This is a genomic window from Acidovorax sp. T1 (genome assembly GCF_002176815.1).
Classification (GTDB): domain Bacteria; phylum Pseudomonadota; class Gammaproteobacteria; order Burkholderiales; family Burkholderiaceae_C; genus Acidovorax.
In genome coordinates this window covers 2170962-2283593 of record NZ_CP021648.1, presented here as the reverse complement: position 1 = coordinate 2283593, position 112632 = coordinate 2170962, and the positions used below count along the sequence as shown (strand labels likewise).

Below are 112632 nucleotides of genomic sequence, written 5' to 3'. Positions count from 1 at the left end.
CATTCAGCGGCTTGGCCCATACATCGTGCATGCCGCTCGTTATGCCGTCACTGCCATGGCTCATGACCATGACCGGAACTTTGCCACTCACGTTTTTAGGCTTCAGCAGATTACCAGTGATGACCTGCTGTGGGCCAAGCTGTCCACGGATCAAGGCCCAGCGATGAGCCGGATTCGATGCCATGAATTCAATGACACCAGTTTGACCACCGCTGAGATCGTCGAGAGGGGTTGCGCCTGCCAAGGATGTAACCATTGATAGTGCGCAGCACGCCAAGGCAAGGCCCCCGCGAGCAGTATTCACATGTTTTGCGTTCATCTCTACCCTCTCTTTTGAAGTTTTGAGTCTCTCACAATGAAGAATTTACTCTGTCGTATTTAAATCTTCATTGAGGCATTTTTGCCTCAATGGAATCCAAGCCAACCACCGCCAAGAAGAAGGTCGCTGCCGACCGTCATCCTCTTGCCGTGGCGTTTGGTGAGTATCTAAAAACCATTCGCAAGGACAGTGACAAGTCCCAGTCCGAATTGGCTTTCGACGCGTCCATGGATCGCACCTACATCTCGCTGTTGGAGCGTGGGCTGTCTGCACCTTCGTTGCTGGTGCTGGACTCGCTGGCCAAGTCCCTTGGCATGACCATGACCGACTTGATGGCGGGCTTCGAGGCGCAACTGCCAAAGGACCTCCGCCGCACGTCTGTGAAGCGCCGAATCAACGAGGCATCGCTGGCAAAGACCGGGGACCGGCCGCAAGGAACTCGCCGGTCGCCGCTGCGCTAACCGTCCGGTGCACCAGCCAGCCAAGCGACGCTCATGGCGTCCACCAGTGTGGGGTCGATGACCACGCCGAACACAAAGCATGCCGATTCATCCATAGCGTGCTGCACCACCCTGAAGACCTCTGCGCAATGGCTCAGTTGAAAGCTCTTGCCGTTTCCGCTGCACACCACCACAGCAGCTCTTACTTTGTCGCGTGGCATCAATGCCAATGCGCTGCGGCATGCATCCAAAACCTTGTCAGCGTCATGATCCGTCACCGTAAAGCTCACGGGTGAGCGACCGCAGAGATTCAGCGCGTCGCGGAAATCTTCCAGGTCGATCTGCAATATGGAGCCTTCTTCCGTTGCCGCCAGCAGCGCTGTCACCGTCTGCTGAACCCTGTCGGCTTGGGTTGATTCCGCAGCCGGTGGCCACGGTGACAACACCATGCCACCGACGATCTTGAGGACCTGGCGCCGCATCAAAGTGCGCTTCACGCTGCCGCCTTCAATTGCAACCGTATGGCTGCCAGCAATCGAACTTCTTCGGCATTCCACTCCGCAGCCTCGTACAACCAATGCACCGGCTTGCGCTTGCCATCTTCCGAGGGCTTGGGCCAAGTCGGTGGGGCTCGCCGCCGTCGCCTTGCACGTGCCGCGAGATCAACGCGGCAGCGCTGAAGCCGGTTTCTTGAAGCAACTCCAAAGCTCCGGGCGTGGCCACGATCTGGCCCAGCGGGAACCGGGCGTTGTTGGAATAGATGATCGTTGGGGTGGTTGGTGCAGGAGCCGCTGCATTGGTTGTGGACGTGGGTGTTGTGGTCATGAAAATCTCCTTGGGTGGGGAACGAAACAAAACGGTGAAAACAAACGGGCGTGCGTAGACCTCCGCAAACAGGTACCGGATAGAAAACGCGGGTGAGAGAAATCAGTGCAGCCGCAGAAAAGCAGCCGCCGAGAGACGAAGCCTCAGCGAGAGGCTGGCAACGAAACTTGCGCCAGGCAGAGCGCTATCAACAGGTCAGTGTCCGAGTCATAGGGCTGCTCGATCCACTCTGCAAATTGGTCGGTAGCAGACAGCCAGCCGCTGAGCAGTGACGGCATCGCACCATCGCTATCGATGCCATCCAGAAAGCCCCAGCCTCGGTTTTGGCCGCTTCCAATTTGGCGTGCTCTTTTTTCTTAGCAGCGACGAGGGCAGGGCGCCCGCCGTCTTGCTTGTGCTCGTGATGCTCAATGGCCAGGGCCTCTGCTGCACGAACGGCTGCAGCGTATGAGTAGCCACGTTCTGTGGGCGTCATGCTCTTCGGCGCGGCGGCTGGATCGTAAACACCGATCTTCACCCGCTCGCTGGCTGAACCCATGCTGTAGCGCCAGTAGAAGACTGCTGCGCCAGCGGCTTGCTTGCGAGCTTGCAGAGCACCTGTCGGCTTGATTTTTGTCAGCGTCGTGAAGACGCTAACCGGCATTTCATTGATGATTTGACCGGGTGTTTTCGTTGCCAGATTCGTTGCCAATTTTGAGCCCGTCTAATTGCCTGTTGCCAGATTATTGCCAGAATTTTTTCTGATGACAATCATCGCCAACGGACTATTTTGGACTATATTCGTATAATAATCAACAACTTACGGATCATTGCCAGTTTTAAGAAATCCAGCAAAATCCACATTTTTCAGACTTTTAATCCGTTTGTCGTGGGTTCGACCCCCGCACGTCCCACCAGATAAGCCCCATGGGCATTGAAAAGCCTGCTACCTAATCAGTAGCAGGCTTTTTTTATGTCTGGGTTGGTGACAGTTTGATGACCACTGTGCTGCTGATGCGCCACGCCATCCTGCGCGTCTACGCCTGGAAGCCAATCAGCTGCCGCCCAAGCCTTGTGATGCTGAGTACGTCTGCCGCAGCCCTTGAAGTTGCTGCCACGGCGGAAATTTTTGCCTCTATGTAGCCACGGGACCATAGCCACTGAACCAGCGCGAGTTGGAAGGGATGGGTTACGCGCACGGCGTTTCTGCTGCGTTCCAGCGCAAGGGCGAGTTGTCTGAGATATGCGATGGGCATGGCCAATCCTTTGATTTCGCAGATTTCACAGTCGCTCCATTACACGCCGTTCCTGTCGGCACCGGGTTACCAGGTGTCGCAAGGTGTCAGCTTGTCAACCCGCCGTAACGGCGGACGACTGATCGGTCATGCCCTGGCAAGTTTTTTTACATTTTGGCAACGCCCTTTCGGTGGTCAGGCGGCAGTCCGACGGACTGGCATCGAAATTTGCGGAGGGGCGGCGTCGGCATTGCGGTCGCTTGTTCTGCGCGGACTGTCGACCCTGACGCGACACAACGGTGCCCGGGATGTGTCTGCGGCCGATGCGGGCCCGCCGCCGCAAGGTTTCTTAATAACCAGATGGTCTTATTACTTTATTTTTCGATATTTTGATTAGTTATGCTTTTTGATTACAGTTCGGGCCTCATTCAACTTCTTGCGCTGCGGCGGCCTTTGGGGCTTCGCGGCGCAATTTCATTTTCATGATCGACTTACGGGGCATCACCCAGATTTATCCGGGCCCACAAGGCCCGGTCGAGGCCCTGCGCGGCATCGACCTGCACATCACGCCGGGCGAAGTGTTTGGCATCATCGGGCGCAGCGGCGCGGGCAAGAGTTCGCTGGTGCGGGTGATCAACCTGCTCAACCGGCCCACCAAGGGCGAGGTGATCGTTGCGGGGCGCGATCTCACGCAGCTCAATGACGCGCAGCTGCGTGCCGCGCGCCGCGATATCGGCATGGTGTTTCAGCACTTCAACCTGCTGTCCTCGCGCACGGTGTTCGACAACGCCGCGCTGCCATTGGAGCTGGCCGGCATGGACAAGGCCGCCATTCGCGAGCGTGTGAACCCGCTGCTGGAGCTGGTGGGCCTGTTGGCGCTGGCCGACCGTTACCCGTCGCAGATTTCGGGCGGACAAAAGCAGCGTGTGGGCATTGCGCGCGCGCTGGCCAGCCGTCCCAAGGTGCTGCTGAGCGACGAGGCCACGTCGGCACTCGACCCTGAAACCACGCGATCCATCCTGGCACTGCTGCGCCAGGTGAACAAGGAACTGGGCCTGACGGTGGTGCTGATCACGCACCAGATGCAGGTCATCAAGCAGGTGGCCGACCGTGTGGCCGTGATCGACGCCGGCCGTATCGTCGAGCAGGGCCCGGTGATCGATGTGTTCACGCGCCCGCAACAGGCCATCACCAAGAGCCTGATCGATGAGATCGTGCCGCAGGAGCTGCCCGCCAGCGTGCTGGACCATGTGCGCCATCTGTCGCGCCAGTTGCAGGGTGGCGGCGTGGGCCAGCTGCTGCGCCTGTCGTACTCGGGCGAGCGGGCTTATCAGCCCATCTTGTCGCGCCTGATTCGCGAGCATGGGCTGGACCTGTCCATCCTGCACGGCCAGATCGACGAGATCCAGGACCAGACCTTTGGCTCGCTGGCCGTGTATGCCAGCGGCGAGGGCGCCCGGCTGCAAACCGCCATTGCGCAGTTGCGCGGTGAAGGCGTAGTGGTGGAAGAAGTGACAACGGAAGGCTGAGCGATGTTCGAGAATTTTTCAGAAATGATGCTGGAGCTGTTTGTCACCTCGCTGTGGGAAACCATCGTGATGGTGGGCATCTCGGGCGTGGTGGGCGGCCTGATCGGCATACCGCTGGGCGTTTTCCTGCGCCTGACCGACCAGGGCGGCGTGCTGGAAAACAGCGCGCTCAACAAGACCGTGGGCTGGATCGTGAACGCCGTGCGTTCCACGCCCTTCATCATCCTGCTGGTGGCCATCATCCCGTTCACACGGCTGATCACGGGCTCGTCCATCGGCACGGCCGCTGCCGTGGTGCCGCTCACGCTGGCCGCTGCGCCCTTCATTGCGCGGCTGGTGGAAACCGCGCTGCGCGAAGTGGACAACGGCCTGGTCGAGGCCGCCCAGTCGATGGGGGCCACCACCAGCCAGATCGTGTGGAAGGTGCTGCTGCCCGAAGCGCTGCCCGGCATCGTGGCGGGCCTGACCATCAGCTTCGTCAGCCTCACCGGCTACTCGGCCATGGCTGGCGCCATTGGCGGCGGCGGCCTGGGCGACCTGGGCATTCGCTATGGCTACCAGCGCTTTTTGCCCGACATCATGCTGGCCGTGGTGGTGGTGCTGATCTTCTTTGTGCAGGCCATCCAGAGCCTGGGCGACTGGGCCGTGCGGCGCTTGAGTCATCGCTGATTGCTATATAGTTAATAGCTGCTTGCGCTTACTGCATAAGCGCTAGAGGCTATTTTTGCTTGAAGCGGGCCTGTCGATTCGACCCGGCCTGTTTTCTGTCCAGATGGTCGGCCGCCTCGCCCGGTGTGGTGCTGGGGCGTGTGCTGTGGGTGCAGATGAAATCGGTCGCTTTGATGGAGTGACCCCGGCACGCCATCCCCTGTAGCCACGATACTGTGTGCTTCATCGATGTGCCTACCGACGGAGACAACACGCCATGACCCTGCCATTTCACACCCTGGACCAGCAACTGTTCACCCGCGCCCAGGCGCTGCTGGACGACGAGTGGATTGCCCACGACGCCGACCTGGCCCCCGTGCTGCCCACTGTGCTGGCGCGCAATGTGGGGCAGGATTGGCACAAGGCGGGCACCTTCCGCCACCACCTGGTGGGCGTGGCGCGCTCGCTCACGCTGTGGCAACAACCGCAGGATGTGCGGCTGCTGGGGCTGCTGCACAGTGTTTACGGCAACGCCTTTGTCGATCTGGTCAAGTTCGACCCGGCCAGCGAGCGAGCCCGCCTGCGCGACCTGGTGGGGGAGCCGGCCGAGCAACTGGTGTATCTGTTTTGCACCCAGTCGCGCACGCAGTTTGTGCAGCGCGTGCTGGGCGGCGGGTTAGAGGCCGACGGCAGCCTGGCGCTCGACAAGGACGGGCAGCGCCATGTGCTCTCGCCCTTTGAAGTGGCGGCCTTTGTCATTGTCAGCATGGCCGACACCATCGAGCAATGGTTCAGCTGGCAGGACGATATTTACTCGTGTTTTCCCAACGTGCACCACCGCCCGCAGGCCGTGCACTGGGCGGCATCGCTGTGGCCGGGGCCCATGCGGCCCACTGGGCGCATGCTGCACCAGATCGCGGGGCTGGGGCAGGCGCTGCAGCACCCGGGCCTGCAGGGGTTGCTGCCGGTGCCACCGGTGTTTGCCGATTGCACCAAACACTTGTCGGTGGCGGCCGAGGCAGCGGCCACGTCGCTGTATTGGTCGGTGATTCAGCAAGACCAGCCGCTGGTAGACCTGGACGTGGCCACCGCCGTGCTGGAGCAGGCCGTGCGCCACAACCCCTGGGTGGGCGAGCCACAGATGGTGCTGGCGCAGCTGTACCTGTCGGCGGGCCGCAGCGACGACGCCAAACAGGCCGCACAGAGTGCGCTGCAGTGCTTCAGCGCCTGGGGCAATGCGTGGGACAAGCGCGTGCAGTGGGACGCCTGGGTGGCCTGGACACGCATCCTGCTGCAGTCCGCCAGCGAGGGCGGCTGGCCCGAACGGCTGGACAAGCTCAACAACGTGGCGCTCAAGGCCTGAGGGTGGCCACTGCCTGTTTGCCTGCCTGCAGACCTTGACTTGAGCGCGGTTTTTTTTGCTTTATGGGGCTCAGGCGCTTTGTGGATAAGCGCCAGCAGCTATTGATGTAATAGCCTTTCCAAGGATTCGCGGCGCGTTTCAACAAGACGCCTTGGCCGGCAGGGACATGCCGGGCTTGTGCCTGCTTGTCCCGGCTTGATCCGCGCGGCAGGAGTGCCGAAGATGAAGCGGTGTTTAACACCGAAGACTGGGGGCTGTCGGTGAGCGCCGGACAGATCGGCAGCCTGGTGGTATTTGCATCCAACCCGTTTTTGGGGCAGTTGCTCGGGCAGCTGGACGAAGCCACCCACAAGCGGGTCTCGGCTAGCCACCCGGTGGACCTGACCAGCCTGCCACTGCATGAGCTGGCCCGGCGCCTGCACGCCGAGTTCGGGCTTTGATGCGGCAGCGGTGTCCGGCAGGAGCTTGCGCATGCGAGCCATGGTTCTGGAGCAACCCGGCCGGCCCCTGCGGCTGACCGAGTTGCCGCAGCCGGTGGCCCATGCGGGGCAGTTGCTGCTGGCGGTGGAGGCCTGCGGCGTGTGCCGCACCGATCTGCACTTGCTCGATGGCGAGTTGCCCGACCCGGTGCTGCCCGTGGCGCCGGGCCATGAAATCGTGGCCCGTGTCGCAGGCCTGGGGCCCGATGTGCACTCATTGGTTACCGCGCGCTGCGCCTGGCCGGCGATCCACGCCGGCTCGGCATCTACGGCTTTGGTGCGGCGGCACACCTCATCACCCAGCTGGCGCGCGCGCAGGGCCGCGAAGTCTTTGCCTTCACACGCCCCGGTGATGGCCCCAGCCAGGAATTTGCCCGCAGCCTGGGCGCGAACTGGGCGGCCGGAACCGACGAGGCCCCGCCGCAGCAGCTGGACGCGGCCCTGATTTTTGCGCCCGCAGGCCCGCTGGTGCCCATCGCCCTGCGGCACCTCGACAAAGGCGGCTGCGTGGTCTGCGCCGGCATCCACATGAGCGACATTCCCGGCTTTCCCTATGCCTGGCTGTGGGGCGAGCGCAGCATCCGCTCCGTGGCCAATCTGACGCGGGGCGACGGCCTTGCATTTTTTGAGGCCATTCGCCAGGCGCCGCTGCGCACCGAAGTCCAGGTGTTCGCGCTGGAGCAGGCGAACGACGCGCTGGAGCAGTTGCGCCAGGGTGCCCTGCAGGGGGCTGCGGTGCTGCGCATGGCTTGAGAGTTCGCTCTGCGCAAGTTCTCGCCCATGGCCGCGCCAGCAGCTTGCCCGCGCCTTCCTGGAGCAGCGCGCGCCGCTCGGTCAGCAACCGTGCTGGCCTGCGATGAACTGGCTGTTGATCGACAGGGGCTGCAGCCGGGCGGCTTTCAGGTGTTGCAAGAACTTGCTGCATGATTTGTTATTCAATTTGCAGCTAAGAAAATAAAGAAACAGTTGTTTGAATTTATAGGGCCAGCCCTAGGATATGGAACATCTCCATATGAAAGGTGTTTCCGTGAACAAGCGCTCTTTGCTGCAATCCGCCCTCGCTCTGGCCCTGGCCGCCGGCTTCACCACGGGCGCGCTGGCGCAGGACAAGCCGCTCAAGATCGGTGTGACGGCTGGCCCGCACGCCCAGATTTTCGAGCAGGTCAAGAAAGTGGCCGAGAAAGACGGCCTGAAGATCCAGGTGATTGAGTTCAGCGACTACGTGCAGCCCAATGCCGCGCTGGCCGCGGGCGACCTTGATGCCAATGCCTACCAGCACCAGCCTTACCTGGATGCCCAGGTGAAAGACCGGGGCTACAAGATCGTGTCGGTGGGCTACACCGTCAACTTCCCCATGGGTCTGTATTCCAAGAAGGTCAAGGGCCTGAACGAGCTCAAGGAAGGCGCGCGCTTTGGCCTGCCCAACGACCCCACCAACGGCGGCCGTGCGCTGCTGCTGCTGCAGGACAAGGGCCTGATCAAGCTCAAGGAGGGTGCCGGCCTCAAGGCCACGCCGCTCGATGTGGTGAGCAACCCCAAGAAGCTGAAGTTTGTTGAACTGGACGCCGCCCAGCTGCCGCGCTCGCTCGATGACCTGGACGCATCGGCCGTCAACACCAATTTCGCCATTTCTGCCGGCCTGAACCCCGTCAAGGACGCCATTGCCCTGGAAAGCGCCAAGAGCCCCTACGTCAACCTGATCGCCGTGCGCGAAGCCGACAAGAGCAAGCCCTGGGTGGCCAAGCTGCTCAAGGCCTACCAGTCGGAAGAAATCCGCAAGTTCATTGCAGTGGAGTTCAAGGGTTCGGTGCTGCCGGGCTTCTGATTTTTGCTACTTAAAAAATAGCTGCTGGCGCTTTACCCATAAGCGCCAGCAGCTTTTTTTATGCGGAACAAGGTTGGGCTGGCGGGCCTTGTCGATGTCGTGGTGGCGCGCTGGCCTTGGCGGCGTTACCATGGCCCGCCGGCGCTGTGCCGGTAGTTTTTTCTCCCCCAGGAGGTTTTCATGAGCCAGTACAACATTGCCGTCATCGTCGGCAGTCTTCGCAAGGATTCATTCAATCGCAAGCTGGCCACGGCGCTGGCCCGGCTGGCGCCGGCAGATTTCAGCTTCACGCAGCTGCGCCTGGATGACCTGCCGCTCTACAACCAGGACGACGATGGCCAGCAGGCGGCCTCGGTGCTGCGGCTCAAGGGGGAGATCAAGGCGGCGCAGGGTCTGCTGTTCGTCACGGCCGAATACAACCGCTCGATTCCGGGCGTGCTCAAGAACGCCATCGACCATGCCTCGCGCCCCTACGGCCAGAGCGCGTGGGCTGGCAAGCCCGCGGGCGTGATCGGGGCGTCGGTGGGGGCGGTCGGCACGGCCCTGGCGCAGCAGCACCTGCGCAATGTGCTGGCCTATCTGGATGTGCCCACGCTGGGCCAGCCCGAGGCCTTCATCCACGCCAAGGACGGCCTGTTTGATGCCGACGGCGGCATCGGCGCGGGCAGCCGCGAATTCCTGCAGGGCTGGGTGAACCAGTACGTGGCCTGGGTCAAGAAACACAACTGACCTATTCGCTATTGAGTTAATAGCTGCTGGCGCTTGTCAGTCGGGCGCTACAGCGGTATTCGGTTCAAAAAATCAAAAAACCCGGCGCAAGGCCGGGCTTCATGAATGGCAAGAAAGCGCTCGGGCGCCTGCGGCGCCCTGAGGCTTCATCACGCTGCCTGCGTTGCCTGGCCCTGGTTGGCGGCTGCCTGGCTGCGGATGGCCTGGGCGGCGCTCTCCAGTGCGGCGGCCTTGGCGGCGTCGCCCATGGCCACGCCTTCAGCGCGCACAAAGCGCACATCGGTCACGCCGAAGAAGCCCAGCACGACCTTCAGGTAGCTCTCCTGGTGTTCCATCGCCTGGCCGCCTTCGCTGGTCGAATACACGCCGCCACGGGTGGAGGCAATGATCACGGTCTTGCCCTTGGCCAGGCCTTCGGGGCCGTTGGCGGTGTACTGGAACGTGCGGCCGGGCTGGGCAATGCGGTCAATCCAGGCCTTGAGCTGCGTGGGAATGCTGAAGTTGTAGAGCGGTGCGCCGATCACCACCACGTCGGCCGCCAGGAACTGGCTGACCAGTTGCTCGGTCACGGCGTTTTCGCGCTTTTGCGCTTCGCTCAGGCCTTCGGTCTGGCCGGTGCGCAGGGCCATGGCGTCCATGGTGAAGTGGGCGGGGGCGCTGGCCACAAGGTCCAGATAGCTCACTTGCGTGCCGGGGTGGCTGGCCTGGTAGGCGGCCACGATCTGTGCGGTGAGCTGACGCGAAACGGAATTGGCACCGGTGATGGCGGAATCGATGTGAAGCAGTTGCATGAGGTTCTCCTTGTATGGGCGGTCACGGTGTGTGGCCATGAGGAGATTGTGCAACTGTTGCGCTGGATTGATAAGTTGGTGATTTTGCGATAGATTGTTCTATCCATAGAACAATGCGACGCCATGCAAGACCTGAACGACATGCTGTACTTTGCCGAGGTGGTGGAGCGCGGCGGCTTTGCGGCAGCGGGGCGCGCCCTGGGCATTCCCAAATCCCGCCTGTCACGGCGTGTTTCCGGGCTGGAGGCCCAGCTGGGCGTGCGTTTGCTGCAGCGCACCACGCGCAAGCTGTCGCTGACCGAAGTGGGCGATGCCTATCTGCGCCACTGCCAGGCCATGCGCGAATCGGCCCAGGCCGCCGCCGACACGGTGGCCCAGGTGCAGACCGAGCCGCGCGGCACCATCCGCGTGAGTTGCCCCGTCACCCTGGCCCAGACGGTGGTGGCCGAGCTGATGCCGCCCTTCCTGGCCAGCCACCCCCAGGTGCGCATCGAGATGCTGGTGAGCAACCGCGCGGTGAATTTGGTGGAGGAGGGCATCGACGTGGCGCTGCGTGTGCGCTCCACGCTGGAGGACAGCGGCAGCATGGTGGTCAAGCGCCTGGACCACACCACGCAGATCCTGGTGGCCAGCCCCGAGCTGCTGGCGCGCCAGGGCGCTCCCCGCACGCTGGAAGACCTGGCCCGCATGGACAGCATTGCCATGTCGGCGCCCGATGGGCGGTCTACCTGGAACCTCATCGGCCCCGGCGGTGCACACCAGACCGTGCAGCACCAGCCGCGCTATGTGGCCGACGATTTGCTCACACTCAAATATGCGGCGGTGGCCGGCACGGGGGTGTGCTGGATGCCCGACTACATGTGCCAGGACGAAATGCGCGAGGGCAAGCTGGTGCGCGTGCTGCCCGACTGGGCACCTGCGCCCGCCATCGTGCATGCGGTGTTTCCATCGCGCCGCGGGCTGTCGCCCGCCGTGCGGAGTTTTCTGGACTATCTGGGCGAAGCCATGCCCGGCCGCAGCAGCGTGACCGCGCGGCAGGCATTGCCGGGGCTGGACGGCGCGGATATCTGAATGCGGGCGGCGCTGGGTTGTTTTTTAGATGTTTTGGTGATTAAGTCACAACAATATATTCGTTTGGGTTTTAAGGCCTGGCTCGCAGAATGCCAACGCTGTGAGCACCACTTCCATCATCATCGTTCCGGGCTGGCGCGACTCTGGCCCCGGCCACTGGCAGAGCCTGTGGGCCGAGCGTTTGCCGCACGCCCGCCGCGTGGTGCAGGACGACTGGATCACGCCCACGCGGCTGGCCTGGGTCGGGCAGCTTGAAAAGACCGTGCTGGCCGCGCCGCACCCTGTGGTCATTGTGGCGCACAGCCTGGGCTGCATTGCCACCACCCACATGGGCCCGGAAGCCGCGGCCCGCGTGTGCGGCGCGCTGCTGGTGGCCCCGGCCGACCCCGAGCGCCGCGCCATCCTGAACGACTTTGCGCCCGTGCCCTGTGCCGCGCTGCCCTACCGCAGCATCGTGGTGGCCAGCAGCAACGACCCGTATTGCCCCATCCGCCTGGCGGGTGCCTACGCCCGGGCCTGGGGCAGCGAGTTTGTGCGCATGCAGAACGCCGGGCACATCAACATCGACTCAGGCCATGGCGAATGGCCGCTGGGCTGGGCGTTGCTGCAATCCCTGGACGGCGAGGCGGGTGCCCGTCTGGCGCAGCCCACACTTCGCCCGTACGCATCGCCTGCGGCTGCATGATTGCTCCTTTATACATAGCTTGAAGCGCTTTGTTCATAAGCGTTTGCGCCATTTTTTCCTTCATAATCTCTGGACACCCGAAGGGCGTGGAGGCCATCCGGCCCCGGTAGGGATGTCTCTATATTCCAAATGCCGATTAATTAACAAGAATATATTCTTTTGAGTTTTAAACGGCGCTCTGCACAATGTTGTCATTTCCCGCTTTTTAGGATGGCACCACCATGAACTCCCTGAAACTCAAGTCCCTTCTGGCCGCTGTTGCCCTGGTCGCCAGCGGCGCCTCCATGGCGCAACAGACCTTGCTGAACGTTTCGTACGACGTGGCCCGCGAGTTCTACAAGGACTACAACGCCGCCTTTGTTGCCCATTACAAGAAGACCACCGGCCAGGACGTGAAGATCGACCAGTCGCACGCCGGCTCCAGCGCCCAGGCGCGCGCCGTGAACGACGGCCTGGCCGCCGATGTGGTGACCATGAACACGACCACCGACGTGCAATTCCTGGCCGACAACGGTGTGGTCGCCAAGGACTGGGCAAAGAAGTTCCCGCACGACGCATCGCCCACCACCTCGACCATGCTGTTCCTGGTGCGCAATGGCAACCCCAAAAACATCAAGGACTGGGACGACCTCATCAAGCCCGGTGTGCAGGTGATCGTGGTCAACCCCAAGACCGGCGGCAACGGCCGTTATGCCTACCTGGCCGCCTGGGGCGCCGTGCGTGAAAAGGGCGGCACTGAAGCGCAGGCCGCCGAATTTGTCGGCAAGCTCTACAAGAATGTGCCCGTGCTTGCCAAGGGCGGACGTGACGCTACCGCTACCTTCCTGCAGCGCAACCAGGGCGATGTGCTGATCACCTTTGAATCCGAAGTGGTCTCCATCGACCGCGAGTTCGGCGCGGGCAAGGTTGATGCGATCTACCCCTCGGTGAGCGTGGTGGCCGAGAACCCCGTGGCCGTGGTCGAGCGCGTCGTGGCCAAGAAGGGAACGGCCCAGCTGGCCAAGGCCTACCTGGACTACCTGTATTCGGATGAAGCCCAGGAGATCGCCGCCAAGCACGCCATCCGCCCCCGCTCGGAGGCCGTGCTCAAGAAGTACGCCGCCACCTTCAAGCCGCTCAAGCAGTTCACCGTGGCCAAGTATTTCGGCTCGCTGACCGAAGCGCAGAAGGTGCACTTCAACGACGGCGGCCAGTTCGACAAACTCTACACGCCTGGCGCCAAGTAAGAGTGAACATCCCCCTGAGTCGCTGCGCGCCTTCCCCCTTCTCTCGAATTGCTGCGCAATTCGGGAAGGGAGACGCCGCCAGCGCGGCGGGGCGGCCCTTGCGCGGCGGCCCTCGCTTGGGGCGCGCCAGTTTTCATCGGCAGTGTGCAATAGACAAACCCCCTTATGAATGACAACGGAGGCACTCGCAAGCGTGCCAAACGCGTGCTGCCCGGCTTTGGCCTCACGCTGGGCTACACGCTCTTTTATCTGAGCATCATCGTGCTGATCCCGTTGTCGGCACTGATCTTTAAGACCTTCACCCTCACCTGGGACCAGTTCTGGGCGGCCGTCAGCGCGCCGCGCGTGATGGCCTCGTACCGGCTGACCTTTGGCGCCTCGTTTCTGGCGGCGCTGGTCAACCTGGTGTTTGGCCTGCTGATTGCCTGGGTGCTGGTGCGCTACAAGTTTCCGGGCAAGAAGCTGGTGGATGCGCTGGTGGACCTGCCATTTGCGCTGCCCACCGCCGTCGCGGGCATCTCGCTCACGGCGCTGCTGGCCGGCAACGGCTGGATCGGCAGCATTCTGGAGCCCCTGGGCATCCAGCTGGCGTTCAAGCCTGCGGGCATCGTGATTGCGCTGATCTTCATCGGCCTGCCGTTTGTGGTGCGCACCGTGCAACCGGTGCTGGAGGACGCTGAAAAAGAGCTGGAAGAAGCCGCCACCTGCCTGGGTGCCACGCGCTTTCAAACCTTCACCAAGGTCATCCTGCCCTCCATTACCCCGGCGTTGCTCACCGGCTTTGCCATGGCCTTTGCGCGGGCTGTGGGTGAATACGGCTCGGTGATCTTCATCGCGGGCAACATGCCCATGGTGTCTGAAATCACGCCCCTCATCATCATCGGCAAGCTGGAGCAGTACGACTATGCAGGCGCCACGGCTGTGGCGGTGGTGATGCTCGTGATCTCGTTCATCCTGCTGCTTGTCATCAACGCACTACAGGCATGGCAGCGACGCCACGCGGGGGCTTCGGCATGAGCGGCAACAACTCCCGAACCATTCGCCGTGCGCAAGCGGGCACCACCGAAGCGCCCTGGGTGCGCTACACGCTGATCGCCGTCGCCTTGGCCTTCATGCTGCTGTTCCTGGTGCTGCCGCTGGCCGCCGTGTTTGCCGAGGCGCTGCGCAAGGGCTTTGGCGCCTACCTCGAAGGTCTGCGCGAGCCCGATGCCTGGTCGGCCATCAAGCTCACGCTGATCACCGCTGTCATCGCTGTGCCGCTGAACCTGGTGTTCGGCGTGGCGGCCGCCTGGTGCATCGCCAAGTACGAGTTTCGGGGCAAGGCGTTTCTGACCACGCTGGTGGATCTGCCGTTCTCGGTGTCGCCCGTGGTGGCGGGCCTGGTCTATGTGCTGATGTTCGGCGCGCAGGGCTGGTTTGGCCCCTGGCTGCAGGCGCATGACATCAAGATCATCTTTGCCGTGCCGGGCATCGTGCTGGCCACCGTGTTCGTGACTTTTCCGTTCATTGCCCGCGAGCTGATCCCGCTGATGCAGGCGCAGGGCAACGACGAGGAGCAGGCCGCCATCGTGCTGGGTGCCAGCGGCTGGCAAACCTTCTGGTATGTGACCTTGCCCAACATCAAGTGGGGCCTGTTGTATGGCGTAATTTTGTGCAACGCGCGCGCCATGGGCGAGTTTGGCGCGGTGTCGGTGGTGTCGGGCCACATCCGGGGGCAGACCAACACCATTCCGCTGCACGTCGAAATTCTCTACAACGAATACCAGTCGGTGGCCGCGTTTGCTGCCGCATCGCTGCTGGCCTTGTTGGCCCTGGTCACGCTGGTCATCAAGACCATTGCCGAACACCGCAACGAGCAGGCCCTGAAAGCCGCCGCTGAATTGCCGCCAGAGCGGCCCGCGCCAGCTGCCGCAACCGCAGCGCGCTGAAGGAGAAGAACATGAGCATTGAAATCCGTAACGTCAGCAAGCAGTTTGGCGACTTCCAGGCGCTGCGCGATGTGAGCCTCGACATCGCATCGGGCGAACTCATCGCGCTGCTCGGCCCCTCGGGCTGCGGCAAGACCACGCTCTTGCGCATCATCGCCGGGCTGGAGACGGCCGATGTGGGCAGCATCCATTTCAGCGGCGAAGACACCACCGACGTGCATGTGCGCGAGCGCAACGTGGGCTTTGTGTTCCAGCACTACGCGCTGTTCCGCCACATGACGGTGTTTGAGAACGTGGCCTTCGGCCTGCGCGTGAAGCCGCGCGGCCAGCGCCCCAGCGAAGCCCAGATCAAGCAGAAGGTGACCGACCTGCTCAAGCTGGTGCAGCTCGATTGGCTGGCCGAGCGCTACCCCTCGCAGCTCTCGGGCGGCCAGCGCCAGCGCATCGCCCTGGCCCGCGCCCTGGCCGTGGAGCCCAAGGTGCTGCTGCTCGATGAGCCTTTTGGTGCGCTGGACGCCAAGGTGCGCAAAGAGTTGCGCCGCTGGCTGCGCCGCTTGCACGACGAGCTGCATGTGACCAGCATCTTCGTGACCCACGACCAGGAAGAAGCACTGGAGGTGGCCGACCGCGTGGTGGTCATCAACCAGGGCCGCATCGAGCAAAGCGGCTCGCCCCAGCAAGTGTGGGACAACCCGGCCAGCCCGTTTGTCTATGGTTTTCTGGGCGATGTGAACCTGTTCCACGGCCGCGCGCACGAAGGGCTGGTGCACCTCGAAGGCATCGAGCTCGATTCACCCGAGCACCAGCAGGCGCAAAACGCCAAGGCCTTTGCCTATGTGCGCCCGCACGATCTGGATGTGGAGCGCTATGCGCCCGGCGCTGGGCTCGACGCTGAAGGCCGCCCACGCGGCATCGTCGCGCAGCTGAGTCGCGCCATCGTGGTGGGCCCGATTGCGCGGCTGGAACTTATTCCATCCGACGACCACAAACCAGCGGACAATGCGTCCCCGGACCACTTGATCGAAGCGCAGATTCCGGCGCAGCAGTTCAAGGAGATGGGTTTCAAAGAGGGTGAAATGCTGGTGGTGACACCGCGCCGCGCCCGCGTTTTTCTGGATCACGCCGCCGGGATTTGATTCCCCCTGAGCCGCTGAGCGTCTTCCCCCTAAAGGGGGACGCACCCGGTGGTCTGGCGGAGCTAGATCCACGGGTGCACTGGCATCGGCCGGTGCCGGTTGCGTAGGCAGTGCCCTGCAATTGCTATTGGATGAGGGAATAAGAAATGAATTGGTTGACTGCGGCCCCGCGCCGCGTGCTGGCACTGATCAGCGTGGCCAGCGTGGCCATGCTGGCTTTTGGCATGTATTTGCAGCATGTGGTGGGCCTGGAGCCTTGCCCCATGTGCATCGTGCAGCGCTACGCTCTCATTGCTGTAGCACTCTTCGCAGGACTGGCAAGCGCTAGAGGCCAAAAAGGCTGGTGGATGACCTGGGGTGTGCTGGCCGTGGTCGCGGCCGGTTTTGGCGCCTTCGTGGCGGCCCGCCAGAGCTGGCTGCAGTGGTATCCGCCCGAAATCGCCACCTGCGGCCGCGATTTTTACGGAATGATCGAAAACTACCCCATCAGCCGTTCCATCCCCATGATCTTTCGCGGCTCGGGCGATTGCACGGCGATCGACTGGACCTTCCTGGGTGGCTCGATTGCCAACTGGTCGTTTGTTTGTTTTGTGGGGTTTGCGGTCGTGCTGTTGGTGCTGCTGGTGCGGGCTCTCAAGGGGGGCAGCCGCAAAGGCTCGGGGTATTCGATGGCCTGATGCCGTTGGCTCGTCACGGATCTTGCAAAAGGCGCTCTTCTGAGCGCCTTTTTTTTCGAGCTGGTTGTGATTTCTGGATGCTGCTGCAAGTGGGGGCGTGACCGCGATGCGGGTGACATGTTCAGCTGAACCGGGCTCAACGCAGACATTTGCAAAGAACCTAGTTTTTGTGGTCTTTCAGCACCCGGAGACCAAACCAGGCTACGCAAGCTCCGATGGTGGCCCAGATAAGGTGAACGAGGAGGTTTCCGCCCAACATGCCGAATGCCGTAATCAGAATTTTGTCAATTCCTATTTGCACAACCGAGTTGGTGGGCGGCGGCGCCGCTAATGTCACGGCCGTCCAAACGCTAAAAAGAAAAACACCGGCTCCAACGACGCAGAAGAACCAACCTACCATCTTGCTTTCACGCATTTCGCCTCTCCTGTTTTTTATACGACGGGCACCTTCTTGCCGATAAGGAACGCCCCGCCCTGACGTCGGCTGGTTCTGCATTAAAGCGACAGACCTCGGTCGTGGAGCGCAAGTTTTAGGCGTTGCCGCTTCGCGCCAAAGTCCCCTCAGCGTGCGGAAACATCACCCCTTCCGTGCCATCCACCCATGCCGACAGCTTGTGCATCACGCTCTCGAACAGCCGGCTCGCCTGCCACTGCGCCAGCCACGCACTCAGATGCGGCCAGGGCTGGGCAGCCCACCAAGTGGCGTCGATGCCAGCAAACTGACGCACAAAAGGGGCGATGGCCATGTCCGCGAGGGCAGCGTGACCGCCAAACAGAAAGAGGTGCGGGGTGAGTCGCGCCTCCAGCCCCTGCAGCCATTCCACGGCCTGCGTGCGGGCCAGGGCGGTGTCGGCATCGTGATAGCGGCTCGGGTATTTGTTGCGGTCCAGCGCGTGTTTGAAGGGGCCGTCGCATTCTTCAATCAACGCCAGCATGCCAGCCAATGCGCCGTGGCTCGGGGCGAGCCAGCGGTCGGGGTCTTGTCTTTCCAGCGCCCACAGCATGATGCTCAGGCTCTGCTCCAGCACCTGCCCATCCGGCAGCACCAGTACGGGCACCGTGCCTTTGGGTGATGCCAACAGCAGGCCCTGGGGCTTGCTGCGCAGCACCACCTCGCGCAACTCGCAGGCCTGGCCGCTGGCGGCTAGCGCCAGCCGCGCCCGCATCGCATAGGGGCAGCGGCGAAAGGAATAGAGAACGGGCAGGGCGGCGCTCATGTGGATTCGTCCTCGTTGCCACCCTTTTCGTCGCCAGCGATAGCCCGCGCCGGGTGGCCCGGTTGCCGCGCGCCGATGTGCTCTTCCCCGCGCTGGACGGCCAGTTGCATCTGCCGCTCGCGCTCGGCCAGCGCACGTTCCTGCTCGGGTGTGCGGGTGCCGTGGCAGTAGGGGCAGCTCACGCCGGGCACGTAGTGCGGCGACCGCAGCTCCGGCTCGCCCAGCGGCATGCGGCAGGAGCGGCACAGCTGGTGATGGCCGGGCGCGAGGCCGTGGCCCACGGACACGCGCTCGTCGAACACGAAGCAGTCGCCATGCCAGCGGCTGGCTTCTTCGGGCACGGTTTCCAGGTATTTGAGGATGCCGCCTTCGAGGTGGAAAACCTCCTCGAACCCCTGCGACTTGAGGAAGGCAGTGGACTTTTCACAGCGGATGCCCCCCGTGCAGAACATCGCCACGCGCGGCTTGCCATCCAGCATGCCACCGGGCTGAGCCTCGCGCGCCACCCAGGCCGGAAACTCGGCGAAGCGCTTCGTGTGCGGGTTGATGGCGCGCTCGAACGTGCCGATGCCCACCTCGTAGTCGTTGCGCGTATCCACCACCACCACGTCCGGGTCGTCGATGAGGGCGTTCCAGTCCTCGGGCTTTACATAGGTGCCCGCGTTGCGCGCGGGGTTCAGGCCGGGCACGCCCAGCGTCACGATCTCGCGCTTGAGCCGCACCCGCATGCGATAGAACGGCATGCGCTCGGTTGGTGCTTCCTTGTGCTGCAGGGCGGCAAAGCGGGCATCGCTGCGCAGCCAGCCCAGCACCGCGTGGACCGCGGCAGGTTCACCCGCGATGGTGCCGTTGATGCCTTCGGGCGCCAGCAGCAGCATGCCGCGCACGCCGTTTTCGTCGCACAGGGCCTGCAGCGGCGCGCGCAGCGTGGCGCAGTCGGGCAGGTCAACAAACTGGTACAGGGCAACAGTGAGAAAGCGGGCGGTGACTGAGGGCACGAAATGGGCGCTTTGGCAGTGAAAGAGGGCTGATGCGGATGTGCTGGCCTGTGTCTGCAGTCAGCGCGTTGGTACTCTCAAAGCTTCTTCACCAGCACCTGGCTGCGCCGGTCCCAGTTGTACTTGCGTTTGCGCGCATCGGGCAGCCAGTCGGGGTCCACCACCACGAAGCCGCGCTTGATGAACCAGTGCATGGTGCGCGTGGTCAGCACGAAAATGCTGTCCAGTCCCATGGCGCGGGCGCGTTGCTCGATGCGTTTGAGCAGTTTTTCGCCATCGCCCGTGCCCTGGCTTTGCGGCGACACCGTGACGGCGGCCATCTCGGCGGTGCGGGCCTCGGGGTAGGGGTAAAGGGCAGCGCAGCCAAAGATCACGCCGTCGTGCTCGATGACGGTGTAGCTTTCGATGTCGCGCTCGATCTCGGTGCGGTCGCGCTTGACCAGCGTGCCGTCTTTTTCGAACGGCTCGATCAGCTGCAGGATGCCGCCCACGTCGTCAATCGTGGCCTCGCGCAGCTCTTCGAGCTTTTCGTCGATCACCATGGTGCCGATGCCGTCGTGCACATACACCTCCAGCAGCAACGATCCGTCGAGTGCGAACGGAATGATGTGGCTGCGCTCCACGCCGGCCTTGCAGGCCTTTACGCAGTGTTGCAAATAAAAACCCGTGTCGGTGGGTTGCTGCGCGGTGGGTAGCTGGGCCAGCAGGGCCTGCGCGGCGGCCAGCGGCAGCTCGGTGTCGATGGGGTTGTCTTCGCTCTCGGGCTCGCCGGGCTGCATGCGGATGCCGCTCACCTCGGTCATGAAAATCAGCTTGTCGGCGCGCAGCTCAATCGCCACGCTGGTGGCCACTTCTTCCATGGCCAGGTTGAAGGCCTCGCCGGTGGGCGAGAAACCAAACGGCGACAGCAACACCAGCGCGCCCATGTCCAGCGTGCGCTGGATGCCCGCCACGTCCACCTTGCGCACCACGCCCGAATGCTGAAAGTCCACGCCGTCCACAATGCCCACGGGCCGCGCCGTTAAAAAGTTGCCCGAGATCACCCGCACCGTGGCGCCCGCCATGGGGGTGTTGGGCAGGCCCTGGCTGAACGCGGCCTCGATCTCGTAGCGCAGCTGGCCGGCGGCCTCCTGGGCGCAGTCGAGCGCCACCGAGTCGGTGATGCGGATGCCGTGCGAATATTTCTCGGCGTGGCCCTTGGCGGCCAGCTGCTCGTTCACCTGCGGGCGAAAGCCATGCACCAGCACGATGCGCACGCCCATGGCCTGGATCAGGGCCAGATCCTGCGCAATGCTGTGCAGCTTGCCGGCCGCGATGCCTTCGCCGGTCAGCCCGATCACAAAGGTCTGGTTGCGAAATTTGTGGATATAGGGCGCCACCGAGCGGAACCAGGGGACGAAGGTGAAGTTGAAAACGGCAGACATGTGCAGGCGGGGCGGTCGGGATGGGTGGAAAACAGCAAGGGCTGGGATAATTCGCGATTCTCTACGAAGTTTCTGCCTTGACCGCGTCCACCGCTTCCTCTCCCCTGCACATCGAGTTTCCGGAATCCCTGCCCGTCTCTGCCCGGCGCGACGAGATCATGGAGGCCATGCGCCAGCACCAGGTCATCATCGTGTGCGGCGAAACCGGCTCGGGCAAGACCACGCAGCTGCCCAAGATTGCGCTGGCGCTGGGCCGTGGCAAGTGCAATGCGCCGGCAGGGCAAAAGGGCCAGCTTATCGGCCACACCCAGCCGCGCCGCATTGCGGCCAGCAGCGTGGCCAAGCGCATTGCCGAAGAACTGAAAACCACACTGGGCGACGTGGTGGGCTTCAAGGTGCGGTTTCAGGACCGCATCTCGCGCGATGCTTCGGTCAAGCTCATGACCGACGGCATCTTGCTGGCCGAGACGCAGACCGACCCGCTGCTGCGCGCCTACGACACCATCATCATCGACGAGGCGCACGAGCGCAGCCTGAACATCGACTTTTTGCTGGGCTACATCCGCCAGATCCTGCCGCGCCGGCCTGACCTGAAGGTGGTCGTCACCTCGGCCACCATCGATGCCGACCGTTTCGCCAAACACTTTGAAAGTTCCAAGGGGCCGGCGCCCGTCATCATGGTGTCGGGTCGTACCTTCCCGGTGGAGCAGCGCTACCGTCCGTTTGAAGAAAGCCGCGACTACGGCCTGAACGAGGCCATTGCCGATGGCGTGGACGAACTCTGGCAGGGCAACGCGGCTGGGGATATCTTGGTGTTTCTGCCCGGCGAGCGCGAGATCCGCGAGGCCGCCGACCACCTGCGCAAGCACCTGTCGCACCAGCCCGTGATGCGCAATGCCGAGGTGCTGCCGCTGTTTGCGCGCCTGTCGCAGGCCGAGCAGGACCGGATTTTTGACGGCCACACGGGCCGGCGTATCGTGCTGGCTACCAACGTGGCCGAGACTTCGCTCACCGTTCCTGGTGTCAGATACGTCATTGACGCAGGCACAGCGCGCGTCAAGCGCTATAGTTTTAGAAGCAAAGTGGAGCAGCTGCTGGTCGAGCCCGTCAGCCAGGCGGCGGCCAACCAGCGCGCGGGCCGCTGCGGCCGGGTGGCCAACGGCATCTGCATCCGCCTGTACGACGAGGCGGACTTCAACAGCCGCCCGCGCTTTACCGACCCGGAAATCCTGCGCTCGTCCTTGGCCGGCGTCATCCTGCGCATGAAGTCGCTGCACCTGGGCGATGTGGTGCAGTTCCCGTTCATCGAGGCGCCCTCGGGTCGCGCGATTGCCGACGGCTACCAGTTGCTGGCCGAGCTGGGCGCGGTGGACGACGCCAACGAGCTGACCCCCATGGGCACGGAGCTGTCGCGCTTGCCGCTCGACCCCCGCGTGGGCCGCATGATCATCGAGGCGCGCGACCGCAAGGCGCTCGATGAAGTGCTGGTGATTGCCAGCGCATTGAGCGTGCAGGACGTGCGCGACCGCCCCATGGAGGCGCAGCAGCAGGCCGACCAGGCGCACGCCAAGTTCGACGACGACAAGAGCGAGTTCAGCGGGTATCTGAAGCTGTGGAAGTGGATCAACGAAGCCCGGGGCGGCGCGCCCAGCCTGCCATCGGCCCGCGCGCAAAAGGCCATGGCCGCCCACAAGGCGCCATCGCAGGCCTTTTTGCCCGTGGCCCAGCGCACGGTGGCTGCCGTGCAACCCGCGCCAGCGGCCGCCGCGCCCACGTCCATGCCCGCGCCCACCCACAAGCTCAGCAACCGGCAGTACGAGCAGTTGCTGCGGCAAAACTTCATCAGCATCCGCCGCCTGCGCGAGTGGCGCGACATCCACACCCAGTTGCTCACGGTGGTGACCGAGCACAAGTGGAACATCAACACCCAGCCCGCCAGCTACGAGCAGCTGCACCTGTCCATGCTGGCTGGCCTGCTGGGCAACGTGGGTTGCAAGAGTGACGAGGAAGACTGGTACCTGGGCGCGCGCGGCATCAAGTTCTACAAGCACCCCGGCGCGCACCTGAACAAGAAGCCCGGCCGGTGGATCATCGCGTCGGAACTGGTAGAGACCACGCGCCTGTTTGGCCGGGGCATCGCCGCCATCGAGCCGCAATGGCTGGAGCAGATGGGCGGGCATCTTTTAAAGAAGCAGCTGCTGGACCCGCATTGGGAGAAAAAATCTGCCGAGGTGGTGGCGCTGGAGCGTGCCACGCTCTACGGCATCGTGGTTTACAACAACCGCCGCGTGAACTTTGGCAAGGTAGACCCGCACGCCGCGCGCGAGGTCTTCATCCGCGAAGCGCTGGTGGGCGGCAACTGGGAGACCAAACTGCCGTTTCTGGCCGCCAACCAGAAGCTCATTGCCAAGGTCGAAGAGCTGGAACACAAGTCCCGCAGGCAAGACGTGCTGGTGGATGACGAGCTGATCTACGCCTTTTACGACCAGCAGTTGCCGCCCGAGGTGTGCAGCGGCCACAGCTTTGAGGCGTGGTACCGCGAAGAGAGCCGCAAGAACCCCGACCTGCTCCGGCTCACCCGCGAAGAGCTGATGCGCCACGAGGCTGCGGGCATCACCACCAACGCGTTTCCCAAAACCGTGCGCCTGGGTGGCGTGGACTGCGCCGCCAGCTACCTGCACGAACCCGGCGACGCGCGCGACGGCATCACCGTGACCATTCCGCTGTTCGTGCTCAACCAGGTGAGCGACGAGCGCTGCGAATGGCTGGTGCCCGGCATGCTCAAGGACAAGATCCAGGCGCTGCTCAAAAGCCTGCACCAGCGCCCGCGCAGCCGCTTTGTGCCGCTGCCCGAATCGGCCACACGGCTGGCTGCTCTGCTCGGCGCACCCGAGCGTTTTGGCACCGGCAGCCTGACCGATGTGCTGCTCAAGCAGGTGCGCGACGAAACTTCGCTGGACGTGAAGCGCGCGGACTTCAAGCTCGACATGCTCAGCCCGCATCTGTTCATGAACTTCCGCGTGGTGGACGAGCACGGCCGCCAACTGGGCCACGGCCGCAACCTGGGCGCGCTCAAGGCCGAGTGGGGTGCCAAGGCGCGTGGTGCGTTCCAGGCGCTGGCGGGGCTCAAGCTCGGCGGTGCGGCGGCAGAAGGTGGGAAATCCGGGTCCAATGTGCCTGCAGCGCTTGATGGTAATGCGCAAGCAGCTATCAAATCAGGACTTAAAGGTGGCGCTCAGCCTGCCCAGCCCGCCAAACCAGCCAGCACCACGCCATCGGCCCCCGCAGGCCAGCGCTACACCACCTGGACGTTTGGCGAGTTGCCCGAACTCATGGAAATCAGGAAGGCCGGCCAGACGCTGATCGGCTTCCCGGCGCTCATCGACGGGGGCGACGCCGTGACCATCGAGGTTTTCGACGAGCCCGAGGTGGCCGCCGCCAAGCACCGCGCGGGCCTGCGCCGATTGTTTGCGCTGCAGATCAAGGACGCGCTCAAGTACCTTGAAAAGAACATCCCCGATCTGCAAAAGATGGCCGTGGCCTTCATGCCCCTGGGGACGCAGGAGGAGCTGCGCACCCAGATCATCGACGTGGCACTCGACCGCGCCTTTTTGCTGGACCCATTGCCCACCGACGAATTCGCCTTCAAGCGCCGCGTGGAAGAGGGCCGGGGCCGCCTCACGCTGATCGCCAACGAGGTGGCCCGCCTGGCTGCCACCATCCTCACCGAATACGCGGCAGCCGCCCGCAAGATCAAAGACGCCAAGAACGCGCCCGATGCGACAGCGGACGCCCTGCAGCAGCTACAACGCCTGGTGCCCAAGAACTTCATCGCCGCAGCCCCCTGGGCGCAACTGGCCCACTACGCCCGCTACCTCAAAGCCATCACCCTGCGGCTGGACAAATACCGCGCCGACCCCGCCCGCGACGCCGCCAAGCTGGCCGAATTGCGCCCGCAAGAGCAGCGCTACTGGCGCCTGGTGGCCGAGCGCAAGGGCGCGGTGGACGCGCGCATGCAAGAGCTGCGCTGGCTACTGGAAGAACTGCGCGTGAGCTTCTTCGCGCAAGAGCTGCGCACGCCGCAGCCGGTGAGCGTGAAGCGGCTGGACAAGCTGTGGGCGCAGATTCAGAGCTGATGCTTGGGCTGGCTTAGCCCTTGCCGAAGTGCACCTTATGGGAAGCGGCCGGTGGGTCGGTCGGCCGTTTTCAGCCGCTTTCAGTCGTGTTTTGCTGCTTTGGGCCAGTTGGAATACGAAATGGACGAAGCAGCCAGTAGGCCCAGCCGGTGCTCGTTTTTGCGATACGCACTGCAGCCTGTTGACTGGCGTGAGCTGACAGGCAGCTGATTCAGAATGCGACTCAAGGACACAACGATCCAGTGCAGTGATTTCATGCGGCACGCCTTGGTTGAAAACGGTATATACAGTTTATGCCGCTAATGTGACCCTTTGTTTACCAAAAAACCCTTGTTCGTCACAAAAAGTGAACCTGCGCCAAGGCAGGCGCGGCGGTGTTGCTGGCTCGTTGGCTGTGTTGGTGGCATCGCTCGCTTTGCGCAAGACTTGCAGCGGTGCCCATTGGCGGGGGCGGTGAGAGCCGCGATGCAACGGTCACTTTGGTGACGCTCGCGCGGGCCATCCCCATTGCCCGACCAATGCATGGCCCCTAGGCTTGAGGTCAAAAGGAGATCTGCACATCCATGCGCCCCCACTACAAGTTCTGGCCCCGCCGGCTGCCCCATTCCATTACCTTGCCCGCCACCTCGTTGTGGGACAACCTGGCCATCAGCGCGCGCCGCTATCCCGACAAGGCGGCGCTGGTGTTCTTTGGCCGAGCGCTGAGCTACCGTGCGCTGGCCGATGGCGCCGAGCGCCTGGCCGCGCGGCTGGCGCAGCTGGGCGTGCAGCGCGGCAACCGCGTGGTGCTGTGCATGCAGAACTGCCCGCAGCTGGTGATGGCGCACTTTGCCATCCTGCGCGCGAATGCGGTGGTGGTGCCAGTCAACCCCATGAACCGGGCCGAAGAGCTCAAGCACTACATCACCGACCCCGACACCAAGGTCGCCATCACCACCGCCGACCTGGCCCCCGAGCTGGCTCAGGCCAGCAGCGCACTGCCGCCGGACGAGCGCCTGGCGCACCTGGTGGTGACGCAGTTCACCGATGCGTTCGATGCGGATGTCGCAGGCCCCGATGCACCGCCCGACGCCTGGCGCGAGTGGCTGTGCACCCGCCATGCCTTGCCTGCCCTTGAAGGTGGTCAGGCGCACGCCTGGGCCGATGCGCTGGCCTGCACCGCCGCGCCGCCCGCGCTGGCGGTGGGCCTTGGCGATCTGGCGCTGTTGCCCTACACCAGCGGCACCACCGGCCTGCCCAAGGGCTGTATGCACCTGCACCAAAGCATCATGCACAACGCGGTGGCCAGCACCTTGTGGGGCAACGGAACGGCCGACAACGTGACGCTGGCCGTGGTGCCCATGTTTCACATCACGGGCATGGTGAGCGTGATGCACGCATCCATCCACATGGGCGCCACGCTGCTGGTAATGCCCCGGTGGGACCGCGACCTGGCCGGGCGCCTGATTTCGCGCTGGCAGGTGACCAACTGGACCAACATCCCCACCATGGTCATCGACCTGCTGGCCAGTCCGAATTTCGCGCAGTACGACCTCTCCAGCCTGGTTTATATCGGCGGCGGCGGCGCGGCCATGCCGCAGGCGGTGGCGCAGCGCCTGCTGGACTGCTATGGCTTGCGCTATACCGAAGGGTATGGCCTGACCGAAACGGCGGCGCCGTCGCACACCAACCCGCCCGACAACCCCAAGCAGCAGTGCCTGGGCATTCCCTTCATGGGCACGGATGCCCGCGTGATCGACCCCGAAACCCTGCAGGAAATGCCCGTGGGCGAGCAGGGCGAGATCATCATCCACGGCCCCGAGGTGTTCGAGGGCTACTGGAAGCGGCCCGATGCCACGGCTGCGGCCTTCATCGAGTTCGAGGGCAAGCGCTTCTTCCGCTCGGGGGATCTGGGCCGCATGGATGAGGACGGCTACTTCTTTTTGACCGACCGGCTCAAGCGCATGATCAATGCCAGCGGCTTCAAGGTGTGGCCGGCCGAGGTGGAGGCTCTAATGTTCCGCCACCCCGCTGTTCAGGAGGCCTGCATCATCGCCGCCAAGGACAGCTACCGGGGCGAGACCGTGAAGGCCGTGGTGGTGCTGCGCCCCACGCACCAGGACACCACCGAGCAGCAGATCATCGACTGGTGCCGCGAGAACATGGCGGTGTACAAGGCGCCGCGCATGGTGCAGCTGGTGAACGCGTTACCCAAAAGCGGCAGTGGCAAGGTGATGTGGCGGCTGCTGCAGGAAAAAGAGGCGCCAGAAACAACTCGCTGAAGCAGCCGATCTCAAGGGCTGATCGTTGGTTTTCAGCCGGTGCAGCGTTCAACTGCACGCCGCCCTGGCTTGCACCTCAGTGCGCCGATGCCGCGTGCATCAGCTCGGCCAGATCGCGCTCGAGCAGTGCGGGGTCGCCCAGTTGCAGCTCGATCAGGCGGCGCAGGTGGGTCACGCTGTCCAGTTCAATGCCCCGGCACAGCAGCCCCGTGTGCAAGCCCTCCACATGGGCCACTTCGGTGGACATGGCAATGTGGTTGCCGGTTTCGGCGAGTGCCAGTGTCAGTTGGCACCGCATTCCGGTGCGAAGCTGTACGTGGGCGGGGACGGTAATGAGTGCGCCCTTGAGCGAAAGGTCCAGCACATGCACGCTGAACGTATCGGTGGCGGTTGCGAGCAGGGCCGGTGCATCAAAACTGACGCGGATGAAGTGGCGGCGTTCATAGGGCATCGCGGTCTCCTGGCCTGGCGGGGATGGCCCCATGCTACTGCAGCCCATGCCGCAAGCCCATCGTTGCAGGATGTGCAATCTGTTGAATGCTACCAAAAACATAGCTGTAGGCGCTTGTAGATAAAGCGCAGCAGCCATTTTTCATCAGTATCATTGCGTTGTTGTTCACCATTTGCTTACATCTTTTGCGCAGCATCTGACGATCAGCACCGCCGATCTTGTTACAACTGGGCTGTCTTTTAATCCACCAGGATCTACCATGAATCTCACTTTTCGTCACCTGATGTCCGGGGCTGCCACGGCGTTGCTGCTGGTTGCCGCTGCGGGCGCCCAGGCCCAAACCTATTTCAACTCCACCGTGGGCGGGCAGCTGGCGCCCGGCGTGTATGGGCGTATCGACATTGGCAATGCGCCGCCGCCCCTGATTTATGCCGAGCCCATGATCATCCAGCGGCCTGCCGTGATGGTGCCGCGCTCCCCGATTTACCTGTATGTGCCGCCGGGGCATGCCAAGAACTGGGGCAAGCACTGCGCCCGCTACAACGCCTGCGGACAGCCGGTGTACTTTGTGAAAGAGCCGGTTCGTGGCCAAAATTACGGTGGCCGTCCTGGCAACGACCGTAGGGATGACCGTCGCTGGGACGATGGTCATCGTGGCGCCGGCAAGCATGACCGGGGCGACCGCCACGACGGGCGGGGTGAAGGCCGTGGCAAGGGCCACGGGCAGCGCGACTGATCTGCCCGTCACCCGTGAGCGCCGGGGCCTGCGGGCCCGGCCTCGCCGCATCGGCGGTTAAGCTCTGAGGAATGGCTGAAGTCACTTTTTCTCCTCCTTTCACCCGTCCCGATGGGGTGGCCGAGCAGTTGCGCAACACCGGCTACGCCGTGCTGTCGCCGCCCGATGTGGCTGCGTGGTCTGGTTGCTCCTTGGCAGACCTGCAGGCGCTGGCCGCCGACTGGGCCGCGTTGCCCCCCGACGATTTCCTGAAAGACGGTGGCCGCTACCGCCGCCGTCGCCATGCCTGCTTTGAAGTGGTGCACGGTGACGTGGTGCAGGTGCCGCACCGGGCGCACTGGCAGCCGCTGGAATACAACGCGCTGCATGGCGGCATGGAGCGCTGGTTTGCTCCCATGGCGCCCGAAACGGTGGCGCAGCCCGTGTGGACGCAGCTGCTGGCGGCGCTGGCGGCCTTGTCCGACGCGGTGTTTGCCGGCCCCGATGCGCCCGTGCGCTGGTTTGTGGAGGCGCACCAGTTTCGCATCGACACCACCGATGGCATTGGCCGCCCCACGCCCGAGGGCGCGCACCGCGACGGTGTGGACCTGGTGGCGGTTTTTCTGGTGGCCCGCGACGGGGTGAAGGGCGGCGAAACGCGCGTGTTTGAAGCCACGGGCCCGGCGGGCCAGCGTTTTACCCTGAGCGCGCCCTGGTCGCTGATGCTGCTGGACGACGCTCGCATGATCCACGAGACCACGCCCATCCAGCCCGCGCTGCCAGGCGGTTACCGCGACACGCTGGTGGTGACCTGCCGACGCGGGAGCTTTCAGGGCGCGGATGTGGTGGCCCAGCCCCGAACGCAGGCCGCGTTGCCATAACGCCATGGCGCCACGACACCTTGATTTGATGCGAATCAAGACGCACAGTGTGGTGGGCCGCCACACTGGAGCCCTGTTTCCAGGCCATCGCCTGGCCCCATCAACTTGAGGAGAAGCACCATGTTCAAACACATTCTGGTTCCTGTGGACGGCTCCAACACTTCCATGCTCGCGGTGTCCAAGGCTGCGGCCCTGGCCAAGACCTTTGGCAGCGCCGTGACGGCGCTGTATGTGATCGATCCGTATCCCTTCACGGGCGTGGGGGCTGATTTCGCCTATGGCCAGGCGCAATACTTGAGCGCTGCCACGGCAGAGGCCAACAGCGCTCTCGATGCCACCAAGAAAGCCATGGCCGAGGCCGGCATCCAAGTCACTACGGTGGTGGGCGAAGGCCACGCGGTGCACGACGGTATCCTGCGCGCACAGCAAAGCACGGGCGCCGACCTCATCGTGATGGGCTCGCATGGCCGCCGGGGCCTGGAAAAACTGATGCTGGGCAGCGTCACCCAGCGGGTGCTGGGCGTGGTGCATATCCCGGTGCTGGTCGTAAGAGACTGAGCCTGCCAGGCCACCGGGTGCGTCCCCCTCGGGGGAGGGGGGCTACTCAATCTTTGCGCCTGAGGCTTCCACGATGCCCTTCCATTTGGTGTAGTCGGTCTTGAGCAGGGTGCCGAACTGCGCCGCCGACATGGCTTCGGGCTCGGCGCCCTGGGACTGGATGGCGGCTTTCATGTCGGCCATGGCCAGCAGCTTGTTGATTTCAGCGTTGAGGGTGCTGACCACGCTGGCGGGCGTGCCGGCGGGGGCGAAAACGCCATACCAGGTGCTCACGTCAAAGCCCTTGAACCCCGATTCGGCCACGGTGGGCACATCGGGCAGCGAGGAGCTGCGCTTGGCCGAGGTGACCGCCAGCGGGCGCAGCTTGCCCGATTTGATCTGGCCCATGGCCGAGGGCAGTGACGACACCAGCAGGTCCACATTGCCCGCCAGCGCGTCGATCAGCGCGGGGTTCGAGCCCTTGTAGGGAATGTGGCTCAGCTTGATGCCTGCGGCTTTTTCAAACAGGTCGCCCGCCAGGTGGATGGACGTGCCGTTGCCGGGCGAGCCATAGGTGATGGTGCCGGGCGCAGCCTTGGCAGCGGCCACCACATCGGCCAGGGTCTTGAACTTGCTGTTGGCGCTGGTGGCAATGATCACCGGCGTCCAGGCCACATGGGCCACGGCGGTCAGGTCCTTGGTGGGGTCCCAGGGCAGGTTCTTGTAGAGCCAGGGGCCGATCACCAGGTTGTCCTTCTGGCCCATCACGAGGTCGTAGCCCGTGGGCGCGGCCTTTACCGCCTCGCCGATGCCGATGGTGCCGCCGGCACCCGCCTTGTTGTCGGCCACCACGGTCCATTTGGTGCTTTCGGTGAGCTTGGTGGCCACCAGGCGCGAGAGGATGTCGGTGCCGCCACCGGGCGGGAAGGGCACGATCAGGCGGATGGGCTTGTTGGGGTAGGCGGCCGCCGGTGCGGGCGCCTGGGCATGGGCCGTGGTGGCTCCCAGGGCGAGGGCGAGGGCGGTGAAGGAAAGCAGCGTGCGAATCATCAAAAAAAGTCTCCGTCAGATAAAAGCAGCCGGGGCGGCCCTGGGCCGCCCGCGGTGGGCAAGGGTCAGATGCGCTCAAAAATGGCGGCAATACCCTGGCCGCCGCCAATGCACATGGTCACCAGTGCGTAGCGGCCCTGGATGCGCTGCAGCTCATGGATGGCCTTCACGGTGATGAGCGCCCCCGTGGCGCCAATCGGGTGGCCCAGCGAAATCCCCGAGCCGTTGGGGTTGACCTTGGCCGGGTCCAGCCCCAGGTCGCGCGTGACGGCGCAGGCCTGGGCGGCAAAGGCCTCGTTGGCCTCGATCACATCGAGGTCGTTCACCGTGAGGCCGGCTCTTTTGAGCGCCAGTTGCGTGGCGGGCACGGGGCCGATGCCCATGTATTTGGGGTCCACACCCGCGTGTGCATAGGCCACCAGGCGCGCCAGGGGCTTGGCGCCACGGGCCTTGGCGGCACCGGCTTCCATCAGCACCACGGCAGCGGCGGCGTCGTTGATGCCCGAGGCATTGCCGGCGGTGACGGTGCCGTTTTCCTTGAGGAACGCGGGGCGCAGCTTGGCCAGGTCTTCCATCGTGGCGCCGGGGCGGAAGTGCTCGTCGGTGGCGTACTGCACGTCGCCCTTGCGGCTCTTCAGGGTGACCGGCACGATCTGGTCCTTGAAGACACCGCTTTGCGTGGCGCGCTCGGCACGGTTGTGGCTTTCCACGGCCAGCTTGTCCTGGTCTTCGCGGGTGATGCCCCACTTGGCGGCGATGTTCTCGGCCGTTACGCCCATGTGGATGTTGTGGAAGGGATCGTGCAGTGCGCCAATCATCATGTCCACCATCTTGGTGTCGCCCATGCGGGCGCCCCAGCGCATGTTCAGGCTGGCAAACGGCACGCGGCTCATGTTTTCGGCGCCACCGCCAATGGCCACATCGGTGTCGCCCAGCAAGATGGACTGGCTGGCGTTCACGATGGCCTGCAGGCCCGAGCCACACAGGCGGTTGACGTTGAAGGCGGGCGTGCCTTCGCCGCACCCGCCGTTGATGGCGGCCACGCGCGACAGGTACATGTCCTTGGGCTCGGTGTTGACCACATGGCCGAACACCACATGGCCCACATCCTTGCCTTCCACGTTGGCACGGGCAAGGGATTCGCGCACCACGAGCGCGCCCAGTTCAGTGGGCGGCACATCTTTCAGGCTGCCACCAAAGGTGCCGATGGCGGTGCGCACTGCGCTGACGACGACGACTTCACGGGTCATGGGAATGTCCTTTCAGAGTGATTTCAGATCAAATGTGCCGCCAGTGCTTATGTATAAAGCGCCTGCAGCTATTAAAAACGAAGCGTGCCGACTCAGGCATCGCGCACGTCGGCCACCGGGTGGGTGCCGAAGTCTGCGCGCTCCAGCCAGGCCAGCACGCGGGTAGCGGCGTCGGCAGGCGATGTGAGCTGGCCACCCGTCTTGAGGTTGGCAAAATTGGGTGCATCCGGGAACGCGGCGGGGTCGGTGCCGCGCAGTTGCTGCTGCATGTCGGTGTCGATGACGCCCGGCGCCAGCGAGCACACCTTGGCGCCCTGGGGCTTGAGGGCTTCGTCCAGTGCCACGCAGCGCGTGAAATGGTCCATGCCCGCCTTGGCGGCGCAGTAGGCTGCTTGCGAGGCGATGGCACGGCGGCCCAGGCCCGATGAAATGTTGAGCACCTTGCGCGGCACGGCCCAGCCCTCGGTGGCGCCCAGGAAGGCGGCCGTGAGCAGCATGGGCGCCTCCAGCCCCACGCGCAGGGCGTTGGCAAGGTCGGCTGGGGCGCTGGCCGACAGCGGCGCGATGCGCGGGATGACACCGGCGTTGTTGATCAGCGTGGCGCTGGCAAAGGCAGCGGGGCCCTGGGCCGTGAGCCAGTCGCGCAGCGCGCGCGCGGCCTGCTCGCCTTGGGACAGGTCTTGCTCCCATTGCTCCAGCGTGGCACCGGCCTGGCTTGCCGCCTGGGCGAGCTCGGCATTGCGGTGGCGTGAGATGCAGACCAGTGTGTGGCCGGGGCGCAGCAACTGGTGCGCCATGGCCAGGCCCATGCCGCGCGATGCGCCGGTGAGGAGGGTGAGGTGGTTCAAAGGCATCCTGCCATGGTACTGCGGGAAGCCTACAGCCTGCTGTCGCCGGGCGGCTGGGGTTAGTGAAAAACCCGGTAACTATCAAAATAATAGCTGTTTGCGCAATGCAGGCAGGCGCTACAGGCCGATTTGGCTAAAACTCGGCGGCCCATTCCAGGGTGAGCAGCGCACCCGTCACCGGGTGCGTGAAAGCCAGGTGGCTGGCATGCAGCATCAGGCGCGGGGCCTGTGCCTGCGTGATGGCGTCGGCATAGAGCATGTCGCCCAATATGGCGTGGCCGATGGCCGCCAGGTGCACGCGCAGCTGGTGGGTGCGGCCTGTCACGGGCTCCAGCTCGATCCGCGTGGTTTGGGCGGCCGCGTCATGCGCGAGCGCGCGCCAGCGTGTCAGGCTGGGCTTGCCCAGGGTGTGGTCGATCACGCGCAGTGGGCGGCGTGCCCAGTCGGCTGCGATGGGCAGGTCGATGTCATGCCACGCGCTGTCGTCGCTGCCGAGTTGCCCCTGCACCACGGCCTGGTAGCGCTTGTGCACCTGGCGCTCGGCAAATGCGTGGCCCAGGCGCCGCTGTGCGTCCGGATGGCGGGCCATCAGCACCAGCCCCGATGTGGCCTGGTCGAGCCGGTGCACGACCAGCGCACCCGGCCAGCGCTGCTGGGCGCGGGCGCTCAGGCAATCCTGCTTGTCGGGGCCCCGGCCGGGCACGCACAGCAGCCCCGGCGGTTTGTGCAGCACGAGCAGGTCGGCATCGACATGGGCCGCCTGCACGCCGGTGTCCGCAACTTCAGGCGGGTTCATTGCCGCTCACGAGCCGCTGCACCGTGGCGCACAGTTCTTCCACGTCGTTGGGTTTGTGGATGAGGGCGCTGGCACCCTCGGCCATGGCGGCCTGCTCGATTTCTGTCGTGACGTAGCCGGACGCCAGTGCCACGGGCAGGTCGGGGCGGATGCGGCGGGCCTCGCGCACCAGGTCCACGCCGCAAAAGCCGGGCATGTTGTAGTCGGTCACCACCAGGTCATAGTGCAGCGGGTCGGCGCGCAGGGCGGCGGTGGCCTCGTGGGGGTCGGTGAACCCGCTGACCTGGTAGCCGCGGCGGCGCAGCAGGCGCTGCACCAGAAACACCAGTGCCTCGTCGTCATCCACATACATGACATGGTGGCTGCGTTGTGCGGCCGGGTGTGCGGCAGGCGGGGTTGTTGCATGTGCTGGGGGCGAGGGCGGGGCAGCGGCTGCATTTTCGTGGCCGATGGCTACCGGGAAATACAGCGTGAACCGGCTGCCATGGCCCGGTGCGCTGTGCACATCCACAGCGCCCTCGTGGGTGCGCATCACGCCATGCACCACCGCCAGGCCCAGACCCGTGCCTTGGCCCACGGGCTTGGTGGTGAAAAAGGGTTCAAAAATGCGTTCGAGCGTGGCGGCATCCATGCCCGGGCCGGTGTCGCGCACCGACAGCGCCACATAGTCCCTGGGCGCCAGGCCCAGGCGCTCGCACTGGCGCTGGTCGGGCCGCATCCGGGCGGCCTCGACATGGATGCTGCCGCGCTCGGTGCCCATGGCATGGATGGCGTTGGTGCACAGGTTCAGCAGGGCCTGCTCGACCTGGGTGGCATCGGCCAGCAGGGCCGGCAGGCCCGATGGCAGGTGCATGTGCAGATCAATGCCGGGCGGCAGGGTGACGCGCAGCAGTCGCTCGGTGTCGTGCACCACTTCGGCCAGGTTCACGGGGGTGCGCTGGGGCGGTTCGTTGCGGCTGAAGGTGAGGATCTGGCGCACCAGATCACGGGCGCGCCGCCCGGCTTTGTCGATCTCGTGCAGGCTCTCCAGCACGGGAGAGTCCGCTGGGCAGTCGGCCTTGGCCAGTTCGACGTTGCCCAGAATGGCGCCCAGGATGTTGTTGAAATCGTGGGCAATGCCGCCCGCCATGGTGCCCACCGCCTGCATTTTTTGCGATTCGCGCAGCTGCGCTTCGAGCTCGTTTCTGTGCGCCTCGGCCTTCTTGCGGCCGGTCAGGTCACGGGCGAAGACGGTGGTGGTCTCGCCCTCGGCATGGCGCTCGAATGACACGCTCACTTCCACCGCCAGCTCCTTGCCGCCGGCGGTGAGCGCCGTCATTTCGCCCAGCTGCGCCTGCGTGGCGAGCTGCGCGAACGCCAGCGCCTGCGCCGCGTCGGGCAAAAAGCGTTGCAGCGGGCTGCCCAGTGCGTCGCTGGCGCTGCACTGGAAAAGCGCGGCCGCCGTGGGGTTGAACACCGTGATGCGCTGGTGCTGGTCCACGCAGACGATGGCATCCAGCGCCGAATTGATGATGGCCTCCAGCCGCCTTTCGCTGGCGTGCAGTTGCTCGTTGCCCTGCTGCAGGGCCTGGCGCTCGGCCAGCAGCGGGCCCTGGTCGATCACGGCGCACAGAAACTGGAGCAGCGGCGCCGCGCCATCCTGCGCCATCTCGATGCAGGCGATGTGCAGGTCGCCGGTGATGCGGGCTGTGTCGCCGATCAGGAAGACCACTTCGGTCACTTCGCTGTGGCCCTGCGTGCGCGCCGCGCTGAAAGCATCGTGTACGCGCTGGCTGTCGCCCTCGCTCACAAAAGGCATCAGCGCCGTCAGCGGGCGGTCCTGCTCGGTGGGCTGAAAGGAGCGGTGCGCCATCGAGTTGGCCTGCTCCACCACGTCGTATTCGTCCACCACCATGAGGGCCAGCGGCACGCTGGCAAACAAGGCCTCGAAGCGCTCCGATGCACTTTCGGCCGCGGCCTGGCTGTATTGCAAAACCTTGTTCTGTGCTTCCAGCTCGGCCTGGTAGCTGCGCAGCTCGGAGATCAGCTCGGCGAGGGGCCCCTCGGGGCGCAGGGGCGAGCGGCGCTCGGGCTGGGGGGTAGGCGAGGAGGGCCCAGGCACTTCTTGCCCCGGGTCGCGGGACGCCTGGGCTTGGTGCAGAAAGGACAGGTCTGGAAGGCTCATGGGCGGCGGTCGGAGGGCGCCGGCAAGTGCCGCACCCCCTGCGCAGCAAGGCCGTTGCCTGAGCGCTGGAGTGTACGCCCGCGCAGGCCCGCCGCAACCCGCGCGTTGCCAATGCTCAGCGGCGCACCGAGACCAGCTCCACCTCGAAATTCAGCGTGGCGTTGGGCGGAATCACACCACCCGCGCCACGCTCGCCATAGGCAATGCCAGGTGGGCAGGTCAGCTTGGCCTTGCCGCCGGGCTTCATGCGCTGCACGCCCTCGGTCCAGCAGGGGATCACGCGGTTCAGCGGAAACTCGGTGGGCTCGCCGCGCTTGTAAGAGTTGTCGAACTCCTTGCCATCGAGCAAGGTGCCTTTGTAATGGACCTTGACGGTATCGGTGGCCTTGGGCGACTCGCCTGTGCCTTCCTTGATCGATTCAAACACAAGACCGCTGGCGGTGTTGACCGGCTTGGCTTGCGCCAGGGCGGCGGGGGCAATGATCAGCGAAGTGAGCAGGGCGAAAAGAACGCGCATGAAGAAAGCTCCAAAAAAACAAAGGCCGATGGTAGGGCCTTGGGGTGGGGTCAGGGATGCAAGCGATGCGGGTTGCAGCGCTGCCAGCCTACAGACGGTCCGCACGGTCTGCATCTTTCTTTGCCGAGGCGGCGAACCACACTGAAGGGAACCTCTAAAAACCCCATCCCCTCGACCGACACCGCCCCAGCCAACGCGACAATCACCCGATGAGCAAGCCCCAAGTCCGCAGCGCCATCAAGTTCGACCTCTTTGCCGACGCAGCGCGCAAGCACAAGATCGAAACGCTGGGCGATCCACTGCAGGTCATTGCCCGGCACATTGACTTTGCCCACCTGACGCAGGTCATCGATGAACTGCTGCCCAGGGGTGACGCGGCCAAGGGCGGGCGCCCGCCATACCCCACCGAGGTGATGGTGCGCATTCTGATCCTGAAGCATCTCTACAACCTCAGCGACGAGCAGATGGAGTAGCCGAGAACAACAGGGCCGAAGAAAATAGTGCTCACGATTAACGCAATGATGATAGAGCCAATGGTTTGCTCGGTACCCATGCACCCACAAACCGGCGCATAGAGTTGGCTTGCAAGGGAGCAGAAGACAGAGAGTGGATAGAAAACTCTAGGCAGACGAACCTGACGCAGCAAACAAACCAGCCACAAGCCTGCGAGTACGAAGAACGGCATGGCAGCGGTGATGAAAAAATCAAGCGGACTTTCGTTCCACCTTCCAACTACGATGTCGAACGCGCTCATGTGCTTGCGGCCTAACGAATAGATAAGCCGCCCGCCGAAGGCGGGTCGGCTTGAGCGCGATGTTAGGAACGGCTTTTGAAGATTGCTATTAATCCTATTATTATCGCAACGAATGGCCAAATAATTAGAGAAAAGATGAAGCCAATGAATCCCCCAAAGATAAGAAATTCAAAAATAAAATTTAGCCCACACCCATTGCAACCTGCGCCTTCATCGCAATGACAGCCTGGTATTGCAAGAGTGATTAGTCCGGAAATAAGGGAAGAAGCGAGGCACGTTAGGGTAATGGAAATCCATGCCTTCTTGAGCTTCTTGGCTAACCCCGCTTCCTCTCCTGACTCTGGGAATTGGTTAATTACTTTCATGACCTAACGTTTGAGCTAAGCGGCGGCCGTAAGGCCGTCCGGTTGGGCCGCTTGCGGACCAACAAACTTGAGCGATTTGTTAGGCACTATGACACCGCCGTCAGCGGTTATATGCCCAAAAAATTGGCCCGAGAAAGATTGCAATTTGCCCAACTAAAAACAGGGCTTTGTTTGTAACACTAGTCGCAGATCGCCGACCGCCAAGCCAGTAGTGGTTCAACACAAGAACTATCGGCATACCAAGGATAAGAACCCAACGCAGTTCAGCAAGGTATTCGTCACTGGACAACAAACGACCAACTGTTGCCTCCGCAAATACGCCGAGAAACAAACTTATGGCAATCAATACACACGTTACAAAAAGCGAATACTTTGGCATATCTAGTTGTGCCTAACGGCCAAGGTAAGCGGCTGGCTGAAAGCCAGTCCGCTTGAGCGCAGAGTTAGACCCGAAGGCCAAAAGGGGGCGCCCAGCCTTGAAGACGTGCGCGGCCCATGAAAAAGCGCTGGGCCACGGAAGCGGCGCAGCGCTGCAAGAATGATAGCTGGTGGCGCTTACTGCACAAGCGCTGGAGGCCAAAAAGGCTTGAAACTTGCGCAGTGCAGACAGGCGAAGCCCGGCGCAGCGCCAAAACCCCAAAGGAGAAACCTTTGAGATTGGCGAAGCGCTGGAATAAATGCTGGCCTGCATAAAGCGGAATATGAAGGGACTAACGGCCAAGGTAAGCGGCTGGCTGAAAGCCAGTCCGCTTGAGCGCAGAGTTAGACCCGAAGGCCAAAAGGGGGCGCCCAGCCTTGAAGACGTGCGCGGCCCATGAAAAAGCGCTGGGCCAAGGAAGCGACGCAGTGCTGCAAAAATAATAGCTGGTAGCGCTTGCTGCACAAGCGCTGGAGGCCAAAAAGACTTGAAACCTGCGCAGAGAATGCAGGCGAAGCCCGGCGCAGCGCCAAAACCCCAAAGGCGAAACCTCTGGTAAAGGCGAACCGTTGGAATAAATGCTGGCCTGCATAAAGCGGAATATGAAGGGACTAACGAAAGAAAGTAAGCCGCCCGCCGAAGGCGGGTCGGCTTGACTGCACAGTTAGACCCAGAAGCCAAAACGGGAAGCACCAACTTGACGACGGGCGCAAATCGCGAAAAAGCAGTGTGCCACGGAGGCGGCGCAATGCTGGCAAAAAAGCTGAAAACTGGCGCAGCACCAAAAGGCGCAGCCCGGCGAGAAACCCAAAACCCAACGAATAAACGCTTGAGAAAATAAATGCCGGTGAATTGACCATTGGCCTAAATAATGCAGGTTTTTCGCAGGCTAACGAACGAAAGTAAGCCGCCCGCCGAAGGCGGGTCGGCTTGACTGCCCGGTTAGCCACAGACTCCAAAACTGGAAGCCCAGCTTGACGACGCGCGCGAACCGTGAAAAAGCAGTGCGCCACCGAGGCGACGCACTGCTGGCAAAAAAAGCTGAAAACTGGCGCAGCGCCAAAAGGCGAAGCCCGGCGAGAAACCCCAAACCCAGCGGATAAACACTTGGGAAGATAAATGCCGGTGAATAAAGCATGGTGCAGATTATTTCGGGCAGGCTAACGGCCAAGGTAAGCGGCTGGCTGAAAGCCAGTCCGCTTGAGCGCAGAGTTAGACCCGAAGGCCAAAAGGGGGCGCCCAGCCTTGAAGACGTGCGCGGCCCATGAAAAAGCGCTGGGCCACGGACGCGGCGCAGCGCTGCAAGAATGATAGCTAGCAGCGCTTGCTACACAAGCGCCAGAGGCCCAAAAGGCCTGAAACCGACCAAGCGAACGCAGGCGAAGCCCGGCAAAGCGCCAAAAACCCAAAGGAGAAACCTTGGATAAAGGCGAAGCGCTGGAATGAATGTAGGCCTGCATAAAGAGGAATATGAGAGGACTAACGCCCAAGGTAAGCGGCGCCGGAAGGAGCGCAGCGAGTGGAGGGCACCAACAAAGCCCATGAAAATGGCGAAGCCATGGGCTTTGTTGGCGTCCGCTTGACCGTAATGTTAGGCATCTGGTGTTTGTTTTTAATGTTGCACTTCAAGCGTGAAACCGAGACAGGCAATTGAGTCGTTGATTTGCTCATGGCTTTAGGGGATCGTTCGCCGAAGCGGGACCATGGTGGACTCGGAGAAACCGTGCTTCGCATAAAAGCGCTGTGCTGATGTGTTCTCACGATCCGTGAGAAGTGTGATTCGTTTTACTCCACTCAAGCGCGCAAAGTCAATTGCGTAATTGAGGAGATGTGATCCGACGCCTGAGCCACGAGCGCCGGGTGATACCACCATGTCTTCGAGAAGTGCGACACGTTCACCAAGTGCCGTAGAAATGGTGAATAGCAAGTTGACCATTGCTAAAACGGTCCGGCCTTCCCGCGCAACCAAGATGGCGCCCAGATCCGGGTTGCCAATGATGGTTGATAAACCCTTGCATTGAGCTGCCGTGTCTGGCTTGAACTCAACCTCTTGAGTAAACAGTACATCCAGCAACTCGCTGAGCGCTGGGACATCTGATGCGGATGCACGTTCGAATATTGGCACGGTGCTTCTTCTTGTGGGCCTAACTAGAATTAGACGACAGCCATCGTAAGCAAGTTGGTCTGCCAAAACAAGATGTATCCATTGGTACATAGGGATAGTACCCAGGTGATGCCGTTTAGGCAAACCTAAAATTTTCCGGATGACATCGTCTTCCGATCGTGCTGCACCCACCGCGTCTGCCGGTCCGGGCGGCGCCCCAGCGCCCAAACTTTTGGATCGTTTGCGTGACCATCTGCGCACGCGCCATTACAGCATTCGCACCGAAACGGCTTATGTCGATTGGGCGCGGCGCTTTATTCTGTTTCACGGAAAGCGCCACCCGCAAGAGATGGGTGCGGCGGAGGTAGAAGCATTTTTGACACATTTGGCGGTGCAGCGCCAGGTGTCTGCATCGACCCAGAACCAGGCCAAGGCGGCGATTCTGTATTTGTACAAGCAGGTGCTGGGTGTGGATTTGCCCTGGCTGGAAGATGTGGTGCAGGCCAAAACGCCCAGACGCCTGCCGGTGGTGTTGACGGCCACCGAGGTGCGCACTTTGCTGTTACACATGCAGGGCATCACCGGGCTGATTGCGCAGTTGCTGTATGGCACGGGTATGCGCTTGCTGGAGGCGCTGCGCCTGCGCGTCAAGGATGTGGAGTTTGCCCGGCGCGAGATTGTGATTCGCGAAGGCAAAGGGAATAAAGACCGCATCACCGTGTTGCCCGAAAACCTGATCGGTCCTTTGCAGCAGCAATTGCAGAAGGCGCGGGCGTTGCACGAAAAGGACGTGGAGGCGGGTTTTGGCCGTGTGCATTTGCCGCATGCGCTGGCGGTGAAGTACGCCCATGCGGACCGCAGCTGGGCTTGGCAATGGGTCTTTCCGTCGCCGGTGCGCTCCGTTGATCCGCGCCCCGACGCAGTGACGGGCGCTTTGCTGGAGCGGCGCCACCATGTGTACCCCGAGTCGGTGCAGCGCGCAGTGCGCGAGGCGGCCCAGCTGGCGCAGATCGACAAGCCGGTGAGTCCGCATGTGCTGCGCCATTCATTCGCTACGCATTTGTTGCAAGCGGGCTACGACATTCGCACGGTGCAAGAGCTGCTGGGCCATGCCGATGTGAGCACCACCATGATTTACACCCATGTGCTCAACAAGGGTGGGCGCGGTGTGCTCAGCCCGCTCGATGCGCTGTAAAGCACAAAGGCCCGTCACCGGGCCTTTGTTTTCATGGGGCAGCGCCATCAAAGCGCTGCATCAGCGCTCGTTACGCCAGTTCGCTCACTGGCAAGCAGCTGCAGAACAGGTTGCGGTCGCCATAGACGTTGTCCACGCGGCCCACGGGCGACCAGTACTTGTTGCTGCGCAGGGCCGCCACCGGGTAGGCGGCTGCCTCGCGGGTGTAGGGGCGGGCCCATTCGCTGCCCAGCAGGCTCTCGGCCGTGTGCGGGGCGTTTTTCAGCGGGTTGTTGTCCTGCGGCCAGGCGCCGGATTCGATCTGGCGGATTTCTTCGCGGATGGCGATCATCGCGTCGATGAAGCGGTCGATCTCGAACAGCGTCTCGCTCTCGGTGGGCTCCACCATCAGCGTGTTGGGCACGGGGAAGCTCAGCGTGGGGGCGTGGAAGCCGTAGTCGATGAGGCGCTTGGCCACGTCTTCGGCCATCACGCCGCTGGTTTCCTTCAAGCCGCGCAGGTCCAGGATGCACTCGTGGGCCACGTGGCCCGGCTTGCCGTCTTTGCCTTCGCTGGCGTACAGCGTGGGGTAGTGGTCCTTGAGGCGCGCGCTGATGTAGTTGGCCGAGAGGATGGCGGTTTCGGTGGCCGCTTGCAGGCCCTCGGCACCCATCATGCGGCAATACATCCAGCTGATGGGCAGCACGGCGGCATTGCCCAGGGGGGCTGCCGACACGGCGCCCACGCCACCGGCCACGCCGGCCGTGGCATGGCCGGGCAGGTAGGGCACAAGGTCGGCCACCACGCACACGGGGCCCACGCCGGGGCCCCCGCCGCCGTGGGGAATGCAGAAGGTCTTGTGCAGGTTCAGGTGGCTCACGTCGCCGCCGAACTCGCCGGGCGCGGCCACGCCCACCAGGGCGTTCATGTTGGCGCCGTCCACATAAACGCGGCCGCCGTGCTGGTGCACCAGCGCGCACAGCTCTTTGACCTGGGTCTCGAACACGCCGTGCGTGCTGGGGTAGGTGATCATCACCGCGGCCAGGTTGGCGCTGTGTTGCTCGCACTTGGCCTGCAGGTCGGCCATGTCCACGTTGCCGTTGGCATCGCATTGGGTCACCACCACCTGCATGCCCGCCATCTGCGCGCTGGCAGGGTTGGTGCCGTGCGCGCTGCTGGGGATCAGGCAGATGTTGCGGTGGCCGTGGCCCTGGGCTTCGTGGTAGGCCTTGATGGCCAGCAGGCCCGCGTATTCGCCCTGGCTGCCGGCGTTGGGCTGCAGGCTGATGCCGGCATAGCCCGTGGCCTGGCACAGCCAGGCGCGCAGCTGCTCGTCGAGCAGGCGGTAGCCTTCGAGCTGGTCGGCGGGTGCGAAGGGGTGCACGTTGGCAAACTCGGGCCAGGTGATGGGGATCATCTCGCTCGTGGCGTTGAGCTTCATGGTGCAGCTGCCCAGCGGGATCATGCTGCGGTCCAGCGCCAGGTCCTTGTCGGACAGCTGGCGGATGTAGCGCAGCATGCCGGTTTCGCTGTGGTGGGTGTTGAACACCGGGTGCGTGAGGTAGGCGCTGGTGCGGCGCAGTTCGGCGGGGATCAGCGGCTCCACGCCCTTTTCAAAGGCGTCAAACGTGGGCAGCGGCTGGCCGTCCTGGGCGAAGATCTTCCACAGCAGCTCGATGTCGGCGCGCGTGGTGGTCTCGTCGAGCGAGATGCACAGCTGGTTTTCGAAGTAAATTCGCAGGTTGGCGCCCATGGATACTGCGCGGGCAGCTATCGCTTTGGTAGCGCCGTCGGTCTTCAGCGTCAGCGTGTCGAAGCAGGCCTGCGGGCGCACTGGCGCGCCGAGCTGCTCCAGCCCCTTGGCCAGGATGGCGGTGTAGCTGGCCACGCGCTGGGCAATGCGTTTCAAGCCCTGGGGGCCGTGGTACACGGCGTACATGCTGGCAATCACGGCCGGCAGCACCTGCGCGGTGCAGATGTTGGAGGTGGCTTTTTCGCGGCGGATGTGCTGCTCGCGCGTTTGCAGCGCCAGGCGGTAGGCGGGCTTGCCGTGCACGTCCACGCTCACGCCCACCAGGCGGCCGGGCAGGCTGCGCTTGAAGTCGTCGCGGCAGGCCATGTAGGCCGCGTGCGGGCCGCCCGCGCCCATGGGCATGCCCAGGCGCTGGGTGGTGCCCACCACAATATCGGCGCCCCATTCGCCGGGCGGGGTGATCAGCGTGAGGGCCAGCAGATCGGCCGCGGCGATAAATGCAGCGTGCTTGCCATGGACCTTTTCCACGTCGGCGCGCAGGTCGTCGATGCGGCCGCTGGTGGCGGGGTATTGGGCCAGCACGGCGAAATACTCGCCGTCCAGCGCGGCATCCCACTCAGCGGCGGAATTGGCCAGCACCACGTCGATGCCCAGCGGCTTGGCACGGGTCTGGATCACTTCGATGGTCTGCGGGTGCGCGTCACCGGCTACAACAAACACATTGCTTTTGCTCTTCACCGAGCGCTTGGCCAGCGTCATGGCCTCGGCCGCTGCGGTGGCTTCGTCCAGCATGGATGCATTGGCGATCGGCATGGCGGTGAGGTCGCACACCATGGTCTGGAAGTTGACCAGCGCCTCCATGCGGCCTTGCGAAATTTCGGCCTGGTAGGGCGTGTAGGCCGTGTACCAGGCGGGGTTTTCCAGGATGTTGCGCAGGATGACGCCGGGGATGTGCGTGCCGTAGTAGCCCTGGCCGATGAAGCTCTTGAGAACCTGGTTTTTCGATGCCATCGCCTTGAGTTCGGCCAGCGCCGCCGCTTCCGTAATCGGCAGGGGCAGGTCCATGGCGCTGCTTCGTGCAATGGATCGCGGCACGATGGAGTCGATAAGGGCGCGGCGCGAGGCCTCGCCGATCACCGACAGCATGTGCGCTTCGTCGGCCGCATCGATGCCGATGTGGCGGGGCAGGAACTCGGTGGCGTTTTCAAGCTCGCCGAGCGGCAGGGCGGTTGGCATCAACATAGTGCAGGTTCTCAAACGGGAGGGTAGGGCGCCATGCGGATTTGCATTCAGCCGGCTAACTAGGCGGGAAGCCGCAGACAGTGCTGTAGCACGGCAAGGCGACCAACGACGTTAGCGGGTTGAAGGCAAATTCGTCTCAGGCGTTCTTGGCGAAATCGGCGTAGGTGGCTTCGTCCAGCAGCGCATCGAGCTGGCTGGCGTCACTGAGCTTGACCTTGAAGAACCAGCCGGTGTTGAGCGGGTCGGAGTTGGCCAGCGAGGGGTCGGCGCGCAGGGCTTCGTTCACTTCGACCACTTCGCCGGAGACCGGCATGTACACGTCGGCGGCGGCCTTGACGGACTCGACCACACCGGCCACGTCGCCCTGGGCAAACGTGGTGCCCACGGCGGGCAGGTCCACAAACACCACGTCGCCCAGCGCGTCCTGGGCGTGCACGGTGATGCCGACCACGGCCGCATTGGCGTCGGCGGCGTTGATCCATTCGTGGTCTTTGGAAAATTTGATCGTCATGGAAAAGCTCCTGGAAAAAATGGAAGGAATCCGGAATGTAGCCGGGCCCAGCGGCGGCGGCGTGGAGTAATTAGCCGCGGTAGTAGCGGGTAGGCACAAAGGGCATGGTGCTCACTTCCATGGGCACGGCCTTGCCGCGCACGATGGCGTTGACGCGCGTGCCCAGGGCCGCATGGGCGGGCAGCACGTAGCCCATGGCCACGGGTTTGTCGATGGTGGGGCCCAGGAGGCCGCTGGTGACTTCGCCGATCTTCTGGCCGTCCAGGCTTTGCAGCTCGGTGTGTTCGCGCACGGGCACGCGCTCCAGCGCGATCAGGCCCACGCGTTTGCGCTGCAGGCTGGCCGGGTTGTCGAGTTGCGCCAGCACCGTGTCGGCGCCGGGGAAGCCGCCTGCGCGGGCACCGCCGGTTCGGCGCACCTTCTGCATCGCCCAGCCAATGGCCGCTTCCACGGGGGTGGTGGTGGTGTCGATGTCGTTGCCATACAGGCACAGGCCCGCTTCCAGGCGCAGCGAGTTGCGCGCGCCCAGGCCGATGGGCTTGACTTCAGGCTGCGCGAGCAGGGCGCGGGCCAGGGTGTCGGCCTGCGCGGCGGGCACCGAGATTTCGAAGCCGTCTTCGCCGGTGTAGCCGCTGCGCGTGACAAAGCAGTCGCAGCCGGCGATGGAATAGTTGCCGCCGGTCATGAACACCCGCTTTTCAATGCCCGGCGCCAGGCGCGACAAGGCGGTGACGGCCTGGGGGCCCTGCAGCGCCAGCAGCGCGTGGTCGGGTATGGGGATGACTTCGCAGCGCTGGCCGATGCGGGCCTGGATGTGCGCGATATCGGTCACCTTGCAGGCGCCGTTGACGATCACGAAGATCTCGTTTTGCGCCACGCGAAAGAACATCAGGTCGTCGATGATGCCGCCCGCGTCGTTCAGCAGCAGCCCGTAGCGCTGCTTGCCCACGGGCAGGTCGATCACATCGACGGGCATCAGGCTCTCGAACGCGGCAGCGGCGTCGGGGCCGACCAGTTTGAGCTGGCCCATGTGGGACACGTCGAACAATCCAGCAGCGCTGCGCGTGTGCTGGTGCTCGGCCATCAGGCCAGCGGGGTATTGCACGGGCATGGAATAGCCGGCAAACGGCACCATGCGGGCGCCCAGCTCGATGTGCAGGGCGTTCAGGGGCGTGTTGAGCAGGGGGGCGGCGGCAGGGGCGGACATGAAAGCTCCAGGGCAAATGGGGGCCGCGGCACATGTGCCACGGGATTTGCCCTGCTGTCCGCTTTACCTGAGAGATTCACCGCAACACCCTGGCTGGCTGTGCGGCTTGCTCCTTCGGTGGATGGCCTTCGCATGGTGCGGGCCATCTCTCTCCAGCAAGGGAACGCCCGCATCACTGCGGGCGTTTGCCAGTCCTTTTGCCTGAGCGTTCGGGTGTTCCTGCGCCTTCGGCGGTGCCTCTCATCTTGCAATGCAAGGGACGGGGCACTCTCTCCTGACGGGCACGATTGTACTTACTTCGCGTACACCAGATCGCGCAGCGCCAGCGAAATCCACGGCACATAGGTGACGACCATCAGGCACACCAGGATCACCCCCACGAACGGCAGCAGGTGCTTGACGATGCGGTCGAGCGATATGCGCGCCACCGTGCAGGCGGCAAACAGGTTCACGCCAAAGGGCGGCGTGATCATGCCCAGTGCCAGGTTCACCACCATGATCAGGCCGAAGTGCACCGGGTCCACGCCGAAGTGCATTGCCACGGGCGCCAGGATGGGCGCCAGCACGATGATGGCCGCGCTGGTCTCGATGAACATGCCGATGATGAACAGCGCCGCGTTCACACCCAGCAGGAACAGGGTGGGGGATTGCAACACCGCCTCCAGCCAGCGGCCAATGGCATCGGGCACGCCGGCGCGCGTGATGAGGAAGGCAAACAACCCGGCGTTGGCGATGATGAACATGATCACCGCCGACGAGATGGCCGACTTGCGCAGGATGGCGAACAGGTCCTTGACCTTGATCTCGCGGTAGATCACCACGCCCACCACCAGCGCATAGAACACCGCCACGGCCGAGGCCTCGGTGGGGGTGAAGACGCCGCCGTAGATGCCGCCCAGAATGATCACGGGCATGAACAATGCCCAGCCGGCCTGCAGCGTGGCTTTGCCAAAGGGCATGCGGCCATCGCCATCGTTCTTGCCCCAGCCCTTGTATTTGCAGTAGGCCCAGACAAACAGCATCAGCGCGCCACTGATCAAGAGGCCCGGGCCAAAGCCGGCGATGAACAGCTCGCCAATCGACACCTCGGCGCTCACGCCGTACAGGATCATGGGAATGGAGGGCGGAATGATCACGCCCAACTCGGCGCTGGTGGCCTGCAGCGCTGCAGCATAGCTGGTGGGGTAGCCATGCTTGATGAGCGCAGGGATCAAAATGGCGCCAATGGCAAAAGTGGTGGCCACCGACGAGCCCGACACCGCCGCAAAGATCATGCAGGTGAGCACGCAGGTCATGGGCAGGCCGCCCTGCACGCCGCCCACGATGCTCTTGGCAAACTCGACCAGCCGGCGCGAGATGCCGCCGGTTTCCATCAGGTTGCCCGCCAGGATGAAAAACGGAATGGCGGCCAGCGGAAACTTGTTGATCGAGGCGAACATCTCCTTGACCGCGATCAGCATGTTGGCGTTGGCCACCTGAATGCCCAGGATGGAGGCCAGCCCGATCGACACGGCCACGGAGACGGTGAGTGCAAAGCACAGCACCATGGTGGAGATCATTACTGGCGTCATTGCGCGGTCTCCAGTTCCATGCGCTGGGGATCGATCAGGTTGCCGATGATTCCCACCACGCAGAACAATCCGCCCACGGGCATGGCCAGATACGCCCAGAACATCGACACCGACTCCAGCCCGGCCATGCTCTGCACGCCGCCGCGCTGCGCGTAGTCCCAGCCCCACCAGATGATCACGCCGATCAATGCCAGCGCGGCCAGGCACACCACCCAGTCGAGCACGCGGCGAACGCGCGGCGGGCTCCAGCGGTACAGCACGTCGACGCTCACCATCGCCCCCTGGCGAAACGCGGCCGGAATGGCCAGAAACACCATCCAGATCAGGCTGAAACGGATCAGCACCTCGGTCCACTCAGCGGGCTGCTCGAACACGAAGCGCATCAGGATCTGGAACATGCCCAGCGTCGAGGCCAGGGCCAGCATGGCGCAGGCGCCGAGCATGGCCAACCTGGTGCACCAGCGCTCAAAAGAAAGAAAGATGTTTTTCATGGGCGGCACGGGCCGGACAACAGAATGTATGAATAAAAACGCCCGTTGGCGCTTTGCCGACGGGCGCTGATAGCTATCAAAAAGAAAGCGCTGTGCGGATTACTTCACGTTGCGGATCTTGTCGAGCGCTGCCTTGCCGAACTGCTTTTCAAACTCGGCATTGACGGGGGCCAACGCGGCCACGAACTTGGCCTTGTCCACGGTGTCGATCACGGTCATGCCCTTGGCTCGCAGGTCGGCCACGCCCTTGGCGTCGTCTTCGTCCACGCGCGCGCGGTTGGCCTTGGTGCCTTCCTTGGCGGCGTCGAGGAAGGCCTGCTTGTCGGCAGCGCTGAGCTTGTCAAAAGCCGCCTTGTTCATCACGAAGATGCAGGGCGAGTACACATGACCGGTGAGCGTGAGGTGCTTTTGCACCTGGTCGAACTTGGCCGAGATGATCACGGGCAGCGGGTTCTCCTGGCCGTCCACGGTGCCTTGCTGCAGGGCGGTGAACACCTCGGGGAAGGCCATGGGCGTGGTGATGATGCCAAAGCCCTTGTAGGCCGCGATGTGCACGGGGTTCTCCATCGTGCGCATCTTCAGGCCCTTGAGGTCGCCGGGCTCCTTCACGTCGCGCTTGCTGTTGGTCATGTGGCGAAAGCCGTTTTCGGCCCAGGCCAGGGCCTTGAAGCCCTTGCTGTCGAACTTGGTCAGCATCTCCTGGCCGATGGGGCCGTCGAGCACGGCGCGCGCATGGGCCTTGTCGCGGAACAGGAAGGGCACATCGAGGATTTTTGTTTCGGGCACGAAATTGGGGATGGGGCCGGTGGAGCTGAAGGCCAGCTCTTGCGTGCCCAGCTGCACGGCTTCAATCGACTCGCGCTCGCCACCCAGTGCGCCGTTGTAGAAGGTTTGCACCTTGTAGCGGCCGCCCGTGCGCTTTTCGACTTCCTTGGCAAAGGTGTCAATGGCCACGCCCTGGTGCGAGTTCTGCGCCGTCGAGATGCTGATGCGCATGGTGGTCTGCGCGGCAGCGCTGGCCATGAAGCCGATGGCAAGGCCGAGGCCGACGACGAGTCTGGTCAATTGCATGGTGTCTCCTGAGGGGTGTGATTGCGTGTGGCCTGCGGTGCAGGTTGCGGCGCGGGCCTGCGCCGCGCACTGCAAAAATTATGGCGCTGCAACATGGCGCCGGGCATCGGGGTTTGTGCTGGTAAGCATGCTTATCAGCGGCGTGCCAGGCGCATCGCAGCGCACCGGGGTCACATGCGGGACAGGGCAGCAACAGGTAGCGTTGGGGGGATGCTTGCCAAGCGCCCCGGGCGGGCGGTAACCCGCCGGGGCCTTGTCAGTTTGTGCACCCGGGTAAGAGCGCCTTGATGCAGCAAAGTATGCCGCGCGGATGGCCGATTAATCTTCTGAATTGGCGTTGTTTCGGGTTGTTTTCAGAAAAATTTTCTGCCAATGCGGTCTTTTTGGAATAATGTGGCACATAGACCGTCTCGACAGAAAAATCCTCTCCGTTTTGCAGGCCAACGCCCGCGCCAGCCTGCAGGAGATCGGCCAGGCCGTGGGCCTGAGCCCCTCGCCATGCTGGGGGCGCATCAAGAAGATGGAAGAGGCCGGCGTGATCGAGGGCTACACCGTGCGCCTGAATCCGCGCGCGCTTGATCTGTCGGACACGGTGCTGGTGATGGTCACGCTCGACAGCCATTCCGACAACACGCTGGAAAAATTTGGCGAAACCCTGGCCAGCATTCCCGAGGTGATTGAGGCGCACCTGGTGTCGGGCGACTACGACTACCTGCTGCGCGTGGTCGTGAAAGACACGCGCGACTATGAGCGCCTGCTGCGCGAGAAGCTCTACAAGATCAAGGGCATCCGCCACAGCCGATCCAGCTTTGTGCTGCGCACGCTCAAAAAAGCCGATCTGCCGCTGTTTGTGGACTGATATTCAAGCCAAATTGGCCGCCTGTGCTTATCCAGTAAGCGCATGCAGCTATCAATTTGATATTGAAAAGGCGCAGCCCACGCCCGCCTCAACCCAGCAGCAGGGCGTCGTCCGACAGCTTTTCGCCGCGCACTTTTTCAAACATGTGCAGCAGGTCGGGCACATCCAGGCGCTTGCGCTCTTCGCCGGAAACATCGAGCACTACCTGGCCCTGGTGCAGCATCACGGTGCGTTCGCCCACGTCGAGCGCCTGGCGCATGCTGTGCGTGACCATCATGGTGGTCAGCTTGCTCTCCTGCACGATGCGCTCGGTCAGCCGCAGCACGAAGTCGGCGGTGCGCGGGTCGAGCGCGGCGGTGTGCTCGTCGAGCAGCAGGATGCGCGACGGCTGCAGCGCCGCCATCAGCAGGCTCACGGCCTGGCGCTGGCCGCCCGAGAGCAGGCCGATGCGGTCGGTCAGGCGGTTTTCGAGGCCCAGGCCCAGCGTGGCCAGGCGTTCGCGAAAACCCTCGCGCATCGATGCCTTGACGGCGCGGCCCAGGTTGCGGAAGGTGCCGCGGCGCTGCGCCAGTGCCATGTTTTCTTCGATGGTGAGGTCTTCGCAGGTGCCGGCCATCGGGTCCTGGAACACGCGGGCCACGCGCTCTGCGCGGGCCCACACGGGCATGCGCGTGACGTCCACGCCGTCGATGGCGATGCGGCCACTGTCCACCGACTGGTCACCCGAGATGGCGTTGAGAAAGGTGGACTTGCCGGCACCGTTGGAGCCGATGACGGTGACAAATTGCCCGGCCGGAATGTCCAGCGACATGCCGCGCAGGGCGCGCGTTTCAATCGGCGTGCCGGGGTTGAAGGTGATTTCGAGGTGTTGGGCGCTCAGCATGGGGCTCTTTCGGTGCGCGGGTTCAGGACGGCTTGCGCTTGGCGAGCTTGCGCTTGAGCTGCGGAATCACCAGCGCCACGGCCACCAGCACGGCGGTGATCAGATTCAAATCCTGCGCCTTTAGGCCGATGAAGTCGCTGTTGAGCGCCAGCGCAATGAAGAAGCGGTAGGCGATGGCACCAATGATCACGGCCAGCGTGGCATAAATCAGGCGGCGCGAGGGCAGGATGCTCTCGCCCACGATCACGGCGGCCAGGCCGATGACGATGGTGCCGATGCCCATGGAGATGTCCGAGCCGCCCTGCGTCTGCGCAAACAGCGCGCCGGCCAGGCCCACCAGACCATTGGAAATCGCCAGACCCAGCAGCATCATGGCGCCGGTGTTCACGCCCTGCGCGCGGGCCATGCGGGCATTCGAGCCGGTGGCGCGAATGGCCAGGCCCCGTTCGGTGGCAAAAAACCAGTCCAGCAGCAGCTTGGCGGCCACCACGATGACGGCCAGGATCAGTGGGCGCGCAATGTAGTCCTGCATGCCTTCGGGCTGCAGCAGCACGAACAGCGTGGGGTCGTTGATGAGGGGCACGTTGGGCCCGCCCATGATGCGCAGGTTGATCGAGTACAGCGCAATCATCATCAAGATGCTGGCCAGCAGGTCCATGATCTTGAGCTTGACGTTGAGCCAGCCCGTGATCAGCCCGGCCACGGCGCCTGCTGCCGTGGCGGCCAGCGTGGCCACCCAGGCGTTGGTGCCGGTGGAAATCAGAATGGCGCAGACGGCGCCGCCCAGCGGGAAGCTGCCATCCACCGTGAGGTCAGGAAAGCGCAGCAACCGGAACGAAATGAAGACGCCCAGGGCCACCAGGCTGAAGATCAGGCCGATTTCAACGGCGCCGAGCAGGGAAAAGAAGGACATGGGCAGCGGGGCCAGCAAGGGGAAAAACAAAGCAGGAGCCACGCGGGGCATGGCTCCTGCCGGAGGGGCCCGGGGCTGACGACCCGGTCCTGCACAGGGTGTTGTGCGCTTATTGCACGACCTGCGCGGCCGACTTGATCAGCGCGTCAGACAGCTTCACGCCCTGTTTTTCGGCTGCGCCGGGGTTCACGAACAGTTCCATCTTGGTGCTGACTTCGGGCTTGATGTCGCCGGGCTTTTCGCCCTTGAGGATGCGCGCCACCATGCGGCCGGTCTGCTCGCCCAGATCGCGGTAGTTGATGCCAAAGGCGGCGATGGCGCCACGCTTGACGCTGTCGGTGTCCGAAGCCACCAGCGGAATCTTGGCCTCCTGGCCCACCTTCACCAGCGCTTCGTAGGCCGAGACCACGTTGTTGTCGGTGCTGGTGTAGATCACATCGACCTTGCCGATCAGGCTGCGCGCGGCGCTGCTTACGTCCACCGATCGCGGCGCTGCAGCCTCGACCAGCGTCATGCCCAGCTTGGGCAGCAGGGCCTGCAGCTGCTTGACCACGACGACCGAATTGGCCTCGCCGGGGTTGTAAACCACGCCCACGCGCTTGGCACCCGGCACCACCTGCTTGACCAGGTCCATCTGCTTGTCGAGCGCCAGCAGGTCGGACACGCCGGTTACGTTGTTGTGCGAAGGCTCCCAGTTCTTCACCAGCTTGGCCGCCACCGGGTCGGTCACTGCCGAGAACACGACGGGAACGGTCTTGGTCGAGGCAATCACGGCCTGGGCCGAGGGCGTGGCGATGGCGACGATGGCATCGGGCTTGTCACCGACGAACTTGCGGGCGATTTGCGCGGCCGTGCCGGTGTTGCCCTGGGCGCTTTGGTACTGCCACTTGAGGTTCTTGCCCGCTTCAAAGCCGGCTTCCTTCAACCCTGCCTGCACGCCGTCGCGCACGGAGTCGAGGGCGGGGTGTTCGACGATTGCGGTCACTGCCACGGATTTTTGCTGGGCACTGGCGGGGGCCACGCCGGCCACGGCCAGGGCGAGGGCACCCAGGGACATCCAGGGCAATTGCTTCATGTTCATCTGCGCGGTCTTTCTGGTTTTTTGGATGGATCGGGTTGGCCTGCACACGCTGCAAAGGGGCCAACTAGCAAGTTTACTGCGCTCAGGCACCGCGCTGGCAAGCGGGGCAAGCCGCCCCGTGGCAGGGTCGGGATTTCAGCGCGGTGCGGTTAAAAAATTAACGAAAAAGGCCTGCAGCGCAGGCCCTTCATGCGCAAGGTGCTATGGTTTTTACATGCCCGAGTAGTTCGGGCCGCCGCCACCTTCGGGCGTGACCCAGACAATGTTTTGCGTCGGGTCCTTGATGTCGCAGGTTTTGCAGTGCACGCAGTTTTGCGCGTTGATCTGCAGGCGCTGCGCGCTGCCGCCCTTGGCTTCGTCGGGCACAAACTCGTACACGCCGGCCGGGCAGTAGCGGGCCTCGGGGCCAGCGTATTTGGCCAGGTTGATGTTCACCGGCACGCTGGTGTCTTTCAGCGTCAGGTGCGCTGGCTGGTTTTCGGCGTGGTTGGTGTTGCTCACGAACACGCTGGAGAGGCGGTCGAAGGTGATCTTGCCATCGGGCTTGGGATAGGCGATGGGCTTGCACTCGGCGGCGGGCTTCAGATAGGCGTGGTCGGGCTTGTCGCGGTGCAGCGTCCATGGGATGTGGCCCTTGAGCGCGAACTGCTCGATACCGTTCATCACCGTGGCCACCGTCAGGCCCTTCTTGAACCATGCCTTGAAGTTGCGCGCCTTGTTCAGCTCGGTGTAGAGCCAGCTGGCTTCGAACGCCTTGGGGTAGGCCGTGAGTTCGTCGTGCTGGCGCCCACCGGTGATGGCCTCATAGGCGGCCTCGGCGGCCAGCATGCCGGTCTTGATGGCGGCATGGCTGCCCTTGATGCGGCTGACGTTGAGGTAACCCGCATCGCAGCCCACCAGCGCGCCGCCCGGGAACACGGTCTTGGGCAGGCTCATCAGGCCACCGGCCGTGATGGCGCGGGCGCCGTAGCTGATGCGCTTGGCCGGCTTGATGCCCTTGGATTCGTCGCCTTCCAGGTAGTAGCGGATGTTGGCGTGCGTCTTCCAGCGCTGGAATTCCTCGAACGGGCTGAGGTACGGGTTGGCGTAGTCCAGGCCCGTGATGAAGCCCAGCGTGACCTTGTTGTCTTCCATGTGGTACAGGAAGGCGCCGCCGTAGGTGTTGTTGTCCATGGGCCAGCCGGCGGTGTGCAACACAAAGCCGGGCTGGTGGCGGGCGGGGTCGATTTCCCACAGTTCCTTGATGCCCAGGCCGTAGGTCTGCGGGTCGCTTTCGGCATCGAGCTTGAAGCGGGCGATGACCTGCTTGCCCAGATGGCCGCGCGCGCCCTCGGCAAAGATGGTGTACTTGGCGTGCAGTTCCATGCCGAGCTGGAAGTCGCCCGTGGGCTCGCCCTCCTTGCTCACGCCCATGTTGCCGGTGGCCACGCCCTTGACGCTGCCGTTGTCGTTGTAGAGCACTTCGGCGGCGGCAAAGCCGGGGAAGATTTCCACGCCCAGGTTCTCGGCCTGCTGCGCCAGCCAGCGCGTGACGTTGCCCAGGCTGACGATGTAGTTGCCGTGGTTCTGAAAACAGCCTGGCAGCAGGAAGTTGGGCGTGCGAAACGACGATTTCTCGCCCAGGAACACCATGGCGTCGTCGGTGACGGGCTGGTTCAGCGGGGCGCCGAGTTCCTTCCAGTTGGGAATCAGCTCGGTCAGCGCCTTGGGGTCCATGATCGCGCCCGAAAGAATGTGCGCGCCGGGCTCGGAGCCTTTTTCCAGCACCACCACCGACACGTCCTGGCCTTTTTCGGCGGCCAGCTGCTTGAGCCGGATGGCGGTGGACAGGCCGGCGGGGCCGCCGCCCACCACGACCACGTCATATTCCATGGCTTCGCGGGGACCGTATTGGGCGAGGATTTCTTGGTTTGTCATGGGCGTCTCGTCGGGCGTTTGATAATGAATGGATTTTTTGCAACAAGGCGATAAAGCACTGTCCGTCTGGCGACTGATTGTATTCATGCGAATACGCACCATCGAAGGGGCGTTTTCGTTCACTGTTTTCGTTCTATTTCTCATTTGTGGAGAGACTCTCAATGGCTTACAGCATCGATTTGTCCGGCCGTGTAGCCTTGGTGACGGGCGCCTCCAGCGGCCTGGGGGCCCAGTTCGCGCGCACCCTGGCCCGCGCGGGTGCCGGTGTGGTGCTGGCCAGCCGGCGGCTGGAAAAGCTCAAGGAACTGCGGGCCCGCATCGAAGGCGAAGGGGGCGATGCCCATGTGGTTGAACTTGATGTGACCGACCTCGATTCCATCAAGGCCGCAGTGGCCCATGCCGAGACGGAAATGGGCTCCATCGACATCCTGGTCAACAACTCGGGTGTGAGCACCACGCAGCGCATCCAGGACGTGACGCTTGAGGATTACGACTTCATCTTCGACACCAACGTGAAGGGTGCGTTCTTTGTGGCGCAAGAGGTGGGCAAGCGCATGCTGGCGCGCTCGCGTGGCGCGGCGCCGGGCAGTTTCACGGGCGGGCGCATCATCAACATCGCCTCGATGGCCGGGCTCAAGGTGCTGCCGCAGATCGGCGCCTACTGCATGAGCAAGGCCGCCGTGGTGCAGATGACCCGCGCCATGGCGCTGGAGTGGGGGCGCTTCGGCATCAACGTGAATGCCATCTGCCCCGGCTACATCGACACCGAGATCAACCACCACCATTGGGACACCGAGCAGGGCCAAAAACTCATCTCCATGCTGCCGCGCAAGCGCGTGGGGCAGCCGCAGGACCTGGATGCGCTCATCGTGATGCTGGCCAGCGACCAGAGCCACTTTGTAAATGGCGCAGTGATCGCGGCGGACGACGGCTTTGCGATATGAAGATTGACGTCCCAGAGGTCAAGAAACTCGTCTTTGAAATGCGCTTTCCCGTGCGCTGGGGCGACATGGATGCGATGGGCCACGTCAACAACACCGTGTACTTCCGCTACCTGGAAACGGCGCGCATCGAATGGCTGGTGTCGGTGGGCTGCAACCCCGACCCGCGCGGGCAGGGGCCGGTGATCGCCAATGCGTTCTGCAATTTCTACAAGCAGCTGGAATACCCGGCCGACGTGCTGCTCAAGCTCTACGTCAGCGACCCGGGCCGCACCACGTTCGAGACCTGGGGCACGATGGAGCGCGTGGACCAGCCGGGCGCCATCTGTGCGGCGGGCGGCGCGACCACCATCTGGGTGGATTTTCCGCAGCAAAAAGCCGTGTCGCTGCCCGATTGGATGCGGGCGCTGGTCAGTGGATGATTTTGAATCAAATTGCCGTGTAGCGCTTTAATATCAAGCGCTGGTAGCTATCAAAATCATAGTTATTCGGTGGGTTTTCTGGCTTTGGGCACGCGGCCCATCAGATAAAACTCGGGGTTGGGCTGCATGCCGGCAAAGCTGGCCATGCGGTTGCTCAGGCCAAAGAACGCCGTGATGGCCGCAATGTCCCAGATGTCCTCGTCGTCAAAGCCATGGGCGTGCAGGGCGGTGAAGTCGGCATCCTCGACCTCGTGCGAGCGCTGGCAGACTTTCATTGCAAAGTCGAGCATGGTGCGCTGGCGTGGCGTGATGTCGGCCTTGCGGTGGTTCACGGCCACCTGGTCGGCCACGAACGGTTTCTTTTCGTAGATGCGCAAGATCGCGCCATGGGCCACCACGCAATACAGGCACTGGTTGGCGGCACTGGTGGCAGTGACGATCATCTCGCGCTCGCCCTTGGTCAGGCTGCCTTCTTCCTTGAGCATCAGCGCATCGTGGTACGCAAAAAACGCGCGCCATTCGGCCGGACGGCGCGCAAACGCCAGGAACACGTTGGGGATGAAGCCCGCTTTCTCCTGCACTTCGAGAATGCGGGTGCGGATGTCTTTGGGCAGGGCACTCAGGTCGGGAAAAGGGTAGCGGCTCATGCGGGTCTCCTTGGGTGTCAATGTCGATTCCAGTGACCGTACCACGGAGCCCTGGCGGGGGCCGTTGCGCTGGGGCTTGCCTGCGGCGTGGGGTGCAGGTTTTGGGGTTTGCTGGGGTAGATAGTTGTCAAAAACTATCAATAAGATTGCGCGAATTGATTATTTTTTATTGAACCGCTTACTATCATTTCGCTTGCCATCATCCACACAAGGAGCTCTCCATGACCGAAGAATCCAAATGCCCATTCCATGCAGCCGGTACCAGCGGCAGCACCACCAGCCGCGACTGGTGGCCGAACCAGTTGCGCGTGGATTTGCTGAACCAGCATTCCGAGCGTTCCAACCCGCTGGGTGAGAAGTTCAACTACGCCGCCGAGTTCAAAAAGCTCGATTACTCTGCCCTCAAGGCCGACCTGAAAGCGTTGCTGACGGATTCGCAGGACTGGTGGCCCGCCGACTGGGGCACCTACACCGGCCTGTTCATCCGCATGGCGTGGCACGGCTCGGGCACCTACCGCACGGTGGATGGCCGTGGCGGTGCCGGGCGCGGGCAGCAGCGTTTTGCCCCGCTCAACAGCTGGCCCGACAACGTGAGCCTGGACAAGGCGCGCCGCCTGCTGTGGCCGGTCAAGCAAAAGTACGGGCAAAAAATCTCCTGGGCCGACCTGATGATTCTGGCGGGCAATGTGGCGCTGGAAAACGCGGGCTTTCGCACCTTTGGCTTTGGCGCCGGCCGCGAAGACGTGTGGGAACCCGATCAGGACGTGAACTGGGGCGACGAGAAGGCTTGGCTGGCCCACCGCAACCCTGAGACCCTGGCCAAGAACCCCCTGGCCGCCACCGAGATGGGCCTGATCTACGTCAACCCCGAAGGCCCCAACGCCAGCGGCGACCCGCTGTCTGCCGCAGCCGCCATCCGCGCCACCTTTGGCAACATGGCCATGGACGACGAGGAAATCGTGGCGCTGATCGCCGGTGGCCACACCCTGGGCAAGACCCATGGCGCCGCTTCTACCAGCCATGTAGGCGCAGCGCCCGAGGCTGCACCCATCGAGCAGATGGGCCTGGGCTGGAGCAGCAGCCACGGCAGCGGCAGCGGCGCTGACGCCATCACCTCTGGCCTGGAAGTGGTCTGGACCCAGACGCCCACCCAGTGGAGCAACAACTTTTTCGAAAACTTGTTCAAGTTCGAATGGGTGCAGACGCGCAGCCCGGCCGGGGCCATCCAGTTCGAGGCCAAGGACGCACCCGAGATCGTTCCCGACCCGTTCGATCCCGCCAAGAAGCGCAAGCCCACGATGCTGGTCACCGACCTGACGCTGCGCTTTGACCCCGCGTTCGAGAAAATCTCGCGCCGCTTCTTGAACGATCCACAGGCATTCAACGAAGCCTTTGCCCGCGCCTGGTTCAAGCTGACCCACCGCGATATGGGCCCCAAGGCGCGTTACATCGGCCCCGAAGTGCCGAAGGAAGACCTGATCTGGCAAGACCCGCTGCCCACGCCGCAGCACCAGCCCACGACGGCTGACATTGCCGATCTGAAGGCGAAGATCGCGGCTTCGGGCCTGTCGGTCAGCGAACTGGTGTCGGTGGCCTGGGCCTCGGCCTCCACGTTCCGCGGCGGCGACAAGCGCGGTGGCGCCAACGGTGCACGCCTGGCGCTGGCACCGCAAAAGGACTGGGCGGTGAACGCCATTGCCGTGGGTGTGCTGCCCCAATTGCAAGCCATCCAGCAGGCGTCTGGCAAGGCATCGCTGGCCGATGTGATCGTGCTGGCCGGTGTGGTGGGCGTGGAGCAGGCTGCCAAGGCGGCGGGCGTGTCGGTGCAAGTGCCCTTTGCCCCCGGCCGGGTCGATGCGCGCCAGGACCAGACCGATGTCGCGTCCTTTGACGTGATGGAGCCGGTGCCCGATGGTTTCCGCAATTACCGCCGCGTTGCCAGCAGCACCGCGACGGAAGAGTTGTTGATCGACAAGGCCCAGCAGCTCACCCTGACGGCGCCGCAGCTGACAGCCCTCATCGGTGGCCTGCGCGTGCTGGGCACCAATTACGACGGCAGCCAGCACGGCGTGTTGACTGACAAGGTGGGCGTGCTCAGCAACGACTTCTTCGTCAATCTGCTGGACATGGGCACCGCGTGGAAGTCGGTGGACGACACGGCGCAGGTGTTCGAGGGCCGGGATCGCAAGAGCGGTGCGGTCAAGTACACAGCCACCCGCAACGATCTGGTGTTTGGCTCCAACGCGGTGCTGCGGGCCCTGGCCGAGGTCTATGCCAGCGCCGATGCCCACGAAAAGTTTGTGCGCGACTTTGTGGCGGCCTGGACCAAGGTGATGAACCTGGACCGCTTCGATCTGGCTGAAGCGACCACCAGCGCCTGAGCGCCTTGATCACGCCACCTGCCTGGCCCGCTTGGGTCGGGCAGGTGGCGTTGTGCTTTCTGCATGGGCGAGGCGGCTGACACGGCCGCCCCTCCATGCCGCAATGGGGATTAATTACCTGCCACCAGCTTGTGCACCAGATCGGCGGCCGTGGAGGCGCTGTATTTACGCATCAGGCGGGCGCGGTAGATTTCCACGGTGCGGTGGCTGATCTCCAGGGCCTTGCCGATTTCCTTGGAGGTCAGGCCTTCGAGCAGCTTGGCTGCCACTTCGCGTTCACGCCCCGTGAGTTCGGCCTTGACGGTGCGCTGCGCGCTGAGATCTTCAAAGCTCCAGATCCCTGATTCGTGCGGAGCGTTGCGGTTGAGGGCCCGGCCTGACACATGGCACCAGAAAACTTCGCCGTTGGCCCGTTTCATGATGCGGTTGTCGGCATAGTGGCCCTTGGCGTTCAGGATGGGTTCCATGTGCGCACCCAGACGCTCGTACTCATCGGCACTGGGGTAGAGCACCTCAAAAGATTGCCCGATCAGCACCTCCCGCGAGGCGCCAAATATTTCACAGACCAGCCGGTTGCAATCCACCATGGTGCGGTTGCGCGAGAGCACCAAACCCACGGGAGCAAATTCAAAGGCCAGTCTGTAATCAACGTCCATAGTGCAAATCTTTACGGGGTACTACTTATCTATCTACGTAGTATCGTAGCGCATCAAAACTATCAAGGAGATCGTGGTGAAAAAGTTATTTCCTTCCGCAGCCAAGGCCCTTGAGGGCGTGGTTGCCGATGGCCAGTTGCTGGCCGTGGGTGGCTTCGGCCTGTGCGGCATTCCCGAGGCGCTGATCGATGCGCTGCGCGATTCGGGCGTGAAAAACCTCTCCGTGATCTCCAATAACGCCGGCGTGGATGGCTTTGGCTTGGGCAAGCTGCTCGAAACGCGCCAGATCAAGAAAATGATCTCGTCCTATGTGGGCGAGAACAAAGAGTTCGAGCGCCAGTACCTGGCGGGGGAGCTGGAGCTGGAGTTCACGCCCCAGGGCACGCTGGCCGAGAAGCTGCGCGCTGGCGGCGCGGGCATTCCGGCCTTTTTCACCAAGACCGGCGTGGGCACCATCGTGGCTGACGGCAAGGAGCTGCGTGAGTTCGACGGCGAAACCTATGTGATGGAGCGCTCGCTGGTGCCCGATGTCTCGCTGGTCAAGGCCTGGCGCGCCGACCAATCGGGCAACCTGCAGTTTCGCCTGACGGCACGCAACTTCAACCCTGCCGTGGCCATGGCCGGAAAACTGTGCATCGTCGAGGTGGAAGAGGTGGTGGAAACGGGCACGATCGACCCCGACCAGATTCATCTGCCCGGTATCTATGTGCACCGCATCGTGCACCACGCCCATCCCGAAAAGCGCATCGAGAAAAGAACCGTCACAGAGAAAGCAGGAGCCTGACCATGCCTTGGACCCAAGACCAGATGGCCGCCCGTGCGGCCCAAGAACTCGAAGACGGTTTTTATGTGAACCTGGGCATCGGCATTCCCACGCTGGTGGCCAACTTCACAGGCGACAAGGAAGTGTGGCTGCAGTCCGAAAACGGCATGCTGGGCATTGGCCCGTTTCCCACCGAAGACAAGGTGGACGCCGACCTGATCAACGCCGGCAAGCAGACCGTGACCACCATCCCGGGCTCGTCGATCTTCAGCAGCGACCAGTCGTTTGCCATGATCCGGGGCGGAAAGATCAACCTGTCCATCCTGGGCGCCATGCAGGTGAGCGAGCAGGGCGACCTGGCCAACTGGATGATTCCCGGCAAGATGGTCAAGGGCATGGGTGGCGCCATGGACCTGGTGGCCGGCGTCAAGCGCGTGATCGTGCTCATGGAGCATGTGGCCCGCAAAAAAGACGGCACCGAAGACCTGAAGATCCTGCCCCGCTGCACGCTGCCGCTCACGGGTGTGGGCGTGGTGGACCGCATCATCACTGACCTGGCCGTGATGGACGTGACGCCCTTGGGCCTCAAGGTGGTGGAGCTGGCGCCTGGCGTCACGTTCGAGACCCTGCAGGCCAAGACGGGCGTTACGCTGCTGCACTGAAGGCGCTGCTTGACTTGCCTCAAGATGGGCCCGCGCAAGCGGGCCTTTTGCATGGGCGAGCCGCCCCCTCTGGTCTTATATTCAAGGCTGTCCCTTTTGAAGTTTCCGCATGACAGATCCATTCCTGGCGGCCACTGCTACTGCTACAGCCACGGCCACTGACAGCCCGCACTACCTGCGCGCGCTCGCCAACATGGCCGACCGCCGAGCGGTGGTGACCCAGGATGCCATCTATACCGACAACGGCATCAAACTGGTGGAAAAAGGGGCACGCATCGACAGCCGTCTGTATGACCATCTGGTGCAGCACAAGTTGCGCGATCCCATCGACCGGCACCTGACGGTCGAGAATGCGGTGGATGTGCCGGCATTGATCGCTGCCGGGCGCGATCTGGCCGAGCAGAACGCCTTGCCCCAGATGCTGGTGCAGGCCCTCGGCTCTGCCGCCAGGCTGCTGGCGCCCTTGCGCTCACTGCCCCTGCCCGAGCCCATTGCCTTCAAGCTGACGGTGATGCGCGAGCAGCGGCCTGACCTGTTCGAGCACAGCCTGCAGATGATGATGGTGGCTGTTTTCCTGGGGCTGAAAAACGGCCTGGGCGAACGCGACTGCGTGTCGCTGGCGGCCGCTGCGCTGCTGCACGATGTGGGTGTGTTGCACATGGATCCGGCCTGGATGGACCCCCTCAATAAGGTCACTGGCGTGCAGCGCAAGCACCTGGTGGCCCATCCCATCACCTCCATGCTGATGCTCCGGGATGCCGGGGTGTACGCCCGGCCCGTGGAGATTGCTGTGCTGGAGCACCACGAACGCATGGATGGCAGCGGCTACCCGCGAGGCCTGTCCGGGGCAGACATTTCGCCCATGGGGCGCATCCTGCTGCTGGCCGAGGTGGTGGCGGCCTTCTACGAAAAATACACCGACATGCCCGCCCAGCGGCTGTCGCTGATGCTGCGTCTGAACCACCGCAAGTTCCCGGCCGCACTGGTGGCCCATGTGCTGCCGCTGCTGCAGGAAGATGTGGCGCGCGATTCCGCCCTGATGCCGCTGGGCAACGATGCCACGCGCCAGATCGACCTGCTGGCCGAAGCCTTTATCTACTGGGAGCAGCTCAAGGCGGCCTTGCCTGAAGGTGCTGGCACCCAAGCGCCGGCGGGCAGTGCGTTTGCATTTGCCGACACCCGCCTTCTGGCCTTGCAAAAAGCCCTTGTAGAAGCCGGATCGCACCCGCAGCATCTGGGCGAACTGATGGCGCAACTGCAAGGCGACGCTATTGGAATGGCCGAGATGGCCCTGGTAGGGAGGGAGGCTTTGTGGCAGCTGCAAAGCATCCTGAACGCCTGCCATCGCCGCTGGCCCCAACTGTCGGAGCGTGCGACGCCTGCGGATACCGCAGTGGCCGACTGGTGTGATTGGGCGCTGCGCAAGCTGTAGCCGTCTGCCTTTTGGGCATCACAGTTGCCGCGCTCCACCGCATAAAGGGCGGGCCGCCAAAAAATTTCCTTCCCATCAGTTGCGGCGGCATTTGGCCCAGGGCTAAAAATACTGGTTATATTTACAGTGTTTTATTTTCTCAAGCCCCTGTACCGCCATGCCTGCACCACGCCTTTCCCTGCGGGTTGCGTTCGATCTGCCGTCTGCCGTGCCCGGTGTCTGGCATGCGGACACGCTGGGTTCGGGCCCGCAGAAGGTGCTGCCCACGGGGTTTGCGCAGCTTGATGCGCAACTGCCGGGCGGTGGCTGGCCCGTGGGGGCGTTGAGCGAGGTGCTGCAGCCCATGGCGGGCCTGCACGAGTGGCAGCTGGTGCTGCCCGCACTGGCGCAGGCTACGGCCCGGCGGGTGGGGGCCGTGGTGGTGGTGGCACCACCGTGCGAGCCTTTTGGCCCGGCGCTCAAGGCGCAGGGGCTGTCGGCCGAGCGCTTGTGCCTGGTGCGGGCCGATAGCGCCAAGGCCGCGCTCTGGGCGGCCGAACAGGCGCTGCGCTGCCGTGATGTCCTGGCTGTCATGGCCTGGTTGCCGCAGGCACAACCTGCGGCCTTGCGCAGGCTGCAATTGGCAGCGGCGCAGCAACAGCAGTTGCTGTGGGTGTTTCGCCCGGTCAGTGCCGCTCAGCAGGCGTCGCCGGCCTTGTTGCGGCTGCAGGTGCAAGGGCTGGCCCTGCCGAGCGATGCCGCCGCATCGCCCGGCATGCAGGTGCAGATCCTCAAGCGCCGGGGGCCGCCTTTGGCGCAGGGGCTGGATCTGCCAGGCTGCCACCCCAGTCTGGCGCAGGTGCTGGCGGCGCAGGCCGAGCGCCGGCGCGCAGCGCAGTGGATCGCCAATGCCCTGGTGGTGCGCCGCAATGCAGCGCCGGACCTGGGGGCACCCGCGGCGCTGCCGGTGCGTCCGGCGCTGGCGCCTGGGATGGCAGGGCCAGAGAGGAGGGGCCATGCACTGGATCGCGCTGCCGTTGCCCTGGTGCGGTGAGCCCGCAGCACCTTCGGGCGCAGCGATGCACGCCGCAGCGGCTGGCTGGTGGGCCTTGCGCTTTACGCCGCGCGTGGCACTGGTGGATGGCGAGGCGGTGCTGCTGGAGGTGTCCACCACCGAGCGGCTCTGGGGCGGGCGCAATGCCTTGCTGGCGCAGGTGCTGCAGGCCTGGGCCGACGCATCCGGCGGGCTGCCGGATCACCCCGCCACCAGGGAAGCGGGGGCACAACCGCCCGGCACGCAGGCGGTGTGGGGCTGCGGGCGGACGGCTTTGGTGGCGCAGGCCTGGTTGCGCATGGCGCAGGCCGGGCGCGCGCCTCCGGTGCAGAACGTGAACGATTTGCCCTTGCACACGCTGACCGCCCTGCGCCCGCATGGGGCCAGCCTGGAGCGCATGGGATGCCGCACCTGGGGGGCGTTTCGGGCGCTGCCGCGTGCCGGGGTGGCCAGGCGTTTTGGGGCCAAGGTGCTGCGGGTGCTGGACCAGGCGCTGGGCGATGCCCCTGAAGCCCACGCCTGGCTGGAGCTGCCCGAGCAGTTTGCGCTGACCGCCGAGCTGCCGGCACTGGCCGCATCGGCCGATGCACTGCTGTGGAGTGCCAGCCGCTGCCTCACGGTCCTGCAGGGCTGGCTGCAGGCGCGCCAGCAGGGCGCACTGGCGCTGGAGCTGGCCTGGCACCATGACCTGCGGCGCATCGATGGCGTGGCCATTGCCCCCACGCAGGCCCTGCCGGTGCGCACCGCCCAGGCCACGCAAGACATGGCGCACCTGCGGCGCCTGTTGTCTGAAAACCTGGCGCGCACGGCGCTGGCGGCGCCTGTCAACCAGATCACGCTGCGCCTGCTCGAATCTGCCCCGTTGCCACACCGCAGTGCGAGCTTGCTGCCGCCTGGGGATCGCGGGGGCGGTGGCTGCGACGAGCCGGGTGGCACACCCGGCGAGGCCTTGCACCAGTTGCTTGAGCGCCTTTCGGCCCGCCTGGGAGCCGACCATGTGCTGGCCCCCGTGCTGCAGGCCGACCACCGGCCCGAGCGCATGCAGCAGTGGTGCCCTGCGGCCGAGGTGCTGGGCCAGGACCGCGCGCACCCCGGCACCCATGCCACAGGCCCAAATGCACCCGATGCCACCCTGTGGCCCACCTGGCTGTTGCGCCCACCCCGGCGGCTGGCGGTGCAGGGCAACCGCCCCTGCCACCACGGCTTGCTGCGCTTGCTGGCGGGGCCGCACCGGTTCGAGGCGGGCTGGTGGTCGGCCGCAGACGAGGGCGCTGGCGACCCGGCCCACCCCTGTGCGGGCCTGGCGCTGCGCGACTATTTTGTGGCGCACAACGATGTGGCGGGGCTGGTGTGGGTGTTCCGCGAGCGGTTGGCGCCGCAAGCAGGCGGCTCGGTGCAAGAGGGCGGAATGCAAAAGGGCGCGGTGCAAAGGGGCGTGACGTCGGCCGCGCAGCCGCACCGCTGGTTCCTGCACGGCATCTTTGGGTGAGGCCATGGCGTCTGTCTCCATGCCGTCGGCAATGTCCGCTCCATCGGGGGGCGCCATGCCATCGCCTGCGCCTTTGCCGGGTTATGCCGAGCTGCATTGCCTGTCCAACTTCAGTTTTCAGCGCGGCGCCTCCCACCCGCAGGATCTGGTGGCCCGTGCTGCCCAACTGGGTTACCAGGCCCTGGCGCTGACCGATGAGTGCTCGGTGGCGGGTGTGGTGCGCGCCTGGGAGGCCGCCAAGGAATGTGGCCTGCACCTCATCGTGGGCAGCGAGTTTGTGTGGGGCGACCTGCGGCTGGTGGCGTTGGCGCGGGATGCGCAGGGTTGGGGCAATCTGTGCGAGTTCATCACCGCAGCCCGTGCGGGGGCGCCCAAGGGGCAATACCACGTAGGCACCGCCAGCCCCTTTAGCCTTCTGGATGGGTGCGAGCTGTTGCTGGCCCCTTGTCGCGAGCGCTTTGATGCTTCTGATTTTGTAGCTGTCAGCGCTTGTGTATCAAGCGCAAGAGGTCAATTTTGCTCAAATTTTGATGGTCGCCTCTGGCTGGCGGTCGAGCTGCACCTGGCCCCCGACGACAGCCTGTGGCTGGCCACGCTGCAGCGCGCGGGTGCTGCGCTGGGCCTGCCGCTGGTGGCGGCGGGCGATGTGCACATGCACGCCCGCTCGCGCAAGCCGCTGCAGGACGTGATCACCGCCGTGCAGCGTGGGTGCAGCGTGGCCGAATGCGGCTTTGCCCTGCAGCCCAATGCCGAGCGCCACCTGCGCCAGCGCGTGCGCCTGGCGGGCATCTACCCGCCCGAGTTGCTGGCCGCCACGCTCACGGTGGCAGGGCGCTGCCACTTCAGCCTCGACGAGATCAAGTACCAGTACCCCCTGGAGACGGTGCCAGAGGGCATGACACCCGCTCAGGCCCTGGCCTGGCTGGTCGAGGCCGGTGCCACAGGCTTTTACCCGCAGGGCGTGCCCGCCACCATTGGCGCACAGATCCGCAAGGAGCTTGCGCTGATTGCGCACTGCCAGTACGAGATGTACTTCCTCACGGTGCACGACATCGTGCGCTTTGCGCGCAGCCGGGGCATCCTGTGCCAGGGGCGGGGCTCGGCCGCCAACTCGGTCGTCTGCTATGTGCTGGGCATCACGGCGGTTGCTCCGGAGGATTCGCACCTGCTGTTCGAGCGTTTCATCAGCAAGGAGCGCAGCGAGCCACCCGACATCGATGTGGACTTCGAGCACGACCGTCGCGAGGAGGTCATCCAGTACATCTATGCCAAATACGGCCGTGACCGCGCCGCCATCACCGCCGTGGTCACCACCTATCGCACGCGCAGCGCCCTGCGCGATGTGGGCAAGGCGCTGGGCGTGGCACCCGCATTGGTGGATGCCTTTGCCAAAGACCACCACTGGTTTGACGAAGGCATTGCCACCGACCGCCTGCAGGAACTGGCCCAGGCGGTGGGGGTGCCCCTGCACTGGCACACCGCCGCGCTGTGGCTGGAGCTGGCCGCGCAGCTCAAGGGCTTTCCGCGCCACCTGAGCCAGCATGTGGGGGGCTTTGTGCTCACGCAGGGCAAGCTCACGCGCCTGGTGCCGGTGGAGCCCGCGAGCATGGAGGGCCGCAGCGTCATCCAGTGGGACAAGGACGACCTGGACACCATGGGCCTGCTCAAGGTCGATGTGCTGGCGCTGGGCATGCTCAGCGCGCTGCGCCGCTGTTTGGACCTGCGCGCTGTGCTGCGCGGCGAACGCTGGCTGCTGCACGACATTCCGCGCGAGGATGCAGCCACCTACGACATGGTCTGCGCCGCCGACACCGTGGGCGTGTTCCAGATCGAAAGCCGTGCGCAGATGAGCATGCTGCCGCGCCTGCAGCCACGCGTGTTCTACGACCTGGTGGTGCAGGTGGCCATCGTGCGGCCCGGCCCCATCCAGGGCGGCATGGTGCACCCCTACCTGCAGGCGCGCGAGCGCAGGCGCAAGGGCGAGCCGCTGCAGCTGGAAAAGCCCGAGCTCGAAGCCGCCCTGGCCCGCACCCTGGGCGTGCCGATCTTTCAGGAACAGGTGATGCAGATCGCCATGATTGCAGCGGGCTTCAGTCCCGGCATGGCCGATGACCTGCGCCGGTCCATGGCCGCCTGGAAGCGCAAGGGCGGTGTGCACCGGTTCGAGCGCCCGCTGATCGACGGCATGGAGGCACGCGGCTATCGCACCGAATTCGCCCAGGCCATCTTTCAGCAGATGCTGGGCTTTGGCGAATATGGCTTTCCCGAAAGCCACGCGCACAGCTTTGCCTTGCTGGCCTATGCCAGCAGCTGGCTCAAGTGCCACGAACCCGCGTGTTTTCTGGCCGCGCTGCTCAACTCGCTGCCCATGGGCTTTTACAGCGCCTCTCAACTGGTGCAGGACGCCCGCCGCCACGGTGTGCGCGTGCTGCCCATCGACGTGACCTGCAGCGATATGGATTGCACGCTCGAAGGCCCGGAAGAGCGCCTGCGGCCCGCCAAGGGGCTGCCCACGCCGCTGCTGCCGCAACCGGCCGTGCGCTTGGGCCTGTGCCTGGTCAGCGGCCTGCACGCCAGCGCCACGCAGCGCCTGGTGCAGGCCCGGGCCGCTGCGCCTTTCACCAGCACCGAAGACCTGGCCTTGCGGGCGCAACTGAGCCAGCAAGACCTGCAGGCCCTGGCTGCGGCCGATGCGCTGGCCAGCCTTTCGGGCCACCGGCGCCAGCAGATGTGGGAGGCCGCCGCGCAACACAGCGCGCCGCCCTTGTGGCGCGATGTGCCGGTGCACGAAGCACCACTGGCGCTGCCCGCCGCACCCGAGGGGGAAGAAATATTGTTCGACTACGCCGCCACCGGCCTCACCCTGCGCCGCCACCCGCTGGCCCTGCTGCGCCCGCGCCTGGTGCGCTGGCGGTTGCAGACCGCGCTGCAGCTGCACAGCGCACCCAACGGCCGCAAGGTGCGCGCCTGCGGCATCGTCACCGTGCGCCAGCGCCCTGGCACGGCCAAGGGCACGATGTTTGTCACGCTGGAGGACGAGACCGGCCCCGTCAACGTGATCGTGTGGCCCGCACTGGTCGAGACCTGGCGCAACGCGCTGCTGCGCTCGCAACTGCTGGCGGTGGAGGGCGTGTGGCAGTGCAGCCCCCATGGCCCCGACGGCCAGGCCGTGGTGCGCCACCTGGTGGCCCAGCGCTTCAGAGACCTCACACCGCTGCTCGGGCGCATGGCGCAGGCGCTGCAGGGCAGCCGGGATTTTCATTGAGAGGAGGTCAAGGGTCGCAGGTCGCTTTGACGATCTCGCGGGAAGCGTTCGCCCTCGTGACGGCCGCTGGTGGCATGCAGCTCTTTTGCCGAAATTTTACTGAAAATGGTCTATGGCGCTTATGGGTAAAGCGCTAGCAGCTATCAAAAAAAGAGCGATATGGCGCGGATATCGCCCCGCTACGGGCGCTTTTCAGCGCGCTGCAGGCGGGGCAGGCGCTGCGGGTTGCCCCGCACGGCCCGCCTTCACCGGCTGCGTGGCCTGCGCCAGCAGGGGCGCACACTGCGCATCGTCGTCGGCGCCTGGCACCGTCACGGGCAACAGCGCCAGCGCCGCTGGGGCCGCCACCACCGCGGCGATGGCTGCGCCAGCGCGCAGCAGCAGGGGGCCGGGTTCCACGCCCACATCGGGCTTGGCAAAGCTGCCGCGCACATACAGCGGGGTGCGCAGCGAGAAGAACTTCCACTGCAGCGATTCGGGCTTGATGTGCAGGTCCAGGCGCTCCTGCGCCATGTTGATGGTGCCGCTGGCGTCCACAATGGCCTCGTTGGTGCTGAGCTTGCCGGTGCGCACCGTGGCCACGCCTTCGCGCACGGCCAGGTCGGCCACCGCGCAGCGTAGCTGCACTTCCTTGTCGTCGCCAAACAGCTTGGCCACCACGATGCTGCCCACGTTGAGCGCTGCGCGGTTGAGCAGTTCGCGGCTCAGGGTGCCGTCGCGCACATACAGGCGGGCCTCGCCGCTGCTGGTGCCCAGCCATTGCGCCACCGAGTTGCCTTTGCCGTTGAGTGCCATCGCGCCGTCGAGCCGGCCCAGGCTCTTTTTGGTGAGTTCCACCTCGGGGAAGAGCGCGGCCAGCCGCAGGTTTTGCACCCGCGTGTCCAGGCGCGCGGTCAGCGGTTTGCTGCGACTGTCCAGCACCACCTTCGACTCGATCTGGCCCTTGGCCACGCCGAAGTGCAGCGGGTCCAGGCGCAGCACGGCATCGCTGAGCAGGGCGTGCACGCTGAGGTTTTCCAGCGGCAGGCTGCCGGGCCGGATCACGCGCTGCCCCGAGAATTTCAGGTCCATGTCCATGGCATTCCAGCGGTCGGTGGCAAACGGGGCATCGGGCAGCACCTTGCCGCTGCGCCCCGCCTTGGAGGAGGGCGTGGAGGCCGTGCCAAGCACGGGCCCCAGGTCCGCCAGGCGCAACTGCCGGGATGTGATGCTGCCCGAGAGCTTGCCGCGCGGCGCGCCCGACACAAAGCGCAGGTTGCCATGCAGGTCGCTCTGGCCCACGGTGCCGGTGAAGTCGCGGTAGTCCCACACCACCCTGCCTGGGTGCAGGCTGCCTTGCAACCGGCCCCGGGTCTGGAACGCGGGGGTGTTGGGCAGCACCAGGCCGGTCAGCGCATACAGGTCGGCCATGCTGGCGCCCTTGAGCATCACCTGCAGGTCCATGCCCGACAGCGCGCCGGGGTTGGCCAGAATGCCTTGCACGGCGGTCTCCAGGCGGCCGGCTTTGGCGGTGAATTGCACCGGGTAGTTCACCTCCTTGTCGCGCAGCGTGAGCACCGGGCCTGCCTGGCCCTGGCCCTCGATGCGGGCCTTGCCCAGGGTGCCTTTCAGGTCAAAGCGCACGCCGTAGACCGGGGCGGTGGCTGGGCTGGCAGTTGGGGATGCGGAGGCCGAAGCGGGCGTTGCCGTGCTTTCTGCCGCGGGGGCTTGCGCCGTTTTGTTGATGGTGTCGATGTGTGCGCTCAGGTCCAGGTCTCTGCCCACATCCGCGTAGGTCAGTTGCCCTTGGCGCACTACCAGCTGATTGATGTCCACCGTCCAGCGCGGCGTGAGGTCGTCGGGCGCGCGCTGGGGCTCGAAGGTCCAGTTGTTGCGGCCATCGCCGAGGCGGGCCAGGGCCACGTCGGGGCCCGTGAGTTCCAGGGTGTCGATGGCCACTTCGCGCGCCAGCAGGGGCCAGAGCTTGAGCGATGCGCGTGCCATCTCGGCGCGGGCCATGGGCCGGGGTTCAGCGGCCTTGCCGGGCCGGGCAAAACCGGGTGGGTCTTGCATGACCAGCTGCGTGCCTTGCAGCGTGATGCCCGGCAAAAATCGGCGCCAGCCATTGTCCAGCGTCTGCGGCCATTGCCAGGTGGCCGAAAGATCGCCTTCCACCGCAACGTGGCGGCCGGTGGCATCGCTCAGGGTCTGGTTCAGCCAGGGTTTGGCGCGGTTCCAGTCGAACTGGGTGAGCACGATGGCGCCGATCACCACCAGCCCGACCAAGCCGCCTGCCACACCCAAGGCCCAACGCGGCCAACGGCGGCGACGCGGTGATGGGGGTGGCGCGGGCGGCAAGGGCGCCGATGCGGGCACGGTTTGGGGAGCAGTCTGTGGTTCTGTCATGGAGGCGTCATGCTAGCCCGCAGCGCGCGCCTTTGGCCCGATTCTGCGCCGCAAGGGCGTATTGGCGCAGTTGTCCTACAGCCCGCGCACGGACCTGCAGGCGTCGCAGCCTTCTAAAATCCGCACGCCATGCACAACCCCCACCATCCCCACGTTCTGCCCGTGCGCGACGGCGTGAGCCCCAGTTGCGTGGTGCTGCCCACGCGCGGCCAGGGCAGCATGCTGGACTTTCTGGCGCAGCGCTTGCCAGCGGTGACGCGCGATCAATGGTGCCAGCGCATGCGGGCGGGCGATGTGGTGGACGAGCGCGGTCGGCCTGTGCTGCCCGAGCGGCCATTCGAGGGCGGCCTGCGCCTGTACTACTACCGCAGCCTGCCGGCGGAGCCGGTGCTGCCGTTCCTTGAGACGGTGCTGTACCAGGACGAGCACCTCGTGGTGGCCGACAAACCGCATTTCATGCCCGTAACGCCCTCAGGCCGCTACCTGCACCACACGCTGCTGGTGCGGCTCAAGCGCCGGCTCGGGCTGCCCGAGTTGTCGCCACTGCACCGCATCGACCGCGACACGGCCGGGCTGGTGCTGCTTTCGGTGCAGCAGCGCACACGCGGTGCCTACCAGGCCTTGTTCCGCGATCGCCAGATCACCAAGCACTACGACGCGATTGCGCCCTGGCGCGCGGATGTGTCCTTCCCCCGCGACCATGTCAGCCGCCTGGAAGAAAGCCCGCAGTTCTTTCGCATGCACGAAGTGCCCGGCGAGCCCAACAGCCACACCCACATGCAGGTGCTGGAGGTGGCGGGTGGCTGGGCGCGTTACCGGCTGTCACCCATCACCGGCAAGCGCCACCAGTTGCGGGTCCACATGGCCGCGCTGGGCTTGCCGCTGCGCAATGACCCGTTCTACCCAGTCGTCAACGATCCGCCCGAGGGCGACTATTCGCGGCCGCTGCAATTGCTGGCGCGCGCGCTGGAATTTACCGATCCGCTGACGGGAGCGGTGCGCCACTTCGAGAGCGAGCGGCGTCTGGCATTGCCCTGAGCGGTGTGGGCGCGGTCGGCGCATAGCCCCGGCTGCCTCCGCATAGGTCAAACTCGGCAGTGATCGTCGCAATGCGCCGTTGGCGATGCCTATAATGCGCGGCTATGCGGGTGTAGTTCAATGGTAGAACGGCAGCTTCCCAAGCTTCATACGAGGGTTCGATTCCCTTCACCCGCTCCAAATTGCCATCTCGCAAGGCATCAAGCCACCCCACAACCCGTTGACTCTATTGGAGCAACGGGTTTTTTGTTGTCTCACGCGACTTCATTGACTAGCATGACATACCAACTCGTTGTTGGCAGTTATGTTGGTAGGCGACTGGTAACAGCTTTTGCCAACAAGCCAAATACCAGCACACCTATCCTCAACCATCCTGAGTCTTCGCCGGTGTATGGGCCATTGAGTGAATTTCTGAAACGGGCTTTGGGTCGTAATGTCCTGCTATAACTTCCCCCTTATCGAGATCAGAGGGGATGGGGCGAATGACCAACGAACAACAACAGCTGCAAACGCTGTTGCTCAACCTGCTGCCGGCAGACCACACCACCGTGGGCAACATCACGCTGCTAGAGCAGTTTTTGGCTGCTGCCACCGCCGCAGGACACAAGCCGCCAGCCATCGAAGACGACTTCAAAACTGCACGCGAGGCACTGGTGGCCGCGGGCCTGGCCGTCAAAGGCAAAGGGCGCGGCGGCGCCACTGCCCGGGCCACCGGCGCGGCACGCCCCGCGTTTGCGCTCGATGCCCCAGCAGTACCAGCGCCCAATGCCTCCGCCGCAGCCGTCAAGCAGGCCAAGCCCGCTAAAGCCAAACCCACGCCCAGCCAGATTGACACCGGCGACGCCCAGGTGCTGGCCTACCGCCACCCCGACCGGCGCAAAAACAACCCCGAAGTGGGCCTGGTCAACACCGAAAGCGACCCCGAGCAGCCCAAAACCGCCTGGGCCTACGACCCCCACCTCGACCCGGCCCTGCAGTTCGACAGCGCCCGCGCCCAGGCAGATAGCCTGATTGCCGACGCCCTGGCCGGCAACGACCCCGCCGCCATGCGCCACGCCCTGCAAACGCTGCAACGCATGGGTGCGCCCTATTTGCAATGGACGGGCAAGGCCGAGCGCACTGCGTTTGAGGTGGACACCGTGAGCCTGCATGTGCACGAGCGCATTGACGCCATGAGCATTTTGAGCAGCGTGGGCAAGCGCCAAAACGCTAGCAAATTAGTAGCTGCTGGCGCAAGTGGAACGGGCGCTAGAGGCCAAAAACACCAAAACTTTTTCCAGCCCGGCCTGTTTGAGGCGCCGTTCGAGAACGTGCCCCTGCGCTCGGCGCTGGACTTTTACAAACACGACCGCGGCTGGGCCAACCGGCTGGTGGCGGGCGACAGCCTGCTGGTGATGAACAGCCTGCTGCAAAAAGAAGGCATGGCCGGGCAGGTGCAGATGATTTACATCGACCCGCCCTACGGCATCAAGTACGGCAGCAACTTCCAGCCCTTTGTGGGCAAGCGCGACGTGAAAGACCGGGCCGATGCGGATTTGACGCAAGAGCCCGAAATGATCAAAGCCTTCCGCGATACCTGGGAGCTGGGCATTCACTCGTATTTGACGTATTTGCGCGACCGGCTGCTGCTGGCGCGGGATTTATTGAGCGAATCGGGCAGCGTGTTTGTGCAGATTTCGGATGAAAACGTGCACCTTGTGCGAAATCTGATGGACGAATTATTCGGCGTACAAAATTTCGTTTCTCAAATTGCATTCACAACGACAACAAGTGAAAAAACCAATCGTGTCGCTGGCATTTGTGATTACTTGGTGTGGTACGCGAAGGATGAAAGTTCCGTTAAATTTCGACCAATTTTTACCGAGAAAGAATTGGGCGGAGAAGGTGGTTCAAAGTACCGATCCATTCAAATGCCAAATGGTCGCGTGCTCACAGCCAAGGAAGCAGAAGGAGATTCAGATTTTTCAGATGGCAGGGCATTTCGTCTGGACACGATCACATCTCAACGGCCTGGCGGGCGATACCAAATTGAACTAAACGGTCAAAAATTTAATCCGGAACCCGGATATTGGAAACCCAGCGAAACAGGTTTTGGCCGCTTATTACTCGCAAATCGTGTCCGCATTGAAGGGAAGCGCCCGGCATATGTGCGCTACTTCAACGATTTCACGGGCTATCGAATTACCAACGTATGGAATGATCTTTCCGGGGTTCAAAGTCGAAGCGACTCCAAGGTTTATGCAGTTCAAACACCTGCGACGCCTATCGAGCGCTGCATATTGATGACCACCGACCCCGGCGACTTGGTGCTAGACCCCACCTGCGGCTCCGGTACCACGGCCTATGTCGCCGAGAAATGGGGCCGCCGCTGGATTACCTGCGACACCTCGCGCGTGGCCATCACGCTGGCCAAGCAGCGGCTGATGACCGCCAGCTTTGATTACTTCGCCCTGCGTTACCCCAACGAGGGGCTGCGGGGCGGGTTCATCTACAAGACCGTGCCCCACGTCACGCTCAAGAGCATTGCCAACAATGCCGAGATTGACGCCATTTACGAGCGCCTGCACCCCGGCATCGAATCTGCGTTGACCGCGCTGAACGCCGCGCTGCAAGCCCACGCCCCAGCCCTGCCCTTCCCCGTGACCGAAGGCGCACGCAAGGGCCAGAAGCTGGCGCTGGGCAGCAAGGGCCAGGACTTGCAGGAATGGGAAGTTCCGTTTGACCTGCCCGCCGACTGGCCCGCCGCGCTGCAAGCGCCGCTTGCGGCCTTCCACACCGCCCGCCAAAAAATGCAGGCCGAGATGGACCGCAGCATTGCCAGCAACGCCGACAGCGAAACCCTGTACGACCAGCCCGAGCGCGACAAGGCCAAGCTGCGCGTGTGCGGCCCGTTCACGGTGGAGGCCGTGCCCTTCCCCACTGTGCTATCACTTGAGGAGCTACCAGCGCAAGCGGGGCAGGCGCAAGCGGCCGATTTGGCCGATATGAGCCTGGCCCGCAGCGGCCACACCAGCCGCCAGCACACCTGGCGCGATGAGTTGCTGAAAACCGGCATCCGCGGCAAAGGCGGGCAAATGCTGCGCTTTGCCGAGCTGGAGGTGTTGCCCGGCACCACCAGCGTGCACGCCAGCGGCAGCCTGGTGGAATCGGACGAGGCCGGCGGTCTGGGCGGCGCGCGCGTGGTGGTGAGCTTTGGCCCCGAGCACGGCGCGCTGGAGCAGCGCCAGGTGGAGCGCGCGCTGAACGAGGCCAGCGAACTGTTCCCCCGCCCCAAGATGATCGTGTTCTGCGCCTTTGCCTTCGACCCCGAGGCGGCCAAGGACATCGATGCGCTCAAGGGCATCACCGCGCTGAAGGCGCAGATGAACACCGACTTGCTGACCGAAGACCTGAAGAAGGCGCGCAGCAGCAACCAGAGCTTCTGGCTCATGGGCCAGCCCGATGTGCTGCTGACGCAACTGCCCGATGGCCTGTGGCAGGTGGAGGTGAACGGCTTTGACTATTTCGACACGGCCAAGGGCGAACTGGTGTCGGGCGGCAAGGGCAAGATTGCCGCGTGGCAGCTCGATACCGACTACGACGGGCGCAGCCTGTTCCCGCACCAGGTGTTCTTCCCGATGGCGGGCAAGGACGAGGGCTGGATGAAGCTGAAAAAGGACATCCGCGCCGAGCTGGATACAGAGTTGCTGCAAGCCTTCACCGGCACCGTGTCGCTGCCGTTTTCGGCCGGTGACCACCGCATGGTGGCGATCAAAATCGTGGATGACCGGGGCATTGAGTCGCTGAAGGTGATGCGGCTGGATGCTTCGGCAACCTCGGCATAAGGAGAGCGCAGTGCTGATTTCAAGACTCAAACTACAAAACTGGCGCAACTTCAAAAAAATCGAGGTGGATTTGCGCGATCGGGTGTTCGTGATTGGGGCGAACGCTTCTGGCAAATCGAACCTGCTTGATGTTTTCCGGTTTTTGCGTGATGTGGCCAAACCCAAGGGCGGTGGACTGCAGCGCGCCGTGGAGGCGCGCGGCGGAATGACCAAGGTGCGCTGCCTGTTGGCGCGGCGCGATCCGGAGGTGCTGATCGAGGTCGATCTGGCAGAAAAAATAGATACGCCTGCCATCTGGCGTTACTGCCTGGCTTTTCGCAGCGAGGGCAAAGGCAAGCAGCGGGTGGTGGTCAGCAAGGAGCAGGTGGAAGATTTGCGCACAGGCGCCGTGCTGCTGGACCGCCCCCACAACCCAGAAGACCAGGCAGACCGTGAGCGCTTGACGGAAACCAGCTTGGAGCAAGTTAACGCCAACAAGGATTTTCGGGACATTGCGCAGTTTTTTGGCGCGCTGACCTATCTGCATCTGGTGCCGCAATTGCTCAAACATGCTGAGCTGGGCGCCACCGCTTTGCTGGAAGGCGACCCATTCGGTCAGTCGTTTCTGGAGCGCATTGCCAAAACCCAGGACCGCACCCGAGATGCCCGGTTGAAAAAAATCGAGTCAGCCCTTCGGGCCTGTGTGCCCAATATGCGCGACCTCAAATTCAGCCGGGACAGTGCCACGGGCACGCCCCATCTGGAGGCGCTGTACGAGCATTGGCGGCCCGATGCGGGCTGGCAGCGTGAAGACCAGTTTTCGGATGGCACGCTGCGCCTGCTCGGCATCATGTGGAGCCTGCTCGATGGCGGCTCTTTGCTGCTGCTGGAGGAGCCCGAGTTGTCGTTGAACGAGTCGATTGTTCGGCAAATTCCGCCCCTGCTGTGGCAAATGCAGCGCCAGGCCAAGCACCGCCGCCAGGTGTTTGTGACCACCCACAGCGAGGCCTTGCTGGAGCACAGCAGCGTGGACCCGCGCGATGTGCTGCGGCTGGTGCCATCGGCGGAAGGCACGCGTGTTGTGCCTGCCACCGCCCAAGAGTTGAAACTGGTAGCGGCAGGCTACAACGTGGCCGATGCCATGGTGCGCAAGGCGCCGCCGGGCGAGTTGACCCAGCTTTCCATTTTTTAACCATGACCGAGCCGCTGGAAATCGCCTTGGTGGTGGAAGACGTGTTGAGCCTGGTCTTGATGGAAAAGCTGCTGGCCCATTGCGGGCGCGGCTATACGGTGCTGCGGCCGCTGGTGGAGCGCGGGGTGGGCAATATTTACAAATCCATCGCCAAATACCGCAGCGCCAGCCGGGCTTTGCCACATGTGGTGCTGGTGGACTTGGACCAGAGCGCGTGCGCCCCGCAGCTGCGCGCGCAGTGGGGGGTTGCCAGCGTGCCCAAGTCCATGCTGTTTCGGGTGGCGGTGCGCGAGGCGGAGGCCTGGGTTCTGGCCGACCGGGAGGGTTTTGCTGGCTTTGCGGGCATACCCGTCAACAAAATTTCAGCGGCGCCCGAGTCTTTGGCCGACCCAAAGCAAGAGCTGATCAATCTGGTGCGGCGCAGCCGCAACAAGCGGCTGGCGGCAGAACTGGTGCCGGCGCAAGGCAGTGCGGTGTCCATTGGGCCGCTGTACAACGAACGCCTGGGCCAGTTTGTCCGTGAGGGCTGGAGTGTGGACGCTGCCATGGCGCACTCCCCCAGCCTGGCGCGCACTTTGAATCGCCTGCAAACCTTTATGAAGTGAAGCGTTTTGACCTCACCCACCTCCCTCATCATCAACTCGGCCTTCACCGAGCCGCAGCAGCACTGGGCCGAGAACGCTGACCGCACCCTGCGGCTGGAGCCTGCACGCCGCCCGGCGGGCTACGAAATCATCGACACGCGCGAGAACACGCGGCGGCAGGTTTCCATCCCGCTGGTGGATACCATCCGCGACCGGGTGCGCCAGTGGCGGGCTGATGGCTGGCCGGGCACCACGGCTGTGACGCTGGGTCTGCTGCAGCACTGGTGGGATGCAGACAAGGTGTCGCGCCGCCAGTACCCTTTCTACTTCTGCCAGCTCGAAGCCATCGAGACGCTGATCTGGCACCTGGAGGCGCTGCCCGAATACCGCCAGGGCATCTACATCCAGGGCGACGGCGGCGAGTTTGAGCGGCTGTGCAACAAAATGGCCACGGGCAGCGGAAAAACCACCGTGATGGCCATGATCATCACCTGGCAGGTGCTCAATGCGCTGACCTACCCCAAGTCGCCGCGCAAGTATTCGAGCGCCATCTTTCTGGTTGCGCCGGGCCTGACGGTGAAGTCGCGCCTGCAGGTGCTGATGCCCGGGCATGAGAACAATTATTACGACCAATTCGAGCTGTGCCCCTCCGAGGCACTGCGGCAAAAGCTCAACCGGGCCGACATCCTGATTGAAAACTGGCACACCCTGATGCCGCTGAAAGAGCAAGAGCGCTCGGTGGTGAAAAAGGGCAAGGAGAGCGACGAGGCTTATACCCGGCGCGTGTTGGGCACGCTGGCCAACGCCAAAAACCTGGTGGTCATCAACGACGAGGCGCACCATGCCTACCGCAAGCCCGCCGACATCAAGGTGAGCAAGGCCGATGCCGAGGCCTTTGGCATTGACCTGGACGAGGCAACCCGCTGGGTGGAAGGGCTGGACCGCATTCACAAAACACGGCGCATTGCGCGCTGCTTTGACCTGTCGGCCACGCCGTTTGCGCCCACGGGGCGTACCAACACCGAAGCGGGCCTGTTCACCTGGGTGGTGTCGGACTTTGGTCTGAACGATGCCATCGAGGCCGGGCTGGTGAAAACGCCGCGCGTGGTGGTCCGCGACGATGCCCTGCCCAACGCGCAAACGCTGCGCCCCAAGCTCTACCACCTGTACCGCGAGCCCGACGTGGCGGAAGACCTGAACCGCAAGGCCGAGGCCCACGAGCCCCTGCCTGCGCTGGTGCAGCAAGCCTACACGCTGCTGGGCGCCGACTGGCGCGCCACAGCTGCCGACTGGGCGGCGCAGGGGCACCTGTCGCCCCCGGTGATGCTGACGGTGTGCAACCGTACCGAGACGGCAGCGCGCGTGGAGCACTATTTCACCAAGGGCCACGCGCAGTGGACGGAGCTGCACGATGCCCACCGCACGCTGCGGGTGGACTCGAAAGTGCTAGAAAAAGCCGAGGTGGGCGAGGCGGCGTCAGCGGACAAGGATTACGACGCCCGTCTGCGCAGCATCGTGCAGGCCGCACGCATAACGCCCACGCACAAAGAGCGTTGGCAGGCCAGCAGCACCAAGAAAGAAGAAGTGCTGCGCGAGCTGGTGGATACCGTGGGCAAGTCCGGCCAGATCGGGCAAGACCTGCAGAACGTGGTGTCGGTGGCCATGCTGTCGGAGGGCTGGGACGCCAAGACGGTGACGCACATCATGGGGCTGCGCGCCTTTACCAGTCAGTTGCTGTGCGAGCAGGTGATTGGCCGGGGCCTGCGCCGCGTGGCCTACGACATCGACCCGGCCACGGGCCTGTACGCGCCCGAATTTGTGAATGTGTTTGGCGTGCCGCTGTCTGTGGCCATGCCACCCGGCGGCGAAGGCCCGCCGCCGCCGCCGCCCAAGCCCAGTGTGCAGATCAAGGCCCTGCCCGAGCGGCAAGTGCATGAGATCAAATGGCCCAACATCCTGCGGGTGGACCAGGTGGTGCGCCCGCAGCTGGTGGTGGAGTGGAGCAAGGTGCCGCCGCTGACAATTGACCCCGCGAAGGTGGCGCTGCACGCGGACATTGCCCCTGCGCTGGGCGGCGCAGCCGACTGGAGCCAGATCGTCACCATCGACCTTGAGAACTTGCCCGAGGAATTCCGGCTGCAGCGGCTGGTGTTCAAGGCAGCGCAGAAGGCGTTTGAGCAGTTGCAGCACCAGTTCAAAGGGCAGCGGGAATATCTGCTGTTTCAGTTGGTGCGGCTGGTGGAGGCGTTTCTGGCTTCCAGCAAGATCGATATTCCGTCTCTGTTCCACCAGGACTCGCTGCGCAAGCGGATTCTGTTCTCGATGCACATGGATGCCATCGTTCAGCACCTGATGGCCTATGTGATCGAGCAGAACACCTTGCGGCTGGAGGCGGTGTTTGACGGCGAGCGGCCGGTGGGCAGCACCCGTGACATGCGCACCTGGTACACCACCCGCGTGGCCGAGCCCACGCAGCGCAGCCAGATCAGCCACATCGTGGTGGACAGCGGGTGGGAGAAATACGCTGCGAATGTGGCCGAGACGCACTCAGACGTCGCAGCATGGGTGAAAAACGACCACCTGGGCTTCCACATCCTGTATTTGTGGAACGGCACCAAGCGCAAGTACATCCCCGATTTTCTGGTGCGATTCAAATCGGGCAAGACCTTGGTGCTGGAAATCAAGGGCGAGGATTCACCCCAGGACCAGGCCAAGCGGCGCGCAATGGACCAGTGGGTGCAGGCCGTGAATGCGCAAGGCGGTCTTGGCACCTGGGCGTGGGATGTCATCGTGGGCAGCATGTCTGCCATGCAAGACGTGATGGGCAAGCATGCCTCACAAGCAGAAATGGATGATGTTCGTCACCCAGAAAATTTAACCTCCGAAACGGCGTAACCATGTCTTTGCCCGACGGCCGCCTCAGCTGCACCGCGTGCGACTACCGTGGTTTTCTGGTATTCCGGCGCATCACACTGGCGTATCACTTTGCGGACGGGACCGCTGTCAATGGCCACCGTGAAATGCGTTGGTGCAGCGACTGTCGCAATCCCCGCGATGTGGAGGGTGCCCAACCAGCGATTGCCCCCCTGCAGACCGAACTGGACGCACTGAACGCCACCTTTGCCACCCCTGTCCATCGGATCAAGCGCTGGGTCTATCGTCTATTTGGTCAAGGCGCCGACACACTTCAAATGCGAGCAGATGAACTGCGCGGGCAGATCAAGCTGGCCGAGACTCGTGGGAATGAATGCCGCTGCCTGACTTGCGGAAGTGCAAGCACCCAACCCCTCAAGTTTGATGACAACGGGGTGTGCAGCGGGTTTCAGCATGAGTGCGGTGGGCACTTGCGGCTGGAACCGGTAGACATGGATGCGCCGCGATTCAACTACGGGCGCGAGACCATTCACCTGGATGAGGCAGGCCAGCGCATTCATTGGGGAGCGTAAGCGGCAGACATCTGCAGGATGCGAGTTGGCGGGCTTTTCAAGAGCGCGACACATGCGCAGTGTCACTAAATTCGCAGTCACGATGGAGGAGTCATGCAGCAAATGGACCTTTTGGAAACCGAAGCAGCCAGGCCTTGCTGGATCAGCTTCTCGCGGATTCACGGCTGTATCGAACAGGCAAAGACTACCGTGCGCTACTCGATTTTGTGATCCGGCTGCGCAACTTCGCACCGTTCAACGCGATGCTTCTTCAAGTTCAAAAGCCTGGGCTGATGTACGCAGCATCACGGCTAGATTGGCTGGAGCGGTTCAACCGCACCGTGAAGGATGGAGCACGGCCACTATTGATCCTGTGGCCGTTTGGCCCTGTCTACGCCAGCGTGGGCGTGGATGGCAGCCGGCCCATCATCACCTACTGCCGCATCGGCGAGCGTTCCAGCCACACCTGGTTCGCGCTGTCCAAGATCCTGGGCTACAGCGTGAAGAACTATGACGGTTCGTGGACCGAATACGGCAATGCGGTGGGTGTGCCTATCTCGAACCCGGCAGGCACCATCTGGGCTGCCAAGTAAGCAACACGCAATGGGGAAGAGGGCGCAACAGGGAAAAACACGTTGTGACTTTCGGTAGGGGGTCTCTTTTACAGCCCGCCTTTGTGCGGGCTTTTTTTGCGCAGGCTTATGACATTCAGGATCAACTTCACTTCTTTGGCGGCTGTGGCGCTGCTGGTGGCGCTGGGCGTGGCGGCCCAGGCTTTGCAGGGCCTGCCAGGCGGGCGCACGCTGGTGTTTGCGCTGGTCACGGGTGCGGTGCTGGGGCTGGGGCTGCAGCGCTCGCGGTTCTGCTTTTATTGCCATGCGCGCGACTGGTTTGAAGACCGCAATCCGCGCGGTCTGCTGGCCATCGTGCTGGCGCTGGCGGTGGGCGTGGTGTGCTACACCGTGGTGCTGGGCGGCTGGCTGCCGGTGCCCCAGCCTGGCAAGCTGCCGCCTGACATGCACATCGGCCCGGTGAGCTGGGTGCTGGTGGCGGCGGGCTTGTCGTTTGGCGCGGGCATGGTGGTGTCGGGCTCGTGCATCAGCGCGCACTGGTACCGGCTGGCCGAGGGCTCGGCGGTGTCGCCGTTTGCGCTTGTCGGCTCGGCGCTGGGCTTCATTGTGGGCTTCAAGACCTGGAACGCGCTGTACAGCCTGAGCGTGGCCGATGCGCCGGTGGTGTGGCTGCCGGCCCACCTGGGGTATGGCGGGGCATTGGCGGTGCAACTGGGTGGGTTGGGCTTGCTGGCGGCGTGGCTGTGGCGCGGCTTTGCGCGCGAAACTGCGGGGCCCCCACAGGCGCGTGTGGTGCGGCCCTTGCGGGCCGTGTGGCACAACCTGTGGGACGGGCGCTGGTGCTACTGAGTGGGCGGGCTGGCCGTGGGACTGATTGGCGCGTTTGCCATAGTGCGCATGCGTCCCCTGGGTGTGACCGCCACGCTGGGCAGTGCGGCGCGCCAGTGGGCGCAGGGGCAGGGGTGGATTCCCGATCGGCTGGACGGGCTTGACGGCTTTGCGGGCTGCGCGACTGCGCCACAGTCCACCTGGTTCACTCCCAATGCAATGCTGCTGGCAGGGCTGGTGGCGGGGGCATTCATTGCCGCCTTGGCAAGCCGCCAGTTTGCGCCGCGCTGGCCTACTGGGCGCGATGCGGCGCGGGGTCTTTTGGGTGGCGTGCTGTTGGGCTGGGGCGCCATGACGGGCCTGGGCTGCACCATTGGCACGTTGCTGTCGGGTGGCATGGCTGGGGCGCTGTCGGGCTGGGTGTTTGGGGCGGCGGTGTTCTTTGCGGTGTGGGCGGGCCTTGGTGTGAAGTCCGCCCTGGTCCGCAAATGACGTGGAATGATTTGAAGTGTTTTTGGCCGCTAGCGCTTATCCAGTAAGCGCTGGCAGCTATCAAAAATATATCAACGTCTCACCGGCCCTGTGCCGGTCACTTCTGAATGTCGCCCAGGCACAGGTACTTGATTTCCACGTAGTCGTCGATGCCGTAGTGCGATCCCTCGCGGCCCAGGCCTGACTGCTTAACGCCGCCAAACGGCACATGCTCGGTGGCCAGAATGCCCACGTTGATGCCGACCATGCCGTATTCGAGCGCCTCGCTCACGCGGAAGATGCGGCCCACGTCGCGGCTGTAGAAATAGCTGGCCAGGCCGAACTCGGTGGCGTTGGCTGCATTGATGGCTTCCTGCTCGGTCTTGAAGGAAAAGACCGGCGCAAAAGGGCCAAAGGTTTCTTCGCGCGCGCACAGCATGTCGGCCGTGGCACCTGCCACCACCGTGGGCTCGAAGAACTGGCCCGAGCCCAGGTTTGGTAGACGCTTGCCGCCTGCAACCACCTGGCCGCCCTTGGCAACGGCGTCATCGACATGGCGCTGCACCTTCACCAGCGCGGCTTCCTCGATCAGCGGGCCCTGGTTCACGCCGTCCTCGAAGCCGTTGCCGACCTTGGCGGTTTTCACTTTGGCGGCAAACTTGGTCACGAACTCGTCGTACACGCCTTCCTGCACGTAAAAGCGGTTGGTGCACACGCAGGTCTGGCCGGCGTTGCGGTATTTGCTGGCAAAGGCGCCTTCCACGGCGCTGTCGATGTCGGCGTCGTCGAACACGATGAAGGGCGCATTGCCGCCCAGTTCCAGCGACATCTTCTTCACGGTGGGTGCCGATTGCGCCATCAGGATGCGGCCCACTTCGGTGCTGCCGGTGAAGCTGATGTGGCGCACCACATCGCTGGCGCACAGTACCTTGCCGATGGCGATCGAATTGGCGGCGTCGGCACTCAGGATGTTGAGCACGCCTGCCGGGATGCCAGCACGCTGGGCCAACTCGGCCACGGCCAGGGCCGTGAGCGGGGTCAGCTCGGCCGGCTTGATGACCACGGGGCAGCCGGCTGCCAGCGCAGGCGCAACTTTGCGCGTGATCATGGCCAGCGGAAAGTTCCAGGGCGTGATGGCGGCGCACACGCCGATGGGTTGCTTCAGGACCAGCAGGCGACGGCTGTTGTCGAACTGGGGCAGGGTTTCGCCGTTGATGCGCTTGGCTTCTTCGGCAAACCATTCCACAAAGCTCGCGCCATAGGCGACTTCGCCCTTGGCTTCAGCAAGCGGCTTGCCTTGTTCGGCGGTCATGATGCGGCCCAGGTCGTCCTGATTTGCCATGAGCAGGTCGTACCACTTGCGCAGGATGATGCTGCGCTCCTTGGCGGTCTTGGTCTTCCAGGCGGGCCAGGCGGCGTTGGCGGCAGCAATCGCCGCCTCGGCGTCCTGCGGGCCCAGGTTGGCCACGTCGGCCAGTTTGAGGCCCGTGGCGGGGTCGTGCACGTCAAAACGGCTGGTGCCTGCCACCCATTGGCCGTTGATCAGGCCATCGGTCTTGAGCAGGGTGGGGTCATTGAGCTGGGCGAGGGGAGAGGTTTTGGTGTCCATGCTTGTCTCGTTTGGGCGGTTGGTGTCTAAGCGTAGCACCCGGCGAGTTTGGGCGCAGCGCAGGTTCATGGTGCGGCGTGTTCAGCCGATCTTCAGGGGGCGTTTTCACAATGATCCCCATGTCAATCCGGCATGCCAACAGGAGATGACCATGAAGACCCTTACCCTTTGCACCGCAGCCGCTGCACTGCTGCTGGGCACATCCGCTTTTGCCGATTCCCCATCGTGCACCGCGGGCCGCAATGACACCCGGTTGACGCAGGCGCAAATGCTGCAAAAGCTGGTGGATGCGGGCTACTCGATCGAGCGCTTCGCCGTCACCAAAGCCAGCTGCTACAAGATGCACGGCTGGGACAAGGACGGCAACCGCGTCGAGATCGTCCACCATCCGGTGGACGGCCGCATCGTGAAACTGGAAATGACGACCCAGCAGGGTTGACGGCGGGATTCGGGTTGGAGGCTGGGCATCAGGGCGGGGGGTGGGGGCGCGTGAAACCCCCTAAAATCCCCCGTTCGCCTGCTGGTAACAGCGCAGGCCTGCCGCAGCATCTCCGTTCGTGAAGAAAAAGCCCATGACCCCTACATTCACCGTTGCCGACATCCGCAAGTCATTTCTGGACTTTTTTGCCTCCAAGGGCCACACCATCGTGGCGTCCAGCCCGCTGGTGCCCGGCAACGACCCGACGCTGATGTTCACCAACTCGGGCATGGTGCAGTTCAAGGACGTGTTTCTGGGCACCGACAAGCGCCCCTACAACCGGGCCGTGTCGGTGCAGGCCTGCCTGCGCGCCGGCGGCAAGCACAACGACCTGGAGAACGTGGGTTACACCGCGCGCCACCACACCTTCTTTGAAATGCTGGGCAACTGGAGCTTTGGCGACTACTTCAAGCGCGAGTCGCTGAAATGGGCGTGGGAGCTGCTGACCGAGGTTTACAAGCTGCCTGCTGATCGCCTGCTGGCCACCGTGTACCAGGAGGACGATGAGGCCTACGACATCTGGACCAAGGAAATCGGCCTGCCGCCCGAGCGTGTGATCCGCATTGGTGACAACAAGGGCGGGCGCTACAAGAGCGACAACTTCTGGATGATGGCCGACACCGGCCCCTGCGGCCCCTGCAGCGAAATTTTCTACGACCACGGCGACCACATTGCCGGCGGCCCGCCGGGCAGCCCCGATGAAGACGGCGACCGCTTCATCGAGATCTGGAACAACGTGTTCATGCAGTTCAACATGGACGAAACCGGCGCGGTGACGCCGCTGCCCGCGCCCTGCGTGGACACCGGCATGGGCCTGGAGCGCCTGGCCGCCATCTTGCAGCATGTGCACAGCAACTACGAGATCGACCTGTTCGATGCGCTCATCAAGGCCGCTGCGCGCGAAACCGGCGAGACGGACCTGAACCACAAATCTTTGCGCGTGATCGCCGACCACATCCGCGCCACCGCGTTTTTGGTGAGTGACGGTGTGATCCCCAGCAACGAAGGCCGGGGCTACGTGCAGCGCCGCATCGTGCGCCGCGCCATCCGCCACGGCTACAAGCTGGGCAAGAAGACGCCGTTCTTTCACAAGTTGGTGGCCGACCTGGTGCGCCTGATGGGCGATGCCTACCCCTCACTGCGCGCGCAAGAGCAGCGCATCACCGAGGTGCTCAAGACCGAAGAAGAGCGCTTCTTCGAGACGCTGGCCAACGGCATGGAAATTCTGGACGCCGCCCTGGATGGCGGCGCCAAGGTGCTGCCCGGCGACGTGGCCTTCAAGCTGCACGACACCTACGGCTTCCCGCTGGACCTGACCAACGACGTGTGCCGCGAGCGCGACGTGGAAGTGGACGAGGCGGGCTTCAAGACTGCCATGGAAAAGCAGAAGGCCCAGGCCCGCGCCGCGGGCAAGTTCAAGATGGACAAGGTGCTGGAGTACACCGGTGCGGCCAACCAGTTCACCGGCTATGAACATCTGGCAGAGACTACAAAAATCATAGCTATCTACGTAGATGGGACAAGCGCTGCAGCCCTGAAAGCCGGTCAAAATGGCGTGGTGGTGCTGGACACGACCCCGTTCTACGCCGAAAGCGGCGGGCAGGTGGGGGACGAAGGCGTCATCACCAGCGGTTCGGCCCGTTTTGCGGTGGGCGACACCCTCAAGATCAAGGCCGATGTGTTTGGCCACCACGGCACGCTCGAAGAGGGCACGCTCAATGTGGGCGACACGGTGCAGGCCCAGGTCAACACGGCCGTGCGCGCCGCCACCATGCGCAACCACTCGGTCACGCACATCATGCACAAGGCCCTGCGCGAAGTGCTGGGCACGCACGTGCAGCAAAAGGGCAGCCTGGTCAATGCCGACCGCACGCGTTTTGACTTTGCCCACAACGCCGCCGTGACCGATGCCGAGATCCGCGAGATCGAGCGCCGCGTCAACGAAGAAATCCTGGCCAACCAGCCCACGCAGGCCCGCGTGATGGACATTGAATCGGCCCAGAAGACCGGCGCCATGATGCTGTTTGGCGAGAAATATGGTGAAACCGTGCGCGTGCTCGACATCGGCACCAGCCGCGAGCTGTGTGGCGGCACCCATGTGCAGCGCACGGGCGACATTGGCCTGTTCAAGGTGGTGGGCGAGGGCGGCGTGGCCGCTGGCGTGCGCCGCATCGAGGCCGTGACGGGTGCCAACGCACTGGCCTATCTGCAAAGCCTGGAAGACACCGTGAACCAGGCTGCCAGCACCTTGAAGGCACCGGTAGCCGAGCTGAACGCCCGCATTGCCCAGGCGCTGGAAAACGCCCGCACGCTGGAGAAGGAAGTCGCCGCGCTCAAGGGCAAGCTGGCTTCCGCCCAGGGCGACGAGTTGCTGACGCAGGCCGTCGAGGTGAAGGGCATGAAGGTGCTGGCCGTGGTGCTGCCCGGTGCGGACGCCAAAACCCTGCGCGACACCATGGACAAGCTCAAGGACAAGCTCAAGACCGCTGCCATCGTGCTGGCCGCTGTCGATGGCGACAAGGTGCAGATCGCCGCGGGCGTCACGGCCGACAGCGTGGGCCGCATCAAGGCCGGCGAACTGGTGAATTTTGTGGCCCAGCAGGTCGGTGGCAAAGGCGGTGGCAAGCCCGACATGGCCATGGCCGGTGGCACCGATGCGTCCAAACTGCCTGCAGCGCTGGCCTCGGTGACCGGCTGGGTGACCCAGCAGCTGTGATGGTGGGCGGCTGCGGCCGCTGATCCGGCGCCAACGGAGCGACGTGTAACCATTTGCGCCTACTATCGGGGCATGGATTCACACAGCGCCGCCGATTCCAATTTTCCCGGTCGCCCGGCCACCCGGGCAAGTGTGGCGACGCGACTGCCCTGGTGGCGACGCATCACCGTCCGCTTTGAGGTGCTGATTGCCTCGGTGGTGGTGTTGGCCATGCTGCTGCTGACGGCGCTGATGGCCTACCAGTTCAGTTCCAGCGCCCGCCAGGCCATCGAGACCGCCTCCGGCGAGAGTGCGCTGCGCATCAGCCAGCTGATCAGCGAGCGCGTGCACCGCATCGTGGACCCGGCCGACGCCACCTTGCGCCTGCTGGCGTTCGACCCCGTGGCCTCGGCCTCCAGCTTGGCACCGCGTCTGCGCCGCCTGCCGGTGCTGGCCCGGCTGCTGGAGCAGAACCCGCTGTTGTCCGCCGTGTACGTGGGCTACCCCGATGGGCAATTTTTGCTGGTGCGGCCACTGCGCACCGCCGAGCTGCGCACGCGCATGGGGGCGCCTGACAATTCCGCGTTTCTGTTGCAGTCCATCGCCCGCGAGCAGGGCGGGGCGGCGCTGGTGGGCCGCTGGAGCTTTTATGACGCGCAACTGCGGCTGCTGGCGACATCGATCCGTCCAGACTACCGTTTTGACCCGCGCACCCGCCCGTGGTACGACGAGGCGCTGCAAACCCAAACGCAGATCCTCACCACGCCCTATGTGTTTTTCACCACCCAGGAGGTGGGCGTCACGCTGAGCCAGCCCAGTGAAGAAGGTAGCGCCGTACTGGGTCTGGATGTTGCGCTGACCGATCTGGGCCGCGAGATTGGCAGCCTGCGCCTCATGCCCCGCACGGAGATCGCGGTGCTGGGCAAAGACCAGCGGGTGCTGGCCTATCCCGACATGTCCCGCGTGCTGCTGCGCGACGGCGACCAGGCCCACATGAGCCCCCTGAGCGAGCTGGGCGTGCCCAGCCTGACGGCGCTCAACGCGTTGGGCATGCAGCCGGGCGCATCGCGCCGTTTCGAGGCGCAGGGCGAGGAGTGGCTGGGCCAGGTGCAACCGCTGCAGTCCCCGCGCTGGCGCAACCTGAACCTGCTGATGGCGATTCCCACGGCAGAGCTGTTGGTGGACATGAACCGGGACTTGCGCCGACAGGTGTTGCTTTCACTCGGGCTGCTGGCCCTGCTACTGCCCCTGGGGTGGATCGCCGGGCGGCGCGTGGGGCACACGCTGGCGGGCCTGGCGGCCCAGGCGCATGCGCTGGCGCGGTTTGATTTTCGGCGCCCCGAGCGTGCGTCTTCGCCCGTCCGCGAGGTGCGCGAACTCGGGCAGGTGATGGAAAGCATGTCCGACACCATCCAGGATTTTTTGCACATCACCCACCACATCAGTGCCGAGCAGCGCCTGGACGTGATGCTGTCGAGCGTGCTGTATGAAATGGTGCAGGCGACCGGTTGCAGCGGCGGCGCGGTGTACCTGGTGGAGCCCGGGCGCGCCAGCCTGGTGCGCACCGCCCGCTACTGCAAGGACCCGCAGGACCAGCCGCGCTATCCGGAGCAGCTGGGCATGGCGCATTTCATCCACTATGCAGAGCGCCAGGCGGGGGATGAAGACGCTGCGCCGAATGCCGCCGCGCAACAGGTGCTGCGCGTGCAGTTGCACACGCGCGGCGGCCAGCCCCTGGGGCTTTTGGTGTTGCGCCATGCGCAGGACCAGCGCAAGGATGGTGGCCACTTCCGCGCTTTTGCCGAAAGGCTCTCGGGCGCCTTGTCGGTGGCCATTGAAACGCGCGGCCTGATCGAGGGGCAGCGCAAACTTTTCGATGCCGTCATCCGGGTGCTGGCAGACACCATTGACGCCAAGAGCCCCTATACCGGCGAGCATTGCGAGCGTGTGCCCCAGCTGGCCGAGGCCTTGATGCAAGGCCTGTGCGATGCCCGCGAAGGGCCTTTTGCCGCTGTCTCCATGACCGAGGCCGAGCTTTATGAGTTTCGCCTGGGGGCCTGGCTGCACGACTGCGGCAAGGTCACCAGCCCCGAGCACATCATCGACAAGGCCACCAAGCTGGAGACCATCTACAACCGCATCCACGAAGTGCGCATGCGCTTTGAGGTGCTGTGGCGCGATGCCGAGCTGCATTACTGGAAACAGTATGTTTCTGGCCTTGAGCCCGCACAGCTAAAGCGTGAGTTGCTAGAAAAACAAGAGCAATTGCAGGCCGATTTTGCCTTTGTGGCCCAGAGCAACGTGGGTGGCGAGTTCATGGCCGATGCCGATGTGCAGCGCCTGCAGGCCATTGGCCAGGCCCAGTGGCAACGGCATTTTGACGACCGCATCGGCCTGTCCCAGGCCGAGCGCGAACGGTTTGCCGGTGTGCCGCCGCGCAACCTGCCCGCCACCGAGCTGCTGCTGTCCGACCGGCCCGAGCACCTCGTGCCCTGGGGCGCGCGCCGCCCACCCGTAGAAGCAGGCAACCCGGCCAACCGGTGGGGCTTTGACATGGTGCTGCCGCCCCAGGAAATGCACCTGGGTGAATTGCACAACCTCTCGGTGCGCCGTGGCACGCTGACGGCCGAAGACCGCTTCAAGATCAACGACCACATCGTGCAGACCATCACCATGCTCAGCGACTTGCCGTTTCCGCCGCACCTGGCGCGCGTGCCGTCCATTGCGGGATCGCACCACGAAAAGCTCGATGGCACCGGTTACCCGCGTCGCCTCCAAGGCGATGAACTCACGCTGGCCGACCGGGTCATGACCCTGGCCGACATCTTTGAGGCCCTGACCGCCTCAGACCGGCCCTACAAGCCGGCCAAGACGCTGTCGGAGTCGCTTGGCATCATGGCCAACATGGTGCGCAACCAGCATATCGACGCCGATGTGTTCCGGTTCTTCTTGCACAGCGGAGTCTGGCAGGACTACGCACAGCGCTTTTTGGCCGCATCCCAGCGGGACACCGTGGACCTGGATGCCATCGAGCGCCTGATGGGTGCCAGCCCTGCTGCGGCGTAGAGGAGAAACGGGGAGCGCGGGCGAGGCCGCCCTCAGAACAGCTCGACACTGTCGTTGGCCACCTTTATTGCCAGATGGCCGTTGGCCACCAGATCGTCGTAGAAGCAGACCTGGTTGCGCCCGTTTTCCTTGGCGTGGTAAAGCGCCTGGTCGGCCTGCCCCAGGATTTCCACCGGCGAGCCTCTGGCCGTGCTGACAAAGCCCATGCTCACCGTCACCTGACCTACCTGGGGGAAAGGGTATTCCTGCACGGCGACGCGAAAGCGGTTGAACACCTTGTGCGCCGTGGCCAGACTGGTGGAGCGCAGCAGCACCACAAACTCCTCACCCCCGAAGCGGAAGATGCGGTCGTGGCTGCGAAACGAGCTGCGCAGGATGTTGGCGACCAGGATCAGCACCTCGTCGCCGTACAGGTGGCCGAAGCGGTCATTGACCTGCTTGAAATGGTCGATGTCCACCACGGCCAGCCATTGCTCGACAGCGGGTTCGCAGCAGGATGCTTGTTCGCCGTCCGGCGTGCCCGTTGCGGCCGGGCTCACGCGGCGGGTCAGACTCGCGGTGGGATTGCGGGAAAACTGCTCGTCAAAGGTCTTGCGATTGAGCAGCCCCGTGAGCGCGTCGCGCTCGCTGTAGTCGAGCAGGCTCTGGTAGTTCTGGTAGACGTGAAAGATGCCCTGGATCACATCGAGCTTGTGCGGTGAAAAGGGGCGCGACTGCGTGATCTCCAGGCAGGTGCTGACGTTGTCATGCATCCACACGGGCAACCACAGCGTGTAGCGGCTCTTTTGCACGCTGGCTGTGGCCCGGATCTCGCGTTTTTCGATGCACTGGCACAGGGCCGGGTAGTTTTCCAGGGGCTCGCGGTGCGGGTCGCTGGCGGCTTCCGAGTCGGTGGAGACCAGCTCGCCATCCTGCAGCCAGGTGCGAGGGCGCACATAGGTGGTGACGCCATGGGCGAACACTTCGAGCGCCCTTACCTCGGTGGTGCTGTTGAGCTTTTGCAGCGTTGACAGCACCGACACTTCGAGGCGCAGGTGGTCTCGGTGGCCGGTCATTTCGACCAGGTTTTGGAGGATGGGCTTCATGAAAAGTTGGCAGTGCTGGCGAAGTCAGTCGCTCAGCTGCGGCGCACGAAGACCACGTCCCAGACACCGTGCCCCAGTCGCAGGCCACGGTTCTCGAACTTGGTCAGGGGACGGTAATCGGGTTGCGGTGCAAAGCCCTCGGCGGTGTTGGCGAGCAGGGGCTCGGCCCCCAGCACCTGCAGCATCTGCTCGGCATAGGGTTGCCAGTCGGTGGCGCAGTGCAGGTAGCCGCCGGGCTTGAGGCGCGCGGCCAGCTTGGCTACGAGGGGGGTCTGGATCAGGCGGCGCTTGTTGTGCTTCTTCTTGTGCCAGGGGTCTGGAAAGAAGATGTGGATGCCGTCCAGGCAAGCGGGCGGCAGCATGTTGTCGATGACCTCGACAGCATCATGCTGCAGGATGCGGATGTTGGTCAGGCCTTGCTCGCCAATGCGCTTGAGCAGTGCGCCGACACCGGGTTCGTGCACTTCGCAGCACAGAAAATTGTCATCGGGCCGCACCTTGGCGATGTGGGCTGTGGCCTCGCCCATGCCAAACCCGATTTCGAGCACCAGCGGTGCATTGCGGCCAAAGGCGGCATCGGCATCGAGCGGGGCCGGCGTGTAGGGCAGCACAAAGCGGGGCCCCAGGTCTTCAAAGGCCTTGGCCTGGCCGGTGGTGGTGCGGCCTGCGCGGCGCACAAAGCTCTTGATGGTCTTGGGGTAGGCCACGCCGGGGGGCGGTGTGCCATCGGGGGCACGGACGGCAGCGGCCGAAGCGTTTGAAACGGCTGCAGGCGGCGCGGAGTCTGGAGAAATGGTCAGTTCGGTCACGGTGGCCCATTGTAGGTTCGCGCCCAGGCATTGACCCACATCCCCAGTGCCTGCGGCAGTGAATTTTTGTGGGAAGGGTCCAGGGGCGGCAGACCGAGCACCTGGGCCGCGTTGCCCAGCGCCTGCAAGGGATCGGATAGGTCGAGCGCCGCGGCGCCGTTTTGCTTGGAGAGCTTTTCCCCGTTGGCGCCGCAGACCAGCGGGGTGTGCAGGTAGCTGGGTGTCGCCACCCCCAGTGCCTGCTGCAGCAGGATCTGGCGCGGCGTGTTGTCGGCCAGATCTTCGCCGCGCACCACATGGGTGATCTGCTGGGCCGCGTCGTCCACCACCACGGCCAGCTGATAGGCCCACAGGCCGTCCGCGCGGCGCAGCACGAAGTCGCCGACGGCGCTGGCCACATGCTGTGCCTGAGGGCCGAGGCGGCGGTCCGCCCAGCGCACGGTGCCGTCTGCTATTGAAAATGTAGCTTCTTGCGCTTGATCCATAAGCGCTAGAGGGTGTTTTGGCTTGAAGTCTGTGGTGTTGAACCGCCACGATCGCGCGGGCCTCCCGTGCAGGCCATGGCGGCAGGTGCCGGGGTAGGGCAAGGCGGCGTGGCGCGCGCGGGCATGGCCTTGCGCCGTGTGGGCGTCTTCGATGTCCTTGCGCGAGCAGGCACAGGGGTAGGCGTGGCCCTGCGCGATGAGCTGATCCAGCGCCTGCTGGTACAGCGCGCCGCGGTCTGATTGCCACACCGGTGGTGCGTCGGGCAGCAGCCCGCAGGTGGCCAGCTGCTGCAAGATGAGCTCGGCAGCGCCGGGCACGCAGCGCGGTGTGTCCACGTCTTCGATGCGCACCAGCCAGCGCCCGCCGCGTCCCTCGTTCCAGGCCCGCGCATCCAGCCAGCTAGCAAGCGCTGCCACCAGCGAGCCCGCATGCAGCGGGCCGGTGGGCGAGGGGGCAAAGCGGCCCTGATAACGAGTGGCCGCCCGCTGGGCCCCTTCACTGCCCGTCATGCCACGTCGAGTGCCAGCTCCAGACCGGACACAAAGGCGTCTTCCAGGCGGTGGCCCAGGCACCAGTCGCCGCAGGCGCCCAGAGCCAGGCTGGCGTCCCACAGGTGGCTCTGGCCCAGGGGTTGCGTGGTTTGCGCATAGCGCCAGCGGCGCGTGTCGGCATGGGTGGGTTCGGCCCGAATGCCGGTGACTTCAGAAAACGCCTTGAGCAGCTTGGACTGCACGCGATCCGCGTCGTCTTCCAGGTGCTCTGCCGACCAGGCCGGACTGGCTTGCACCGTCCAGCGTTCAACGGTGGTGCGGCCGGGTTTGGACGACTCGCGCGCCAGCCACGAAATGCGGTGGTGGGTGCTGCGGGCCGCGTTCCACTGGGGGCCGAGGGTGGTCAGGTCCGGGCGCACGGCTTGCGGGTAGGCGAGCATCAGCGTCCAGCAGGGGGCTGTGGTCACGCGCGCCATGGCGGCGCTCAGCGGGGTTTCCAGGCCCGAAACCGCCAGCAGCGCCTGGGCCGGCGTGGCCGGCTGGGCCAACAGCACCGCATCAAAGCCGGCATAGACATGCTGCGTGCCGCCCAACCCTTCGGTGCGCACCTGCCAGTGGGTGCCATTGAGGGGATCGCGTTCGATGCTGCTCACGCGGGTGTCGGTGATGAGCTGGCCGGCCTGCTGCAACGGGGCGGCCCAGGTGGTGACGAGGGCGTTCATGCCGGGGCTGGCCACCCAGTGGGGTTCACGGGTGGGCAGACCCGCGGCCGCCACACGGCCGGCCGCGTCGAGCACGCGCACGGCGTTGGCGCTCCAGGGCCGGCACACGCCGGGCACGGTGTCGATCGCCTTTGCAAAGCGCGGGTCGCGCACGGTGAAATATTGCGCACCCGCGTCAAAGCTGCCGAACGGCGAGTCGATGGTGGTGGTGCGGCCGCCGGCCTGGGACGATTTTTCAAAGACGGTGACCTGGTGGCCCGCCTGCACCAGCGTGCGCGCGCAGACCACGCCGGCCATGCCCGCGCCAATGATGGCGAAATGGCGTGGCGTCGTCCTGGCGGTCTTTGCTGCCTTTGCCGCCTTGCCCGGCTGGCGTTGGGTGGTTGCTGCTGCAGTGGCGCCGGGGCGTCGGGGCCGTTTGGCGGGGCGTGAAACGGGTTTTGTCATGGAAGGCCTTTCGGAGACGGTCGGCGGGAGAAATCTGACAAGGGCCACTCTACACGCGTGGCGCGGGGGCGGGCATCAGAAATGATGGTGGTTTTCCAGCAGGGCGCGGCGCGTGGCCGGGCTTTGCAACTGGTTCAACCACCATTGCAGTGCGCGCCCCGCCGCCGTGAAGCCGGGGCCTCCCCATGCATAGTGCATGCGCATGTTGCGCTCGGGGCGAGCCACGCGGCGCGCCACCAAGTGGCCTGCTTCCAGGTAGGGGCGCACCATGGGCTCAGGCAGAAAGCCTCCGCCCAGGCCGCGCAACTGCGCCTGCACCTTGGCCTGCATGGTGTCCACCGTCAGCACGTCCTGCCCGCCCAGCAGTCCCATGGTGGCGCCGCCGCGCTGCGCGGAGTCGGCCACGGCCACCGCGCGGTGCTGCAGCAAGGTGGCGTCGGTGAGGGGTTCGGGTACCAAGGCCAGCGGGTGGTGGGGGGCCACCACGTAAATGAACAGCAATTCACCGAGCAGGCCCTGCTGCAGGCCGGCCACGTTCGAACCTTCGACCGAGACGCCGATGGCCAGGTCGGCGTGGCCCGAGGTCAGCGCTTCCAGGGTGCCGTTGAGGATGCCATCGCGCAGCTTCAGGTGGGTGGGCGGGGCCATGGCGTAAAACGCTTCGACCAGCTCCAGCATGGTGTGGGGCGAGACCACGCCATCGACGGCAATCGTGAGCTGGGGCTCCCAGCCCGTGGCCACCCGGCGCACGCGGTTGGCCACGGCATCGATCTCGCGCAGCAGCCGGGCGCCCTCGCGCAGCAGCTCGGCACCGGCCTCGGTCGGGCGCGCCTGGCGGGCCGTGCGGTCAAACAGCAGCACGTCCAGCGCGTCCTCGATCTGGCGCACCCGGTAGGTCAGCGCACTGGGCACCAGGCCCAGGTGCCGGGCCGCCGCAGCAAAGCTGCCGGTTTCCGAGATCACCTGCAGCATGGCGAGGCTGTCCGGGGTGAGAACGTCGTAGGGGTGGTGCATGGTGTGTGGTGGGTTGTTCAGATATTTTGAACGATTCCGACAATCCTGCAGGTTCTGCGATGGTGCAGCGACCAATACAGTAGAGTCTTGAAAGGAGCAATCACCATGCTGACTGTTCGTAAATCGCAAGACCGGGGCCACGCCGACCATGGCTGGCTCAATTCATTTCACAGCTTTTCTTTTGCGGGTTACCACGATCCGCGCCACATGGGCTTTGGCAACCTGCGCGTCATCAATGAGGACCGCATTGCACCAGGCACCGGCTTTGGCACCCACAGCCACCGCGACATGGAGATCATCAGCTATGTGCTGTCGGGCGAGCTGGCCCACAAGGACAGCATGGGCAACGTGAAGGGCATCCCGCCCGGTGACGTGCAGCGCATGAGCGCCGGGACCGGCGTGACGCACAGCGAGTTCAACCACGCCGCCGGCCAGACCACGCATTTTTTGCAGATCTGGATCCTGCCCAACCAGCAAGGCATTGCGCCCAGCTACGAGCAAAAGTCGTTTAGCACCGCTGAAAAGCGCGGTGTGCTGCGGCTCGTGGCCTCGCCCGATGGGGCGCAGGGTTCGGTCACCGTGCATGCCGATGCCGCGCTGTATGCCGGGCTGCTGGATGGCCCGGAGGCCGTCACCCAGCGCCTGAACCCGGCACGCAAGACCTATGTGCACCTGGTGCGCGGCGCGCTGTGTGTGAATGGCCAGCCACTGGTTGCTGGCGACGCCGCGCTGATCGAAAACGAGTCGTCCCTGGCATTGACCGATGGCCAGGACGCCGAGGTGTTGGTGTTTGATCTGGTTGCTTGAGTTTTTTGAGTCGTTTCCCGTCCGTTCTTTATTCTTTATTCGTTTTTCAGGAGTTCACCATGCTTTCTTCTTTGCAAAATCCCCTGGCCCTCGTGTCGCGCCTGCTGTTTGCAGCGCTGTTTCTTCCTGCAGGCATTGGCAAAATTACCGGCTTTGCCGGCACGGTGGGCTACATATCGTCGGTGGGGATGCCCATGCCCACCGTTGCGGCGGCGGTTGCTGCGGTGGTCGAGGTGGTGGGCAGTGTGGCGCTGATCGTGGGTTTCGGCACGCGCTTTGCCGCGCTGGTGCTGGCCTTCTTCACGCTGGTCGCGAGCTTTTTCTTTCATGCCTATTGGGCGGCGCCCGCCGATGGGCAGATGATTCAGCAATTGCTGTTCTTCAAGAACATTGCCGTGGTCGGTGGCCTGCTGGCGCTGACGGCCTTTGGTGCCGGCGCCTTCAGCGTGGACGGCCAGCGCGCAGCCCGCTAAGCTCCCCGAACGTTCTGCTCGTTCCCGCCCACGTTGCCGAGGGTGACGCGTGGGCCTTGTTTCGCTTGCACAGAAGGATTCTTCCATGTCATTGATTGCAGTGGTTTATCACTCCGGCTACGGCCACACCCAGCGCCTGGCCCAGGCCGTGGCCGATGGCGCCGACGCCCAGCTGGTCGCGATCGATGCCGACGGCAACCTGCCCGAAGGCGGCTGGGAGACCCTGCTGGCCGCCAAGGCCATCATCCTGGGCTCTCCGACCTACATGGGGGGGCCGAGCTGGCAGTTCAAAAAATTTGCGGATGCCTCGTCCAAGCCCTGGTTCAACCAGGCCTGGAAAGACAAGCTTTTTGCGGGCTTCACCAATAGCGCCAGCCCCAATGGCGACAAGCAGATCACGCTGGACTATCTGTTCCACCTGGCCATGCAGCACGGCGGGCTGTGGGTGGGCGCGGGCATGCTGCCTTCCAATGCGAAGGCAGCCACGCGCAACGATGTGAACTGGCTGGGCGCGTTCAGCGGTGCCATGGCGCAGTCGCCCTCCGATGCCTCTGCCGCCGAGATGTTTGCGGGCGACCTGGAAACCGGCCGGCTGCTGGGCCAGCGCGTGGCAGCGGTTGCCGCGCGCCTGGGCGCATGATGGATCGAACCCACTTTGGAGTTTCCGATGGCTATTGAACTCAATCGCATCACATCCGCCCCCATGGCGCAGACGCTGACCATCCGCAGCCATACGTTGGTGGTGGATGGCACAGCCGCAGAGGGCGGGGACGACACGGGCCCCAATCCGCACGACCTTTATGACGCGGCGCTGGGCTCTTGCAAGGCGCTCACGGTGCTCTGGTATGCGCGCCGCAAGGGCATCCCGGTGAGCGACGTGCGCACGGTGATCGAGCGCGATGCATCGGCCGAGCGCGCGGGCACCTACCGCCTCGCGGCCCGCATGCAGATCAGCGGTGAGCTCAGCGATGAGCAGCTGCAGGAACTGCAGGCCGTGGCGCACAAATGCCCGGTGCACAAGCTCATGACGGCCGTCACCACCGAAATCACCACCACCGTGGAGCGCATGGCATGAGCAGCGCCCCGCTCCTGCTCACCGGCCATTTCAAGGACCTGGGTGGCGGTTTCACGGTGCGCCGGCTGCTGCCTGCCCTGCAGCAGCGATCGGTGGGGCCATTCCTGTTCTTTGACCACTTCGGCCCCGTCACCGTGCAGCCCGCGAACGAATACGACGTGCGGCCGCACCCGCACATCGGCCTGGCCACGGTCACCTACCTGTTCTCGGGCGCCATCCTGCACCGCGACAGCCTCGGGAGCGTGCAGCAGATCGAGCCCGGCGCCATCAACTGGATGACCGCCGGGCGTGGCATCGTGCATTCCGAGCGCCGCCCGCCCGCGCTGGCCACCCAAAACTATGTCAACCACGGGATCCAGCTGTGGGCCGCACTGCCGCTGGGGCAGGAAGATTGCCCGCCCTCGTTCACGCACACGCCCGCCAGCGCCATTGCCGAGTTGGCCGTGGGCGACGGCACGGTGCGGGTGCTCGTCGGGTCGGCGTTTGGCGTGACCTCGCCGGTGGCCACCCTGTCGCCCACGCTGTACCTGGATGTGCAGTTGCCAGCGGGCGGCGTGCTGGAGCTGCCCGCCCTGGCGCAGGAAATGGCGGTGTATGCAGTGGATGCCGCCGTGCAGCTCGATGGCCAGCCACTGGCCGAACACACCATGGCCGTGCTGCCGCCCGCCGCATCGGCACGGCTGCAGGCGGGCGCCACGGAGGCGCGGCTGATGGTGATCGGCGGTGCGCCGCTGGATGCACCCCGCCATATTTGGTGGAACTTTGTCTCCAGCAACAAAGAGCGCATCGTGCAGGCCGCCCAAGACTGGGAAGCCGACCAGATGGGCCAGGTGCCCGGAGACACCGAGCGGATTCCCCTGCCAGCGCACCGTTTCAAGCCGTGAGGCGAGGCTGTACGCGGTTTTATAGGTAAATATGCCTCTAGCGCTTATGTAGTAAGCACTAGTAGCTCACTTATCAATAGCATCTTCCACGACATTGCGCAGCGTGCCGGCTGAGAGGTCTGCGGCCAGCGTGCGGCGCTCGTCGAACACGAAACAGCCGCCGTGGTAATGCGCGCCATCCGTTTCCTCGAAATATTTCAGGATGCCGCCTTCGAGCTGGTAGACATGCGTGAGGCCTTCCTCGCGCATCAGGATGGCGGCTTTTTCGCAGCGGATGCCGCCCGTGCAAAAGCTCACCACCGTCTTGTCTGCCAGCTCGGCCTTGTGGGCGCGCAGGGCCGGGGGGAACTCGGTGAACTTGTCGATGCGCCAGTCGATGGCGTGGTCGAACGTGCCCTCATCCACCTCGAAGGCGTTGCGCGTGTCCAGCGTCACCACGGGGCGGCCCGCGTCGTCATGGCCTTGGGTTAGCCAGCGGCGCAGAGTGGCCGGCGTGACGGCGGGCGCCCGGCCCGCCGAGGGCTGGATGGCGGGGTGGTCCATGCGGATGATCTCGCGCTTGACCTTGACCAGCATCTTGCGAAACGGCACGGTGTCCGACCAGCTTTCCTTCGGCTCCAGATCGGCAAAGCGCGGGTCGGCGCGCAGGGCGTTCACAAAGCCGCGCACCGCCGCTGCCGGGCCCGCCAGGAACATGTTGATGCCTTCGTGGGCCAGCAAGATGGTGCCTTTGAGCGCGGCAGCCATGGCCCGCTCGTGCAGCAGTTCGCGCAAGGCCGCGGCATCGGGCAGGGGCACGAATTGGTAGCAGGAGATGTTCAGGACAGGTTTCACGGCAGATATCTCAGGACGGCGCCCCGGCCCGCAGGCAGGCGCTGCGCCGGTTTGCCCGTCAGGCGTTGGGCACCAGCAGCGTGGACTCGATCTTGTTGGCCAGCTGGGCAATGGCCAGTGACGCGGCGCAGCCCGGCATTTGCAGCAGCAGCAGCTGGCGGCGCATGACGGCATCGCGCACCGCAGGGTCAGCCGGTATGTCGCCCATGTGAATCAGGCGCATCGTGCGTCCCGATTCGGTGCTGACAAAGCGGTCCAGCACCTGCTGCAACTGGCTGGTGATGGCGCGGCCGTCGCCCGGCCGGGCGGCCTGGTTGATGACCATGCGCACATGCTGGCGCTTTTGCTGCATGGCCAGCACCTTGATGGCTGCGTAGGCATCGGTGAGCGAGGTGGGCTCGGGCGTGGCCACGATCAGCACTTCGGACGCCAGCGAGACGGAAAACAGCACCACATCGGAGATGCCGGCGCCGGTGTCCAGCAGCACCACGTCGTACATCGGCGTGATCTCCTGGATGACATTGAGGAACTGGTTGCGCACCTCGGGGGTCAGGCGCGAATACTCGACCATGCCCGAGCCCGCCAGCAGCACCGAGAAGCCGCCGGGCGCCTGGACGATGGCGTCCTGCAAGGGCGCCTTGCCGGTGAATACATCGTGCAGCGTGACCTTGGGGTGCAGATTGAGCACCACGTCAAGGTTGGCCAGACCCAGGTCGGCATCGAGCACCAGCACACGCTGGCCCCGTCGGGTCAGGGCGGCGGCCAGGTTGGCAGAAACAAAGGTCTTGCCCACGCCGCCCTTGCCACTGGTGACGGCAATGATGCGCGCGCCGGCGCCTGCCGCTGCCAATGGTGGCGCGGGCGGCACGGGTGTGGCGGCGGGGTTGTTGAAGGGGGGGGACAGCGCGTCGCTCATCTCGTTACTTTCAGTTGACGCTGCTTGCAGAGTCCAGCGGGGGCAGATCGCCCCAGCCCGACGGCGTGTAGAGCGGGCCGAACAACAGGCTCTTTTCTTCGGCACTGACCGTGCTGTCGGGTTGCTCCTCAAGGCTCACACGATTGCGGCCCATGGATTTTGCGTTGTACAACTGCTGGTCCGCACGGTCTGTCCAGAGCAGGGTGGTGGAGCGTATCCATTGCATGGCGAAAGCACCGCCAATGCTGAGCGTGACGTTGACCTCGACCGAGGGCGAAATGCGCACCGGCGTATTGGCCACCGCACGGCGAATGCGCTCGGCCACCACCTTGCCAAAGCCTGCCTGGCAGGCGGGCAGCACCACGGCAAATTCTTCGCCGCCATAGCGTGCCAGCGTGTCCATGGGGCGCACGCAGGCGCTCAGCGTGCGCGCCACCGACTGCAGCACCACGTCGCCGGCCAGATGTCCGTGGGTGTCGTTGATCTGCTTGAAATAGTCGATGTCCAGCATCAGCAGCAATGCGGCCTCGCCTGAGCGCGTTACCCGGTCGATCTCGCGTTCCAGCACCGCCCGGAAATGGCGGCGATTGGCCAGCCCGGTGAGGGGGTCTTTCAGCGACAGTTCGCACAGTCCGTCGATCAGGTTTTGCAGGTAGAGCGACGGCTGCTCGGGGTGCAGTGCGGCCTCGCTCCCGCCGGCCTGGGCTACCAGCGCGTGCGCAGTGTCCAGACGCAGGTCGCGCAGGTCTACGATGTGGGAGGCCGAATCAGACACGGAATGGGAGAGCCAGAAAGAACCGGCAAGTGTATCAGCCGCCCCGCGCGTTTTGGCCGCCAGAGGCCGCGCCAGGGGCGCTTTCTGCCGTGACCGGCAGTTGCTGCAGCGCCCGCAGGGCCTCGGCGTCGGTGCGGTACATGGCCAGCCCCGTGCCGGGCTCCAGCACCCCGGCGCGGCGCAGCACCTGTTCCACGGGCAGCTTGAGCCCGCTCAGGTGCAGCGTGCCCGTGCGGGCGCGCAGGGTGGCCACCAGATGGGCGAAGGTTTCCACGCCGGTCACGTCGATGCGGTTGATGGGCTGGGCCAGCAGGCAGACATGCACTACATCGGGGTGCGCGCCCAAGTGGTCCATCACCCGGCGTTCAAGCGCGCTGGCGGAAGCAAAGTCGAGTTCGGCATCCATGCGCAGGGCCAGCACATGCGGCGCCAGCGCCGGCAATTGCCACAGGTGCCGGTCGCGCAGGCTGCCGTCGGGGTGCATGCCCACCTCGATGATGCGCGGGTGCAGACGCTGGTACAGGAAATGGCTCAGGTTCATCAGCAGGCCCACCAGCACGCCCCAGTACATGCGGGGTGCGGTGGCCAGCGTCAGGCCAAAGGTGATGCCGGAGATGACCGCCTCGACGCGGGAAATGCGCCACAGCCGCACGAAGCTGCCCGGTTTGATCAGGCTGGTGACGGCCGTCACCACCACGGCGGCCAGCACCGACTGCGGCACATGGTAGAGCGCCGGCGTCAGCCACAGCAGCACCACCAGCACCAGGCCGATGGCAAACACGGTGGCCCAGCCGCTGCGGGCGCCGGCATACAGGTTGATAGCCGAGCGCGAAAACGACGCGCTGGTGGCAAAGCTGCCGCACAGCCCGCTGCTGATTTTGGCCAGGCCCTGGCCGATCAGGTCCTGGTTTTCGTTCCAGCGCTCGCCCGAGCGCTGGCTGTCCACCTTGGCGCTGGAAGCCGTCTCCAGAAAACTCACCAGCGTGACCACCAGCACTGGCATCACCAGCGCCGCAAAGCTGGGCCAGGGCAGGGCGCCCGGCCAGTAAAGGCTGGGCAGGCCTGCAGGCAAGGCGCCCACCACTGCGCCATCGGCCTCGGCATAGCCCAGGGCCCAGCTGATAAGCCCCGCCGCGCCCAGCACCACGATGGCGGCCGGAAAGCCCGGCCGCAGCCGGCGCGCGAGCATCAGCAACACCAGGCTGCCCAGCCCGAAGGCCGCCGCCGTCAGGTCGAAATGGCCCAGCGAGGGTGTCGTCCACAAGGCACCCAGATCGGAGCGCAGCCCGGTCAGCGCCCCCAGTTGGGACGAAAGAATCAACAGCGCCGCCGCCTGGGTGAAGCCGCTGAGCACTGGCGAGGTCACCAGATTGAGCAGCCAGCCAAAGCGTGCGAGGCCCATCACCAGTTGCACCAGTCCTGACAGAATCGCCATCCAGGCCGCCATCGCCACCCACTGCGCGCTGCCGGGCTCGGCCAGCCCCGACAGCGATGCGCCGATCAGCAGGCTGGTGAGGGCTGTGGGCCCCACGCCCAGGCGCGTGGAGGCGCTGAACAGCACCGCCACCAGCGCCGGCACCAGCGATGCATAGATGCCGGTCACCAGCGGCATGCCCGCCAGGGCGGCGTAGGCCACGCCCTGCGGCACCAGCATCAGGCCCACCGTCATGCCGGCCCAGAACTCCCCCTTGAGCAAGGCACGGTCAGGGCGCGGCCAGGCCAGAAACGGAAACCAGCGGGTCAAGGTGTGCAGTGACATCGCTGCGATTGTCGCTGCTGCAGCGGCCTGTTGTTCCGCGATGCTGCGCTGCGCGCACAACGTTTTCCTTGAAGGGGCAGAGTCTGTTGGCGCGGTTGTCCTACAGCCCATTCGGCGCTGTCCGACCCCGGTGGGCGGGGGCGCTGCTTACAGTCTGGCCTTCTTTATCTTGAAGGGGTCAACACATGCATATCGGTCATTTTTCGCATCCTGGCGCGCAACGCATCTGGTCTATTCTTGGTGTCAGTGCCCTGGCGTTTGGTCTGACCGCCTGCAACAAGCAGGAACAGCCCACCGTGGGGCAAAAGCTCGATTCCGCTGTGCAACAAACCGAACAGGCCGCAGCGGATGCGAAGATGAAGGCAGAAAGCGCCCTCAAGAACGCGGAAACCAAGGTGGAAGAAGGCGCTGCCAAGGTGCAGTCGGGTGCCCAGGAAATGGGCACTGCCGCCATGGGCGCGGTGGACGACGCCACCATCACTGCGCAGGTGTCGGCCGGCCTGGCCAAGGACCCCGACCTGAGCGCATTCAAGATCGATGTGGACACCCGTGCCGGTGCCGTCACGCTCAGTGGCCCCGCACCGAATGCCAACGCCCGCGAACGCGCGGAAACCATCGCCAAAGGTGTGAAGGGTGTGATGTCGGTGACCAACAACCTCAAGGTCGCAGGCTGATCCTCGGGCTCCTTCCCCCGGTGAGGGGGTGAGGAGCCGCGTGAACGCACGGCTCGGTGGAGCCGCTGGCGGCATGGGTGCCCGCCATGGCGCGCTACCATGCCAGGCATGACTGAAGACACCGCTTTCGGGCCTGCCACCCGCATCGTCCACCACCCTTACACCCCGCCCGCCGGGTTTGTCGCGCCGCAGCCGGGCGTGTTCAAGGCCTCCACCGTCATTTTTCCCAATGTCGCCGCGATGCGGTCGCGCGAATGGAAAGACAAGAGCGGCTACACCTACGGCCTGCACGGCACACCCACTACCTTCATTCTGGAAGAGCGCCTGTGCGCGCTGGAGGGCGGGCTGCAGTGCGTGCTGGTGCCCAGCGGCCTTGCGGCGATCGCCAACGTGGCGCTGGCCTTGCTCCAGCCCGGCGATGAAGTCCTGATTCCCGACAACGCCTACGGCCCCAACAAAGACCTGGCCAACGGCGAGCTGGCCCGCTTCGGCATACGCCATGTGCTGTACGACCCGCTCGACCCGGCCGATCTGGCCGCGCGCATCACGCCGGCAACGCGATTGGTGTGGCTGGAGGCCCCCGGGTCGGTGACCATGGAGTTCCCCGACCTGTGCGAACAGGTGCGCATCTGCCGTGCCCGGGGGGTGACCTCGGCGCTCGACAACACCTGGGGCGCCGGTCTGGCGTTTGCGCCCTTTGACCTGGCAGGGGATGGCAGCGGCAGCCTGGCGGTGGATATTTCGGTTCATGCAATCACCAAATACCCCAGTGGCGGCGGCGATGTGCTGATGGGCAGTGTCATCACGCGCGACCTGGCCCTGCACATGAAAGTCAAGCTCACGCACATGCGGCTGGGCCTGGGCATCGCCGCCAACGATGCCGAAACCGTGCTGCGTGCCTTGCCCAGCATCGGCCTGCGGTATCGCGCGCACGACGTGGCGGCGCGCAAGCTGGCACGGTGGATGCAGCAGCAGCCCGCCGTGGTGCAGGTGCTGCACCCGGCGCTGCCCGGCGCCCCGGGCCACGCCCACTGGCAGGCCCTGTGTGGTGCTGCCAACGGCGGCGATGGGGCCGCAGCCGGCCTGTTCAGCGTGATGATCGATGCACGCTACAGCCAGCAGCAGGTCGATGCGTTCTGCGACGGCCTGCGCCTGTTCAAGCTCGGCTACAGCTGGGGCGGCCCCATGAGCCTGGTGGTGCCTTATCAACTCGCGTCCATGCGCAGCCGGCCAGCGCCGCACCTGCAGCAGGGCACGCTGGTGCGCTTTTCCGTGGGGCTGGAAGCGGTGGAAGACCTGCGCCGGGATTTGCAGCAGGCCATGGACAGGGCCTTTGGCGCAACCTGAGGGTGCGATGTCGCGGCGTCAGCCATTGCGGGGGGGGGTGGTAGTTTCCTCAGTGGCGTGCAAGGGGCAGGTGGCTTAGGGTGTGGCTTGCTGGCGATAGGGTTTGCACCCGCCGGCCTTGCCCGCCTTTTTGCCCATACACGCCCTTGCCTCCATGTCCGCACCTCCTGTCACCCAACTGCCGTCCGCCGCTCCCCCCGCCGTCACGCTGAATCCATTGCGCTTGGCCGACCCCTTTCGCTGGCTGCGCAAGGGCATGCAGGATGTGGTGGCCGCTCCGGGCATTGCACTGTTTTATGGCGCCTGTTTCTGGGGCATGGCGCTGGTGCTGGCCTGGGTGTTTCGCACGCGGCCTGAATACGCCATGTCGCTGGCCAGCGGCTGCCTGCTGGTGGGGCCGTTTCTGGCCATGGGCCTGTACGACACCAGCCGGCGCCGCGAGGCCGGCCAGCCGCCTGATTTGGGGCAATCCATCACCTGCTGGGACACGCACATGGGCAGCATGGGCATGCTGGTGCTCGTGCTGGTGGTGCTGGAGTTGCTGTGGGGTCGGGCGTCACTGGTGGTGTTTGCCGTGTTCTTCAACACTGGCATGCCCTCGACCACGGGGGTGATGGCGGCCATCTTCAACCCGCAGAACTGGGGTTTTGTCGGCGTTTACCTGGCAGTGGGGGGCGCTTTTGCGGCGCTGGTTTTTTCGACCTCGGTGGTGTCCATTCCCATGATCCTGGACCGCGACACCGATGCGCTCACAGCCGGCATCACCAGCATGCGGGTGGTGCTGGAAAACACCGCCGTCATGCTGCTGTGGGGGCTGTTGATCACCCTCATCGTGGCGGCATCGCTGTGGCTGTGGGGCGCAGGCCTGTTGCTGGCCGGTCCGGTGCTGGGCCATGCCAGCTGGCACGCCTACCGCGCGGCAGTGAACCCCGTCCTGCCCATGGCGGTTTGAGTCTGCACAGAGGGCAAGCTGTTACAGTGGGCCTCAACTTCAGGAAGCAAATACCTTGGCAACACCCAACTACGGATACGAAAAGCGCCAGCGCGAACTCGCCAAAAAGAAAAAAAAGGAAGAGAAGCTCAAAGCCAAAACCCACCGCAGGCCTGACGAGCCGCAAGACGACCAGCCCGCCGATGGGCCTGCAGCGTTTGCGTCGCCCGCACCCGCCGGGCCAGCGGAGTCTGCAGGCAATTAGTTCATTTTCGCCAGGGCTCTTAACGCAAGAGCTTCTGGAGTTCCGGCCACACATTGGCCAGCATCTGCGGATGCGCCTCGGCGCGCGGGTGGATGCGGTCTGGCTGGAACAGGCGCGTCGGGTCGGGTCCATCGGCCACGCCCTTGAGGAAAAATGGCACCACGCCCGCCTTGCGCGCCTTGGCCACTGCCGTAAAGGTGGCCGCAAAGCGGTTGGCATAGTCGGTGCCGTAATTGGGTGGCACCTGCATACCCACCAGCAGCACCTTGGCACCCGATGTCTGTGCCGTCTGCACCATCCACGACAGGTTTTCTTCGGTATTTTTCAGCGGCAAACCGCGTAGCGCGTCATTGCCGCCCAGCTCGATCACCACCTGGCTGGGCCGGTGCTGCGCCAGCAGCGCCGCCAGGCGCGAACGCCCGCCGGAGGTGGTTTCTCCGCTCACGCTGGCATTCACCACGGTGGCTGCGATCTTTTCCTGCGCCAGGCGCTTTTCCAGCAAGGCCACCCAGCCGGTGCCGCGTGCCAGGCCGTATTCGGCACTGAGCGAGTCGCCCAGCACCAAAATGACCTGCTGTGGCCCCTGTTTTGGCCGCGTTGCGGCTGCCTGTGCCTTGCCTGCCTGCTGGGCCATGGCGGCCGGGGCACAAAGCCCCGCCAGCGCCCCGGCTGCGGTGGTCAGGATAAAGTGGCGTCGATGCACATCGCAAATCAAAATAAGAAACCTTTCATGTCTGAACCTGCCCCTTCGCCAGCCACACCCATCATTGCCGTCGAGCATGTATTCAAGTCGGTGACCGACTCCACCGGCACGCTGGACATTTTGCGTGATATCGATTTCCGCCTGGCGCCTGGGGAAACCGTGGCCATTGTGGGCGCGTCGGGCTCTGGCAAAAGCACCTTGCTGTCGATCATTGCGGGCCTGGATACGCCCACGCGCGGCACCGTGCGGCTCGATGGCCAGGATTTGTTTGCGCTGAGCGAAGATGGCCGCGCCGCGCTGCGTGCGCAAAAGGTGGGTTTCGTGTTCCAGAGCTTTCAGCTGATGGGCAACCTCACGGCACTCGAAAACGTCATGCTGCCGCTGGAGCTGGCCAGCCGCAGCGACGCCCGCAAGGCGGCCACCGAGATGCTCAAGCATGTGGGGCTGGGCCAGCGCCTGGGGCATTACCCCAAGGTGCTCAGTGGCGGCGAGCAGCAGCGCGTGGCGCTGGCGCGCGCTTTTGTGATGCAGCCCGCCGTGCTGCTGGCCGACGAGCCCACCGGCAGCCTCGACTTCGCCACCGGCGAGACCATCATGCAACTGATGTTTGATCTCAACCGCGAGCAGGGCACCACGCTGGTGCTGGTCACGCACGATCGGGGCATTGCCCAGCGCTGCGAGCGCGTCATCAGCATCGTGGCCGGCAGGGTCAGCACATGACCCGGCCTGCGGATGAAAACTGACTCAGCGCGCCGACCGGCGTTCTGGTTCTGCCCAGCGGCAGGCCACGGCCGTGAACAGCACATCGGTCGATGAATTGAGCGCCGTCTCGGCCGAGTCCTGCAGGATGCCGATGATGAAGCCGATGGCCACCACCTGCATGGCCACATCGTTGCTGATGCCAAACAGGCTGCACGCCAGCGGAATCAGCAGCAGCGAGCCGCCGGCCACGCCCGAGGCGCCGCAGGCGCACACGGCCGCCACCACGCACAGCAGCAGGGCGGTTGGCATGTCCACTGCAATGCCCAGGGTGTGCGCCGCCGCCAGAGACAGCACGCTGATGGTGATGGCCGCGCCAGCCATGTTGATGGTTGCGCCCAGCGGAATGGCGATGCTGTAGGTGTCTTCGTTCAGGTTCAGTCGCTTGGCCAGCGCCAGGTTGATGGGGATGTTGGCCGCCGAGCTGCGCGTGAAGAACGCCGTCACGCCACTCTCGCGCAGGCAGGTGAACACCAGCGGATAGGGGTTGGTGCGCAGCGCCAGAAACACGATGAGCGGGTTGACCACCAGCGCCACAAACACCATGCAGCCCAGCAACACGGCCAGCAGGTGCGCATAGCCCCACAGCGCCTGCGCACCCGCGTCGGCAAAGGTGCCGGCCACCAGACCGAAAATGCCCAGCGGCGCAAAGCGGATCACCACCTGGATGATCACCGTGATGCCAGCCGACAAATCGTGCATCACGGTGCGGGTGCCCGCGCTGGCGTGGCGCATGGCCATGCCAAAGCCCAGCGCCCAGGCCAGGATGCCGATGTAGTTGGCCTCCATCAGGGCGTGCACGGGGTTGTCCACCACGTTCATGAGCAGCGCCAGCAGCACATCCTGGATATTTGTCGGCCCATTGGCCGCATCCGCCGGGGCCTGCAGCACCAGCGTGGACGGAAACCACAGACTGGCCGTGACGCCCACGACGGACGCTGCCAGCGTGCCCACCAGATACAAAAAGAGCACCGGTCGCATGTGGGTGGCTTCGCCGGGCTTGTGGTTGCTGATGGCGGCAATCACCAAAATGAACACCAGCACGGGCGCCACGGCCTTGAGGGCGGAAATGAACAGCGTTCCCAGAATGGCCACCTTGGGGGTGGCGGCCGGAAAGAACACGGCCAGCGCGATGCCGGTAAACATGGCAATCACGATTTGCGTGACGAGGCTCGTGCGCTGTACCCAGCGAAGCGGGTTAAAAATCATGGTGTTGAAAAAAAGGTAAAACAGGCCAGCGGGTGCGGCAAAAAATGCACAAAACCGTTGCTGGTCCCAATCGAAACGGCTGGCAAAAGCCAAGCCCGCAAAGCCAAACTGGCACGCCGGCAACGGCGCAATAAGGTCGCACCGTCTGGCGGATCGAGAAATGGAAGTCCGCGATTTTAGGCGCTTGGGAGCCAGCCCTTTTTGCCAGGCCTTTCGACCATGAGGCGCTGGTTCGCCCGTTGGCCGCATGGGCACCATTCCGTGAGATCGGGCAATGCCCGGATAATCCCGCTATGTCCAGCCCCAAAGTACTCTTCGGCTTTCACGCCGTGGGCGTGCGTCTGAAGACCGCGCCACAATCCATCATCGAGATTTACTACGAAGCCACGCGCCGCGATGCGCGCATGCGCCAGTTTCTCGACCGCGCCCGCGAGGCCGGTGCCCGCCTCATTGAAGCCGACAGCGTGCGCATCGCCAAGCTGGCTGGCAGCCACGGCCACCAGGGCGTGGCCGCACGCGTGGAGCCCGTGGCGCAGGTCACCTCGCTCGACGAGCTGCTCGAAAACCTCGAAGCCGCCGGCATCGAGCAGCCCCTGCTGCTGGTGCTCGACGGCGTGACCGACCCGCACAACCTGGGCGCCTGCCTGCGCGTGGCCGACGGCGCGGGCGCACATGCCGTCATCGCCCCCAAGGACCATGCCGTGGGCATCAACGCCACCGTGGCCAAGGTGGCCAGCGGCGCGGCCGAGACCATGCCGTATTTCATGGTCACCAACCTCGCGCGCACCTTGAACGAGCTCAAGGAGCGCAACATCTGGTGCATCGGCACCAGCGACGACGCGCCCAAAACCGTGTACCAGGTCGATCTGAAAGGCCCCGTGGCCCTGGTGCTGGGTGCAGAAGGCGACGGCATGCGCCAGCTCACGCGCAAGACCTGCGACGAGCTCGTCAGCATCCCCATGAAGGGCGCGGTGGAAAGCCTGAACGTATCCGTGGCCAGCGGCGTGTGCCTGTACGAAGCCCTGCGCCAACGCGGCGGTTGAACCACTCCGCCCCCATCACACCAGCCCCAGCGCCCCCAGCAGCGCACCGGCGCCCAGCAGCCACAGCAGGTGCAGCCGGGTGCGCCACACCAGCAGCGTGCACACCAGCGTCAGCAGCCACAGCGGCCAGTCGGTGGCCGGCTTGCCATGGGCGCTGCTCAGCAGCCAGGCGGTGGCCAGTAGCAGGCCAATCACCACGGGCGCCATGCCCTGCTTGAAGGCACGCACGCTGCGCCGCTCGCGGTTGCGGTGGCCCCAGCGCGTGGCCAGCCAGGTCAGTGTGGTGCTGGGCAGCATGATGCCGACCATGCACAGCGCCATGCCCAAAGCGCCGCTGGCCCAGCCGGCCGCACCGGCCCCGCCGGTGTTGATGCCCACGTTCCAGCCCAGCAGTGCAATGAACAGCACATTGGGCCCCGGCGCAGCCTGGGCGATGGCAATGGAGGCGTTGAATTGCAGCTCGGTCAGCCAGCCCTGGCGCTCCACCAGAAAGCGGTGCATGTCGGGCGCGGTGGCAATGGCGCCGCCCACGGCCAGCAGCGAGATCGAGATGAAGTAGAGAAAAAGGTTGAGCCAGTCCAGCGGCTGCAGCGCAATGGCGTGGGTCATGGCGCAATCTTTCGCCAGGTCAGCGCGCAGGCCAGGCCGCCCAGCGCCGGCAGCACCCAGGCCAGCGGCCAGCGCAGCAGCGCCATGCCGGCAAAGGTGAGGGCGGCGAGCGCAGTGCACAGCCAGGGGCCCAGCGGGTGTTTGCGCAGTGCCGCCGCCAGCTTGAAGCCCGTGCCCGCAATCAGCCCGGCGGCCACGGCGCCCATGCCCCGCAGCGCGCCCGCCACGGCCGGGTGGCTGGCAAACTGCGCATACACCAGCGCCAGTGCCAGCACCAGCAGCAGCGGAAAAGTGAGCATGCCCGCCAGCGCCGCCACGGCGCCGCGCAGCCCGAAGTGGCGGTCGCCGATCATCACAGAGAGATTCACCACGTTCGGCCCCGGCATGATCTGGGCCACGGCCCAGTCTTCGACGAACTCCTCGTTCGTCATCCAGCGTTTTTTTTCCACCAGCTCGCGCTGCACCACCGCCAGCACGCCGCCAAAGCCCTGCAGCGCCAGCCAGGTGAACGACCAGAACAGGTCGGCCGGGTTGCGCGGCTGCGGCCGCGCGTCGGGTGCATCAGGGGAGGGCAGGGACGCGGACATGGTGAATAGGGTCGAAATATCTTGATTCGGTACATGCCTCAGATAAACCCCGTTCGCCCTGAGCCTGTCGAAGGGCTTTTGCAATGAGCGCCCTGGCTTCGACAAGCTCAGCCCGAACGGATGGGGGCAAGGTATCTGAGATATATCGTTAATCAGGCGAAATATGCCTCTAGCGCAATAACCATAAGCGCTAGCAGCTATGAAAAAAGGAGTTTAACGGATGCCTGGGCGGTCCAGGGGCACGCCGCTCCATGGTAAGCCGCCAGGCAGGCCAGGCCCCCTGGCCCCGGCATCGCGAACGGCGACAGGGGCATCATGAATGCTGATGGGTGGCAAGGGTGCGCGGCAGCTGATCACGGGCATCGGCGCGGTGTCGCTGGACTAGGATAGGCAGCTGCCGCGCCGCCGCCCGCCTGCGACGGTTCGGCAACGCAGACACACAAGGACACACCCATGAAACTGGTTCGTTATGGTCAACCCGGCGCCGAGCGCCCCGGCGTGCTGGATGCCCAAGGCGTGCTGCGCGATCTGTCAATGCTGTTGCCTGAACTGGGCCCTGCCCAGCTTGGCCCGCGCACCTTGTCGGCCCTAGCGGCGCTCGACACCAGCCGCCTGCCCGCCGTGCCGGGTGCGCCGCGCCTGGCGTGCCCGGTGGCGGGTGTGGGCAAGATCGTCTGCGTGGGGCTGAACTATGCCGACCACGCGCTCGAAGCTGGCATGCAGGCGCCCGCCGAGCCCGTGCTGTTCATGAAAGCCATCACCGCCCTGAGCGGCCCGAATGACGCGGTGCGCATTCCCCCCGGCGCGCGCAAGACCGACTGGGAGGTCGAGTTGGGCATTGTCATCGGCACCCGGGCCAGCCACGTCAGTGAAGGCGCCGCGCTGCAGCATGTGGCGGGCTACGTGCTGGCCAATGATGTGTCCGAGCGCGCCTGGCAGACCGAGCGCGGCGGCCAGTGGGACAAGGGCAAGAGCTACGACACCTTCGCCCCCATCGGCCCCTGGTTGGTGACGGCCGACGAGGTGCCCGACCCGCACGCCATCGACCTGTGGCTGGAGGTCAACGGCCAGCGCGTGCAAAACGGCAACACGCGCAACTTCATCTTTGGCGTGCCCGCCGTGGTGTCGTACATCAGCCAGTTCATGACGCTGGAGCCGGGCGACATCGTGCTGACCGGCACCCCTGCCGGTGTGGGCCTGGGCCAGAAACCCACGCCCTGGTTCCTCAAGCCCGGCGACGTGATGCGGCTGGGCGCCACCGGGCTGGGCGAGCAAACCCAGACCTGCGTGGGCGGCTGAGGGCAGGGGCCCGCATCGCGATCAAATTGGGAGATGGCGCCGGCAACGGGCGGCCTCCAGCGGTGAGGCCATCGCCATCAGGCGGGCGCACGGGCCACCAGCCCCTCAGCCGATTTGCCCGCGCAGCCGGTGCGCCTTGTTGCGCCAGCCCGCCTGTTCGGGGTATTTGACCTGGAAGGTCTTGATGTCGGCCTGGGTGGCGTATTTCACGCGGAAGATCCTGAACGTGGCGTCGGCCTCGTAATCCACAAAGCACCACTGCGCGTCACCCTCGGCCTGCTGGCGGTAGGGCAGTTCATACCAGCACAGGTCGGCCTGGGTCTCAAAAGGCACTTCAAACACGCTTGC

General features: G+C 64.4%; 103 protein-coding genes, 1 tRNA gene, 6 pseudogenes and 2 riboswitches (2 of these 112 running past the window's edge). Of the genes and pseudogenes, 58 read left to right on the top strand and 52 right to left on the bottom strand.

What is annotated here, in order from left to right; translation table 11 throughout:
* Positions 1-319: the 5' portion of a dienelactone hydrolase family protein gene (locus CCX87_RS10590; protein ID WP_087746138.1), read on the bottom strand. The gene continues 734 nt to the left of window position 1, outside the view; only the first 319 of its 1053 coding nucleotides appear in the window; the start codon lies at positions 317-319; its stop codon lies beyond the left edge, outside the window.
* Positions 320-408: 89 nt separating this feature from the next.
* On the opposite strand from CCX87_RS10590, the gene CCX87_RS10585 reads away from it, so the two are divergent.
* A complete protein-coding gene (locus tag CCX87_RS10585; protein ID WP_087746136.1) occupies positions 409-780 on the top strand; it encodes a helix-turn-helix domain-containing protein in 372 nt (123 codons plus the stop codon).
* Here CCX87_RS10585 and CCX87_RS10580 read toward each other — a convergent pair.
* The 3 genes from CCX87_RS10580 to CCX87_RS21325 all read right to left on the bottom strand — a co-directional run bounded on the left by CCX87_RS10580 (position 777) and on the right by CCX87_RS21325 (position 2819).
* Entirely contained in the window at positions 777-1379 is a 603-nt protein-coding gene (locus CCX87_RS10580) for a hypothetical protein (RefSeq protein WP_232476380.1), read from the bottom strand. The two genes, CCX87_RS10585 and CCX87_RS10580, sit on opposite strands and share 4 nt — an antisense overlap.
* A 392-nt stretch (positions 1380-1771) precedes the next feature.
* Positions 1772-2275, bottom strand: a complete 504-nt coding sequence (locus CCX87_RS20835) for a hypothetical protein (protein ID WP_143218357.1) — start codon at positions 2273-2275, stop codon at positions 1772-1774.
* A 325-nt stretch (positions 2276-2600) separates the two neighbouring features.
* Positions 2601-2819 (bottom strand): hypothetical protein, encoded by a 219-nt coding sequence (locus CCX87_RS21325; RefSeq protein ID WP_143218356.1) that lies wholly within the window; start codon positions 2817-2819, stop codon positions 2601-2603.
* Here CCX87_RS21325 and CCX87_RS20825 point away from each other — a divergent pair.
* The 8 genes and pseudogenes from CCX87_RS20825 to CCX87_RS10540 all read left to right on the top strand — a co-directional run bounded on the left by CCX87_RS20825 (position 2818) and on the right by CCX87_RS10540 (position 9371).
* Positions 2818-3195, top strand: coding sequence for a hypothetical protein (locus tag CCX87_RS20825; RefSeq protein ID WP_143218355.1), 378 nt, complete (start codon positions 2818-2820; stop codon positions 3193-3195). The genes CCX87_RS21325 and CCX87_RS20825 overlap by 2 nt on opposite strands.
* An 85-nt stretch (positions 3196-3280) precedes the next feature.
* On the top strand, positions 3281-4327 hold the full coding sequence (locus tag CCX87_RS10570; RefSeq protein WP_087746132.1) for a methionine ABC transporter ATP-binding protein: 1047 nt from the start codon (positions 3281-3283) through the stop codon (positions 4325-4327).
* A gap of 3 nt (positions 4328-4330) precedes the next feature.
* The gene (locus CCX87_RS10565) at positions 4331-4996 is read left to right on the top strand and encodes a methionine ABC transporter permease (protein ID WP_087746130.1); all 666 of its coding nucleotides are present in this window, start codon (positions 4331-4333) and stop codon (positions 4994-4996) included.
* Positions 4997-5252: 256 nt separating this feature from the next.
* Positions 5253-6338 carry a DUF6817 domain-containing protein gene (locus tag CCX87_RS10560; protein ID WP_087746128.1) on the top strand — a complete coding sequence of 362 codons (1086 nt, stop codon included), beginning with the start codon at positions 5253-5255 and terminating at the stop codon, positions 6336-6338.
* Between the two features lie 230 nt (positions 6339-6568).
* On the top strand, positions 6569-6778 hold the full coding sequence (locus tag CCX87_RS10555) for a host attachment protein (RefSeq protein WP_232476379.1): 210 nt from the start codon (positions 6569-6571) through the stop codon (positions 6776-6778).
* A gap of 31 nt (positions 6779-6809) precedes the next feature.
* Positions 6810-7570: pseudogene (locus CCX87_RS10550) on the top strand (alcohol dehydrogenase catalytic domain-containing protein).
* A gap of 274 nt (positions 7571-7844) precedes the next feature.
* Positions 7845-8642: a MetQ/NlpA family ABC transporter substrate-binding protein gene (locus tag CCX87_RS10545; RefSeq protein WP_369825269.1), complete on the top strand. Its 798-nt coding sequence runs from the start codon at positions 7845-7847 to the stop codon at positions 8640-8642.
* A gap of 180 nt (positions 8643-8822) precedes the next feature.
* A complete protein-coding gene (locus CCX87_RS10540; protein ID WP_087746124.1) occupies positions 8823-9371 on the top strand; it encodes an NADPH-dependent FMN reductase in 549 nt (182 codons plus the stop codon).
* A gap of 149 nt (positions 9372-9520) precedes the next feature.
* Here the strand turns inward: CCX87_RS10540 and CCX87_RS10535 are convergent, their stop codons facing one another.
* Entirely contained in the window at positions 9521-10162 is a 642-nt protein-coding gene (locus CCX87_RS10535) for an FMN-dependent NADH-azoreductase (protein WP_087748291.1), read from the bottom strand.
* A gap of 123 nt (positions 10163-10285) precedes the next feature.
* On the opposite strand from CCX87_RS10535, the gene CCX87_RS10530 reads away from it, so the two are divergent.
* The 7 genes from CCX87_RS10530 to CCX87_RS10500 all read left to right on the top strand — a co-directional run bounded on the left by CCX87_RS10530 (position 10286) and on the right by CCX87_RS10500 (position 16885).
* Entirely contained in the window at positions 10286-11233 is a 948-nt protein-coding gene (locus CCX87_RS10530; protein WP_087746122.1) for a LysR family transcriptional regulator, read from the top strand.
* 100 nt (positions 11234-11333) lie between these two features.
* Positions 11334-11918, top strand: a complete 585-nt coding sequence (locus tag CCX87_RS10525; protein ID WP_087746120.1) for an RBBP9/YdeN family alpha/beta hydrolase — start codon at positions 11334-11336, stop codon at positions 11916-11918.
* 221 nt (positions 11919-12139) lie between these two features.
* Positions 12140-13144 (top strand): sulfate ABC transporter substrate-binding protein, encoded by a 1005-nt coding sequence (locus tag CCX87_RS10520; protein WP_087746118.1) that lies wholly within the window; start codon positions 12140-12142, stop codon positions 13142-13144.
* 165 nt (positions 13145-13309) lie between these two features.
* On the top strand, positions 13310-14161 hold the full coding sequence (gene cysT, locus CCX87_RS10515) for a sulfate ABC transporter permease subunit CysT (RefSeq protein ID WP_087746116.1): 852 nt from the start codon (positions 13310-13312) through the stop codon (positions 14159-14161).
* Entirely contained in the window at positions 14158-15072 is a 915-nt protein-coding gene (cysW, locus tag CCX87_RS10510; protein ID WP_087746114.1) for a sulfate ABC transporter permease subunit CysW, read from the top strand. Before cysT ends, cysW begins: the two co-directional genes overlap by 4 nt.
* Positions 15073-15083: 11 nt before the next feature.
* On the top strand, positions 15084-16208 hold the full coding sequence (locus tag CCX87_RS10505) for a sulfate/molybdate ABC transporter ATP-binding protein (RefSeq protein ID WP_087746112.1): 1125 nt from the start codon (positions 15084-15086) through the stop codon (positions 16206-16208).
* Positions 16209-16354: 146 nt separating this feature from the next.
* On the top strand, positions 16355-16885 hold the full coding sequence (locus tag CCX87_RS10500) for a disulfide bond formation protein B (protein ID WP_087746110.1): 531 nt from the start codon (positions 16355-16357) through the stop codon (positions 16883-16885).
* 160 nt (positions 16886-17045) lie between these two features.
* Here CCX87_RS10500 and CCX87_RS20820 read toward each other — a convergent pair whose 3' ends face one another.
* The 4 genes from CCX87_RS20820 to argA form a co-directional block, all read right to left on the bottom strand.
* Complete coding sequence (locus tag CCX87_RS20820) at positions 17046-17300, bottom strand: hypothetical protein (RefSeq protein ID WP_143218354.1); 255 nt, start codon at positions 17298-17300, stop codon at positions 17046-17048.
* A 115-nt stretch (positions 17301-17415) separates the two neighbouring features.
* The gene (locus tag CCX87_RS10495; protein ID WP_087746108.1) at positions 17416-18102 is read right to left on the bottom strand and encodes a glutathione S-transferase; all 687 of its coding nucleotides are present in this window, start codon (positions 18100-18102) and stop codon (positions 17416-17418) included.
* Positions 18099-19100, bottom strand: a complete 1002-nt coding sequence (gene trhO / locus CCX87_RS10490; protein WP_087746105.1) for an oxygen-dependent tRNA uridine(34) hydroxylase TrhO — start codon at positions 19098-19100, stop codon at positions 18099-18101. The genes CCX87_RS10495 and trhO overlap by 4 nt, the downstream gene beginning before the upstream one ends.
* Before the next feature lie 77 nt (positions 19101-19177).
* Positions 19178-20524, bottom strand: coding sequence for an amino-acid N-acetyltransferase (gene argA / locus CCX87_RS10485; protein ID WP_087746103.1), 1347 nt, complete (start codon positions 20522-20524; stop codon positions 19178-19180).
* A gap of 158 nt (positions 20525-20682) precedes the next feature.
* Here argA and hrpA point away from each other — a divergent pair, with 158 nt between their 5' ends.
* Both hrpA and CCX87_RS10475 read left to right on the top strand, forming a co-directional pair.
* Positions 20683-24660 (top strand): ATP-dependent RNA helicase HrpA, encoded by a 3978-nt coding sequence (hrpA, locus tag CCX87_RS10480; protein ID WP_232476572.1) that lies wholly within the window; start codon positions 20683-20685, stop codon positions 24658-24660.
* Between the two features lie 563 nt (positions 24661-25223).
* Positions 25224-26921 (top strand): long-chain fatty acid--CoA ligase, encoded by a 1698-nt coding sequence (locus tag CCX87_RS10475; protein ID WP_087746099.1) that lies wholly within the window; start codon positions 25224-25226, stop codon positions 26919-26921.
* Positions 26922-26997: 76 nt separating this feature from the next.
* Here the strand turns inward: CCX87_RS10475 and CCX87_RS10470 are convergent, their stop codons facing one another.
* Positions 26998-27372, bottom strand: a complete 375-nt coding sequence (locus tag CCX87_RS10470) for a PilZ domain-containing protein (protein WP_087746097.1) — start codon at positions 27370-27372, stop codon at positions 26998-27000.
* 259 nt (positions 27373-27631) lie between these two features.
* On the opposite strand from CCX87_RS10470, the gene CCX87_RS10465 reads away from it, so the two are divergent.
* The 3 genes from CCX87_RS10465 to CCX87_RS10455 all read left to right on the top strand — a co-directional run bounded on the left by CCX87_RS10465 (position 27632) and on the right by CCX87_RS10455 (position 29526).
* Entirely contained in the window at positions 27632-28108 is a 477-nt protein-coding gene (locus CCX87_RS10465; RefSeq protein WP_087746095.1) for a hypothetical protein, read from the top strand.
* A gap of 71 nt (positions 28109-28179) precedes the next feature.
* Entirely contained in the window at positions 28180-28968 is a 789-nt protein-coding gene (locus CCX87_RS10460; RefSeq protein WP_087746093.1) for a 2OG-Fe dioxygenase family protein, read from the top strand.
* 120 nt (positions 28969-29088) lie between these two features.
* Positions 29089-29526, top strand: a complete 438-nt coding sequence (locus CCX87_RS10455) for a universal stress protein (protein ID WP_087746092.1) — start codon at positions 29089-29091, stop codon at positions 29524-29526.
* A gap of 42 nt (positions 29527-29568) precedes the next feature.
* Here the strand turns inward: CCX87_RS10455 and CCX87_RS10450 are convergent, their stop codons facing one another.
* From CCX87_RS10450 to CCX87_RS10425, 6 genes are all read right to left on the bottom strand, one after another.
* The gene (locus CCX87_RS10450) at positions 29569-30555 is read right to left on the bottom strand and encodes a tripartite tricarboxylate transporter substrate binding protein (RefSeq protein ID WP_087746090.1); all 987 of its coding nucleotides are present in this window, start codon (positions 30553-30555) and stop codon (positions 29569-29571) included.
* Positions 30556-30620: 65 nt separating this feature from the next.
* On the bottom strand, positions 30621-31805 hold the full coding sequence (gene bktB, locus CCX87_RS10445; protein WP_087746089.1) for a beta-ketothiolase BktB: 1185 nt from the start codon (positions 31803-31805) through the stop codon (positions 30621-30623).
* A 92-nt stretch (positions 31806-31897) separates the two neighbouring features.
* Positions 31898-32659, bottom strand: a complete 762-nt coding sequence (locus tag CCX87_RS10440; RefSeq protein ID WP_087746087.1) for an SDR family NAD(P)-dependent oxidoreductase — start codon at positions 32657-32659, stop codon at positions 31898-31900.
* A 127-nt stretch (positions 32660-32786) separates the two neighbouring features.
* A complete protein-coding gene (locus tag CCX87_RS10435) occupies positions 32787-33449 on the bottom strand; it encodes an RluA family pseudouridine synthase (RefSeq protein WP_087746086.1) in 663 nt (220 codons plus the stop codon).
* Positions 33436-35613, bottom strand: coding sequence for a PAS domain-containing hybrid sensor histidine kinase/response regulator (locus CCX87_RS10430; RefSeq protein WP_087746084.1), 2178 nt, complete (start codon positions 35611-35613; stop codon positions 33436-33438). The genes CCX87_RS10435 and CCX87_RS10430 overlap by 14 nt, the downstream gene beginning before the upstream one ends.
* Before the next feature lie 115 nt (positions 35614-35728).
* Entirely contained in the window at positions 35729-36130 is a 402-nt protein-coding gene (locus CCX87_RS10425) for an FKBP-type peptidyl-prolyl cis-trans isomerase (protein ID WP_087746082.1), read from the bottom strand.
* 209 nt (positions 36131-36339) lie between these two features.
* Here CCX87_RS10425 and CCX87_RS10420 point away from each other — a divergent pair.
* Positions 36340-36600 (top strand): annotated as a pseudogene (locus tag CCX87_RS10420) (transposase); the annotation flags it as partial.
* On the opposite strand, the gene CCX87_RS10415 reads toward CCX87_RS10420, so the two are convergent.
* The 7 genes and pseudogenes from CCX87_RS10415 to CCX87_RS10395 form a co-directional block, all read right to left on the bottom strand.
* A complete protein-coding gene (locus CCX87_RS10415) occupies positions 36573-36884 on the bottom strand; it encodes a hypothetical protein (RefSeq protein WP_087746079.1) in 312 nt (103 codons plus the stop codon). The pseudogene CCX87_RS10420 and the gene CCX87_RS10415 sit on opposite strands and share 28 nt — an antisense overlap.
* 465 nt (positions 36885-37349) lie before the next feature.
* A complete protein-coding gene (locus CCX87_RS20815) occupies positions 37350-37628 on the bottom strand; it encodes a hypothetical protein (protein ID WP_143218353.1) in 279 nt (92 codons plus the stop codon).
* A gap of 12 nt (positions 37629-37640) precedes the next feature.
* Positions 37641-37829 (bottom strand): annotated as a pseudogene (locus CCX87_RS21645) (DUF1010 domain-containing protein); the annotation flags it as partial.
* A 130-nt stretch (positions 37830-37959) separates the two neighbouring features.
* Positions 37960-38259, bottom strand: a complete 300-nt coding sequence (locus tag CCX87_RS10405) for a DUF1010 domain-containing protein (RefSeq protein WP_157667121.1) — start codon at positions 38257-38259, stop codon at positions 37960-37962.
* 38 nt (positions 38260-38297) lie between these two features.
* A pseudogene (locus CCX87_RS21640) lies at positions 38298-38510 on the bottom strand (DUF1010 domain-containing protein); the annotation flags it as partial.
* Between the two features lie 46 nt (positions 38511-38556).
* Positions 38557-38805, bottom strand: coding sequence for a DUF1010 domain-containing protein (locus CCX87_RS21635; protein WP_157667120.1), 249 nt, complete (start codon positions 38803-38805; stop codon positions 38557-38559).
* Between the two features lie 22 nt (positions 38806-38827).
* The gene (locus tag CCX87_RS10395) at positions 38828-39127 is read right to left on the bottom strand and encodes a DUF1010 domain-containing protein (protein ID WP_087748288.1); all 300 of its coding nucleotides are present in this window, start codon (positions 39125-39127) and stop codon (positions 38828-38830) included.
* A gap of 59 nt (positions 39128-39186) precedes the next feature.
* Between CCX87_RS10395 and CCX87_RS21500 the strand changes: the two genes are divergently transcribed.
* Positions 39187-39321 carry a hypothetical protein gene (locus CCX87_RS21500; protein WP_255378697.1) on the top strand — a complete coding sequence of 45 codons (135 nt, stop codon included), beginning with the start codon at positions 39187-39189 and terminating at the stop codon, positions 39319-39321.
* A 21-nt stretch (positions 39322-39342) separates the two neighbouring features.
* Here the strand turns inward: CCX87_RS21500 and CCX87_RS10390 are convergent, their stop codons facing one another.
* On the bottom strand, positions 39343-39792 hold the full coding sequence (locus tag CCX87_RS10390) for a GNAT family N-acetyltransferase (RefSeq protein ID WP_198314701.1): 450 nt from the start codon (positions 39790-39792) through the stop codon (positions 39343-39345).
* 139 nt (positions 39793-39931) lie between these two features.
* Here CCX87_RS10390 and CCX87_RS10385 point away from each other — a divergent pair, with 139 nt between their 5' ends.
* Entirely contained in the window at positions 39932-40966 is a 1035-nt protein-coding gene (locus tag CCX87_RS10385; RefSeq protein WP_087746073.1) for an integron integrase, read from the top strand.
* A 70-nt stretch (positions 40967-41036) separates the two neighbouring features.
* On the opposite strand, the gene gcvP is transcribed toward CCX87_RS10385, so the two are convergent.
* The 6 genes from gcvP to CCX87_RS10355 form a co-directional block, all read right to left on the bottom strand.
* Complete coding sequence (gene gcvP, locus CCX87_RS10380) at positions 41037-43940, bottom strand: aminomethyl-transferring glycine dehydrogenase (RefSeq protein ID WP_087746071.1); 2904 nt, start codon at positions 43938-43940, stop codon at positions 41037-41039.
* A gap of 136 nt (positions 43941-44076) precedes the next feature.
* Positions 44077-44451, bottom strand: coding sequence for a glycine cleavage system protein GcvH (gene gcvH / locus CCX87_RS10375; RefSeq protein WP_086912538.1), 375 nt, complete (start codon positions 44449-44451; stop codon positions 44077-44079).
* Between the two features lie 70 nt (positions 44452-44521).
* Positions 44522-45658, bottom strand: coding sequence for a glycine cleavage system aminomethyltransferase GcvT (gene gcvT, locus CCX87_RS10370; protein ID WP_087746069.1), 1137 nt, complete (start codon positions 45656-45658; stop codon positions 44522-44524).
* A 44-nt stretch (positions 45659-45702) separates the two neighbouring features.
* A riboswitch (glycine riboswitch) is annotated at positions 45703-45824 on the bottom strand.
* 13 nt (positions 45825-45837) lie between these two features.
* Positions 45838-45945: riboswitch (glycine riboswitch) on the bottom strand.
* Between the two features lie 6 nt (positions 45946-45951).
* Positions 45952-47229, bottom strand: a complete 1278-nt coding sequence (locus CCX87_RS10365) for a TRAP transporter large permease (RefSeq protein ID WP_087746067.1) — start codon at positions 47227-47229, stop codon at positions 45952-45954.
* The gene (locus CCX87_RS10360) at positions 47226-47720 is read right to left on the bottom strand and encodes a TRAP transporter small permease (protein WP_087746065.1); all 495 of its coding nucleotides are present in this window, start codon (positions 47718-47720) and stop codon (positions 47226-47228) included. The genes CCX87_RS10365 and CCX87_RS10360 overlap by 4 nt, the downstream gene beginning before the upstream one ends.
* A gap of 99 nt (positions 47721-47819) precedes the next feature.
* On the bottom strand, positions 47820-48791 hold the full coding sequence (locus CCX87_RS10355; protein ID WP_087746063.1) for a TRAP transporter substrate-binding protein: 972 nt from the start codon (positions 48789-48791) through the stop codon (positions 47820-47822).
* 400 nt (positions 48792-49191) lie between these two features.
* Between CCX87_RS10355 and CCX87_RS10350 the strand changes: the two genes are divergently transcribed.
* Entirely contained in the window at positions 49192-49650 is a 459-nt protein-coding gene (locus CCX87_RS10350) for an Lrp/AsnC family transcriptional regulator (protein WP_086927389.1), read from the top strand.
* An 88-nt stretch (positions 49651-49738) separates the two neighbouring features.
* Here CCX87_RS10350 and CCX87_RS10345 read toward each other — a convergent pair whose 3' ends face one another.
* The 4 genes from CCX87_RS10345 to CCX87_RS10330 form a co-directional block, all read right to left on the bottom strand.
* Positions 49739-50533 carry an ABC transporter ATP-binding protein gene (locus CCX87_RS10345; protein ID WP_087746061.1) on the bottom strand — a complete coding sequence of 265 codons (795 nt, stop codon included), beginning with the start codon at positions 50531-50533 and terminating at the stop codon, positions 49739-49741.
* A 22-nt stretch (positions 50534-50555) separates the two neighbouring features.
* Complete coding sequence (locus tag CCX87_RS10340) at positions 50556-51446, bottom strand: ABC transporter permease (protein WP_087748287.1); 891 nt, start codon at positions 51444-51446, stop codon at positions 50556-50558.
* A gap of 109 nt (positions 51447-51555) precedes the next feature.
* Complete coding sequence (locus CCX87_RS10335; RefSeq protein WP_087748286.1) at positions 51556-52521, bottom strand: ABC transporter substrate-binding protein; 966 nt, start codon at positions 52519-52521, stop codon at positions 51556-51558.
* Between the two features lie 216 nt (positions 52522-52737).
* A complete protein-coding gene (locus CCX87_RS10330; protein WP_087746060.1) occupies positions 52738-54444 on the bottom strand; it encodes an electron transfer flavoprotein-ubiquinone oxidoreductase in 1707 nt (568 codons plus the stop codon).
* Positions 54445-54605: 161 nt separating this feature from the next.
* Here CCX87_RS10330 and CCX87_RS10325 point away from each other — a divergent pair, with 161 nt between their 5' ends.
* Both CCX87_RS10325 and CCX87_RS10320 read left to right on the top strand, forming a co-directional pair.
* Positions 54606-55388: an SDR family oxidoreductase gene (locus CCX87_RS10325; protein ID WP_087746058.1), complete on the top strand. Its 783-nt coding sequence runs from the start codon at positions 54606-54608 to the stop codon at positions 55386-55388.
* A complete protein-coding gene (locus CCX87_RS10320) occupies positions 55385-55807 on the top strand; it encodes an acyl-CoA thioesterase (protein ID WP_087746056.1) in 423 nt (140 codons plus the stop codon). The genes CCX87_RS10325 and CCX87_RS10320 overlap by 4 nt, the downstream gene beginning before the upstream one ends.
* A 62-nt stretch (positions 55808-55869) precedes the next feature.
* Here the strand turns inward: CCX87_RS10320 and CCX87_RS10315 are convergent, their stop codons facing one another.
* Positions 55870-56454: a peroxidase-related enzyme gene (locus CCX87_RS10315; RefSeq protein ID WP_087746054.1), complete on the bottom strand. Its 585-nt coding sequence runs from the start codon at positions 56452-56454 to the stop codon at positions 55870-55872.
* A 221-nt stretch (positions 56455-56675) separates the two neighbouring features.
* On the opposite strand from CCX87_RS10315, the gene katG reads away from it, so the two are divergent.
* A complete protein-coding gene (gene katG, locus CCX87_RS10310) occupies positions 56676-58835 on the top strand; it encodes a catalase/peroxidase HPI (protein WP_087746052.1) in 2160 nt (719 codons plus the stop codon).
* A 110-nt stretch (positions 58836-58945) separates the two neighbouring features.
* Here katG and CCX87_RS10305 read toward each other — a convergent pair whose 3' ends face one another.
* Entirely contained in the window at positions 58946-59491 is a 546-nt protein-coding gene (locus CCX87_RS10305; protein ID WP_087746050.1) for a PAS and helix-turn-helix domain-containing protein, read from the bottom strand.
* A 76-nt stretch (positions 59492-59567) separates the two neighbouring features.
* Between CCX87_RS10305 and CCX87_RS10300 the strand changes: the two genes are divergently transcribed.
* The 6 genes from CCX87_RS10300 (at position 59568) to CCX87_RS10275 (ending at position 68135) form a co-directional block, all read left to right on the top strand.
* Complete coding sequence (locus tag CCX87_RS10300; RefSeq protein WP_087748285.1) at positions 59568-60275, top strand: CoA transferase subunit A; 708 nt, start codon at positions 59568-59570, stop codon at positions 60273-60275.
* Between the two features lie 2 nt (positions 60276-60277).
* A complete protein-coding gene (locus CCX87_RS10295) occupies positions 60278-60916 on the top strand; it encodes a 3-oxoacid CoA-transferase subunit B (protein WP_087746048.1) in 639 nt (212 codons plus the stop codon).
* A 109-nt stretch (positions 60917-61025) separates the two neighbouring features.
* The gene (locus tag CCX87_RS10290) at positions 61026-62348 is read left to right on the top strand and encodes an HD-GYP domain-containing protein (protein WP_087746046.1); all 1323 of its coding nucleotides are present in this window, start codon (positions 61026-61028) and stop codon (positions 62346-62348) included.
* Between the two features lie 157 nt (positions 62349-62505).
* Entirely contained in the window at positions 62506-63381 is an 876-nt protein-coding gene (imuA, locus tag CCX87_RS10285) for a translesion DNA synthesis-associated protein ImuA (RefSeq protein WP_143218351.1), read from the top strand.
* Positions 63344-64870: a hypothetical protein gene (locus CCX87_RS10280; RefSeq protein ID WP_087746044.1), complete on the top strand. Its 1527-nt coding sequence runs from the start codon at positions 63344-63346 to the stop codon at positions 64868-64870. Before imuA ends, CCX87_RS10280 begins: the two co-directional genes overlap by 38 nt.
* Before the next feature lie 4 nt (positions 64871-64874).
* Entirely contained in the window at positions 64875-68135 is a 3261-nt protein-coding gene (locus CCX87_RS10275; protein ID WP_369825264.1) for an error-prone DNA polymerase, read from the top strand.
* 192 nt (positions 68136-68327) lie between these two features.
* Here the strand turns inward: CCX87_RS10275 and CCX87_RS10270 are convergent, their stop codons facing one another.
* A complete protein-coding gene (locus CCX87_RS10270) occupies positions 68328-70520 on the bottom strand; it encodes an AsmA family protein (protein WP_087746040.1) in 2193 nt (730 codons plus the stop codon).
* A gap of 129 nt (positions 70521-70649) precedes the next feature.
* Between CCX87_RS10270 and CCX87_RS10265 the strand changes: the two genes are divergently transcribed.
* The 9 genes and pseudogenes from CCX87_RS10265 (at position 70650) to CCX87_RS10225 (ending at position 82454) form a co-directional block, all read left to right on the top strand.
* Entirely contained in the window at positions 70650-71558 is a 909-nt protein-coding gene (locus CCX87_RS10265) for a pseudouridine synthase (RefSeq protein WP_087746039.1), read from the top strand.
* Between the two features lie 106 nt (positions 71559-71664).
* Positions 71665-71738 (top strand) — tRNA-Gly (locus CCX87_RS10260).
* Between the two features lie 302 nt (positions 71739-72040).
* Positions 72041-75382 carry a site-specific DNA-methyltransferase gene (locus CCX87_RS10255; protein ID WP_087746037.1) on the top strand — a complete coding sequence of 1114 codons (3342 nt, stop codon included), beginning with the start codon at positions 72041-72043 and terminating at the stop codon, positions 75380-75382.
* 10 nt (positions 75383-75392) lie between these two features.
* Positions 75393-76553, top strand: coding sequence for an AAA family ATPase (locus tag CCX87_RS10250; RefSeq protein WP_232476378.1), 1161 nt, complete (start codon positions 75393-75395; stop codon positions 76551-76553).
* A gap of 2 nt (positions 76554-76555) precedes the next feature.
* A complete protein-coding gene (locus tag CCX87_RS10245; protein ID WP_087746033.1) occupies positions 76556-77158 on the top strand; it encodes a hypothetical protein in 603 nt (200 codons plus the stop codon).
* Between the two features lie 6 nt (positions 77159-77164).
* A complete protein-coding gene (locus CCX87_RS10240; RefSeq protein WP_087746031.1) occupies positions 77165-80032 on the top strand; it encodes a BPTD_3080 family restriction endonuclease in 2868 nt (955 codons plus the stop codon).
* A 2-nt stretch (positions 80033-80034) separates the two neighbouring features.
* Positions 80035-80583, top strand: a complete 549-nt coding sequence (locus tag CCX87_RS10235; protein WP_087746029.1) for a hypothetical protein — start codon at positions 80035-80037, stop codon at positions 80581-80583.
* A gap of 368 nt (positions 80584-80951) precedes the next feature.
* A pseudogene (locus CCX87_RS10230) lies at positions 80952-81155 on the top strand (sulfurtransferase); the annotation flags it as partial.
* Between the two features lie 108 nt (positions 81156-81263).
* Positions 81264-82454 (top strand): annotated as a pseudogene (locus tag CCX87_RS10225) (YeeE/YedE family protein).
* A 97-nt stretch (positions 82455-82551) separates the two neighbouring features.
* Here the strand turns inward: CCX87_RS10225 and CCX87_RS10220 are convergent.
* Positions 82552-84042: an NAD-dependent succinate-semialdehyde dehydrogenase gene (locus CCX87_RS10220; RefSeq protein WP_087746026.1), complete on the bottom strand. Its 1491-nt coding sequence runs from the start codon at positions 84040-84042 to the stop codon at positions 82552-82554.
* A gap of 151 nt (positions 84043-84193) precedes the next feature.
* On the opposite strand from CCX87_RS10220, the gene CCX87_RS10215 reads away from it, so the two are divergent.
* The 3 genes from CCX87_RS10215 (at position 84194) to CCX87_RS10205 (ending at position 90281) form a co-directional block, all read left to right on the top strand.
* A complete protein-coding gene (locus tag CCX87_RS10215; RefSeq protein WP_087748283.1) occupies positions 84194-84481 on the top strand; it encodes a PepSY domain-containing protein in 288 nt (95 codons plus the stop codon).
* Between the two features lie 133 nt (positions 84482-84614).
* Complete coding sequence (alaS, locus tag CCX87_RS10210) at positions 84615-87236, top strand: alanine--tRNA ligase (RefSeq protein WP_087746024.1); 2622 nt, start codon at positions 84615-84617, stop codon at positions 87234-87236.
* Between the two features lie 132 nt (positions 87237-87368).
* Positions 87369-90281, top strand: a complete 2913-nt coding sequence (locus CCX87_RS10205; protein WP_369825266.1) for an HD domain-containing phosphohydrolase — start codon at positions 87369-87371, stop codon at positions 90279-90281.
* Positions 90282-90313: 32 nt separating this feature from the next.
* Here CCX87_RS10205 and CCX87_RS10200 read toward each other — a convergent pair whose 3' ends face one another.
* The 5 genes from CCX87_RS10200 to CCX87_RS10180 form a co-directional block, all read right to left on the bottom strand.
* Entirely contained in the window at positions 90314-91366 is a 1053-nt protein-coding gene (locus CCX87_RS10200) for a GGDEF domain-containing protein (RefSeq protein WP_087746021.1), read from the bottom strand.
* A 32-nt stretch (positions 91367-91398) separates the two neighbouring features.
* Positions 91399-92175: a tRNA (guanosine(46)-N7)-methyltransferase TrmB gene (gene trmB / locus CCX87_RS10195; RefSeq protein ID WP_198314700.1), complete on the bottom strand. Its 777-nt coding sequence runs from the start codon at positions 92173-92175 to the stop codon at positions 91399-91401.
* Entirely contained in the window at positions 92172-93170 is a 999-nt protein-coding gene (gene gluQRS, locus CCX87_RS10190) for a tRNA glutamyl-Q(34) synthetase GluQRS (RefSeq protein WP_087746017.1), read from the bottom strand. Before gluQRS ends, trmB begins: the two co-directional genes overlap by 4 nt.
* Positions 93167-94321 carry an NAD(P)/FAD-dependent oxidoreductase gene (locus tag CCX87_RS10185; RefSeq protein WP_143218352.1) on the bottom strand — a complete coding sequence of 385 codons (1155 nt, stop codon included), beginning with the start codon at positions 94319-94321 and terminating at the stop codon, positions 93167-93169. Before CCX87_RS10185 ends, gluQRS begins: the two co-directional genes overlap by 4 nt.
* Positions 94322-94396: 75 nt before the next feature.
* Entirely contained in the window at positions 94397-95335 is a 939-nt protein-coding gene (locus CCX87_RS10180) for a LysR family transcriptional regulator (protein ID WP_087746013.1), read from the bottom strand.
* 105 nt (positions 95336-95440) lie between these two features.
* Here CCX87_RS10180 and CCX87_RS10175 point away from each other — a divergent pair, with 105 nt between their 5' ends.
* The 5 genes from CCX87_RS10175 to CCX87_RS10155 all read left to right on the top strand — a co-directional run bounded on the left by CCX87_RS10175 (position 95441) and on the right by CCX87_RS10155 (position 98574).
* Complete coding sequence (locus tag CCX87_RS10175; RefSeq protein WP_087746011.1) at positions 95441-96142, top strand: pirin family protein; 702 nt, start codon at positions 95441-95443, stop codon at positions 96140-96142.
* Between the two features lie 59 nt (positions 96143-96201).
* On the top strand, positions 96202-96615 hold the full coding sequence (locus CCX87_RS10170; RefSeq protein ID WP_087746009.1) for a DoxX family protein: 414 nt from the start codon (positions 96202-96204) through the stop codon (positions 96613-96615).
* An 85-nt stretch (positions 96616-96700) separates the two neighbouring features.
* Positions 96701-97255: a flavodoxin family protein gene (locus CCX87_RS10165; RefSeq protein ID WP_087746007.1), complete on the top strand. Its 555-nt coding sequence runs from the start codon at positions 96701-96703 to the stop codon at positions 97253-97255.
* 27 nt (positions 97256-97282) lie between these two features.
* On the top strand, positions 97283-97690 hold the full coding sequence (locus CCX87_RS10160; RefSeq protein WP_087746005.1) for an OsmC family protein: 408 nt from the start codon (positions 97283-97285) through the stop codon (positions 97688-97690).
* Positions 97687-98574, top strand: a complete 888-nt coding sequence (locus tag CCX87_RS10155; protein ID WP_087746002.1) for a pirin family protein — start codon at positions 97687-97689, stop codon at positions 98572-98574. The genes CCX87_RS10160 and CCX87_RS10155 overlap by 4 nt, the downstream gene beginning before the upstream one ends.
* Before the next feature lie 66 nt (positions 98575-98640).
* Here CCX87_RS10155 and CCX87_RS10150 read toward each other — a convergent pair whose 3' ends face one another.
* The 4 genes from CCX87_RS10150 to CCX87_RS10135 are packed head-to-tail and all read right to left on the bottom strand — an operon-like array spanning position 98641 to position 102858.
* Entirely contained in the window at positions 98641-99408 is a 768-nt protein-coding gene (locus CCX87_RS10150) for a sulfurtransferase (protein WP_087746001.1), read from the bottom strand.
* 58 nt (positions 99409-99466) lie between these two features.
* Positions 99467-100324, bottom strand: coding sequence for a MinD/ParA family protein (locus tag CCX87_RS10145; protein ID WP_087745999.1), 858 nt, complete (start codon positions 100322-100324; stop codon positions 99467-99469).
* 10 nt (positions 100325-100334) lie between these two features.
* Positions 100335-101099 carry a GGDEF domain-containing protein gene (locus CCX87_RS10140; RefSeq protein WP_087745997.1) on the bottom strand — a complete coding sequence of 255 codons (765 nt, stop codon included), beginning with the start codon at positions 101097-101099 and terminating at the stop codon, positions 100335-100337.
* Between the two features lie 34 nt (positions 101100-101133).
* Entirely contained in the window at positions 101134-102858 is a 1725-nt protein-coding gene (locus CCX87_RS10135) for a SulP family inorganic anion transporter (protein WP_087745995.1), read from the bottom strand.
* A gap of 185 nt (positions 102859-103043) precedes the next feature.
* Between CCX87_RS10135 and CCX87_RS10130 the strand changes: the two genes are divergently transcribed.
* The 4 genes from CCX87_RS10130 (at position 103044) to CCX87_RS10115 (ending at position 106075) form a co-directional block, all read left to right on the top strand.
* The gene (locus CCX87_RS10130) at positions 103044-103532 is read left to right on the top strand and encodes a BON domain-containing protein (RefSeq protein ID WP_087745993.1); all 489 of its coding nucleotides are present in this window, start codon (positions 103044-103046) and stop codon (positions 103530-103532) included.
* Between the two features lie 99 nt (positions 103533-103631).
* Positions 103632-104879: a PLP-dependent transferase gene (locus CCX87_RS10125; protein WP_087745991.1), complete on the top strand. Its 1248-nt coding sequence runs from the start codon at positions 103632-103634 to the stop codon at positions 104877-104879.
* Positions 104880-105033: 154 nt separating this feature from the next.
* Positions 105034-105831: a DUF2189 domain-containing protein gene (locus CCX87_RS10120; protein WP_087745988.1), complete on the top strand. Its 798-nt coding sequence runs from the start codon at positions 105034-105036 to the stop codon at positions 105829-105831.
* Between the two features lie 55 nt (positions 105832-105886).
* Entirely contained in the window at positions 105887-106075 is a 189-nt protein-coding gene (locus tag CCX87_RS10115) for a hypothetical protein (protein WP_087745986.1), read from the top strand.
* Between the two features lie 19 nt (positions 106076-106094).
* Here CCX87_RS10115 and CCX87_RS10110 read toward each other — a convergent pair whose 3' ends face one another.
* Complete coding sequence (locus CCX87_RS10110; protein ID WP_369825267.1) at positions 106095-106778, bottom strand: arylesterase; 684 nt, start codon at positions 106776-106778, stop codon at positions 106095-106097.
* Positions 106779-106805: 27 nt separating this feature from the next.
* On the opposite strand from CCX87_RS10110, the gene CCX87_RS10105 reads away from it, so the two are divergent.
* Positions 106806-107498 carry an ABC transporter ATP-binding protein gene (locus CCX87_RS10105; protein ID WP_087745980.1) on the top strand — a complete coding sequence of 231 codons (693 nt, stop codon included), beginning with the start codon at positions 106806-106808 and terminating at the stop codon, positions 107496-107498.
* 24 nt (positions 107499-107522) lie between these two features.
* On the opposite strand, the gene sstT is transcribed toward CCX87_RS10105, so the two are convergent.
* Entirely contained in the window at positions 107523-108746 is a 1224-nt protein-coding gene (gene sstT, locus CCX87_RS10100) for a serine/threonine transporter SstT (RefSeq protein ID WP_087748282.1), read from the bottom strand.
* A gap of 293 nt (positions 108747-109039) precedes the next feature.
* Between sstT and rlmB the strand changes: the two genes are divergently transcribed.
* Entirely contained in the window at positions 109040-109789 is a 750-nt protein-coding gene (rlmB, locus tag CCX87_RS10095) for a 23S rRNA (guanosine(2251)-2'-O)-methyltransferase RlmB (protein ID WP_087745978.1), read from the top strand.
* Positions 109790-109804: 15 nt separating this feature from the next.
* On the opposite strand, the gene CCX87_RS10090 is transcribed toward rlmB, so the two are convergent.
* Together CCX87_RS10090 and CCX87_RS10085 are read right to left on the bottom strand one after the other, a co-directional pair.
* Positions 109805-110398: a chromate transporter gene (locus tag CCX87_RS10090; RefSeq protein ID WP_087745976.1), complete on the bottom strand. Its 594-nt coding sequence runs from the start codon at positions 110396-110398 to the stop codon at positions 109805-109807.
* On the bottom strand, positions 110395-110985 hold the full coding sequence (locus CCX87_RS10085; protein ID WP_087745974.1) for a chromate transporter: 591 nt from the start codon (positions 110983-110985) through the stop codon (positions 110395-110397). Before CCX87_RS10085 ends, CCX87_RS10090 begins: the two co-directional genes overlap by 4 nt.
* A 453-nt stretch (positions 110986-111438) precedes the next feature.
* Between CCX87_RS10085 and CCX87_RS10080 the strand changes: the two genes are divergently transcribed.
* Positions 111439-112284 carry a fumarylacetoacetate hydrolase family protein gene (locus tag CCX87_RS10080; protein WP_087745972.1) on the top strand — a complete coding sequence of 282 codons (846 nt, stop codon included), beginning with the start codon at positions 111439-111441 and terminating at the stop codon, positions 112282-112284.
* Between the two features lie 105 nt (positions 112285-112389).
* Here CCX87_RS10080 and CCX87_RS10075 read toward each other — a convergent pair whose 3' ends face one another.
* Positions 112390-112632: the 3' portion of a DUF6150 family protein gene (locus tag CCX87_RS10075; protein ID WP_087745970.1), read on the bottom strand. It continues 42 nt past the right edge of the window; the window shows 243 of its 285 coding nt (coding positions 43-285); its start codon lies off the right edge, out of view; the stop codon is at positions 112390-112392.

What these genes read in the sequence shown, in the direction of transcription:
- CCX87_RS10585 (WP_087746136.1), top strand. Translation starts at nt 409, where the DNA reads ATGGAATCCAAGCCAACCACCGCCAAGAAGAAGGTCGCTGCCGACCGT.
- CCX87_RS20825 (WP_143218355.1), top strand. Translation starts at nt 2,818, where the DNA reads ATGGCCAATCCTTTGATTTCGCAGATTTCACAGTCGCTCCATTACACG.
- CCX87_RS21325 (WP_143218356.1), bottom strand. Translation starts at nt 2,819, where the DNA reads ATGCCCATCGCATATCTCAGACAACTCGCCCTTGCGCTGGAACGCAGC.
- CCX87_RS10570 (WP_087746132.1), top strand. Translation starts at nt 3,281, where the DNA reads ATGATCGACTTACGGGGCATCACCCAGATTTATCCGGGCCCACAAGGC.
- CCX87_RS10565 (WP_087746130.1), top strand. Translation starts at nt 4,331, where the DNA reads ATGTTCGAGAATTTTTCAGAAATGATGCTGGAGCTGTTTGTCACCTCG.
- CCX87_RS10560 (WP_087746128.1), top strand. Translation starts at nt 5,253, where the DNA reads ATGACCCTGCCATTTCACACCCTGGACCAGCAACTGTTCACCCGCGCC.
- CCX87_RS10540 (WP_087746124.1), top strand. Translation starts at nt 8,823, where the DNA reads ATGAGCCAGTACAACATTGCCGTCATCGTCGGCAGTCTTCGCAAGGAT.
- CCX87_RS10535 (WP_087748291.1), bottom strand. Translation starts at nt 10,162, where the DNA reads ATGCAACTGCTTCACATCGATTCCGCCATCACCGGTGCCAATTCCGTT.
- CCX87_RS10530 (WP_087746122.1), top strand. Translation starts at nt 10,286, where the DNA reads ATGCAAGACCTGAACGACATGCTGTACTTTGCCGAGGTGGTGGAGCGC.
- CCX87_RS10520 (WP_087746118.1), top strand. Translation starts at nt 12,140, where the DNA reads ATGAACTCCCTGAAACTCAAGTCCCTTCTGGCCGCTGTTGCCCTGGTC.
- cysT (WP_087746116.1), top strand. Translation starts at nt 13,310, where the DNA reads ATGAATGACAACGGAGGCACTCGCAAGCGTGCCAAACGCGTGCTGCCC.
- cysW (WP_087746114.1), top strand. Translation starts at nt 14,158, where the DNA reads ATGAGCGGCAACAACTCCCGAACCATTCGCCGTGCGCAAGCGGGCACC.
- CCX87_RS10505 (WP_087746112.1), top strand. Translation starts at nt 15,084, where the DNA reads ATGAGCATTGAAATCCGTAACGTCAGCAAGCAGTTTGGCGACTTCCAG.
- CCX87_RS10500 (WP_087746110.1), top strand. Translation starts at nt 16,355, where the DNA reads ATGAATTGGTTGACTGCGGCCCCGCGCCGCGTGCTGGCACTGATCAGC.
- CCX87_RS20820 (WP_143218354.1), bottom strand. Translation starts at nt 17,300, where the DNA reads ATGCGTGAAAGCAAGATGGTAGGTTGGTTCTTCTGCGTCGTTGGAGCC.
- CCX87_RS10495 (WP_087746108.1), bottom strand. Translation starts at nt 18,102, where the DNA reads ATGAGCGCCGCCCTGCCCGTTCTCTATTCCTTTCGCCGCTGCCCCTAT.
- argA (WP_087746103.1), bottom strand. Translation starts at nt 20,524, where the DNA reads ATGTCTGCCGTTTTCAACTTCACCTTCGTCCCCTGGTTCCGCTCGGTG.
- hrpA (WP_232476572.1), top strand. Translation starts at nt 20,683, where the DNA reads ATGGAGGCCATGCGCCAGCACCAGGTCATCATCGTGTGCGGCGAAACC.
- CCX87_RS10475 (WP_087746099.1), top strand. Translation starts at nt 25,224, where the DNA reads ATGCGCCCCCACTACAAGTTCTGGCCCCGCCGGCTGCCCCATTCCATT.
- CCX87_RS10470 (WP_087746097.1), bottom strand. Translation starts at nt 27,372, where the DNA reads ATGCCCTATGAACGCCGCCACTTCATCCGCGTCAGTTTTGATGCACCG.
- CCX87_RS10465 (WP_087746095.1), top strand. Translation starts at nt 27,632, where the DNA reads ATGAATCTCACTTTTCGTCACCTGATGTCCGGGGCTGCCACGGCGTTG.
- CCX87_RS10460 (WP_087746093.1), top strand. Translation starts at nt 28,180, where the DNA reads ATGGCTGAAGTCACTTTTTCTCCTCCTTTCACCCGTCCCGATGGGGTG.
- CCX87_RS10455 (WP_087746092.1), top strand. Translation starts at nt 29,089, where the DNA reads ATGTTCAAACACATTCTGGTTCCTGTGGACGGCTCCAACACTTCCATG.
- CCX87_RS10450 (WP_087746090.1), bottom strand. Translation starts at nt 30,555, where the DNA reads ATGATTCGCACGCTGCTTTCCTTCACCGCCCTCGCCCTCGCCCTGGGA.
- bktB (WP_087746089.1), bottom strand. Translation starts at nt 31,805, where the DNA reads ATGACCCGTGAAGTCGTCGTCGTCAGCGCAGTGCGCACCGCCATCGGC.
- CCX87_RS10440 (WP_087746087.1), bottom strand. Translation starts at nt 32,659, where the DNA reads ATGCCTTTGAACCACCTCACCCTCCTCACCGGCGCATCGCGCGGCATG.
- CCX87_RS10435 (WP_087746086.1), bottom strand. Translation starts at nt 33,449, where the DNA reads ATGAACCCGCCTGAAGTTGCGGACACCGGCGTGCAGGCGGCCCATGTC.
- CCX87_RS10430 (WP_087746084.1), bottom strand. Translation starts at nt 35,613, where the DNA reads ATGAGCCTTCCAGACCTGTCCTTTCTGCACCAAGCCCAGGCGTCCCGC.
- CCX87_RS10425 (WP_087746082.1), bottom strand. Translation starts at nt 36,130, where the DNA reads ATGCGCGTTCTTTTCGCCCTGCTCACTTCGCTGATCATTGCCCCCGCC.
- CCX87_RS10415 (WP_087746079.1), bottom strand. Translation starts at nt 36,884, where the DNA reads ATGAGCGCGTTCGACATCGTAGTTGGAAGGTGGAACGAAAGTCCGCTT.
- CCX87_RS20815 (WP_143218353.1), bottom strand. Translation starts at nt 37,628, where the DNA reads ATGCCAAAGTATTCGCTTTTTGTAACGTGTGTATTGATTGCCATAAGT.
- CCX87_RS10405 (WP_157667121.1), bottom strand. Translation starts at nt 38,259, where the DNA reads ATGCAGGCCAGCATTTATTCCAACGGTTCGCCTTTACCAGAGGTTTCG.
- CCX87_RS21635 (WP_157667120.1), bottom strand. Translation starts at nt 38,805, where the DNA reads ATGCTTTATTCACCGGCATTTATCTTCCCAAGTGTTTATCCGCTGGGT.
- CCX87_RS10395 (WP_087748288.1), bottom strand. Translation starts at nt 39,127, where the DNA reads ATGCAGGCCTACATTCATTCCAGCGCTTCGCCTTTATCCAAGGTTTCT.
- CCX87_RS10385 (WP_087746073.1), top strand. Translation starts at nt 39,932, where the DNA reads ATGACATCGTCTTCCGATCGTGCTGCACCCACCGCGTCTGCCGGTCCG.
- gcvP (WP_087746071.1), bottom strand. Translation starts at nt 43,940, where the DNA reads ATGTTGATGCCAACCGCCCTGCCGCTCGGCGAGCTTGAAAACGCCACC.
- gcvH (WP_086912538.1), bottom strand. Translation starts at nt 44,451, where the DNA reads ATGACGATCAAATTTTCCAAAGACCACGAATGGATCAACGCCGCCGAC.
- gcvT (WP_087746069.1), bottom strand. Translation starts at nt 45,658, where the DNA reads ATGTCCGCCCCTGCCGCCGCCCCCCTGCTCAACACGCCCCTGAACGCC.
- CCX87_RS10365 (WP_087746067.1), bottom strand. Translation starts at nt 47,229, where the DNA reads ATGACGCCAGTAATGATCTCCACCATGGTGCTGTGCTTTGCACTCACC.
- CCX87_RS10360 (WP_087746065.1), bottom strand. Translation starts at nt 47,720, where the DNA reads ATGAAAAACATCTTTCTTTCTTTTGAGCGCTGGTGCACCAGGTTGGCC.
- CCX87_RS10355 (WP_087746063.1), bottom strand. Translation starts at nt 48,791, where the DNA reads ATGCAATTGACCAGACTCGTCGTCGGCCTCGGCCTTGCCATCGGCTTC.
- CCX87_RS10345 (WP_087746061.1), bottom strand. Translation starts at nt 50,533, where the DNA reads ATGCTGAGCGCCCAACACCTCGAAATCACCTTCAACCCCGGCACGCCG.
- CCX87_RS10340 (WP_087748287.1), bottom strand. Translation starts at nt 51,446, where the DNA reads ATGTCCTTCTTTTCCCTGCTCGGCGCCGTTGAAATCGGCCTGATCTTC.
- CCX87_RS10335 (WP_087748286.1), bottom strand. Translation starts at nt 52,521, where the DNA reads ATGAAGCAATTGCCCTGGATGTCCCTGGGTGCCCTCGCCCTGGCCGTG.
- CCX87_RS10330 (WP_087746060.1), bottom strand. Translation starts at nt 54,444, where the DNA reads ATGACAAACCAAGAAATCCTCGCCCAATACGGTCCCCGCGAAGCCATG.
- CCX87_RS10325 (WP_087746058.1), top strand. Translation starts at nt 54,606, where the DNA reads ATGGCTTACAGCATCGATTTGTCCGGCCGTGTAGCCTTGGTGACGGGC.
- CCX87_RS10320 (WP_087746056.1), top strand. Translation starts at nt 55,385, where the DNA reads ATGAAGATTGACGTCCCAGAGGTCAAGAAACTCGTCTTTGAAATGCGC.
- CCX87_RS10315 (WP_087746054.1), bottom strand. Translation starts at nt 56,454, where the DNA reads ATGAGCCGCTACCCTTTTCCCGACCTGAGTGCCCTGCCCAAAGACATC.
- katG (WP_087746052.1), top strand. Translation starts at nt 56,676, where the DNA reads ATGACCGAAGAATCCAAATGCCCATTCCATGCAGCCGGTACCAGCGGC.
- CCX87_RS10305 (WP_087746050.1), bottom strand. Translation starts at nt 59,491, where the DNA reads ATGGACGTTGATTACAGACTGGCCTTTGAATTTGCTCCCGTGGGTTTG.
- CCX87_RS10295 (WP_087746048.1), top strand. Translation starts at nt 60,278, where the DNA reads ATGCCTTGGACCCAAGACCAGATGGCCGCCCGTGCGGCCCAAGAACTC.
- CCX87_RS10290 (WP_087746046.1), top strand. Translation starts at nt 61,026, where the DNA reads ATGACAGATCCATTCCTGGCGGCCACTGCTACTGCTACAGCCACGGCC.
- imuA (WP_143218351.1), top strand. Translation starts at nt 62,506, where the DNA reads ATGCCTGCACCACGCCTTTCCCTGCGGGTTGCGTTCGATCTGCCGTCT.
- CCX87_RS10280 (WP_087746044.1), top strand. Translation starts at nt 63,344, where the DNA reads ATGCACTGGATCGCGCTGCCGTTGCCCTGGTGCGGTGAGCCCGCAGCA.
- CCX87_RS10275 (WP_369825264.1), top strand. Translation starts at nt 64,875, where the DNA reads ATGGCGTCTGTCTCCATGCCGTCGGCAATGTCCGCTCCATCGGGGGGC.
- CCX87_RS10270 (WP_087746040.1), bottom strand. Translation starts at nt 70,520, where the DNA reads ATGACAGAACCACAGACTGCTCCCCAAACCGTGCCCGCATCGGCGCCC.
- CCX87_RS10265 (WP_087746039.1), top strand. Translation starts at nt 70,650, where the DNA reads ATGCACAACCCCCACCATCCCCACGTTCTGCCCGTGCGCGACGGCGTG.
- CCX87_RS10255 (WP_087746037.1), top strand. Translation starts at nt 72,041, where the DNA reads ATGACCAACGAACAACAACAGCTGCAAACGCTGTTGCTCAACCTGCTG.
- CCX87_RS10245 (WP_087746033.1), top strand. Translation starts at nt 76,556, where the DNA reads ATGACCGAGCCGCTGGAAATCGCCTTGGTGGTGGAAGACGTGTTGAGC.
- CCX87_RS10235 (WP_087746029.1), top strand. Translation starts at nt 80,035, where the DNA reads ATGTCTTTGCCCGACGGCCGCCTCAGCTGCACCGCGTGCGACTACCGT.
- CCX87_RS10220 (WP_087746026.1), bottom strand. Translation starts at nt 84,042, where the DNA reads ATGGACACCAAAACCTCTCCCCTCGCCCAGCTCAATGACCCCACCCTG.
- CCX87_RS10215 (WP_087748283.1), top strand. Translation starts at nt 84,194, where the DNA reads ATGAAGACCCTTACCCTTTGCACCGCAGCCGCTGCACTGCTGCTGGGC.
- alaS (WP_087746024.1), top strand. Translation starts at nt 84,615, where the DNA reads ATGACCCCTACATTCACCGTTGCCGACATCCGCAAGTCATTTCTGGAC.
- CCX87_RS10200 (WP_087746021.1), bottom strand. Translation starts at nt 91,366, where the DNA reads ATGAAGCCCATCCTCCAAAACCTGGTCGAAATGACCGGCCACCGAGAC.
- gluQRS (WP_087746017.1), bottom strand. Translation starts at nt 93,170, where the DNA reads ATGACGGGCAGTGAAGGGGCCCAGCGGGCGGCCACTCGTTATCAGGGC.
- CCX87_RS10185 (WP_143218352.1), bottom strand. Translation starts at nt 94,321, where the DNA reads ATGACAAAACCCGTTTCACGCCCCGCCAAACGGCCCCGACGCCCCGGC.
- CCX87_RS10180 (WP_087746013.1), bottom strand. Translation starts at nt 95,335, where the DNA reads ATGCACCACCCCTACGACGTTCTCACCCCGGACAGCCTCGCCATGCTG.
- CCX87_RS10175 (WP_087746011.1), top strand. Translation starts at nt 95,441, where the DNA reads ATGCTGACTGTTCGTAAATCGCAAGACCGGGGCCACGCCGACCATGGC.
- CCX87_RS10170 (WP_087746009.1), top strand. Translation starts at nt 96,202, where the DNA reads ATGCTTTCTTCTTTGCAAAATCCCCTGGCCCTCGTGTCGCGCCTGCTG.
- CCX87_RS10165 (WP_087746007.1), top strand. Translation starts at nt 96,701, where the DNA reads ATGTCATTGATTGCAGTGGTTTATCACTCCGGCTACGGCCACACCCAG.
- CCX87_RS10160 (WP_087746005.1), top strand. Translation starts at nt 97,283, where the DNA reads ATGGCTATTGAACTCAATCGCATCACATCCGCCCCCATGGCGCAGACG.
- CCX87_RS10155 (WP_087746002.1), top strand. Translation starts at nt 97,687, where the DNA reads ATGAGCAGCGCCCCGCTCCTGCTCACCGGCCATTTCAAGGACCTGGGT.
- CCX87_RS10145 (WP_087745999.1), bottom strand. Translation starts at nt 100,324, where the DNA reads ATGAGCGACGCGCTGTCCCCCCCCTTCAACAACCCCGCCGCCACACCC.
- CCX87_RS10135 (WP_087745995.1), bottom strand. Translation starts at nt 102,858, where the DNA reads ATGTCACTGCACACCTTGACCCGCTGGTTTCCGTTTCTGGCCTGGCCG.
- CCX87_RS10130 (WP_087745993.1), top strand. Translation starts at nt 103,044, where the DNA reads ATGCATATCGGTCATTTTTCGCATCCTGGCGCGCAACGCATCTGGTCT.
- CCX87_RS10125 (WP_087745991.1), top strand. Translation starts at nt 103,632, where the DNA reads ATGCCAGGCATGACTGAAGACACCGCTTTCGGGCCTGCCACCCGCATC.
- CCX87_RS10120 (WP_087745988.1), top strand. Translation starts at nt 105,034, where the DNA reads ATGTCCGCACCTCCTGTCACCCAACTGCCGTCCGCCGCTCCCCCCGCC.
- CCX87_RS10105 (WP_087745980.1), top strand. Translation starts at nt 106,806, where the DNA reads ATGTCTGAACCTGCCCCTTCGCCAGCCACACCCATCATTGCCGTCGAG.
- sstT (WP_087748282.1), bottom strand. Translation starts at nt 108,746, where the DNA reads ATGATTTTTAACCCGCTTCGCTGGGTACAGCGCACGAGCCTCGTCACG.
- rlmB (WP_087745978.1), top strand. Translation starts at nt 109,040, where the DNA reads ATGTCCAGCCCCAAAGTACTCTTCGGCTTTCACGCCGTGGGCGTGCGT.
- CCX87_RS10090 (WP_087745976.1), bottom strand. Translation starts at nt 110,398, where the DNA reads ATGACCCACGCCATTGCGCTGCAGCCGCTGGACTGGCTCAACCTTTTT.
- CCX87_RS10085 (WP_087745974.1), bottom strand. Translation starts at nt 110,985, where the DNA reads ATGTCCGCGTCCCTGCCCTCCCCTGATGCACCCGACGCGCGGCCGCAG.
- CCX87_RS10080 (WP_087745972.1), top strand. Translation starts at nt 111,439, where the DNA reads ATGAAACTGGTTCGTTATGGTCAACCCGGCGCCGAGCGCCCCGGCGTG.